Source organism: Daejeonella rubra (genome assembly GCF_900103545.1).
GTDB lineage: Bacteria > Bacteroidota > Bacteroidia > Sphingobacteriales > Sphingobacteriaceae > Daejeonella > Daejeonella rubra.
This window is the reverse complement of sequence record NZ_FNHH01000010.1, coordinates 57,672-163,810: the sequence shown is the minus strand read 5'-3', so window position 1 is coordinate 163,810 and position 106,139 is coordinate 57,672. Positions and strand designations below refer to the sequence as shown.

70 protein-coding genes (1 of these 70 only partly in view) are annotated in these 106,139 nt (G+C 38.7%); 59 read left to right on the top strand and 11 right to left on the bottom strand.

Annotated elements, in window-relative coordinates; all coding sequences use genetic code 11:
* Positions 1-209: 209 nt before the first annotated feature.
* The 6 genes from BLR27_RS09390 (at position 210) to BLR27_RS09365 (ending at position 10,952) form a co-directional block, all read left to right on the top strand.
* Positions 210-1,691 carry a neutral/alkaline non-lysosomal ceramidase N-terminal domain-containing protein gene (locus tag BLR27_RS09390; protein ID WP_090704164.1) on the top strand — a complete coding sequence of 494 codons (1,482 nt, stop codon included), beginning with the start codon at positions 210-212 and terminating at the stop codon, positions 1,689-1,691.
* 242 nt (positions 1,692-1,933) lie between these two features.
* Positions 1,934-5,131: a heparinase II/III domain-containing protein gene (locus BLR27_RS09385; protein WP_090704162.1), complete on the top strand. Its 3,198-nt coding sequence runs from the start codon at positions 1,934-1,936 to the stop codon at positions 5,129-5,131.
* An 89-nt stretch (positions 5,132-5,220) separates the two neighbouring features.
* A complete protein-coding gene (locus BLR27_RS09380) occupies positions 5,221-6,219 on the top strand; it encodes a Kelch repeat-containing protein (RefSeq protein ID WP_090704160.1) in 999 nt (332 codons plus the stop codon).
* A 53-nt stretch (positions 6,220-6,272) separates the two neighbouring features.
* Entirely contained in the window at positions 6,273-7,001 is a 729-nt protein-coding gene (locus BLR27_RS09375) for a carbohydrate-binding family 9-like protein (RefSeq protein WP_090704158.1), read from the top strand.
* 116 nt (positions 7,002-7,117) lie between these two features.
* Positions 7,118-8,878, top strand: a complete 1,761-nt coding sequence (locus tag BLR27_RS09370; RefSeq protein ID WP_090704156.1) for an amidohydrolase family protein — start codon at positions 7,118-7,120, stop codon at positions 8,876-8,878.
* Positions 8,879-9,611: 733 nt separating this feature from the next.
* The gene (locus BLR27_RS09365; RefSeq protein ID WP_143007721.1) at positions 9,612-10,952 is read left to right on the top strand and encodes a hypothetical protein; all 1,341 of its coding nucleotides are present in this window, start codon (positions 9,612-9,614) and stop codon (positions 10,950-10,952) included.
* Between the two features lie 71 nt (positions 10,953-11,023).
* On the opposite strand, the gene BLR27_RS09360 is transcribed toward BLR27_RS09365, so the two are convergent.
* Positions 11,024-11,809, bottom strand: a complete 786-nt coding sequence (locus BLR27_RS09360; RefSeq protein ID WP_090704152.1) for a hypothetical protein — start codon at positions 11,807-11,809, stop codon at positions 11,024-11,026.
* 435 nt (positions 11,810-12,244) lie between these two features.
* On the opposite strand from BLR27_RS09360, the gene BLR27_RS09355 reads away from it, so the two are divergent.
* From BLR27_RS09355 to BLR27_RS09200, 32 genes are all read left to right on the top strand, one after another.
* Entirely contained in the window at positions 12,245-13,669 is a 1,425-nt protein-coding gene (locus BLR27_RS09355; RefSeq protein WP_090704150.1) for an ATP-binding protein, read from the top strand.
* Between the two features lie 559 nt (positions 13,670-14,228).
* Positions 14,229-15,179, top strand: coding sequence for an amidohydrolase family protein (locus BLR27_RS09350; RefSeq protein ID WP_090704148.1), 951 nt, complete (start codon positions 14,229-14,231; stop codon positions 15,177-15,179).
* Positions 15,169-15,981 (top strand): amidohydrolase family protein, encoded by an 813-nt coding sequence (locus tag BLR27_RS09345; RefSeq protein ID WP_090704146.1) that lies wholly within the window; start codon positions 15,169-15,171, stop codon positions 15,979-15,981. Before BLR27_RS09350 ends, BLR27_RS09345 begins: the two co-directional genes overlap by 11 nt.
* 42 nt (positions 15,982-16,023) lie before the next feature.
* Positions 16,024-19,245, top strand: a complete 3,222-nt coding sequence (locus BLR27_RS09340; protein ID WP_090704145.1) for a DUF4962 domain-containing protein — start codon at positions 16,024-16,026, stop codon at positions 19,243-19,245.
* A gap of 132 nt (positions 19,246-19,377) precedes the next feature.
* Positions 19,378-21,624 (top strand): transglutaminase-like domain-containing protein, encoded by a 2,247-nt coding sequence (locus BLR27_RS09335; protein ID WP_090704143.1) that lies wholly within the window; start codon positions 19,378-19,380, stop codon positions 21,622-21,624.
* 223 nt (positions 21,625-21,847) lie between these two features.
* Positions 21,848-23,035 (top strand): N-acetylglucosamine-6-phosphate deacetylase, encoded by a 1,188-nt coding sequence (gene nagA / locus BLR27_RS09330; protein ID WP_090704141.1) that lies wholly within the window; start codon positions 21,848-21,850, stop codon positions 23,033-23,035.
* A gap of 30 nt (positions 23,036-23,065) precedes the next feature.
* A complete protein-coding gene (locus BLR27_RS09325; RefSeq protein ID WP_090704139.1) occupies positions 23,066-23,821 on the top strand; it encodes a glucosamine-6-phosphate deaminase in 756 nt (251 codons plus the stop codon).
* A 117-nt stretch (positions 23,822-23,938) separates the two neighbouring features.
* The gene (locus tag BLR27_RS09320) at positions 23,939-25,258 is read left to right on the top strand and encodes a sugar MFS transporter (protein WP_090704137.1); all 1,320 of its coding nucleotides are present in this window, start codon (positions 23,939-23,941) and stop codon (positions 25,256-25,258) included.
* Positions 25,259-25,389: 131 nt separating this feature from the next.
* A complete protein-coding gene (locus BLR27_RS09315) occupies positions 25,390-28,650 on the top strand; it encodes a DUF4962 domain-containing protein (protein WP_090704135.1) in 3,261 nt (1,086 codons plus the stop codon).
* Between the two features lie 38 nt (positions 28,651-28,688).
* Positions 28,689-31,841: a heparinase II/III family protein gene (locus BLR27_RS09310; RefSeq protein ID WP_090704133.1), complete on the top strand. Its 3,153-nt coding sequence runs from the start codon at positions 28,689-28,691 to the stop codon at positions 31,839-31,841.
* Positions 31,842-31,979: 138 nt separating this feature from the next.
* Positions 31,980-32,795, top strand: a complete 816-nt coding sequence (locus BLR27_RS09305) for an SDR family oxidoreductase (RefSeq protein ID WP_090704131.1) — start codon at positions 31,980-31,982, stop codon at positions 32,793-32,795.
* The gene (gene uxuA, locus BLR27_RS09300; RefSeq protein WP_245704487.1) at positions 32,795-33,997 is read left to right on the top strand and encodes a mannonate dehydratase; all 1,203 of its coding nucleotides are present in this window, start codon (positions 32,795-32,797) and stop codon (positions 33,995-33,997) included. Before BLR27_RS09305 ends, uxuA begins: the two co-directional genes overlap by 1 nt.
* 217 nt (positions 33,998-34,214) lie before the next feature.
* On the top strand, positions 34,215-34,781 hold the full coding sequence (locus BLR27_RS09295; protein ID WP_090704129.1) for an RNA polymerase sigma-70 factor: 567 nt from the start codon (positions 34,215-34,217) through the stop codon (positions 34,779-34,781).
* Positions 34,782-34,921: 140 nt separating this feature from the next.
* Entirely contained in the window at positions 34,922-36,013 is a 1,092-nt protein-coding gene (locus BLR27_RS09290) for a FecR family protein (protein WP_090704127.1), read from the top strand.
* Between the two features lie 178 nt (positions 36,014-36,191).
* Positions 36,192-39,521 carry a SusC/RagA family TonB-linked outer membrane protein gene (locus BLR27_RS09285; protein ID WP_221406319.1) on the top strand — a complete coding sequence of 1,110 codons (3,330 nt, stop codon included), beginning with the start codon at positions 36,192-36,194 and terminating at the stop codon, positions 39,519-39,521.
* A gap of 38 nt (positions 39,522-39,559) precedes the next feature.
* Positions 39,560-41,176, top strand: coding sequence for a SusD/RagB family nutrient-binding outer membrane lipoprotein (locus BLR27_RS09280; protein ID WP_090704125.1), 1,617 nt, complete (start codon positions 39,560-39,562; stop codon positions 41,174-41,176).
* Between the two features lie 319 nt (positions 41,177-41,495).
* Positions 41,496-43,088 carry a sulfatase gene (locus tag BLR27_RS09275; RefSeq protein ID WP_090704124.1) on the top strand — a complete coding sequence of 531 codons (1,593 nt, stop codon included), beginning with the start codon at positions 41,496-41,498 and terminating at the stop codon, positions 43,086-43,088.
* 75 nt (positions 43,089-43,163) lie between these two features.
* On the top strand, positions 43,164-44,225 hold the full coding sequence (locus BLR27_RS09270; protein ID WP_407641182.1) for a formylglycine-generating enzyme family protein: 1,062 nt from the start codon (positions 43,164-43,166) through the stop codon (positions 44,223-44,225).
* A 320-nt stretch (positions 44,226-44,545) separates the two neighbouring features.
* Complete coding sequence (locus tag BLR27_RS09265; protein WP_090704120.1) at positions 44,546-45,103, top strand: RNA polymerase sigma-70 factor; 558 nt, start codon at positions 44,546-44,548, stop codon at positions 45,101-45,103.
* Positions 45,104-45,186: 83 nt separating this feature from the next.
* Positions 45,187-46,443, top strand: coding sequence for a FecR family protein (locus BLR27_RS09260; protein ID WP_090704119.1), 1,257 nt, complete (start codon positions 45,187-45,189; stop codon positions 46,441-46,443).
* Between the two features lie 251 nt (positions 46,444-46,694).
* A complete protein-coding gene (locus tag BLR27_RS09255; protein ID WP_176767657.1) occupies positions 46,695-50,081 on the top strand; it encodes a SusC/RagA family TonB-linked outer membrane protein in 3,387 nt (1,128 codons plus the stop codon).
* 17 nt (positions 50,082-50,098) lie between these two features.
* On the top strand, positions 50,099-51,700 hold the full coding sequence (locus BLR27_RS09250; RefSeq protein ID WP_090704115.1) for a SusD/RagB family nutrient-binding outer membrane lipoprotein: 1,602 nt from the start codon (positions 50,099-50,101) through the stop codon (positions 51,698-51,700).
* 25 nt (positions 51,701-51,725) lie between these two features.
* A complete protein-coding gene (locus BLR27_RS09245; protein WP_090704179.1) occupies positions 51,726-52,964 on the top strand; it encodes an aminotransferase class V-fold PLP-dependent enzyme in 1,239 nt (412 codons plus the stop codon).
* A 448-nt stretch (positions 52,965-53,412) separates the two neighbouring features.
* Positions 53,413-54,684, top strand: coding sequence for an amidohydrolase/deacetylase family metallohydrolase (locus tag BLR27_RS09240; protein WP_090704113.1), 1,272 nt, complete (start codon positions 53,413-53,415; stop codon positions 54,682-54,684).
* A 57-nt stretch (positions 54,685-54,741) separates the two neighbouring features.
* Positions 54,742-55,974: an amidohydrolase/deacetylase family metallohydrolase gene (locus BLR27_RS09235; protein WP_090704111.1), complete on the top strand. Its 1,233-nt coding sequence runs from the start codon at positions 54,742-54,744 to the stop codon at positions 55,972-55,974.
* Between the two features lie 277 nt (positions 55,975-56,251).
* On the top strand, positions 56,252-57,517 hold the full coding sequence (dctA, locus tag BLR27_RS09230; protein WP_090704109.1) for a C4-dicarboxylate transporter DctA: 1,266 nt from the start codon (positions 56,252-56,254) through the stop codon (positions 57,515-57,517).
* 72 nt (positions 57,518-57,589) lie between these two features.
* The gene (locus BLR27_RS09225; protein WP_090704108.1) at positions 57,590-58,066 is read left to right on the top strand and encodes a RidA family protein; all 477 of its coding nucleotides are present in this window, start codon (positions 57,590-57,592) and stop codon (positions 58,064-58,066) included.
* A gap of 174 nt (positions 58,067-58,240) precedes the next feature.
* Positions 58,241-59,224, top strand: coding sequence for an RES family NAD+ phosphorylase (locus BLR27_RS09220; protein WP_090704106.1), 984 nt, complete (start codon positions 58,241-58,243; stop codon positions 59,222-59,224).
* Between the two features lie 331 nt (positions 59,225-59,555).
* Positions 59,556-61,583 (top strand): metal-sulfur cluster assembly factor, encoded by a 2,028-nt coding sequence (locus BLR27_RS09215; protein WP_090704105.1) that lies wholly within the window; start codon positions 59,556-59,558, stop codon positions 61,581-61,583.
* A gap of 208 nt (positions 61,584-61,791) precedes the next feature.
* Complete coding sequence (locus tag BLR27_RS09210) at positions 61,792-61,974, top strand: hypothetical protein (protein WP_143007720.1); 183 nt, start codon at positions 61,792-61,794, stop codon at positions 61,972-61,974.
* A gap of 220 nt (positions 61,975-62,194) precedes the next feature.
* On the top strand, positions 62,195-62,941 hold the full coding sequence (locus BLR27_RS09205; protein WP_090704101.1) for an SDR family NAD(P)-dependent oxidoreductase: 747 nt from the start codon (positions 62,195-62,197) through the stop codon (positions 62,939-62,941).
* Between the two features lie 54 nt (positions 62,942-62,995).
* On the top strand, positions 62,996-63,388 hold the full coding sequence (locus BLR27_RS09200) for a RidA family protein (RefSeq protein ID WP_090704100.1): 393 nt from the start codon (positions 62,996-62,998) through the stop codon (positions 63,386-63,388).
* Between the two features lie 197 nt (positions 63,389-63,585).
* Here BLR27_RS09200 and BLR27_RS09195 read toward each other — a convergent pair whose 3' ends face one another.
* The 6 genes from BLR27_RS09195 to BLR27_RS09170 all read right to left on the bottom strand — a co-directional run bounded on the left by BLR27_RS09195 (position 63,586) and on the right by BLR27_RS09170 (position 73,877).
* Entirely contained in the window at positions 63,586-64,716 is a 1,131-nt protein-coding gene (locus tag BLR27_RS09195) for an efflux RND transporter periplasmic adaptor subunit (RefSeq protein ID WP_090704098.1), read from the bottom strand.
* A 55-nt stretch (positions 64,717-64,771) separates the two neighbouring features.
* Positions 64,772-69,127 carry a CusA/CzcA family heavy metal efflux RND transporter gene (locus BLR27_RS09190; protein WP_090704096.1) on the bottom strand — a complete coding sequence of 1,452 codons (4,356 nt, stop codon included), beginning with the start codon at positions 69,125-69,127 and terminating at the stop codon, positions 64,772-64,774.
* An 89-nt stretch (positions 69,128-69,216) separates the two neighbouring features.
* Positions 69,217-69,594: a hypothetical protein gene (locus BLR27_RS09185; protein ID WP_090704094.1), complete on the bottom strand. Its 378-nt coding sequence runs from the start codon at positions 69,592-69,594 to the stop codon at positions 69,217-69,219.
* A 105-nt stretch (positions 69,595-69,699) separates the two neighbouring features.
* Positions 69,700-72,609 carry a hypothetical protein gene (locus tag BLR27_RS09180; RefSeq protein ID WP_143007719.1) on the bottom strand — a complete coding sequence of 970 codons (2,910 nt, stop codon included), beginning with the start codon at positions 72,607-72,609 and terminating at the stop codon, positions 69,700-69,702.
* A gap of 12 nt (positions 72,610-72,621) precedes the next feature.
* Entirely contained in the window at positions 72,622-73,167 is a 546-nt protein-coding gene (locus tag BLR27_RS09175) for a hemerythrin domain-containing protein (protein WP_090704089.1), read from the bottom strand.
* A 41-nt stretch (positions 73,168-73,208) separates the two neighbouring features.
* Entirely contained in the window at positions 73,209-73,877 is a 669-nt protein-coding gene (locus BLR27_RS09170) for a peptidoglycan recognition protein family protein (protein ID WP_090704086.1), read from the bottom strand.
* 159 nt (positions 73,878-74,036) lie between these two features.
* On the opposite strand from BLR27_RS09170, the gene BLR27_RS09165 reads away from it, so the two are divergent.
* The 4 genes from BLR27_RS09165 (at position 74,037) to BLR27_RS09150 (ending at position 78,667) form a co-directional block, all read left to right on the top strand.
* A complete protein-coding gene (locus BLR27_RS09165; protein WP_090704084.1) occupies positions 74,037-75,260 on the top strand; it encodes a DUF5009 domain-containing protein in 1,224 nt (407 codons plus the stop codon).
* 228 nt (positions 75,261-75,488) lie between these two features.
* Positions 75,489-75,788, top strand: a complete 300-nt coding sequence (locus tag BLR27_RS09160; protein WP_090704083.1) for a DUF485 domain-containing protein — start codon at positions 75,489-75,491, stop codon at positions 75,786-75,788.
* Between the two features lie 33 nt (positions 75,789-75,821).
* Positions 75,822-77,396 (top strand): sodium:solute symporter family transporter, encoded by a 1,575-nt coding sequence (locus BLR27_RS09155; protein ID WP_221406318.1) that lies wholly within the window; start codon positions 75,822-75,824, stop codon positions 77,394-77,396.
* Between the two features lie 56 nt (positions 77,397-77,452).
* On the top strand, positions 77,453-78,667 hold the full coding sequence (locus tag BLR27_RS09150) for an aminotransferase class V-fold PLP-dependent enzyme (protein WP_090704078.1): 1,215 nt from the start codon (positions 77,453-77,455) through the stop codon (positions 78,665-78,667).
* Positions 78,668-78,751: 84 nt separating this feature from the next.
* On the opposite strand, the gene BLR27_RS09145 is transcribed toward BLR27_RS09150, so the two are convergent.
* The 4 genes from BLR27_RS09145 to BLR27_RS09130 form a co-directional block, all read right to left on the bottom strand.
* On the bottom strand, positions 78,752-80,419 hold the full coding sequence (locus BLR27_RS09145; protein ID WP_090704076.1) for an L-lactate permease: 1,668 nt from the start codon (positions 80,417-80,419) through the stop codon (positions 78,752-78,754).
* A 74-nt stretch (positions 80,420-80,493) separates the two neighbouring features.
* The gene (locus BLR27_RS09140; RefSeq protein ID WP_090704073.1) at positions 80,494-80,988 is read right to left on the bottom strand and encodes a RidA family protein; all 495 of its coding nucleotides are present in this window, start codon (positions 80,986-80,988) and stop codon (positions 80,494-80,496) included.
* A 19-nt stretch (positions 80,989-81,007) separates the two neighbouring features.
* Positions 81,008-82,462: a PQQ-dependent sugar dehydrogenase gene (locus BLR27_RS09135; RefSeq protein WP_090704071.1), complete on the bottom strand. Its 1,455-nt coding sequence runs from the start codon at positions 82,460-82,462 to the stop codon at positions 81,008-81,010.
* Between the two features lie 26 nt (positions 82,463-82,488).
* A complete protein-coding gene (locus tag BLR27_RS09130) occupies positions 82,489-83,820 on the bottom strand; it encodes an amidohydrolase/deacetylase family metallohydrolase (protein ID WP_090704069.1) in 1,332 nt (443 codons plus the stop codon).
* A 256-nt stretch (positions 83,821-84,076) separates the two neighbouring features.
* On the opposite strand from BLR27_RS09130, the gene BLR27_RS09125 reads away from it, so the two are divergent.
* From BLR27_RS09125 to BLR27_RS09045, 17 genes are all read left to right on the top strand, one after another.
* Positions 84,077-84,622 (top strand): RNA polymerase sigma-70 factor, encoded by a 546-nt coding sequence (locus BLR27_RS09125; RefSeq protein ID WP_176767656.1) that lies wholly within the window; start codon positions 84,077-84,079, stop codon positions 84,620-84,622.
* 270 nt (positions 84,623-84,892) lie between these two features.
* Complete coding sequence (locus tag BLR27_RS09120; RefSeq protein ID WP_090704065.1) at positions 84,893-86,077, top strand: FecR family protein; 1,185 nt, start codon at positions 84,893-84,895, stop codon at positions 86,075-86,077.
* A 299-nt stretch (positions 86,078-86,376) separates the two neighbouring features.
* A complete protein-coding gene (locus tag BLR27_RS09115; protein WP_176767655.1) occupies positions 86,377-89,871 on the top strand; it encodes a SusC/RagA family TonB-linked outer membrane protein in 3,495 nt (1,164 codons plus the stop codon).
* A 17-nt stretch (positions 89,872-89,888) separates the two neighbouring features.
* Positions 89,889-91,490 carry a SusD/RagB family nutrient-binding outer membrane lipoprotein gene (locus BLR27_RS09110; protein ID WP_090704061.1) on the top strand — a complete coding sequence of 534 codons (1,602 nt, stop codon included), beginning with the start codon at positions 89,889-89,891 and terminating at the stop codon, positions 91,488-91,490.
* Positions 91,491-91,618: 128 nt separating this feature from the next.
* Entirely contained in the window at positions 91,619-92,839 is a 1,221-nt protein-coding gene (locus BLR27_RS09105; protein ID WP_090704059.1) for an aminotransferase class V-fold PLP-dependent enzyme, read from the top strand.
* A gap of 91 nt (positions 92,840-92,930) precedes the next feature.
* Positions 92,931-94,175 (top strand): amidohydrolase/deacetylase family metallohydrolase, encoded by a 1,245-nt coding sequence (locus tag BLR27_RS09100; protein WP_090704058.1) that lies wholly within the window; start codon positions 92,931-92,933, stop codon positions 94,173-94,175.
* A gap of 60 nt (positions 94,176-94,235) precedes the next feature.
* Complete coding sequence (locus BLR27_RS09095) at positions 94,236-95,486, top strand: amidohydrolase/deacetylase family metallohydrolase (RefSeq protein ID WP_090704056.1); 1,251 nt, start codon at positions 94,236-94,238, stop codon at positions 95,484-95,486.
* Positions 95,487-95,627: 141 nt separating this feature from the next.
* The gene (locus BLR27_RS09090) at positions 95,628-97,493 is read left to right on the top strand and encodes an arylsulfatase (protein WP_221406317.1); all 1,866 of its coding nucleotides are present in this window, start codon (positions 95,628-95,630) and stop codon (positions 97,491-97,493) included.
* A 22-nt stretch (positions 97,494-97,515) separates the two neighbouring features.
* Positions 97,516-98,757, top strand: coding sequence for a mandelate racemase/muconate lactonizing enzyme family protein (locus tag BLR27_RS09085; protein WP_090704054.1), 1,242 nt, complete (start codon positions 97,516-97,518; stop codon positions 98,755-98,757).
* A 131-nt stretch (positions 98,758-98,888) separates the two neighbouring features.
* A complete protein-coding gene (locus BLR27_RS09080) occupies positions 98,889-100,085 on the top strand; it encodes a sialidase family protein (protein WP_090704052.1) in 1,197 nt (398 codons plus the stop codon).
* A 24-nt stretch (positions 100,086-100,109) separates the two neighbouring features.
* Positions 100,110-101,111, top strand: coding sequence for a 2-dehydro-3-deoxygalactonokinase (locus BLR27_RS09075; RefSeq protein ID WP_090704051.1), 1,002 nt, complete (start codon positions 100,110-100,112; stop codon positions 101,109-101,111).
* Positions 101,104-101,742: a bifunctional 4-hydroxy-2-oxoglutarate aldolase/2-dehydro-3-deoxy-phosphogluconate aldolase gene (locus BLR27_RS09070; RefSeq protein ID WP_090704049.1), complete on the top strand. Its 639-nt coding sequence runs from the start codon at positions 101,104-101,106 to the stop codon at positions 101,740-101,742. The genes BLR27_RS09075 and BLR27_RS09070 overlap by 8 nt, the downstream gene beginning before the upstream one ends.
* A 32-nt stretch (positions 101,743-101,774) precedes the next feature.
* Positions 101,775-103,076 carry an MFS transporter gene (locus BLR27_RS09065; RefSeq protein ID WP_090704047.1) on the top strand — a complete coding sequence of 434 codons (1,302 nt, stop codon included), beginning with the start codon at positions 101,775-101,777 and terminating at the stop codon, positions 103,074-103,076.
* A 30-nt stretch (positions 103,077-103,106) separates the two neighbouring features.
* Positions 103,107-104,027 (top strand): RraA family protein, encoded by a 921-nt coding sequence (locus BLR27_RS09060; protein ID WP_090704045.1) that lies wholly within the window; start codon positions 103,107-103,109, stop codon positions 104,025-104,027.
* A gap of 53 nt (positions 104,028-104,080) precedes the next feature.
* Positions 104,081-104,455 carry a transmembrane 220 family protein gene (locus BLR27_RS09055; protein ID WP_090704043.1) on the top strand — a complete coding sequence of 125 codons (375 nt, stop codon included), beginning with the start codon at positions 104,081-104,083 and terminating at the stop codon, positions 104,453-104,455.
* 126 nt (positions 104,456-104,581) lie between these two features.
* Complete coding sequence (locus tag BLR27_RS09050; protein ID WP_176767654.1) at positions 104,582-105,589, top strand: carbohydrate-binding family 9-like protein; 1,008 nt, start codon at positions 104,582-104,584, stop codon at positions 105,587-105,589.
* A gap of 221 nt (positions 105,590-105,810) precedes the next feature.
* Positions 105,811-106,139 carry the start of a SusC/RagA family TonB-linked outer membrane protein gene (locus BLR27_RS09045; RefSeq protein ID WP_176767653.1) on the top strand. Its footprint extends 2,689 nt past the window's final position, so the window shows 329 of its 3,018 coding nt (coding positions 1-329); it begins with the start codon at positions 105,811-105,813; its stop codon lies off the right edge, out of view.

Here is a 106,139-nt window from a genome sequence, read left to right as displayed (position 1 = left end):
TTCAATTGTCCGCCAGAAACGGAAAACTCAGCAAAGAGATTAATATATTTATTAAATAAAAAAGGCCATCTCGAATTGTGTTTCGAGACAGCCTCCTTTTTTAATCTCAAGACAAAAAGATCTCATTTTTTTTAGGGCAGCCCGAATATTTTTCCTGTTAAAATGTGCTTATACATTTTGATTTTGTTTACTGATTAATTGTTATTACAATGAAAAATTATTTCTTCAGGAAAGTGTGGAACATATCTGCCATGCTGATCATTGCAGGTACATTCCAACTAACTGCTAAAATTAAGGTTGGTGTTGCTGAGACGATAATTACCCCTGCAAATCCGGTTGGTGTTAGAATGGCCGGCTATGACCGGGGTGTGAATACATCTACAGGAGTACACGATGATCTTTATGCGCGCAGCCTGGTTGTGGAAGGTGAAGATGGAACAAGTTCAGCAATGATCACCGTTGCAGTGGTTAATATGTCGGAAGCGGTGATGGATCAAATTCGTACAGGAGTAAATAAGGAGACAGGAATTCCTTTTAAAAATGTAATTGTTTCTTCTACCCATACCCACTCGGGTCCGGTAATGGGAAATTTAGAAGATGCATATATAAAATTTTTTATCGGCAGAACTGTTCAAAGTGCAGTTAATGCCTGGAAAAGCAGAGTGCCGGGCAAGATTGGCGCTGGTTCAACGGAAGTTTTTGGCATGGCGATGAACGACAGGAGAATGGAGCATGGAGGTGTTCCTCCTGATCCTGAGGCTGCTGTAATTAAGGTTGAGAATGCTCAGGGAAAACTCCTTGGCGTATTTTTCAATTATGGCTGTCATCCTTCAGCTCTGGATTTGCATAATTTACAATTTACGGAAGACTGGCCATATTTCTCAATTAAAGGAATTAAGGAAAAGTTGCCGAAAGGAGTTGTAGTGGGTTATTTTCAATCGGCTCAGGGCGATGCAAAAGTGGGTTATCAGGCTGAACTTTCTGCAGTTGGTGCTTTTATGCAGGGAATCAGAAGCTTTGAATTTGCCGAAAAGAAGGGCCTCATCCTGTCAGAAGCCGTTCTCAAGGTATTACCGGAGATCAGGACTTCAGCCGACCTGGATGTAAGAGTTAGTTACGATAAGTTTCAAATACCTGTTCGGACAACTTTCCCATATACACATGAAGAAGCCCTTCGCTGGCAGGAGCAGGCGAAGAAGACTTTGGATGAAAAGGAGAAATTGGTCATCTATTATCCCAAAGACCTCGAAGGTGTTGAGCGACTCAAGGAAGCAGCACGTGAATTGGTTGCTAAAGGTAGTATAGGTAAAACCATAGGTCCTAGAACTCTGGATAAGTATAAAGTTGACTATTGGCTGGCTACCCAGGCGGTTAATCAATCAAAACGGATTGAAGCCCTGCCGGCTAATCCTGCACCCTTCTTAATGCCAATGCAGGCAATTCGTATAGGCAACACTGTTTTTGTGACTTTTCCGGCTGAAGTTTTTACGGAGATTGGTTTAACGGTAAAACAAAAGTCACCCTATGAAAATACTTTTATTTTGGGTGTTGCCGGTGGTTTTAATGGCTATATAGCAACGGCTGCTGAATATATAGAAGGTGGATATGCTGTTAATGGCAGCCCTTATGCACCTCAGGCTGAGCAGGCCTTGATTGATGCTTCAATGGAGCTAATTAAGCGGGTGAAGTGAGTTGACACCCGATAGCTATCGGGTTGACTATTAATATTTATTTGAAATAAAGCAGGATGTCATCCCGACGAAGGAGGGAACTTAGCGATTGTAAAGAATATTTTAATATGGAAAAATGCAAATCCAAAGTAATAAGGTCAGTATCGTACAATGAACCATTAAATTACTGTCAACAGGTAACAGATAACAGACAACTGATAACAGACAACAGGTAACAGATAACAGACAACTGATAAAAGATTATGAAAATTAAAGAAATACTACCTTTCCTGTTATTCTTCCTTATTGTGACTTCCATAAATGCACAAACTCAAGGAAACAGAGTACCATATGTAATTTATGACAATTTCGATACCGGCGAAATGTTTACCTGGGAACCTTATCCTTATCAGCAGGATACAGGTTATGATCCCTTATTTGGTACGAAAAAGGAGCCAGCTTATGGAGGAAAAGGGAGTTCACTTTCCCGCCTGACAAAGCCGAATGATGCGAATGATCTTACACAGGGATTTACTAAGCGTATTGATATGTATGCCCTTGCAGGTACAAGGTTAAAATTTGCCTATTTTTTGATGAGTGACAGGAGACCGGAAACCATGGATGTATCTATTGGTTCCTTTAATGGTGTTTTGTACACCCATACGATCAAATCACCCAAGGCAAATACATGGGTTGAGGTAGATATTCCTTTAGAATCTTTTAAATCAAAAGGTAATTCGCTGAGTGCTGGAGAACATCTTCAGGTGGTGGTTATGAAAACATTTTATCCTGTTGTTAACCATTTACCCAGCTATACTATGCTGATGGATGAGTTTCGGCTTAACGGAGAAAGATCGCGGCAGTTTGTTTCAGTTTCCCCAAAATCTACCTGGTTTGAGCAATTTGGACATTCTGTCATTAACGCTCATTTTAAAACTTCTCAGGCAATATCGCTTTCAGTAGCAGCTGAAGATGGAATAAAACCAAATGCAGTAAGTGCAGAGCTTATCGGTCCTGATGGCCGTTCCATTCTAAAAAATATTAAATTTTATGATGATGGAACTCATGGTGACTTAAAATCTGCTGATGGTATCTGGTCAAATAATGCCATCTATACGATTAAGCCGGAAGATCCAAGAGGTCAGTGGAAAGCAAGAATAACCGGACTTGCCGGGAGTCAGTTTAGCTGGGATCTGGGATTTATTGTTCCGGTATCGGGATTGAATGCAGAGAGCCACCCGAGGATCTTTTTCACTTCCACTGAACTTGCTGCCAAAAGAGATGGAAATGAGCCTGCTGCAGCCAAAAAACTACTTGATAACCTGATTAAAAGCTATAGACCATCTGCTATCAATATCGCTTCATTGCCTATGCCTAACCCCATTGCTCCGGAGTCTGTTACCGGAGGACCATATGCAAGTGCGGGTATGGGAGGCTGGTACAATACGCAGAATGCACTTGCAAGAATTGTTGATAATGAAGCCTGGCAATTTTATCTGAATGGAAATAAAGAAGCTGGTGAAAGGGGTAGGGCTGCTTTGAATAAACTTTGTGCTATGCCATCATGGAATCACCCCTGGATGGAGGCAAATGGAAATCATACCTATTATCCGGGAGCTCCCGCTGCAATGGCGGCTGCAGTAGGGTATGATCTTTTGTATCAGATATTATCCGCTCAGGAACGGGCCGCCATACGAAAGGGCATAATGGAAAATTCAATCAAACCATTTTACCGGGATATGGTAGAATTAAACCGGATGCCGACCAGTAATTCAAATCATATTGGTGTGATTCTTTCAGGTGTTGGACTTGCAGCAATGGCGATCGCAAATGATGATCCTGATCTGCCGGGTTTGGAACCCTATCTTTCTGGTATCCTTGCCAAAACGAAACAATTTATTGACCGGACCATGCTGCCGGAGGGAAGTTATAATGAACCCTATACCTATCAGGAAATGGGTTACAGAGAACTTGTCGAGTTTCTTTTTTCTCTTGAGAATAATTATGGGATTGATTATACTTCTACTACCTATTTAAAGGAGTTTTACCAGTATCCATTATACGTAACTCAGAATAACAGAGGTAAATATCAGGATCTGGGTGATGTTTCCCCAACCTATAGCTTTACACAGCAGCCCTCCCAATGGCTTGTTTATAAAATGAAGGATCCGTTCATGTATAAATATGTTAAACCAGCATGGGACTCAGGAAATGCGAGAGGAGGAATCCTGCCTTATTTGTGGTATACAGAAGGGATAATTCCCAAAAGCAGAGAAATATTGCCTTTATCAAAACATTTTGAAGGAAAGGGGCATATGGTTATGCGATCATCCTGGGATGATTCAGGAAGTATACTGATATACAAGGCAGGCCCTAACGGAAATCACTATCATTATGATCAGGGTACCATTCTTTTGACCCATAATGGTGAGGAGCTTTTGAGTGATGCCGGACATAGCAGCAGTTATTATGCAAATTTGTATTTCCCGGGATATTATACACAGGCTATCGGGCATAATGTGATGTTGATAGATATGAATGCTGAGAGCCAGGCTCCCGGTGATTTTGATAATGGTATTGCTTCACTTAAGACCTATCCTAAAATAAGCAATTCTTTTGCAGGAGATAAAGCCAGTTCCGTAAGGAGTGATCTTACAAGTGTTTATAAAGGTTTGGTATCCAGCTATCAACGTAGTTTATTGTATATAAAAGATGGACCGGTATTTCTTTTTGATGAGGTGAAAAGCCCTTCTGAACATTCCTATAACTGGCTGTTTCATGCCGAGCACACCAATGGGAAAAGCTCTATATCCTATTCAGACAATCGTATGATTATCACACGTCCTGAGGCACGTCTTACGATGGATGTACTATCTCCGGAACCTTTGACAAGCCAGATAAGAAATTCGGATCGCAGTGAGAGTTTTATTGCAATATCTTCTGCCAGGTTAAAGGATGCAACATTCCTTGCAGTGATGGTTCCTGAAGGAAAACCTTCAAATGGCGATTTTGCTTTAAGGCCTAAAGCAATCAGGATCGAATCAAATGGCTGGATAGGTGCCCGGCTTAAAGATCCAAAGGCTGATTATTTTGCATTTTTTAAACAAAGCAATAGTTCAAATGAAAATATTCAGGGTTTTACAACAGATGCATCACGATTTACAGCTACCCTGTCAAATGGCAAATTAAGTCAGGCATTTTTTGAAGGTAAGAGATTCAGTGGCTTCGGTTCTCAATTAGAATTTAAAACACCTGTGAGTGCCTCTGTTTCAATATCAGATGCAGGCACTGATCTTGAACTAAGTTCTGAAACTTTAACGGAACTGAAGATAAAAAGCAATTCAAAACCAGTTTCAGTTAGCCTGAATGGAAAAACAGTAAAGAATTGGAAGTATGATCAGAAAAGCCAGATTTTATCTGTAATTATTCCGCAGGGAAAATCAAAGATTAATGTCAATTAGGTTAAAAGAAACCTTTAATAATTAGTCCATTTTGACAATCTTTAATATGAGATCTATTGTTTCTTGATATTTAATATAATCCAGCAAGCATGAAGTTTTTTCTGTTCATAATATTGACCGGTTTGAGTTTGGGAACTTATGCTCAAAAAAATACTTTTCAATGGGTTCAGGAAACAAAGGAAGCAGCCTGGAAGGCCCGGGACTCTCAGGGTGAATTTGTTTTCAAAGGCAATATGTGGATACTTGGCGGATGGTATACTCCGCAATTGCCAAATCCACGCGATATTTGGAAATCCCCTGATGGTAAAAACTGGACACTTGTACTGGATAAAGCACCATGGGAACACAGTGATCTTTCAGCTGCATTTGTATTCAAAAACAAGATGTGGATGATGGGAGGAAGGAAATTGCCTGGAACAAACTGCAGCAATCAGGTCTGGTCATCGAAAGATGGTGAAAAGTGGATACTTGAAACCCCTAATGCAGGCTGGAGTCCAAGACTGGCACCTGGATTTGTTGTTTTTAAAGATCGTATGTGGATACTTGGTGGCGCCAGCGATTTTTATAAAAACAATGATAAAACACTATTTAATGATGTTTGGTCATCGGCTGATGGCAAAGAATGGAAGCTCGAACTGGCAAGTGCTCCCTGGTCAAAACGTACGCATGGAAAGGCAATTGTTTTCGATGGAAAGATCTGGATAATCGGAGGCGGAACCAGAGCTCCTAAAGCTAATTCATTGAACGATGTCTGGTCTTCCGGAGATGGAGTAAACTGGACTTTGGTTACCGATTCAGCAGCATGGGCTCCGCGCATCTGGTTTTCTACTCTGGTTTACAGAAACTGTATCTGGGTTTTGGGAGGCTGGGCGGAGTCAGGCAATATCGGAGACGTATGGTATTCAAAGAACGGTAAAGACTGGACTGAGTTTAAGTCGGATATCAAATGGACTAAAAGACACGAACATTCCGCATTTGTATTCAAGGATAAGATCTGGATCGCCGGAGGAGCTGCTGAACCTGATTATAAGCTGGACAGCGAAGTCTGGAGCCTGAGCCTGCCTGAAAAATGGTTTGCCGATCAATAAATAAATTAAAGAAAATCAACAAACAAAAAAATAAATAGTCAACTCTAAAAACGATGAAAAAAATATCTTCTGTTCTTTTATTTGCATGTGTTTTCATGCTTGTTTGTTCCTTTTCGACCGATAAGCCTGCAGTATATTCTGTTAAGAAGTTAAAGGGAGCCTTGAAAATAGATGCAAACTGGGATAAAGCACAATGGAAAAAGGTCAAAGAAATACCTATAAGTAATTTTATGGGAGATATTCCAGCCTTTAGGCCGGTGGTAAGCGGAAAGATGATGTATGATAATGATAATTTATACCTGATCTATAAGGTTGAAGATCGTCATGTACGTATTCAAATGGATAAATTCAATAGTTCAGTATCAACGGATGCTTGTGTTGAATTCTTTTTCTCGCCTGATATGGAATGGCCATTAAGGTATTTTAATTTGGAAATTAATGCAGGAGGAACGGCCTTGATGGCTTATCATAAAGATGGTAAAAGGATCAATTTATCAGAGAATGATTTTAAAATTGTAGAAATTGCTCATACACTTCCCAAAAAACTGGATAAGGAAATCTCTGCACCTGTTACCTGGTACCTGGAGTTTAAATTGCCTTTGGAACTGCTTAAAAAGTATGCTAACATCACTCAGCCCAAAAAAGGGGTGAACTGGAAAGCAAACTTTTATAAAACGTCCAGTAGAAGTTCTAATCCTCATTACCTGACCTGGGCTGTGGTACAGAACCCAAAGCCTCAGTTTCATTTACCACAGTTCTTCGGGACAATAAATTTTAAATAGTAAAATGTTATTTGGGATAGAATATCCCTTTTTGAATTGAGATACCAGTTAAAATATCCTGCAATTATTACTAGATTAACCAGACCATATTAATTAATATTTTCAAATAATTATCAATGTATAAATCAAGACGTGAATTCATAAAGAAGAATTCAATCACTTTACTCGGAACCACCGTTTTATCTGCTACCAGTACCGGGCTGCTCGGAAAAACTGCCGACTTTCTGATGCCTCAAATTAATGACCTCCTCTATTTTGACGCATTTACCCGTATTGGCCCCAGAAGGTATAAACATCCTGGAGAAAAGTGGCGTTTGGAAGAAGCGGTGGAAGAATTAAACCACTGCTCTGTATCAGGAGCTATGGTGGCATCTACCATGTCGCTCAGCTATGATGCCATGTATTCGAATCTGGAACTTAGTGAAACACTGAAATCCTATAAGAATTTATTCCCCATCTGGAATATATTGCCTCACCATACGAATGAATTCTTAAGTCCTAAGGAGCTTAAGGTTAAAATGGCTGAATATAAGATCAAAGCTGTGACAATTCATCCTTTTTCTAATGGATGGGACTGGACCGCCGAATCCAGCCAGGAATTGCTTAACTACTTGAATGATAATAAGGTGTTTACCATTGTTACTGTTCCTGAATTAGGTGGCTGGAAAGAACTGAATGCTTTTCTTGATCGTTATAAATCAATACCATTACTTGTCACAGGAATTAGTTGGGGTGAACAGCGCTATGCAATTCCTTTGCTAACCGGGCATCCTAATTTCCATATCAGTTTCGACCGTTTTCAGATCAATGAAGGACTCGAATTCCTGTATAAAAAGGGGCATATTAATCAATTGATATTTGCAACAGATACACCAACCATGTCTGTAGGTGCCCACCGTGCATATATTGATTATGCTGATATCCCTAAAGAAGCCAAGGCAAAAATTGCTGGAGGAAATTTAAGTCGTCTTTTAGGAGGTTTACGTCCGCCTGCAATTCATACCAATAAGAATGAAGATATATTAATGACCGCTGTTCGTAATGGGAAACCACTCCCTGTTCCGGTGATCGATATGCACATGCATATGCTTCATGAAGGGATAAATGGAGCAGGTGGTACAGGTTATCATATGGAGAATGGCGGACCAAAAGGTATTTTCAAAATGATGGAAAAACTGGGTGTTGTTGGTGGTGGATTTATGAGCTGGAACGGTGTGGTAAGTAATGATTCTGTACAGGGTAATAAACTGGTTAAGTCAGCGCTGGATGTTTCACCGAAAGGTTACTGGGGACTTGCAACTTTCAGTCCGACACATTATACCCAGGAACAATTAGCAGAAATGATCCCACAGGTTTATGCAGATAAGCGTATTATTGGGATGAAGCCATATCATTACTATGGTATGGAATATAATAACCCGGCATATGATATCTGGTGGGAATATGGAAATAAAAATGGTCTGTATGCGCTGATCCATCCTTCCAGATCGGATCTGCAGGAAGTTGAAAAACTAGCTGCTAAATATCCAAATGTAAGATGGGTTATTGCTCATGCCGGTGGTAGCTATAAAATGGCAGATATGGCGATCTCTGCGATGAAAAAGTACAAGAATGTTTACGCAGAACTTACTTTAACCCCCGTTCCTCTGGGTGTCATCGAATATATGGTGGCAGCATTGGGTGATGACCGTATCCTGTACGGATCTGATCTGCCGATGCGCGATCCGAGACAACAGTTGGGTTGGCTGGTATTTTCCACACTTCCGCTTGCAAGTAAAAAAAGGATTTTAGGTGAAAATGCTTATAAAGTGGTTGAACCCTGCCTTAAAAATATGCCGGAACATAATGTGCCGGAGGTGTTTAGGAATAGGAAATAGGAAATTGAGACCTGATAAATATCGGGTTACGGAATGAGTACCACGAACCAGGAATCAAGGGTCAAGAAGTGGAAATTGGATAGTCTTTAGCCATTGCGTCTTAGCGAGAGAAAAAAACAAGAAGTTCTTGTGGGACGGTGAGGGCAGCGATTAAAGGGAATTGGAAAATGTTTTAAGGACTCTCGCAAAGACGCAGAGACGCGAAATATACCATCTGTAACGAATGATTTTATATAATCTTTAGCCATTGCGTCTTAGCGTCTTAGCGAGAGAAAAAATTGAGAAGTTCTTGTGGGACGGTGAGGGCAGCGATTAAAGGGAATTGGAAAATATTTTAAGGACTCTCGCAAAGACGCAGAGACGCGAAATATACCATCTGGAACGAATGATTTTATATAATCTTTAGCCATTGCATCTTAGCGTCTTAGCGAGAGAAAATAATAAGAAGTTCTTGTGGAATGGTGAGGGCAGCGATTAAAGGGAATTGGAAAATGTTTTAAGGACTCTCGCAAAGACGCAGAGACGCGAAATATACCATCTGAAACGAATGATTCTATATGATCCTTAGCCATTGCGTCTTAGCGTCTTAGCGAGAGAAAAAAATGAGAAGTTCTTGTGGAATGGTGAGGGCACTGACACAAGGGAATAGAAGATGTTAAAAAGATTCTCGCAAAGACGCAGAGACGCGAAATAATTGGATGACGGTAATTTGTTTTCGATAATGAAAAAACTAATGAGTAAAATTATCTTAGCGAGTATGCTCTTATCAAGCCCAGTTTTTGCCCAATGGCAGGCAGGTGTTGCCAAAGCAGATATTACCCCGACAGAACCGGTTCCTTTGGCAGGATATGGTGGTAAAACACGGATGTCTAAAGAAATCATTCATCCGATCTGGCTTAAAGCATTGGCTATCAAAGATTCAAAAGGAGAAACTTCCGTTTTGGTAACAGCTGATCTGGTCGGGCTAAGCAATAAAATGGTTGCCCTTATTGCAGGTAGTGCAATGGAAAAATACAGGATTCCAAGAGAGCGACTTATTTTAAATACCTCGCATAATCATTCTTGTCCTGTAACGGAAGATGTACTCTGGATCTATTATGAATTGACTCCGGAAGAAGTAGCTGCAAAAGACCGCTATACCGCAATGGTTTACAAGCGTTATGATGAGGTTATTTCAAATGCACTCAAAAATTTAGAACCTGCTGAATTACATTATGAACAGGGTCTGGCAGGAATTGCTGTGAATCGCCGCAGATCCCGCGGTCCTGAAACGCGTGCTTTTGGCGGACAGGTTGATCAGGATGTACCGGTAATCACGGTCAGGTCTGACAATGAATTAAAGGCTGTTCTTTTTGGTTATTCATGTCATACTACAGCCCTGGGAGGATTGAGTATCAATGGGGATTATGCAGGTTTCGCTCAATTGGAACTGGAGCGATCGAATCCAGGTTCATTGGCAATGTTTGTTCAGAATTGCGGAGGTGATGCAAACCCATTACCACGCATTCGTGGAAACGATGAAGAGGCAACAAAGCTTGCTTCCATGTATGGGAGCATTCTGGCTGAGTCTGTACGGCAGGTAATTGCTGCACCAATGAAACCATTGACCGGGCCCCTAACTGCCGTTATTGGTGAAACAGAACTTTTCCTTCAACCCGGGCTTCCATTGGCAGAACTCAAGAAACAATTACCCGGACTTAGCGGCATGACCAAGCGTGAAGTTGAGCACCAGATAGGTCAATATGAAAAGCAGGGTGCTCCTCCTGACAGAGTAAAATATCCGATCCAGGTATGGAGATTCGGTACTGACTTTACATTCATAGCCCTAACAGGAGAAACTGTCGTTGATTATTCCCTGAAATTTAAAGGGCTTTATGGATGGAATGACACCTGGGTATTTGGTTACAATAATGATCTACTAAGCTATGTTCCCAGTTTACGAGTGCTTAAAGAAGGGGGATATGAAGGCGATAGCGGTATGGCTGAATATGGTCACCGGGCACCATATACCAAAACGGTAGAAAAGCAGATCAGTAAAAAGGTTGCTGAATTGGTTAAAAAATCGAGGGAGTAATAAACAGATTGGATTGCCAGTTATTACTTCCTGTCATAAGATTGCTTCGTCGTGCCTCCCCGCAATGACAATCATGCCACAGCAATAATCTTCGCACAGCCACCATATTTAACCGGATTGACAACAGTATCCGTAAGCGGAATCCCCATCTGTATCCCCAGGGATAAGATCATCGTCATCTGATCAGAAATTACAATCGTATCCTTTAAATGCACAGAAACATCCATTGCCTGAAATAGTTGGCTGGCATGAAACCAGTCGGTGTACACACTCCTGTTTACTATATTGCCTGCATGGTATCCCTTACCGATAAAACGCATGTCAGTGACACAGCCCAGATTGACAATGAAACGAAACAGCGGATACTGTTTGGATAACATTAAATTTACGCCCGGCATTAATTCAGGAAACTGAATATGGGCCTGTTTATGATCGCGGTCGAGACTGAATTGCAGCGGATGCCTGACCACACTTTCAAAAATGGTGTTCCTGTTCAGACTGAAGCCAGTCAGCAAATGTTTATGACGGGATAAAAAGACATTCCGTTCACCGCGCGGACTTTCAGTATCTAAAAGCTGAATGGTTTTTGCCAGAGAGTTCAGCATAGGTGTATAATTATAATCTGCTAAAGGAGCTAAAGCCAGCATAGACCTGCGAATAATTCCACCCATTTTTGCACAAGCACTGAACTCGGTATAATTATCACGGGTAAGCTTAAAAGAAGGCGAATTCAGAATCTTCTTTTTATCGGCACCACCCTTAGTCCGAATAATGGTTTGGTTCATTCCCGGCAGCTTGTAAGCAGAAAGGTTTCCTAGTCCCCCGGAAAACTCAAGACCGTTTTTTAGTATAGCCATAGAGTGTAAGTATTTGTTAATAAACAATATACAAAATATAGATTAAGTATATTTATTAAAATATACCTTATATATACCTAAACTATACCTTGACTATACTTAAACTATACTTTAACTAACACCGCCAGTACTATTTGTCTTAGCCTGAGAATAGCATTGGCTTGCCTTGCTTTAAGCGTCCGGATTGTATACAGGCGGCTTGCCTAGAAATTTTAGTCTGGTTCAATATAAAATTGAACTTTCTGTGTTAATTGCTACTATAATTTTCTATTGGGATTAGGTAATTGGGATTAGAATGGGCATATTTAATAAAGCATGATAATACGCCAGCCGATTTGGGTAGCTTGAGAGAGTTTTATAGCCTGTATAAATAAGTTGTACGCTATTTTCCCCCATGCATAAAAACTATAATATAGATAAATCTAAAACAATATAATGGATATAGCCTCTTTAACAAAAGCCAATGCCAAAAGCCTGGCTACCGAATTACAATGGCTTAACCTGGTTATTAATACCAGCATGAGTTTGTACTGGGGAAAAACAGGCGGTTATAAAACCATTTACGATATTGAACCGCCCGATCTTACAAACGACACATCCCATTATGCACAGGTAGTTTCACATTACAAGATGGATTTTGATGAGCGGATAATACTGATATTGTCATTGGTGCCGCATGTGCAACCTCAATTGCTGGATGTTTTTTTTTTAAAGAATACCGACTACGACCGTGGCTTTACCGAGCTGGGTGGAATAAAAGGAAAGAATCATTCCGGCTTTATACCTACCGGCGAAACCGCGGCATTTATACTGGCTGCAAACAGTCTTGAAAACCGGTTTCGCATAGCTGAAACTTTTGGCGAAGATCATTTTTTTCATAAGAATAAGATCCTGCGGCTTAACAATGCTGCTGCCGACGAACCATTTTTAAGCGGTGTATTAAATATCTACACAGAATACCTTAACTATTTTACCAGCGATATTAAACACAAGCCCAACTACAATATTAATTTCCCGGCCAAAAGAATCACCACTAGTCTGGAATGGAGTGATTTGGTTCTTAATGGATTTAAACTGGATGAAGTGATGGAGATCAGTGACTGGATAAAACACGGAGATCATATTTTGAACCTATGGGGCCTGAATAAGAAAATAAAACCCGGTTACCGTGCCTTGTTTTATGGCCCGCCCGGCACAGGAAAAACTTTAACTGCAAGCCTGCTGGGTAAAACAGCGGGCCTGGATGTGTACCGTATTGACCTTTCGATGACGTTATCAAAATACATTGGTGAAACAGAAAAGAACCTGGCCAATATTTTTGACCAGGCCGAAACCAAGAACTGGTTATTATTTTTTGATGAAGCCGATGCCTTATTTGGCAAGCGGATACAAACCAGCAGCAGCAAGAACCAGCATATCAACCAGGAAATAGCTTACCTGCTTCAGCGAATCGAAGATTATCCCGGCGTGGTAATACTGGCTTCCAACATAAAAGCCCACCTGGGTGAGGCTTTTACACGCCGCTTCCAAATCATGATATCCTTTACCATACCCGATGAGTCTGAGCGTACAACCCTATGGCAAAATTCTTTTTCAGCTGAAACCGTACTGGAAGAAAATATAGACCTGTATGATATCAGCCGCAAATACGAACTATCGGGTGGCGCTATTATCAACATTGTACGCTTTGCTTCTTTAATGGCCATGAAGCGAAATAATAATATTATTTTGCTGAACGACTTGTTGGAAGGAATAAGGAGGGAGTTTGGAAAGGATGGTAAGATAGTGGGAAAGGGTGAGCGCCCAATTTATAAGCTACAAGACAACACAATAGTTGATAATGAAACTGCAATTGAATGAAAGCCTAATCAAACAAATTTTGAATTAATTCCAGTAGACAAACAATATCACGCAGGACAAGAGGAATGTTTGAAACGACTCGGAGTAAAAAGTTTGGACGACCTTAAATGACAAAAATCAAACTAAGAACTAACGCATTAACCATATCTGAAGTAGATGAATGGTTTACTGCTCATCTTCCTTACATTCGGACAACTTTGACAACCCCACTGTCCGTAGAGTTTCCATCGATAAAAAATTGATGTTTTAGCGCAACATTCATTAGCTGTTGTACAGTTTAAGCGTAGCGTCTACGGATTATTAAATGTTCAGGACTCAGTTGATTCATTTTTAATTAAAATGATCAGGTAAAAACATTAAACTCTACGGAAAGGATAGGTTCTCGCTTCCGCTAGATCCGATTTTGTCGGATGACAAGCGTTTTTGTTGGGAATCGAAATTTGGAACCATCTAACCCAATCCGCTTTTTTTAACATATTTTATTTTCCGAATGGGGCTTTTTTCTTTTTGCAGGTCATATATCTGTTAAAAGGTTAAAAAAAGAATTATACTTCTATTCATGAAAAACCGGACTGATTTTGGTTTAAACCGAAGAACATTTTTAAGTACCAGTGGTCTCGGACTTTTAGGTGCTTCCATGTCGGGTGTATTATGTAATGTTCCTTCGAAAGAAGAATCTGAGCAGACAGCGAATACCTTTCAGAAAGATGGTTGGAAGGCCATTATGGAATCGGCAAAGAAATATCCGAAGCTTGATGCTCATAACCATGTCTGGTCGGGTAGTAATGCTGCCCAGGTAGATGAAAGTTGTGAAGCGCTGGGTATTACAAAAGCGGCCTGCTCTATTCCCGGAGGGAAAAAGGTTGCAGAAATTCGTGCTAATAATGATATTATTATTCAGGCGATGAAATCGCATCCCAAGCGCATCATGGGACAATGTTATATCAATCCTTTATTTAAAAAAGAGGCTTTGGATGAGATCGACCGTTGCGTTGACAATGGTATGGTGATGCTTGGCGAACTTTATGATGCGGTTAAAATTTCTGATCCGATGTATTACCCTATTGTTGAACGCTGTATCCGGCATAAAATTCCATTGATGCTACATGGCGTGACCACACTTGGAAACTGGCGCCCGGGATACTTGCCAACTAATCCTCCAAATTCCTCTGTTCCTGAAGATTTTGTTGAAATAGCGAACCGCTATCCTGAAGCGATGATCATTTGTGGTCATATCGGTGGGGGAGGTAACTGGGAATACATGTGCCGGATTTTAAGGAAGGCTCCGACATTATTTCTGGATACCAGCGGTAGTGTAAGTGATGAGGGAATGATTGATATGGCGGTTAAATATCTTGGTGCAGATCGTTTGTTATTTGCTACCGATATGAACTATGAAACCGGTGTCGGTAAAATCATATGGGCTGATCTGAGCGAGGCCGACAGGAAAAAGATATTCTTCGAAAACTTTAATAATTTATTGAGAAAGGCGGGTAATCATGCTAGTTGATATCAATGCATTCGTTGGTCACTGGCCATACCGGAACTTAAGAGGGAATAACCTCAAAGACCTGCTGCAACGTATGAATACCTATGGGGTGGATAAAGCACTAGTGTCCAATCTGAATGGGATTTTTTATGTGGATGGGCAAATTGCAAATGAAGAGTTATTTGCAGAACTAAACTCCGATGCCTCATTTAAAGATCGCTTTATTCTGTTCGCGACCATTAATCCGATTCTTCCCTGGTGGAGGGATGCACTGGAGACCTGCCATAAAGAGTTTGGAATGAAAGGAATACGGATCTTTCCACATTACCATCATTACAAACTGACTGATGCAGCCTGCATTGAAATGGTTAAGGCTGCCAGAGATCTGGGTATGCCGGTTTCAATTCCACTCCGTATGACTGATTTGAGGGAACGGTCCTGGCTGGATGTGGATAAGGCGATCAGTTATAATGATGTTGCTGCTTTGGTAAGTAAAGTGCCTGATGCAAAATATATGATTCTTGAAGCCCGGATCACTGACGGACAGGAACCCACTACAGCTGAATCTGTTAAAATACTGAAGGCAGCTGATGTTCTTTTCGACACATCAAGAGGTAGTGGAGTGGTTGTAAAAGGCCCGAATAGTGAAAGTTTAACCTATTTGCTTGAGAATTTCGGAGCTGATAAGCTGGCTTTTGGAACAGAGACTCCTTTTGTGGATTATACCTCACCGTTTTTAAGACTCGGAGCTTTTAAAGCTATAAACGAGACTGAAAAACAAAAGGTATGGTCGGGGAATGCGATGCGAATGCTTAAACTATAAAAGAATTAAATCTTAAAGAATAAATACTAATTACTATCAACAATGAAGAAACAATTCCTTTTACAAATGCTTGCCATTTGCATGATTCTCAATCTTGCCTATGCTCAAAGTCCGGTAAGCCGGACACCCTACACCCTTTTCAATAATTTTGAAACCGGGGAACTTTTTGGCTGGGAAACCTATCCCTATGCTCAGGACATCGCTTTTGACGCGCTCTATTATGCTGTAAAGTCGCCAACCTATAAGGATAGTAAATATGCACTCGCACGTCCGTTTAAAGCTCATGATACCAATGAATTGTATCAGGGTTTTACCAAACGTTTGAATATTTATACCATTGCAAATACCCGTGTCAAAGCCGCTGTTTATTTTCAGAGTGATCGCAATGCAGAATCTCTGGAACTTTCTTTAGGAACATTTGATGGTAAACGTTATATGCATAAGATCAATAATCCTAAGGCAAATACCTGGCTTGAATTGGATATTCCAATTGCCAGCTTTAAGCTGAAAGGTGAATCCCTGAAAGCAGGTGAGCATATTCAGGTTATTACCCTCAAAGGATCTTATCCCATTGTAAATTACCTGTTTACCTATACTATCTTAATGGATGATTTCAGTATTAATGGCGAACGCGACAGGCAATTCATAGCCACAAATCCAAGTTCTACAAATCTGGATATGTTTGATATAGCTATTTTGAACAAACACTTTTTTTATGGTGATAATATCAGCTTAAAAGTTGCTCCTGAAGGCAATGTTAGTCTAAAACAGGTTAAAGGAACACTGCTTGACAGTAAAGGCCTGGTAGTTAAAGAAAATATTGCATTCACCCGCAGCGGAAACGAGTGGGTTAATAATGCAATTTATAAACTGACCGAAAAAGATGCACGCGGACAATGGGAGATCAGATTAAAAGGAGAATCAGATAAGGGTGCTGAGGTTAACTGGGCTTTCCGCTTTCTGATGCCTGGAAAACAGGTTAACGGACATCCACGATTATACTTCTCTGCTGAAGAGCTGAAAAACCGCCTGGCCAGTGAAAAATCTCCGGTTGCAAAAGGGATACTGGATCATGCTCTAAGTGAAAATGATTTCATGAAAGTTAATGTGGATGCGATCAATGAAGGTAAAGATTATACAGCTGAAGCCCTTGTTGGTGGTCCCCATGCCAGAACTTCAGTTGGTGAAAATTCTTATGCAGTATGGAATAATCCCAATTCAACACTTGGAAAGGTAATTGAAGAGGGCAGTTTTAAATATACTTTTACTGGTGATCGTGCGGCAGGTGAGCAGGCAAAAAAGGCTCTTTTGAAGCTTTGTTCTTTTAAGAAGTGGAATGCAGACTGGATGCTTGAACGTAAGTTCTGGACCTATTATCCGGTTGGATATACCATAAAGCCCGTAGCTTATGGATATGATATGCTTTATGATCTGCTTTCTGATTCAGAAAGAGCATTTGTCAGGAAAGCAATAATGGATAAAGGATTGAAAATGTTCCATCGTGATATGGTTGAAATGAACCGTATGCCTTCCAATCAAACGAACCATATAGCTGTTCTGGCTGGAGGAATGGGTTTAGCAGCTACTGCTATCTATGGTGATGATCCTTCTAATCCTAGCCTTGAACCATACATTTCAGGTATCATGACCAAAACTAAAACCTTTATCGACCGTACCTATTACGAGGATGGAAGTTATGGTGAGCCGAAAAGCGGCTATATGAACATGGCAAGCAGGGATATGGGCGAATTATTGCCCGCCTTTGAGCGTAATTTTGGTGTAGATTATACTACAACTACTAATTTTCAGCATTTTTATAAATACCTGATCCAGGCTAGCTATTCTAATGGATTGATGCAGGATTACGGTGATGGAGGCGGTGCAAAAGGTTCAAAGGTCGACCTGGGTGGACAGATCCACTCCTGGTGGTTAGTAAACCGTACCAAAAATCCTTTATTATATTCTTATGTTAAACCTTTTTGGGAAGCCGGAAAAGGTGGGTATTTAAGCTACTACTGGTACAGAGATGATATTACTCCGGCTTCAAGAGAAACATTGTCTCCATCAAAGTTCTTCTCAGCACAGGGTATGGTTATGCGTTCAGGATGGGATGATGCAGCAATGGTATTAAGTACCCGTGTTGGCCCCAATGCTAATCACTATCACTATGATCAGGGAAGTTTCCAGATCATGAAAAATGGTGAGACACTTCTTACTGATCCGGCTTATGGTCCATTGGGTTATTATGCGAATCTTGAATATTTAAGCTATCATGTTCAGGCCAATGCTCATAATGTGATGCTGGTTGATCATGATCCTGAAAGTCAGACGCCTGCACATTATGATAACGGAATCAAAGCCCTGCGTGATTGGCCAAAAGTGTTGCATTTATTTAATGGAAAACATGCTGATGGAATTGAAAGTGAGCTGAGCTCTGTTTATAAAGATAAGCTTGAAAAATATTCAAGAACACTGCTTTATACTAAAACAGGTCCTATATTTTTGTTCGATGAGGTAAAAAGTAAGACCCCGGGCGGTCATGTGTACGACTGGTTGTTCCACGCTCCTCCGGGAGAAAATAATGAGACTGCCATCAGCTATAAAAATGGCCGTATGATCATCGATCGTCCTAAAGCAAAACTGACAATGGATGTGGTTAGTCCGGAAATCACTGCCTCAAAAATTTATGATAAAGGCGTTGGTAAAGTTTTTTATGAGTCATTCCTTGATCTGGCAAGTAAGTCAAACCTGGATCAGGTGAATTTCCTTGCCGTTATCTTACCTGAGTCTAAATCAGGGTCAGGCAGTGCCGGACCTGCTCCGGTAACTACCAGAATGGATGCTCCGGGATGGATCGGTGCAAAAATGGAACATGCCGGTGGCTCTGACATCGGTTTCTTCCATATTGGAACAGAAAATGGTACTGCGGCAGGTTTTAAAACTGATGCTAAGAGGTTCACAGCATCTTATGATAAGTCGGGTATGCTAAATAAAATTTATTTCGAAGGAACCTCAATTTCAGGAAATGGGGTATCGATCACTGCAGATCAGGGAGTAAGAGGTACAGTTCTGGTTGATGGATCAGGTTTGAACTCTGAAATTAAGTCGGCAAGAGATCTGACTTTGAAGTTCACGTTTTCTGGAAAGCCATCGGCTGTTCAATTGAATGGTCAGCTAACGAATGACTGGACTTATGATTCATCATCCAGCATGCTGACAGTTAAAACACCAAAAGGAACCAATGAGCTTAAGATCTCCAAATAAGATATCGGCGCTTCGTTTAATTTGATGAAAATACTATAGGGATCTTCGTTATCATTTGATAGCGATGATCCCTTTTTTCATGAATAATGTACTAAATTCATTGCTTTATTAAAATAGTAAAAACTACTGTTTATGAACCGATATCCTTTGCTATACTCTTTATTGATCATCCTTTTTTCCCTTTTGGGGATGTCTGAATTATCTTCAAACATGATTGGCAGGGATATGAATTTAAGCTTAAAGAGGAATGTTTTTTCATCTCCGGTATATGACAGCCTTAAAACGAGGCAGCAAAGCTGGACTGCCGAACAGCTATGGATGCAATCCACCTCTCAAAATCTTAAATTTTCAGATAATTCCATCATTCAGGAAGATATTTTGCTTATCGAAAATGATGCAGGCGGTTTGGGATCGATCCGTTCTGAAGCCTGGGATACTTTATCAAAGGGTATTATCATCAGGAAATATCTGGAACTGCCGCTATTGCCTGTGACAACTGCAACTATAAGTATGCTTGTTTATCCTGTATTTCCTGCAGAGCCTATGAGCGGAGGCATGCTGGAGTTTAAAGTGAACGGACATAAGCCTATAATCTATGAACTCAGGCATTTCTGGGCTTCTGTTCCGGTTCCTGCTGAATATTTGATAAAGGGTAAAAACCTGATCGAGATAAAGGCACATAATCAGAATGAGAAATTCAGGATACCAATGGCTTTAAGTTCGGTTGTTAAAACTATTGTCGGGCAGCCCACATCTTATACTGGCAATAGTCAGCGAAGCAGTGATCAGGGAAAAACCTGGAAATATGCAGGATCTAGCTCAAATATTGCAGAATACCCTGTCCGTTTAAAAATTAAGGCTTCAAATAAGCGTGCATGGCTTCAAACTCCTGTATTTAACCTGGCAGATAAAGGACTTAGAGATGTATTTTATCTTCCTGTAAAGATGGAAGCTGCCAGCCTTCAAATTGATACGCTGAACAGCTCAGGTTCAAATTGGCAAACCCGAATCAGAAGCGGCAATACTCATGTGCCGGAAGTGGGTGATTGGACTGACTGGAGACCTGTTGAAAATGGAAACTTAGCGGTGGATTTAAATCATCGTTTTGTACAGATCGAATTCAGTTTTGAATCAAATTCAGGGATCATTTCCCCGAAGATTCAGGGTTTGCGATTAAATACTAAGTGGCGGTCGCCTGATAATTCTGATAATATATTTGTCTCCGAAGTAAAGAACTACCCATTGATCCGAAGTTCTTTTGAGTTCAGGCACGAAAACCCGTCTTTACCTGCACTTCAGGAGTTCAGGAAACAATTTCAGCTTGATAAAATTGTTGAGGGAGCAAAAACTGAGTTGGATAAAATTAAGCGTTTAAGAGCCTGGGTTGCAGGTAGCTGGGATTGGTTCCTTCCGAATCCTGAATTGAACGATCTTCTAACCTGGGATGCCAGGAAAATTTTAACTGCACCGGATAAATCATTAAATCTGGCTCAAAAAGGAGGTAATTGTCTCCATTATGCGATTGTTTTTGCTCAGGCCTGTCAGAGTTTTGGGATCCCGGCACGTATAGTTAATACAAATTATGCGATTTGGGGCGGACATGAACTTGTAGAGGTCTGGTCGGGGGAATTTGAAAAGTGGATCATGGTGGATCCTAATTTTGATTCGATGTTCTATGGAAAGCAGAATGGCGTTCCGCTGAATATCCTGGAATTGCATCAGGTATTTCTGGAAACCTATTATCCCGGGAAAGAGCTTGTCGACCGGGATTCATGGTCTTTCGAAGATAGAGACCGTCGGGCAGAAAAGATCGATCCTGAAACACTTCCAATCCGGATGGAAGTAGGAGGGAATGCCTATTCCGGTCAGATCAATAAGGATTATGTTTGGTGGAAGGCTACATTCAATAAATCCAATCCAGGATATTCCGGTGGTTATGGCTTCTATAATACTGCAGAAGTACGCTGGCTACCGCGAAGTAACTGGTTAAGTCAGGAATTACCATTGCCAGTAACGCATGGCAGGACCCATTGGGGATGGGATGGGTATTACGCATGGACTGATGATCAGACACCTGAAACTGCTGAACATCGTTATTTTGTGAGGAGGGAAAGAGATATGTATAATCGTTTATTTGCAGTTGATTTCAGTGCATTACCTGTCAGTGAGGGTTTACTTGAGATCAATATGGCAACTGATACTCCCAGATTCAAGCATTTCGAAATAAGCGTCAATGGAAATATCACCTATGAAAATACATCTTCTGCTTCAGTTAAATTATCATCAGGAGTCAATACCATTGAGATCAGAAGTGTTGATATTTTGGGTAATCAGGGTTCAAAAAGTATGCTGAAGGTTCATTATAATTCGCTTAATTGATATTTTGAAGATATAGTTTATTCTCCGGGACCTTTTGAGATTAAAATATTTTAGAGACGGATAGGACATTCAAACTAATCGGGGTCATAAATATATGAGCTCGAGGTTTATTAATTTCAAACCTGGGGTTTTACATTAATTTCAAATAATTCATCAACATTAAATAGACTAAAACCTGTTATTTTTCTATTTTAGGGGATCGTTATAACGGGCTGAAAAAAGTATGGAAAGAATTCTAAAAATACACAACGGTAAAATTTTAACGCCTTATCGTATCATTGAAGGAACGGTAATAGTGGTGGATGGAAAAATAAAAGAGGTAACTGAGGGGAATATAGATGTTGCCGATGCTATTGAAATAGATGCTAAAGGTCAATATATAGCTCCCGGATTTATTGATATTCACGTTCATGGTGGTGGTGGTCATGATTTTATGGATGGCTCTGAAGAGGCATTTTTGAAAATCGCTGAAACACATGCAATGTATGGAACAACAGGTTTGATGCCTACTACATTGACCAGTGAACTGGACGAGCTTTATAATACACTTGAATTATACAAACAAGCTGATAAAAACAATAAAAAAGGCGCTCAGTTTCTGGGAATGCATCTTGAGGGACCATATTTTGCATTAAGTCAGCGAGGTGCTCAGGATCCCCGATATATCCGTAATCCTGATCCAAAGGAATATATGGATATTCTTTCCAGGTCTTCTGATATAAAAAGATGGAGTGCTGCTCCCGAATTAAAAGGTGCAATCGAATTTGGAAACCATTTACGCTCCAAAGGTATTCTGGTTGCTATGGCACATACCGATGCGATCTATGAAGAAGCATTAGTTGCATTTGAGGCTGGCTATACCCTGGCAACGCATTTTTATTCTGCTATGTCGGGGGTTTCACGCAGAGAGTGTTTCAGATATGCCGGAGTGATTGAAACTGCCTATCTGCTAGATGAGATGGATGTAGAGATTATTGCTGATGGAGTACACCTGCCTGCACCTTTATTAAAGCTGATCTATAAAATTAAAGGGCCTGATCGTATTGCCTTAATCACCGATTCGATGCGTTCTGCTGGGATGCCTCCCGGAGATAGTATTCTCGGTAGTAAGCATAATGGATTGAAAGTGATTGTTGAAGACGGGGTGGCTAAACTTCCAGATCGTTCTTCTTTTGCCGGAAGTGTGGCCACTTGCGACCGTTTAGTTAGGACGATGATTAATATGGCTGATGTGCCTTTGCTGGAAGCTGTAAAGATGGCTTCTCAGACTCCGGCCAATATTTTAGGTTTGGGTTCAACTAAAGGATCTTTGATCACAGGTAAAGATGCCGACATTGTTATTTTCGATGGGAATATTAATGTTAGTACAACCATAGTTCAGGGAAGAGTTATTTACAATAAAGAAAATTAATACAATTACAGAAATTACATATTACCAGTTATGAGAGAGATCAATAAAGATAAATTAAACGTAAAAATATATAGTGGAAGACCGGAATTAGGTGCTGCGGCTGCTGAAATTCTTACAGCGAAAATCTCTGAATTGTTAAAAACAAAGGAATATATCAATATCATTTTTGCTTCAGCTCCTTCACAAAATGAGTTTTTAGCAGAATTGCTCAACAAAAATATTGAATGGAACAGGATCAATGCCTTTCACATGGATGAATATGTTGGCCTGCATCCGGATGCACCACAAGGATTTGGAAATTTTCTAAAGGATAGATTATTCAGTAAGGTGAACTGCCGCGAGGTACATTATCTGAATGGTAATGCTGTCAATATTCAGGATGAATGCAAGCGTTATTCCGACCTGCTTATTAAATATCCTACTGATATCGTATGCCTGGGGATAGGGGAGAATACTCATCTGGCCTTTAATGATCCGCATGTGGCTGATTTTAATGATCCAGAGATCGTAAAGGTTGTAGATCTTGATCAGGATTGCCGTACTCAGCAGGTTAATGATGGATGTTTTGCAAGCATTGATGATGTTCCTACCCATGCTCTTACTATTACTATGCCGGCATTGTTCAAATCAACTTTCGCTTATGCCATCGTGCCGGGTAAGTTTAAAGCCAATGCAATTTACCATACCCTGAATAGTGATATCAGTGAATTATATCCTTCAACGATCCTTAGGAAACATGATCATGCAATACTGTTTATTGATGAAGATAGTGCATCGGATTTGTAAGAAATATTCAATTGAGATATATTGATCAGGATTTAAAATTAGTGTATTTGTTTATTCTAAAAACATAAATTTATTAACCCGGTATAAAATTAATCCCCAGACATAATAAAATTAAATATGAGTAAAAACACCACCGTAACAGCAGGTTCTTTAAGTCAGCGTGATACCTTAACAGGTATGCTGATCATTGCATTTATGTTTTTTATGTTTGGATTTACCTCCTGGATAAACGCGATTCTGATTCCTTATTTTAAGATTTCATTTGAACTTTCTCATGTTCAGTCTTATCTGGTAACCTTTGCATTTTATATTTCTTATTTGATCTTCTCAGTTCCGGCTTCCTATTTATTAAAAAATGTAGGATTTAAGAAAGGAATGATGATCGGTTTCTGGGTTATGTCAACAGGTGCTTTTTTGTTCGTGCCTGCGGCAATTACAATGACCTATGAGCTATTCCTGCTTGGATTATTCTCTATAGGTGCCGGACTGGCTTTATTGCAAACAGCAGCAAATCCATATATCACAATCCTTGGCCCTAAAGAACGTGCTGCTCAACGTTTCAGCATCATGGGGATCTGTAATAAAGGTGCAGGTATTCTTGCTCCTCTATTATTTGCTGCAGTTATTTTCAAAGCAACAGATAGTGCAATGCTTGATAATATCTCTACAATGTCTCAGGCAGAGAAAGATGTTGTATTTCATGAACTTATTCAAAGAGTAATTGTACCCTATGCATGCGTAGGTACTTTTCTTTTTCTTATTGGCTTGTTTATCCGGTTTTCTCCGCTTCCAGAGATCGATACAGAGCATGAAAGTGATGAAGTTGCACAGGCTAACTCCTCTAAAACCAGTATTACACAGTTTCCTCATTTGATCTTAGGTGCTTTTGCAATTTTCCTGCATGTTGGAACTCAGGTTATTTCAATTGATACCGTGATCAGTTATGCAGGAACAATGAACCTGAACTTGATTGAAGCCAAAGTGTTCCCATCTTACACACTTACCGCACAGATCTGCGCCTATTTAATCGGTATCGTTTTTATTCCTAAATTTTTCAGTCAGTTAACTGCCCTTCGGGTGAGCACGATCTTAGGTATTATTTTGACATTGCTCATTATATATGCTAAAGGTCAGGTTAGTTTCCTGGGACATACTAATGACATTTCTTTATGGTTCGTAGTTATGCTAGGGCTTGCTAATTCACTGGTTTGGGCTGGTATCTGGCCCCTTGCATTGGATGGTTTGGGAAGATTCACAAAAATTGGAGCTTCGTTAATGGTTATGGGATTAGCCGGTAACGCCATATTGCCAATGGTCTATGGATATTTTGTTGATATTTTCAACGCCAGAGATGCTTATTGGGTATTGTTCCCATGCTATATGTACCTGGTATTTTATGCATTCAGAGGTTACCGTTTAAGAAGCTGGAAGTCATAATTTAATAGGAATAAAGTATTCATCAATGAATTTTGCATTGTCAAAGGTAACGTACCCGTAATAAACAAATCGAAATTTAGCCTTTCGGGATGAGTACAAAGATTAAAGGAGCTTAAACAAGAAATAAAAGGATGAAGAACAGGACACTTTTCTGGGTTTTGGCATGTTTTATTTTCAGCAATTATGCAAATGCTCAGAATTCAGGAAGCAGGGTTCCTTATACAGTATACAACGATTTCGAAACTGGTGAACTTTTCGGCTGGGAAGCGTATCCATATGCTCAGGATATAGCTTTTGACGCACTTTACTTTGCCAGTAAAACCCCAACGTATAAAAACAGTAAATACGCTCTGGCAAGACCATTGAAGGCTCATGATACCAATGAACTTTATCAGGGATTTACTAAGCGCCTTAATCTTTATACTGTTCCTGATACCAGAGTTAAGGCAGCGATCTATTTCCAAAGCGACCGGAATGCGGAGTCTCTGGACTTATCACTTGGAACTTTCGACGGCCGCCGCTTCCTGCATAAGATCAGTAAACCTCAGGCAAATACCTGGATCGAAATTGATCTTCCTTTATCCTCCTTCAGCCTTAAAGGTCAGCCTCTTCATGCTGATGAGCATATACAGGTGATTACTGTTGAAGGAACCTATCCGGTAAAAAACTATTTGTATACCTATACCATTTTAATGGATGATTTCCAGATCAATGGTGAACGTGATACCCGTTTTGTTCCTTTAGTTCCTGAAGCTACTGTTTTCGAGATGTTCAACGTCTCTGTTTTGAACAAGCATTACTTTTACGGTGATATGATCAGTTTGAAAACTTCAACTGAAGGCAATCTGAACCTTAAACAGGTTAATGCCAGCCTGATAGATAGTCGCGGGAAAGTGGTGAAAGACAATATTCCTTTCACTCTAAGTGAAAATAATTGGCAAAATGAATCGATCTATAAATTCTCTGAGAAGGATGCCCGCGGACAATGGGAGATCAGAGTTAAAGGAATCGATAATCAGGGTGCACAGATCAGTCAGTCTTTCCGTTTTCTGATGCCTGGGAATAAAGTAAATGCTCATCCTCGCTTGTATTTTAACAAGGAAGAACTCAAAAACCGACTAGCTAATGAAAAGTCGCCGGTAGCCAAACGTATTCTTGACCATGTACTTGAAGAAACCGCTTTCATGAAGGTTAATGTAGATGCCATTAGGGAAGGAATAGATCGTACAGCAGAGAATCTGGTTGGCGGACCATATTCTATGAATTCAGTAGGTTTTAGCAATTATGCCTTATGGAATAACCCCAACAGTACCCTGGGCACTGTGATAGAGGAAGGCAGTTTTCGGTATGCTTTTACCGGAGATAAAGCGGCCGGTGAACAGGCAAAAAAAGCGCTTTTAAAGTTATGTTCTTTTAAAAAATGGAATGCAGACTGGATGCTGGAACGCAAGTTCTGGACCTACTACCCGGTAGGTTATACGATTAAGCCGGTTGCTTATGGCTATGACATGTTGTATGATCTGCTTTCAGATTCAGAACGGTCTTTTGTTCGGAATGCCATCATGGAAAAAGGTCTGAAGATGTTTCACAGAGATATGGTAGAAATGAATCGTATGCCATCAAACCAGACTAATCATATAGCGGTTATTGTTGGCGGTATGGGAATGGCTGCAACGGCAATTTATGGTGATGATCCTGATAACCCTACTCTGGAGCCTTACCTTTCAGGCATTCTTACCAAATCCAGGGAATTCATTGATCGGACTTATTATGAGGATGGCAGCTATGCTGAACCTAAAAGCGGTTACATGGATATGGCTACCAGAGATATTGTTGAGATCCTTGCCACATTTGAACGGAATTTCGGCGTGGATTATTCAACTACTACCAATGTCCGGAATTTTTACAAATATCCGATTCAAGCAATGCATTCCAGTGGTCTCATTCAAAGTTATGGAGATGGAGGAAGGAGTTACTCAGGCTTTGATCAGATTCATTCCTGGTGGTTTGTAAACCGAACTAAGAATCCTTATTTATATAATTTCGTAAAACCTTTCTGGGAATCAGGAAAGGGGGGATACCTGGGCTATTTATGGTTCAGAGATGATATAACTCCTTTGAAAAGAGAAACTTTAACACCTTCGAAAATTTTTTCTGCTCAGGGAATGGTAATGAGAAATGGCTGGGATGATGCCTCCACCATAATTACTACACGAGTAGGTCCTAATAATAACCATGCTCATTATGATCAGGGAAGCTTCCAGATCATGACCAATGGTGAAGAATTACTGACAGATCCAGGTATTGGCGCTTTAGGATATTATGCAAACCTTGAATTTTTGAGCTACGATGTACAGGCAATTGCCCATAATGTTATGCTGATTGATCATGACCCTGAAAGTCAGGCTCCTGCTCATTATGATAATGGAATTGCAGCACTGAAAACCTGGCCAACTATGACTCATAGCTTTGCTGGAAAGATCGCTGACGCTGTGGAAAGTGATCTTAGCTCCGTTTACAAGGATAAGCTTGAGAAATATTCACGTACACTCCTTTATACAAAGACCGGCCCGGTATTTTTATTTGATCAGGTGAAAAGTAAAACCGGGGGACATATCTATAATTGGTTGTTCCATGCTCCGCAAAATGAAGGAAATAAGCGTTCCATAGCTTATAAAGATAATCGTGTAACCATTGATAGGCCCAATGCAAGACTAACCATGGATATCATATCTTCAGGAATTTCAGAGCGGTCTAATGATAACCTTGCTTTATTCTCTTATGCTGCAGATCTTGGCTCAGCAAGTATCCGCGATAGAGCAGATAAAAAATTTGCAGAAAGTTTTCTAACGCTGGTTAGTAAACCTGATCTGAATGAAGCCAACTTCTTCGCTGTTTTGCTGCCGGAGGCAAAACCTGTCTCCGGGAATTATTCTCAGAGACCGGTAACTACTAAAATTGAAGCAGATGGGTGGATCGGGGCAAGAATTGATCATGGAGAGGAGTCATCTTATGGATTTTTTAGAAATGGTGCTTCAGCAAATGGAATTGCAAACGGTTTTACAACAGACTCAAAGCATTTTACAGCATCTATTGACCGATCTGGAGCTTTAACTAAAGTTTATTTTGAGGGAGCCTCATTTATCGGCCATGGTCTTTCAGTTTCATCAACTAATTCAATAACTGCTGCAATTGCAATTTCTACGAAAGAAATATCCCTGGAACTTCAGTCGGAAGATGCAGGAAAATTGTCATTATCAATTATAAAAAAGCCGTTATCTGTTCTTTCGAACGGCCAGGTTCTGCGCGACTGGTCATATAATGATCAGACAAAAATGCTTAGTTTGAAGGTCCCAAAGGGCAGAACTGAAATGAATGTGAAACTGAAATAATATATAAAGCAAAATTATTTTAATATAATCCAATTCTGATGAAAAACATATTATACCTATTGACTGCAGCAGCAATTTTTTCTGCTCCAACTGTAAGTGCTCAGATAGCTGCGCCTGTTTCATCAAACCCTAATGTTGTGCTCGAACCATGGACCTACACAGAAAATTTTGAGGATCGGGAACTTGGAGCATGGGCATCCTATCCCCACTGGCAGGATATTGCTTATAATCAGGAGTTTAGGCCTAATGAAATGATGCCGGGTGACCCGAATATTTCGGTTGTTCAAAAAGTTACTGCCTATACCAATGTAGATGCCTATGCAGGAGCACAAAAACTTCTGGATATGTATCTGATGCCTGGTGCTAAACTCAGTTTCAGATATTACCTCAAGTCCAATACACCTTCAGAATTCTATAAAGTACGTTTCGCAGCAGGTGAGTATGGTAAATTAGAGTACACTATCAATAATCCGGAAAGAAATAAATGGGTTACTGCCAGCCTTAGTTTTAATGATCTGGTGGCAGAGAATCCTAAAATTGCCGGAAAGCAGAAGGTAAAGATCTATGCCTTAGCTTTTATAAGCAAATTTCCTGATGCAGATCCGGCAATGCCGATCTACTTCGGTATTGACGATATCTCTTTTTCTGCATCCCGTGAAACGGCATTCCGTTTCAATACTCCGGAAATGTATAAGCTTCCTGAATATGCTCAGTATATACCAAAGAAGCACTATTATGCAGGTGACAATTTTGTGCTGAGTGGACAGTGGCCTCTGGATGCTAAAAGAGTAAGCATGGAGATTCTTTCATTTACAGATCAGGCGAAATCTTTCTACAAGGCTGATCTTATAAAAAATGGTTCTGACTGGAGCATTAAACCATTAAAGCTGGCATTTCCTGAAGGACTGTACATAGGCAGGCTAAATGCATTGAATGCTTCAGGAAATATTGCTTCCACAGAATTTACCATTCACATTGCGCCTAAGAATATGGCAGGAAAACATCCCCGCCTGATGTTTGACGCTGATGAAAAGAAATTACTCGATGCAAAAATCAAACAACCTGAATTTGCGAAGGTATTTGATGATATTAAGAAGAATGCAAAAATTCAACGGGATAAGATCCCGGTTAATGGGTTGATCTTTGATCTGGACCAGTTTCCAAAAGAGAACTGGCTTCCCACATGGTCTGCATGGGGTGATAAAATCTATAACACAGGAGAGGCACTTCGTTTAAATGCAAGAGCTTATGCTTTTCATGGAGATCGTGAAGCAGGCACATATGTAAAAGATGTATTGGTTAAGTTGGCTGGATGGCCAAACTGGACTCACCCATGGCAAACAAACCGTGGTCGTTACAGTGAGCACCGAACCGGTAGCTGGGCACATCGTGTTGCAGAGGCGTACGACCTTACGTATGATCTGATGAGTGCTGAAGAAAGTAAATTGATCCGCAAAGCGATCATGGCTAATATCGTTGATGGCGCTCATCGTACCTATGTGTATAATGATGATATTACCGCTGCTACTTCAAACTGGCTTGCAATGATAATGGGAGGTTCATTAATGAATATGGCCGCGGTATACGCTGATGGACCTGATACAGAAAATCTGGAACCTTACTTTACAGGTGGAATTATCAAATATTACAAATTTATTAATCGCGTTGTCGACCAAAAAGATGGTGCATGGGGTGAGGGCTATGGATATAATAATTATTCATTTTCTAATATGGCTTACAGTCTGCCATCTCTTGATAACGTGTTTAAAGTAGATTTGACTGCCCCACTGGTAGGAAGTTATAATGAATTTATCTGGGGTGGATTGATCAAAGATAAAATGTGGTTTGAATACGGAGATTCGAATGGCTCAATGGTGCCTGCAACTTTCTGGAGCTTCCTGCTTGAAAAGAGGAGAGAGCCGCGACTGAGCTGGTTCTATAATTTCATGAAAACAGCTGAAACATATGAAGATGTAATTTTCAATTTGAAAGGTATTCCTCAGGATTCTCCATTTGATGAAAACCCGGTTAAAGTATTCCGTGAAGTTGGTACTACTGTATTCAAGAGTGGATGGGAGAAAGATGATTTTTCTTTTGTAATGCGCTCCGGTGCATTTTACAATCACCAGCACCTGGATCAGGGAAGTTTCTGGCTTGCCGATAAAGGCGTTATTTTTATTGAGGAACGTCATTTGAAGAATTCTACCTATTACGATGATCCGATCTATCAATCAAATTTAATTCAGCCTGTTGGTCATTCAACCGTTCTGATAAATGATAATGAACAAAGTCAGCGTACAGGTGATCACCTTTATCATGCGCCTGGTTTTAATGATCATGCCTACATCGCTAATTTTCTGGATGGTAAGGATGCCGCTTTCTCTTCAGGAAATATTGGAAAGTTATATTTCGATAAAGTGAAGGACTTAAGCAGAAATGTGCTTTTCATAAAACCAAGAACACTATTGATGCTTGATACCGCTGTTCCATCAGAAAAAGATGCGAAAGTTACGCTTCTGTATCAGACAGCAGAGCTGGAACATATAAAAGCCGGAAAAGATGTTTCAAATATTACCAAAAAGGGAGTAACTCTTAATGTGATGCATCTGGCACCGAAAGCTGTAGAAACCCATGCTGTTGAAACTCCTCATTATTTGTATACGCTTCAGCGTGAACGTCATTTGAAAAAAGAAGGAATGCTGACTATCTCTGCAAATACAAAGAACAGACAGCCGCTGGTAATGGCTAACCTATTGACTACTGAGGGTAGTGATGGGGTATCTGAAGTAATTACAGAAGAAGGAGATGGATTTGTTAGCGGAGTTACCTCCGGCAAAAAGTTTGCATTCAGCACCAAACCAGGTAAGATTTATCAGGTAGATGGAATGGAAACCGATGCTGCGGCAATCACCTGGTCAAATGAAAGAACCTTTATTGCACTTGCTACCTCTTTTAAAAGTAAAAATGGATCACAAGCAATGAGCTCAACTATTCCGCTAAGTTTTGAAATTTCTGCTGAGGGAATAATGTATGCAGCCGGATCTGCTGCTAAATTGAGCATTTCATCTGCCAGAAAACCCGGATCAGTCTTGCTAAATGGCAAGTCTGTTCGTAATTTTACATATGATAGTGCAAAAAAACAGATTTCAATAGACGTTCAGGCAGGAGAGGGAGTGATTAAGGTAAACTGATTTTGTTATCTGTTAACAGTTATCAGACAACAGACATCATCCCTCAGACATCAGACATCAGACAACAGACATCAGACAACAGACAACAGACAACAAATAACAGACAACAGATAGCAGACAACAGATAACAGAATAAATATGGAAGAATTCTCATTAAATAATAAAGTAATAGTCGTTACAGGAGGCACCGGCATCCTGGGTAATTCATTTATCAATGGAATTGTCAAATCTGGTGGTGCTGTAGGTATTTTGGGAAGAAATAAAGATGTTGCAAACGAACGTGCAGATGCAATAAATAAGAATGGTGGTCGTGCTATTGCTCTTATTGCTGATGCTATGGATGAAGCTCAGCTAATCGATGCAAAGAACAAAGTTCTGGATACCTTTGGAAGGATCGATGGTTTAGTGAATGGTGCAGGAGGTAATCAGCCGGAGGGAGTTTTAATGCCTGATCAGGACATTTTTAAAATGAATCTGGATGGTATGAAGAAAGTAATGGATCTGAATACCTGGGGAACATTGATCCCATCTCAGATATTTGGAGAAGCTATTGTTCAGACAGCAGAAAGAGGAAGTATCGTCAATATTTCATCCATGAATTCAAAACGTGCAATTACTCGTGTTTTGGGATATAATATGGGTAAGGCAGCAGTAGATTGTTATAATCAATGGTTTGCGGTAGAACTTGCTAACAGGTATGGCGATCGTATAAGGATGAATGCACTTGCACCGGGCTTTTTTCTTACAGAACAGAATAGAAATCTGCTGACTAAACCTGATGGGACATTTACGGAACGTGGTGAAAAGGTAATTAGGAATACCCCGTTCAAGAGATTCGGTCATCCGGATGAATTGCAGGGTGCCCTGGTATGGTTATTAAGTGATGCCTCTAAGTTCGTAACCGGATCAATGATCTGTGTAGATGGTGGATTTTCAATCTTTGGAGGAGTTTAATGAGCACAAATAGTAATATCACTGGTCCATACGGAATGCAGCAAACCATGCGCTGGTATGGCCCGAATGACCCTGTAAGCCTATCTGATATTTTTCAGGCTGGTTGTTCAGGTATAGTTACAGCCTTACATCATATACCAAACGGAGAAGTATGGCCGATTGAGGAAATAGAAAAGAGAAGATCAGAGGTTGCTGATGCAGGAATGATCTGGAGTGTGGTAGAAAGCGTTCCGGTTCATGAAAATATCAAAACTCAAAAAGGGGATTTTCAAAAGTATATTGAAAACTACAAGCAAAGTATAAGGAATTTAGCATCCTGTGGTATAAAGATCATTACGTATAATTTTATGCCTGTTCTGGACTGGACCCGTACTGACCTTGCTTATAAAGTTGAAGACGGATCAAAGGCACTTCGATTTGAAAAGGCTGCCTTTATGGCCTTCGATCTGTTTATATTGAAGCGTCCGGAGGCTGAGAAAGATTATTCTTCTGAAGAAATTGCCCGTGCAAATAAGCGATTCAGCGAAATGTCTGATGAGGAAAAACAATTGCTAACCCGTAATGTAATTGCAGGTTTGCCCGGAAGTGAAGAAAGTTTTACAATTGTTCAATTTCAACAAGCATTGGATACTTATCAGGGTGTTGATGCAGGTCAGCTAAGAAAAAACCTGATTTTCTTCCTGAAAGAGATCATACCTGTGGCAGATGAATGCGGCGTTAAGATGGTGATCCATCCTGATGATCCGCCTTATGCTATTCTGGGGCTTCCCAGAGTAGTTAGTACAGCAGCCGATTTTGCTGCACTTACCGATGCTGTCCCTTCACTTTCAAATGGTCTTTGCTTTTGCACCGGATCGTTTGGTGTTCGTCCTGACAATGATCTTCCTGCCATGGTAGAGCAATTTGCCGATCGGATCAATTTTGTTCATCTTAGAAGTACCCGCAGGAATGAATTGGGTGATTTTTACGAAGACAATCATCTGGATGGCGATGTGGATATGTATAGTGTGGTGAAACAATTGGTGAAGATCTCCCAATCCAGAAATATTTCTATTCCAATGCGCCCTGATCACGGGCATCAGATGCTTGATGATCTCAAAAAGAAAACCAATCCAGGTTATTCTGCTATTGGTCGTCTTAGAGGATTGGCGGAGTTAAGGGGATTGGAATATGGTATAATAAAAAGCCTGAATCAAGATTAAAATTCTGTACTTATAGCTTATATAACTGTATTTAATATAGTTATATAAGCTGCTCTCCGGTATTCCTGGTAATTACCGGAGTTTTTTTTGAGAAATCCTGATAAAAGGACAATTAGATCGTTTTTGATCAAAAAGATTCTGCGAATGATTGATTAATTATATATTAGGCATTAAGGGAACTACTTTAACTCATGGGAATTGCCTTATTTTTTGAAGAATGAATCATAATAATTCAGATTTTAATTATTGGGATGTTAATGTAAAAGAATTTGAATTATTATTCAAAACTCATTATGTAAAGCTTACTTTTTACGCGAATAAGTTTTTAAATGATATAGACGTCTCTAAAGAAATTGCCTCCGAATCATTAACCTTCCTTTGGGAGAAGAGAGGAACATTTTCTTTCACAACTTCAGTAACAGCATATTTATATAAAATGGTTCAGAATAAATGCATGAACTATATAAAGCATCAGCGAATTGAGAATGAATATGTAAGTTATATGCTCAGGAACAAGCTTCTTGATGAGATCCCTGAGCATGATACCAACCCTTACCATGAAAAAGAACTTGCCGAGCAGATCAGAAAGGCAATAGATACTCTTCCTGAAAAGTGCAAACTTGTATTTGAGATGAGCCGGTTTGAATATCTGAAAAATAAAGAAATTGCCGAAAGACTAAATATCTCTCAGAATACAGTTGAAAGACACATTACAATAGCTATAGAAAAGCTTAGAAGAAGTCTTGGGTATGCTATCAGTATTCTTATTTTAATGTTTCTGTAATTTTCCAGTGTCAGTACTTTCTTATTACTGCATAGTTTGCATGGTGCATATCTTCCTAAAGAAATAATAATAAAATCTTAACAATAATTTAATATGTATTGGGGGTATAGCTGTAAATAGTTGTCTTTAAACCAAGAAGCATGAAAGAAATCGACAAAGTTTTAATTACTAAGTATGTAACAAGGCAGGCTAACGATGAAGAAGTTGCCCTGGCTAAATATTTAATCAGTACAAGTGAAATTCATGAAGAATTTTATATACAGGTATATGAATCATGGCAGCAGTCTTTACATTATAAGATAGGCTATATTGATTCAGAGAAGGCATATACAGAATTTATCCGCAAATCGAATGTTAGAGATTCAGGTACAGGCATCCTTAAGCGGATGAACTGGAGAAAACTCTCAATTGCTGCTGCCTTTGTCATCCTGTCTGCTGTTTCACTTTATTTTATTAATGAAACACAGTTTAAAAGCAAACAAATAACAGAAATATCCTTAACTGAAATTAAAGTTCCCAAAGGATTGGTAAGAAAGCTTGTTTTACCCGATGGGACAAAAGTTTCGGTAAACGCCGGAAGTACCCTGAAATATAATATTGACTTTGGTAAAAAGTCAAGAACTGTTCATTTGAATGGTGAAGCCTATTTTGATATAGCAAAGGGGGATGTTCCATTTATTGTCCATACTGATAATTATACAATCAGGGATATCGGTACGATATTTAATGTTAAAGCCTATTCAGATGATCTGTCTTTTGAAACCATGGTTGTTGAAGGAGAGGTTCAGATTGAAGGAAAATTAACTATTGATTCAAATAAACCACAGAAAATTTCAGTCAAAAAACAGCAGGTTTTCAAGTTGAATTATGCTTCAGGAGAAGCAGTTCAGAATCTTTCCGATAATGAATTCTCCGATATCGTTGAGGTCAAGGTTCAGAAACTGACTCCTTCCCAAGTGGAAGAATATGCTGGCTGGGCAGAAGATTTACTGGTATTTGAAGGAAAGTCTTTCCAGGAAATAATAAAGATTATGGAAAGAAGGTATGATGTAGATATAGTTTTGAAAGATAATAATCTTAGAAATTATGAATATACCGGAAGTTTTAAAAACATTGACAGTGTTGAAAAAGCATTGAAAATAATGAAAGAAACTACAGATTTAGAATATGATAAAATTGGGAGAGTAATAACCATCCGCAGGAGTGATAACCTTAATAATAAAAGCCTATGAAATAAGGAGAAATCAGATTAAAAATAACCGGAAGTGCGCTAACACTTCCGGATCATTAGCAGTAGCTAATACACTATACTTTGGGAAGCCAGTATTAACTAAAACAATCAAAACTATGAAAATTCTTTATCAAAACACAGAATTCGTCCGTCAAGTACGGCGAAAAACCATCCGGGCTATGAAATTAATAGCATTTTTTACTTTGGCAGCAATCTTCCAGCTTCGTGCCGAAGTTCATTCTCAATCCTTCAATTTTAATGAGACCAATACTACTGTTAAACAAATGTTTAAACAGATCGAGAAAAATAGTAAATATTCTATTTTCTATCGCCTGGATCAGGTAAATCTGGATCAGAAAATTAATGTCATTACCAGTGACGGAACCATCGAGAACGTAATGAGCCAGGTATTGCAAAAGCAGCCATTAACATTTGAGGTAGTAGATAATGTTGTTGTAGTTAAAGTGGTAGCTTTAGCTTTACGCGAAGCAGAACCTAAAGATGTTATCAAAGGACAGGTAACCGACTCTAAAGGTCAAACTTTACCAGGATTAAGCATTAAAGTAAAAGGAAGTACTATAGGTACCTCTACCGATGCAAATGGAAATTATTCATTTGATTTTCCGGATAATTCAGTTCTGGTATTCAGCTACATTGGTTTTATAAGTCAGGAAGTCGCAGTTAACGGACGCGTATCAATAAATGTTGTTATGGTTGAAGATCTTCAATCGTTGAGCGAGGTAGTTGTTACGGCTTTAGGAATTACAAGAGATAAAAAAGCTCTGGCCTATTCACTTACTGAAGTAAAGGGTGATTCATTCACCCAGGCGAGGGAAAATAACCTTGGAAATGCTTTGTCTGGTAAAATTGCAGGGGTAAATGCAAGTAGTACAGCAACCGGGCCAGGTGGATCCAGCCGTGTTATTATCAGGGGTAATGGATCTTTAAGTGGCGATAATCAACCTTTATATGTTGTGAACGGTGTACCTATAAATAATTCCAACAATGGCACACCAGGAACATTCGGAGGAAAAGATGGTGGAGATGGCCTGATTAGTATTAATCCAGATGATATTGAAACGCTTTCAGTTTTAAAAGGCGGACCAGCTGCAGCCTTATATGGTTCAAGAGCAGCAAATGGGGTTATTTTGATCACTACTAAATCAGGGTCAGCTCAAAAAGGCCTTGGTGTTGAGTTCAACTCGACTTACACATTGGAAAATGTGCTTTCTATACCAGATTGGCAATATGAATATGGTTCAGGTGATAGGGGACTTAAACCTACCTCGGCATCTTCAGCCCGGGTTATGGGAAGAACTTCATGGGGGGCGAAATTAGACGGAACACCAGTTATACAACTTGATGGAGTATTACGTCCATACAGTGCTCAAAAAGATAATAACAAAAATTTTTATAATACAGGTGCCACCTTTTCAAATACCATTGCATTAAATGGCGGAACTGAAAATGCTAATTTTCGTTTTTCTGTTTCAGATATGAAAAATGATGGGATAATTCCTAATTCAGGAATTAACCGGAATACTTTCAATTTAAGTGCAAATGCGAATTTGTCAAAAAAGATTGTTTTCGAAGGCAGTGCTCAATACAATATTGAATTAAATAAGAACCGAACTGCTATTGCTGATTTCACAAGTAATCCAAATGCATCTGTGGGTGTTATGGCTACAAGTCTGGATGTTCGCACATTAGACCCGGGCTATGATGCGAATCAGTTCGAAGTACCATGGGCCGATGATCCATTTGTTACCAACCCATATTTTGCTGTAAATAAGGTAAAGAATGAAGATGAGCGCCGCAGATTTATAGGTTCATTCAGTACCCGCTATAATATTTCTGATTTTCTATATGCCAGAGCGAGGGTGGGAATTGATTACTTCAATACGAATGGCTGGAGTATAGTACCTACAGGGCAGCAATACAATAATTTTGGAACTTACAGTACTAGTAGAATTAATGGCTATGAAACCAACTTAGAAGGGTTAATTGGTTTTGATAAAACTTTCGGTAAGTTTTCGGTAAATGCTATAGCCGGAGGTAATCAAATGTATACTCAAAATAGGTCAGGAGGCCTAAGCAGTGGTAACCTAAATGTACCTTTCAATTATTTTATAAGTAATGGTGCAAGTCAGAGTTTTACAGACAGTTTCGGAGAATCAGCTATTAATTCACTTTTTGGTTCAGTAGATGTTGGTTTTAATAGTTACCTGTATTTGAATATGTCAGCACGTCAGGACTGGTTTTCAACTCTGTCTCCATCAAGTAATAGTGTGCTTTATCCATCTGTTGGACTAAGTTTTGTTTTCTCGGATGCGATGAGTTCTAAACCTTCATGGTTGGATTATGGTAAGATCCGTACATCCTGGGCTGAAGTAGGTGGTGGTATGCCGGGTCCATACGGACTTGATCTCTTATATTCGGCAGGAGCAATTTCCCATTTGGGTCAACCATTAATGACAATTACGGGAACCACAATACCTAATCCATTAAAGCCTTTTACTTCAACAACTGCTGAAGCTGGAATTGAAATTAGGGCCTTAAACAATCGTATTGGAGCAGATCTGACTATATATGAAAAAACAACCACAAATGACATTGTAAGTGCCACTATTCCAACTACCTCTGGATACAGTGCTGTAAGTTTAAATGTTGGGGAAATGCGTAATCGTGGTGTAGAATTATTATTAACCGGAGCACCGGTAAGATCAACAAGCGGTCTGAACTGGGACCTGAGTTTTAATATGGCATATAATGAGAATACTGTTGTCAAGATTGCTGAAGGTCTGACAAGCCTTACAGGTGGTCAGCCAAGAACTCAGAATGCACGTGTTAATCACTACGAAGGCCAACCCTACGGTATGATTGCCGGTTTTAAAATTAAGGAGGATGCCAGCGGGAACAAGGTTTACAATAACGCAAGCGGCTTGCCTATTCAAAGCACTATTATGCCATTGGGCAGGGGAGTTCCTCCATTGACTTTAGGTCTGACAAATAGTTTCAGATATAAAGCCTTCTCTATGGGCTTCCTTTTAGACGGAAAATTCGGAGCCAAGATCTACACATCTACTAATGCTTACGGAACCAGGTTTGGATTAGATAAACGTACCGTTGAAAGTGGGGTCAGAGAATCAGGTGTTACTGTAAAAGGTGTTGACCAAAATGGTGCCCCATTTACGAAATTGCTTTCTGCACAGGATTATTTCCAGGGAATTGCCTATTCAATCACAGATGAGTTTGTTTATGATGCTGATTTTATCAAGTTGCGTCAGTTGACATTTGGATATACACTGCCACAAAAATTGATAGCTAAAACTCCTTTCCAATCAGCAAACTTGTCATTGGTAGCACGAAACCTTTGGATGATCTATAATCAGACACCAAACGTTGATCCTGAATCCAGTTACAGCATAAGCGGAAGTTCTTACGGACTGGAAAATTTCGGAGTGCCCCCAACAAGAAGTTTTGGTCTAAACCTTTTGGTGAAATTCTAATCAACAGATCAGCAATTATTAATCAAATTGAAATTATCATGATAAACTACATAAAAAGAAAATTCAACTCCAGGTTGTTAGCAATTGGAACCCTTGCGGTTTTGATTTTGCCTGCCTGCGATAAGGGATTTGAAGAAATGAATAAGAATCCCAATGCTTTCACAGAACCTGTAATTGGCAGTTTATTTTCTGCTACAATAGTCAGGCATGCAGGTGTTGGTGACGGCAATACACTTTATCCTAATTCAAAACAAGCAGGATCTTTTGTCCAGTATTTCTCATCTCTAAATGCTTTCCAATGGACAGGAGTAAAATATCTGTATCAGGGTAAAGCAGATTACAATAATGGACTTTGGAATACTGCATTTAATACTGAACTGAAAGAAACCCAACAGATCATTAATCTGACTAAAGGTAAGGCCGATATGATCAATCAGTATAATATCGCCAGAATCTGGAGAGTACAGATATTGCACAGGGTTACTGATATGTACGGCGATATGCCATACTCCGAGGCAGCCTCTGGACTTAATGGTATTTATAAGCCTAAGTATGACAAACAGGCTGATATTTATGCAGATATGCTTAAGGAGCTTGAAGAATCAGCTAAGGCTTTGGATGCAACTAAACCTTCTTATGGAGCAGCTGATTTTGTTTATGGTGGTACTCCTGCAAAATGGAAAACATTCGCTTATTCATTGATGCTCAGACTGGGAATGCGTATGACCAAAGTTGATCCTGCAAAAGCAGAATTATGGGTCAAAAAAGCAATTGCCGGTGGTGTAATGCAGAGTAATTCAGACATAGCTAAACTTACCCATACTTCAGCTTCAGGTACTAACTGGAACTGGGATTCCCGTCAGCTGCAAACCGCAGAGGGTGTACCACCGTCTGCACAGGGCCGTGGGTTTTCCAAGCTAAATAAGACTCTTATAGATTATCTGCAAGCCACTAATGATCCAAGATTACCTTTTTACGCTACTTTGTGGAGGGGGAATATCAGTATTTCAGAACTTGCTGTGAATTCAGAACCTGCAAAGCAAAAGGGACTTCCTGGAAATTATGATTATACAACAATTGCAACTTTAATTCCAAATTGGAATGCAGATATGCAAAGAGATTTCTCAGAGGTAAATATTAATACCATTGCACATCTGGAAGCCCCAACAACCTTTCAAAGTTATGCCGAAGTGGAATATCTTCTTGCAGAAGCTGCTTTACGTGGCTGGGGATCTGGAACAGCAAAGGAGCATTACGAGAAGGGATTTATTGCCCATTTAATGGCAACATCACTTTACCCTAATGCAGGCTTGGTTATTCCTAATCCATCTTCTGCAGCTGCAAATTATCTTGCTGCAAATCCTTATAATGCTACAGCTACTTTTGGAGAACAGATGCGCCAGATCCATACTCAGTTTTGGGTAACAATGTTTGGGCAGATGAATAATATTGAATCATTTGCTAACTGGCGTAGGACCGGATATCCAGCCCTAATACCTACAAATTACCCAGGTAATGAAACAGGTGGTATTATTCAAAGACGCTTACGTTATCCTGATGCCGAAGCTGCATTGAATACAGTAAATTATAATGCTGCAATTACAGCCCAGGGCCCCGACCTGTTCTTAACACGAATCTGGTGGGATAAACCATAATTAATAGATTATAATTCTGCTGATGAAGGCCTTTGTTGTGAACCCAGCAAAGGCCTTCCTTATTAAAGGACTATAACATTAAATTAGTCCTCTAGCTAAAGGAGTTTCATATTTATAAGAAAACGGCAATAATCAGATGATAGCTCATTAATATTACAATAATTTATTACTTTAAATTTTATAATTTACAATCATATATTCTAAATTTTATTTAGCTATTATTTTGCCTTTTTGATGGCCGATAAGAGGTCGTTTAGTATTGCATTATAAATTGAATAAAGAATTATTGGGGTGTTAAAATTTATCAGTAAAATAGCTTATGAAAAATTACTTTATCAATAAACTCAGGTATTCATTAAAAACAATAGCATGTTTCGTAGCAATAATTTCTATTGCTTTAAATGAAGGATACTCTCAAAGTAATCCAGATGCAAGTAAATCTAAAAAACCCAATATAATTTTCATTTCTATTGATGATCTGAATGACTGGATCAATCCATTGGAATTAGGAGGTTTACCCGGACTAAAAACTCCCAATTTTGACAGATTAAAAAAACTGTCCATGTCATTTACCAATGCGCATATTCCATCTCCTGCATGTGCACCTTCGCGCGTTGCTATTATGACCGGAGTAAGTCCGGCAAGATCAGGAGTAACGGGGTGGAAGCATCCGAATTGGCGTGCAGTTCCTGCATTAAACGGCCTGCTGACTATGGAGCAGTTTTTTAAAGAGAAAGGATACAAAACGTTGGCTGGCGGAAAGATCTATCATACCTTATCTCCTCCCAGAGCTGTGCTGAATCAATCAGAGGCAAAAGGCTGGGATTATTATTATCCAAGTCTGAGAGTGCCTATTCCTTTTCAGGTAAGAGCTCCGGAATCAATTATTTCTCCTAAGAATTTCAAAGGCGTACAACCCGAATATTTTACCTGGGGCCCAATTAATTTGGGAGACGAATATATGGCTGATTTTCACATTGCAGAATGGGCGAAACATGAACTTTCACAAAAACATGATAAACCCTTATTCTTAGCAGTTGGATTAACCAAGCCGCATGATCCATGGGAGGTGCCTCAAAAATATTTCGATATGTATCCCCTTCAGTCTGTTCCTGATCTCGAGGTCAAAGCCGATGATCTGGAAGATGCTTTTATTCATGGTAGAAGACCTTTGCATAGGTTTATTACCGATAATGATCAGGTTAAGAAAGTTATTCAGGCCTATATGGCAACCATCTCATTTACAGATGCTATGCTCGGCAAATTACTGGATGATCTGGAAAGAACAGGATATTTAAATAATTCAATTTTGGTTGTATGGTCTGACCATGGTATGCACATGGGTGAAAAAGAAAACTGGGAAAAGTTCACTCTTTGGGAACGTTCTACACGTGCACCATTATTTATAATGGCTCCTGGTGTTTCTAAACCGGGATCTTCCACTAATGTGCCTGTTTCAATGATGGATATGTTTCCTACTTTAGCAGAATTGGCGGGTGAAAAAATTCCTGAGTATTGTGATGGGGAAAGCCTTGTCCCGATGCTGAAAAATAAGAGCTTTGTTCATAAACCTGCATTTACAGCCTATTTTATGAATGAAGAAGGTGGGGCAAATTCAGGTGATGGATATACCATCCGCACAAACAGATACCGGTACATTTATTATCCATTCATTAATCTTGAAGAGTTATACGACCATGATGCCGATAAAAATGAATGGGATAACATCGCCTACAGGCCAGCCAGTAAAAATATTATTAAAGAACATAGAAAATTGCTGTTAGATCAGGTGCCTGAATTAAAATGGAAAAATGAAGATCCGAAGGGATACACTATTACCAAGGATGGAAATGTCAGGAAGAAGGATTATGTGAAAATAGCCGACTTGAAAAATATGAAATGGGGACTTTAATCAATTAAATTATCCTTTACATTTGAAAATATCATACTACCGATACGAATGAAGTTCCAAAATACAATTTGCTTTTTGATCGCATTAATATCTTTCGCTGTGATCAGTTCATGCAGTCAGGATAAAAAATCAACAACTGAGAAGCTTGCAGCTTCTGTGGCTGATCAAATAACCATTGAAAATATTTCCTTCAACGGGGATACTTCCAAAGCAGAAATGGTGATGATACCAGGCGGAGTTTACATGATGGGTGCGGATAACCAACAAGCTTCAGAGGATGAATATCCGAAGCATAAGGTAATGATCGATACATTTTGGATTGATCAGCATGAAGTAACAAACGATCAGTTTGCGGAGTTTGTTGCGAGTACAGGATACCTGACAACCGCAGAAAGAAAACCGGATTGGGAAGAATTGAAAAAACAATTACCTCCTGATACTCCCAAACCTGATGAATCTTTATTAGTAGCCGCATCTTTAGTGTTTACTCCGCCAACTCAAAAGGTTGACCTGAATGATTACTCTCAATGGTGGAGCTGGGTTCCGGGTGCAAGCTGGAAAACTCCTGAAGGCCCAGGTAGTGACATTAATGGAAAAGGAAACTATCCTGTTGTACATGTTAGTTGGGATGATGCAATGGCTTATTGTAAATGGGCAGGAAAGCGACTTCCAACAGAAGCCGAATGGGAATACGCTTCAAGAGGAGGATTGATAAATAATGTATATCCATGGGGAAATGAACATGTCAATATTGGAAAACCCAAAGCCAATACCTGGGAGGGAAATTTTCCTAATGTGAATATTGCTCTTGATAAATTTACAGGCATAGCACCTGTAAAATCTTTTGCTCCAAATGGATATGATTTGTATGATATGGCTGGAAATGTATGGGAATGGTGTTCAGACTGGTACAGGAATGATTATTATAAAAGTGTAAATAACCCTGCTGGAATAAAGAATCCAAAAGGACCTGCCGATAGTTTTGATCCTGATGAACCTTATACTCCGAAAAGAGTGTCAAGAGGAGGATCTTTTATGTGTAATGAATCCTATTGTTCAGGTTACAGAGCAGCCAGACGTATGAAAAGCTCACCTGATTCGGGTATGAGTAACCTGGGTTTTAGATGTGTGAAATAATTTTTAAATTAATATCAATGAAAAAGTCTTCTGTCTTTTCAAATCTCCTCCCTGTATTTGTTATAATGATATTTATTTCCTCGGTCTATTCATGTTCAGAAACCAGTAAGGCGGATTCTGTTAAAGGGAAATCTCTGAAAGTAAATAACAAAAAGTCGAATAAACCAAGCTGTTGTGCCAGCGGCATACCTGCCAGATTTCCTGCAAAAAGTACCGTTGAAAGGTGAAATGATTAAAAAAGAATCGCATTCATGCTGTAATACAATTTATTTGTCAATTTGTTTATTAATTTCTTAACTTCAAATACTTAAAAGTAAAACATGTCTCTTTATGCGTCTTATTCCGATACTGAGTTACTGGATTTGATTCGGTTGGGGGATAAAATTGCTTTCTCAGAGATTTACGGCAGGTACTGGAAAAAAGTATTTACCGTTGCTTCAAATAAAATTGGCCAGCTGGAAGAAGCAGAGGAAATTGTTCAGGATATATTCATCTCACTTTGGAATAGGAGAGAATCTGTAATAATTACCACAAGCCTTAATGCTTACCTTGCGGTCTCTGTCAAATACAGAGTGATCAAAATTCTGGCAAAACGAAGTCAATATCTTAAATATGCTGATCATAGTTTAAATGTAATTCCTATTACTAGTAATTCAACTGAAGACTGGCTGGAATTTGAAGAGCTGAAGTCCAGATTAGAGGTACTTGTTTCACATCTTCCCGAAAAGTGCCGCCTGGTATATACCATGAGCCGCGAAAACGGTATGTCCCAAAAACAGATTGCTGAAGAATTTGGCATCTCTGAAAAGACCGTTGAAGCTCATATCGGAAAAGCTCTTAAATTTCTTAGAATAGGCCTTGGCCAGATATTCCTCTAATTAATTTTCAATATTAAAAAATATTTTTATCCGGACTAAGGGATTGGGCAGGTATAAGGGACTTGTATGTAAACACCCGATACATGAAACCTTTTAGTTCTGAAGAACGATATCAGGAATTGGCCGAAAAATGGCTAAACAACACCATTACTCAAGATGAGAGGGAAGAATTTGCCCAATGGTATAATTCCGGACAGGATAAGGATATCAATTTGTCAGAAAATTATGTAAGTAATGAAAAGGAACTGGAAGCACGTATTTATTCCGAAATAGATAGTGCTACATCTGCTGTAGATAATCCTTCTTTCTTTAGAACTTACAGATGGTACTCTGTTGCTTCTGCTGCAGCAATAATTGCAGTTATCTTTTCTATCACTTTGTATTTTTATACTGATACTAAACAAATTGAACTGTTTGTTTCGAAAAAGATTGTCAGCAAACCATCTGTTGAAGTTACGAAAAAAGCAAATTCTGTTATTCCTTTTGTGAAATCTGAGTTACTGTCAGAAAATGATATTGAGCCGGGAGATGATAAAGCAATTCTAACTTTGGGTGACGGCACAAAGATCATACTTGATGATGCTCAAAATGGTGTACTCGCAAATCAGGGAGGAAACAGTATTCTTAAAACTTCAAAAGGTGAATTAATATATTCTTTTTCAAAAGATAATGGGAATCAAGCTTCTGTGGGAAATACTGAAAATGTGATTTTTAATACTATCCAAACTCCAAAAGGCGGCAAATTCCTGGTCATGCTCCCAGATGGAAGTAAGGTTTGGTTAAACGCTGCATCTTCTCTTCGATTCCCTACAAAGTTTGAAGGCACTAAAAGAGAAGTTGAGTTGCAGGGTGAAGCTTACTTCGAAGTAGCTCATGATGAATCTAAGATTTTTGAGGTGAATACCCGTAATCAGACTGTACAGGTTTTGGGGACGCACTTTAATATAAATGCATATGAAGATGAACCCTCTGTTAATACAACATTATTAGAAGGAAGTGTTAGAATTTCAGATATGCGTTCAAATATCTCACAAATGCTAAAACCTGGAGAACAGGCCAAGGTAAGTCAAAAAATAGAAGTTGTGAATGTGAAGGATACAGGAGAGGCAGTAGCATGGAAGGATGGTTATTTTCATTTTAATGATGAAGATATCCAAACAGTCATGCGACAGATTGAGAGATGGTACGATGTCACTGTAATTTATGAAGGAAAGGTTCCCAGCAATCGTTTTGGTGGCGAAATAGAAAGAAGCTTAAGCCTTTTACAAGTACTTAAAATATTAGAAAAATCAAAGGTTCATTTCCGGTTAGAAGGAAGGGAGGTTATCGTTATGCCCTAATGTCTACAAAAAAACAAACCAGAAGCGTTGCAGCGCCTCTGGTTAAAGTTTTGCCAAATAAAATTGATTCACAAACCATATTCATCAACAAAACAATCAAATGTATGAATTCTCGTATTAAAAATGGGTATTTTCTAAAATGTACTCATGAAGCAGACTGTAATAGCGCAGACCTGCTGAGCAATAAAAAGCAACTTCGAAGTGGGAATAACTCTGCCACCCAATCGATATACAACCAAATAGGACGGATTATGAAATTAACGTTCATTTTTATCATGTTGGCTTTGATGAATGTTTATTCCAAGGGATATTCACAAAAAGTTACGCTCAATGGTAGACGTGTACCAATTGAAAATTACTTCTCGAAAATCAAGGAACAAACAGGCTATGTGTTTTTCTATGATCTGGAATTGCTTAAGTCCGCGAAACCGGTTACACTTAATGTTGTCGATGCCGACCTATCTGATGCACTGATATTGCTTTTTAAGAATCAGCCACTGGATTATAGTATAGAAAACAAAACCATTGTGATCGGTGAAAGGGGGGCTTCCGAAAAACCTGTAAAAGCATCAGAACTTATATTTCAAAACATTCGTGGAAAGGTTATAGACTCAAAAGGTGAAACTTTAATTGGAGTTAGTGTCAGAGTTAAGGGTTCAGAAGCCGGAGTTTCTACCGATTTGCAGGGTGATTTTGTCATTGATGCACCATTAAATGCGGTGTTGGTTTTTACATACATCGGATATGTAACACAAGAAATTCCGGTTAGTGGTAAAGAACGAATTAATGTTACTATGGTTGAAGATCGTCAGGCATTGAGTGAAGTTGTTGTAACAGCATTCGGAGTAACTAAAGCAAAGAGAGGATTAGGATATGCAGTTCAGGAAGTTCGTGGTGAGGAATTTACTGAGGCTCGAATGAATAATGTTGCCAGTGCATTAACAGGTAAGATTGCAGGGGTTGATGCTACTCAGGTAAACTCTGGTCCTGGAAGTTCAAGCCGTGTAATTATTAGAGGTAATACTTCACTAAATGGGAATCAGCAGCCTTTATATATAGTAGATGGAATGCCGATTAATAATACAAATCGAGGAGCTGCAACTAATGCACAGGGCTTGAATGTTGACCGTGGTGATGGTATTTCAAGTATGAACCCTGATGATATAGCTTCTATCTCTGTTTTAAAGGGTGGTGCTGCTGCGGCACTATACGGTAGTCAGGCAGCGAATGGAGTGATTCTTATAACAACAAAAAAGGGCTTTTCACAAAAAGGAGTTGGTATTGAAGTAAGCTCTGATGCCAATTTTGGAGCACCTTCTGTTTTTCCAAATTTTCAATATGAATATGGTTCCGGAAATGATGGTGTAAAACCAGCTACTGTTGCTGCTGCATTGAGCGCTGGCCGTATTTCATTTGGTGCAAAAATGGACGGTTCAAGTGTTATACAGTTTGATGGCGTAATGCGCCCTTATTCTCCCGTTTATGTTAAGCAGAATATTTTAAACTATTATCAAACAAGTCAGAATATTTCCAATACGGTAGCTTTCAATGCTGGTAATCAAAGCATGCAAATGAGATTATCAGTAAGTGATCTTCGATCAAAAGATAATCAGCCTAATTCTAAATTCTACAGAAAAACCGTCAATCTGAATGTACAGGGTAAGATGGGTAAAAACGATTTTATAAAAATTGAGTCAGGTGTTCAGTATAATATCGTTCAGGGGGTAAACAGACCCAATGTAGGTTATGCCGAAAGCGCAGCCTGGCCTGTTTATCTGGCTGCCAGTACTGTAGATATCCGGAATTTCAGAGGTCAGGATCCGAACCGACCAGGAATTAATGTGGCAACCGGTAATGAGCTGTTATGGAATCCGGTTCTTCAGGCAACCAATCCCTATTTTACTGCTTACCAAATGGGAAACGAAGATGATCAGCAGCGTTTAATCGGTAGAGCGAGTGTTCAGGTTAATATACTTCCAAAACTTTTTATAAAAGGAACAGTTGCCAGAGATTTCAGTTATTATACTGAATCAAATTATGTACCTAAAGGGCATGGGTTCAGACCTCTTGGTTATTACAATTCAGCAAATGATCAGACTAATAAAACCAATTTTCAGGCTATCGTTAACTATAATACAAAGTTTCTTTCTGAAAAAATCGGTTTTAATCTGATGGCAGGTGGAAACAGAGATAAAAACTATAGTGAAAGAAATACAGCTAATGGTACAGAATGGGTTGTGCCAAATTTTTATAGTGTTTCAAACCTTGTGAATAGAGAACTGGTAAACATTGGACAAGGAACTGAAGGAATAAACTCTCTTTTTGGAGAAGCTAATATTGACTATAAAAATGTCCTTTATTTAACAATTACTGGAAGACAGGATTGGTTTTCTGTGTTAAATCCTGGGTTTAACTCTATTTTTTATCCGTCTATAGGAGGAGGATTAATTCTTTCTGATGTGGTTAAACTCCCTAAGTTTTTTAATTATGCCAAATTTCGCTCCTCATGGGCACAGGTAGGTAGTGCTACAGTAGGTGCAGGAAGTATTAATCGTACATATGCGCTTAACTCAGTTAATGCAGATGGTCTTCCGGTTTTGAGTACCCCAAATGAATTGCAAAATCCGAATATTCGGCCTGTTACAGTAACAACACTTGAAGGTGGATTCGAAGTTCAAATGCTTGATAGCCGCATAGGTTTGGATGTGAATTATTATTCAAGAAGAACGACTAACGATATACTATCACCACCAATATCCCAGACAACCGGATATTCTGCTGGAAGACAGAATATGGGACTTATTACCAATAAAGGTTGGGAGATAAGCTTGAATGGTTCTCCAATCAGGAAAGATAATTTTAGTTGGGATATCAATTATAACTTCGGGTATAACCAAAGTAAAATTGTTGAGCTAGCTGAAGGAATCTCTGTATTATCATTGGGAACCGGAATTGGAGGCACAAACATGATTAATGCAGTTGGCCTGCCATATTCAACATTAAGATCATTTGTAATGAAGAGAGATGCAAATGGAGTGTTGGTTTATAACAAAGCAACAGGATATGAAGAAAGAGTTGAGCAGGATATGGGTGTTGGAAATCCTCCATATCTGATGGGTATAGGTAATAATTTCAGATACAAAGCTTTTTCATTGACAATTGATATTGATTCAAAATTTGGTGCTGTTGGTTACAGTAACTTAATTCAATATGCAACCAGATTTGGCAGTACTCCATTGACTCTGCCAGGAAGAGAGTCGGGTTTAACTGTTAGTGGAGTTGATGCGACTGGTACACCATACACAAAAGTATGGTCTGTTGTAGATCTGGATACATACTATAACAATTTTGGAAGTGCATATCCTGGGCAGTTTGTTTATAAAACCGATTTTGTTAAGCTACGCAGAGCTGTCTTTAAATATAATTTACCTCCCAGTATCCTGAAATATATAAATGTTCAGGGCGCCTCCTTAGGGATTACAGGATTGAATCTGGCAACGCTTTATCAGGATAAGCGCATTAAAGAGGCAGGTGTCGATCCGGAAATGCAGTCAACTGTAGGCAATGCACAAGGAACTCAGGGAGTTGCCGGACCTAGAACCAGAAATATAGGCTTTAACCTAAACGTAAGATTCTAAACAATAAATCTAATAAGATGAAAATATTATATATAAGAATGATATGCGTGTCGATAGCCGTTATCATTTTGTTCGCATTCCAGTCTTGTAATGATAAGGAATTAACGGATATGAATAAAAATCCCAACGTAATTGAATATGCTATACCTGAATATACATTTACAGCAGCCGTACATAATAGTATTCCGGGACAGAGCTACAGAGCACTAGGTGGAGGATTGCAATATTTTGCTGTGTACAGGGAAGTAAACGGATCGGGTGACAAGTTCTATGACTTTGGGGGTACAGCAGGTAGTTTTGATGTGTATAATAACCAGTGGAACAGGCTTTTGCAACTTAATGAACAAATACCTGGTCCGGAAAATGTAAACAAAAGAGCTGCGATTGAAATCTTGAGGATACTTGCGATTCATCAGGTCACAGATGTGATTGGAGACATGCCTTATACTGAAGCAATGAAAGGTTTAACTAATCTGAAACCTAAATATGATACCCAGAAAAGTATCTATACTGCGATGTTAAACGAACTTGATATTGCTTTAAAATCAATGGATTTGTCCAAGCCAAATGTATTTGGGACTGCAGATCCATATTTCAAAGGGGATATCAGCAAGTGGAAAAAATTTGGCTACACTCTGATGATGCGTTTAGGAATGCGTTTATCAGATGTTGAGCCTGCTACAGCTAAATTATGGGTTGAAAAAGCAGCAGCAGCAGGGGTAATGACTGCAAATACTGATATAGCCTATCGCAAATTTGCAAATATTACAGGTCAGACTAATCCAAGAGTTGATGCTTTGATTGCGGGTGATTTCGTTACACCTGGTGGTGACAATGTATTTGGGGGTAAATGGTCAGCAAAGTTTATCGATCATTTGAAGAGTACACAGGATCCGCGTTTGCCAATAGTATCAGTAGTTTGGGTGCCGTCCGGAAATACTTATGTAGCGGATAATACCGTTGCAAAACAACGGGGAATGGTAAACGGAAGCCTGAATACAAAACCTACAGATTTTGATACATATTCTGAACCTTCATTGCTTTACCTTGACCGTGGTTCACCGATTATCACAATGGGTCCGGCAGAAGCATATTTTCTTTTGGCGGAAGGTGCTTTAAGAGGCTGGAATGTGGGAACAACAGCAAAAGCAGCTTATGACAATGGAGTTCGTGCTGCAATGGCTCAATGGGCCTTATGGCCGACAGTTGCCCCTCACTCCGGAGTTATTTCTGCTTCCTCAGTAGATACATACTTAGCAAATAATCCGTATTTAACAGGTGGGCCATTTGAAACGCAACTTGAGCAGATTTCAACCCAGAAATGGGTATCTATGTTAGGTGATGATTTTGAAATTTTTTCAAATTGGCGTCGTACAAAATATCCTGTATTCAATTACAAAAACTGGAAGTTACCTAGTGGAACTCTTTCTTATTATCCCGGAAATGTAACTGGAGGAAAGATGTGGAGGAGGTTCTCTATACCTAATGCGGAGAAAACTTTGAATCCTGTTAATTATTTGGAAGCTATTAAAAGACAAAATTTTTCAGAAGATCAGATAGACTTATTACAAGGAAGAATGTGGTGGGATGTTGGTCCGGGGACAGGTCAGGTTAATTGATAAAACTAAAATAAATATTCATAATATGAAACGTAGAGATCTTATAAAATACCTGTCATTAGCACCCATAACAGGAGCTGTCGTAGGCTCAGGGGTGCCATTTCGTGCAGATGCTGCAACTATTGTAAAACCTAAACGCGATCTGATTAATGAATTGGGAATAAGAAGATTCATTAATGCTTCCGGACCTTATACTGCAATATCTGCATCTCTGATGCACGATGAAGTAATGGAAGCAATTAATAGTTCTTCTAAGGGCTTTGTCATGTATGGGGAAGTCCAGGATAAAGTTGGAGAAAAAATTGCAGCTATATGCCATTCAGAAGCTGCGATGGTGACGGCTGGTTGCTCATCTGCATTATTATTAGGTACAGCAGCTGCTCTTACCGGAATGGACCGGAATAAAGTAGCACAATTGCCGGATGTCGAAAATTTTGATAAAAACGAAGTAATCGTTCAGAAAAGTCATAATTATGGTTATATCCATGTCCTTAATAATACCGGAATTAAGAAGGTATTAGTTGAAACTTCAGAGGATCTTGAAAAGGCAATTAGCAGTAAAACTGCACTGATGTATTTCCTGAATGATCATACACCTGATGGTAAAATCAAGCACCAGGAATGGTTGGCCGTTGCAAAAAAGAATAATATTCCTACAATCATTGATATAGCTGCAGATGTCCCTCCAGTAGAAAATCTTTGGAAATTTAATGATATGGGCTTTGATATGGTTTGCGTATCAGGGGGGAAAGCAATCAGGGGACCTCAGAGTACTGGTATTCTTATGGGAAGAAAGCATCTTGTTGCCGCTGCCCGTCTGAGTGCACCACCAGATAATAAAAATATTGGTCGTGGAATGAAGGTGAATAAGGAAGAGATTTTTGGATTATATGCAGCTTTGGAAAGATATGTAAAACAGGATCATGAAAAAGAGTGGAAGATGTGGGAGAGCCAGGTTGCTGTAATCGATAATGCTGTTAAAAAAATAAAGGGAGTATCAACAGAAATTGTCATTCCTCCAATTCACAACCGCACGCCAAATCTTAGTATTTTTTGGGATTCTGCTTCAATCAATTTGACAACCAAACAAATGACTGAGAATTTGCGGGATGGTAATCCATCTATAGAAGTAGGAATTCGCAGTGCTTCAGTTCCAAGTCAGAGTGGGGCTCTTAATATTACTGTATGGATGCTGCAACCCGGAGAAGAGAAAATTGTAGCCAGGCGAATTAGGGAAGAGCTACTTAAGGCTTCTGTTAGCTGATTTTATTAAAGCCTCGAATTCATAGAAAACTAAAAAAGTATATCCTGCATTAAATAACAATAAAATGTTTTATCCATTTTTCTCTAAATGGGTATGGATGTTCCCTGTGTGATTTCACGCAGTGCATGGGAACCTGACAAAGCTATTAAGAGGGAAGAATTTGGTCAACTTTCTGAAGGAGCTGTAGAGGATGTGGCTATTTTATTTTATTGAGGGGAAATTTGGTTTTAAAGATGTTGCAAATAACAAGCAGGAAGGTAAACATAAATTCGAATGCGAAATGACCATACGGGGAGGAATGATTGTTTAGGAGCTAAATGCTATTTCTGAATCCATTTTAATTAATCAGAATAGTAAATAAAAAAATGGAACTCATCAAAATGTAGCCTGATATCTTTTGCTGTTTATTTTATAAATCAGATATTTTTTAATCTTAATAACTAAATCAATGCGAAAAATTTCAATATTTTTTCTTACTGTAATCTGCTTCCTGGTTAATTACACTCAGGCACAGAATACAGTTCCGATCTATAGTTTAATTCTCAAAGGAGGGCATGTGATCGATGCTAAGAATAACATCAATGAAATAATGGATGTTGCTATTCAGGATGGCAAAATTGCTAAAGTAGCAAAGGATATTAATCCAGGAACCGGGAAACAAATTGTTAATGCAAGCGGGATGTATGTTACACCCGGACTGATTGATTTACATACGCATGTTTTTTATGGTACAGAGCCAAATCATGCATATAGCAACGGAAGTAACTCGGTAATGCCAGATGGTTATACGTTTCGTGCTGGAGTTACAACAGTAGTTGATTGTGGAAGTGCAGGGTGGAAGTCATTTCCATTATTCAAAAAAAATGTAATTGACAGGTCACAAACCAGGGTATTGTCATTCCTTAATATTGTTGGCGAAGGAATGAGAGGCCGGGATGATTTTGAGCAGGACATTAGTGATATGGATCCAAAAATGTCAGCTAAAATTGCTCTGGAAAACAAGGATTATGTGGTAGGATTTAAACATGCTCATTTTGCTAAACCTGATTGGACTCCTATTAAAAAAGTTGTAGAAGCAGGTTCATTGGCTAATATGCCTGTTATCATAGATTTGGGTGGAAGTGAGCAGCCTGGTGGTAAAGTACTTCTTGACGATTTATTTTTCAAGTTGCTACGGCCAGGTGATATCTATACTCATACTTTCACAGACATTGCCAGAAGAGATCAGATTGTAGATCCAGCGACTAAACAATTAAAACCATATATCATTCCTGCACAAAAGAGAGGTATCGTGTTTGATGTTGGATTCGGTGGAGCTGCTTTTGACTTTAGTCAAGCTATTCCAGCAATTAAAGCTGGATTTTATCCAAACACGATGAGTACAGATCTTCATACCGGTAGTATGAACAGTGCAATGAAAGATATGCTTAATGTGTTATCTACCTTTCTGGCTATAGGTATGGATGTTCAGGGAGTAATTGCCCGCAGTACCTGGGCTCCGGCTCAAGTTATCAAACGAGAAGAGCTTGGTAACCTTTCTGTTGGTTCAGTAGCTGATATTGCTGTATTAAATTTACGCGATGGGAAGTTTAGTTTTAGAGATGTTGCAAATAAAAGGCAGGAAGGGACAAAGAGATTCGAATGCGAAATGACTGTCAGAGGAGGGAAAATAGTGTATGACCTTAATGCAATAGCTGGAAATGTAAATAGCTCTAAATGAGTGTGGTGCACACTGAAATTACTAAATGCTAATTTGAATTAATTTAATAGATTTAATATGAAAAAAATATTCTTCCTGTTTCTTTATCTAGGAATTTTAATAGGATTTGCCCAAGCTCAAACCAGGTATGATATCCTTATCAAAGGCGGCCATGTTGTTGATGCAAAAAATAATATCAACGAATTAATGGATGTTGCCATTCAGGATGGGAAGGTTGCTGCTGTTGCAAAAAATATTAACCCAAGTTTGTCTAAACAAGTCGTAGATGCAAAGGGAATGTATGTGTCTCCCGGATTTATTGATTTGCATAGCCACGTTTTTGCCGGAACCGAAATTAACCGTGCTTTAAGTAATGGCGATTTGGCTGTAGCACCTGATGGATTCACATTCAGATCCGGAGTAACTACTGTTGTTGACTGTGGTGATGCCGGTTGGAAATCTTTCCCAACATTTAAAAGAAATATCATCGATAAATCAAAAACAAGGGTTTTGACTTTTTTGAATATTGTAGGCGAAGGTATGAGGGGACGTGCTGATTATGAGCAGAATATAAATGATATGGATGCTAAAATGGCTGCAAATACAGCTATTGAATTTAAGGAACATATTGTAGGATTTAAGCTTGCCCATTTCAATACATTTTCATGGGTTCCGGTTCAGCGGGTAGTTGAAGCAGGTAAACTGGCTAATGTGCCTGTTATTATAGACTTAGGTTATCCACTTCCTCTTGAAGAACTATTTTTCAAGTACTTGCGTCCTGGTGATATTTATACTCATGTTTTTACAGAAGCTAGCAGAAGAGAGCCGGTTACCGATGCGAAAACCAAACAATTGAGGTCATTTATGATTCCTGCTCAAAAGAGAGGAATTCTATTTGATGTAGGTTTCGGTGGGGGTAGCTTTAATTTTAATCAGGCTATACCAGCCATTAAGGCCGGGTTTATTCCAAATACAATAAGCACCGATCTTCATACAGGCAGTATGAATGCAGGTATGAAAGATCAGATAAATGTGATGTCAACTTTCCTTGCAATTGGTTTGGATATTCCAGGAGTAATTACTCGTAGTACCTGGGCACCTGCCAAGGCTATCAAGCGGGAAGAATTAGGTAATCTTTCTGTTGGGGCAATTGCCGATCTGGCACTTGTTTCAGTTAGAAATGGAAACTTTGGTTTTAGGGATGCTGATGGATTCAGAATTGAAGGCAAACAAAGACTGGAATGTGAAATGACCATTAAAGGAGGAAAGATAGTTTATGAACTTAACTCGATCACAAAAACTAATCTCTGATATTCATTTATAAATCCTGGAGATCTTATCCGCAAACTGAAGAATAAGACAAAAATGCCTGAATATTCTCATTTCTTAAGTACAAGTACAACTGGATTGGAAAATATTCTTTACAAAATGAAAAATTTCATCAAAAACGATAACATCTAAGTAATAAACATGATGAAATCAAATTAGTCAATTAAACAGTTTTAACTCATTTAAGCATGTATATAATTAGCCTTTCCATATTTTTTAAGCTGATAAACATGGTAAAAATAAAACCTATTTTTTCTTTATGAAACGCGTAGTATCCCATCTTTCTTTTCAGGTATTGTTGGCTATAGTTATTGGCGTCCTTGTTGGTTTGAATTATCCTGGTTTTGCCCCAACCGCAAAATTGATTAGTCAAACCTTCATCAATATGATCAGTATGATCATAGCACCTATTGTTTTTTTAACCATTGTGCTTGGAATTGCACAAATGGGTGACATGAAAAAGGTAGGAAGAGTAGGAGGTAAGGCACTCATCTATTTTGAATTGGTAACAACACTTGCCATTATTATTGGGTTATTGGTTGCAAATATATTTCAACCCGGAAAGGGTTTTGATCTTTCAACTGTGAATGTTGATGGTTCAAAAGTGAAAATTTATCAGGAGAGTGCAGAGAGCATAAATTGGGGCGAGTTTTTATCTCATATTGTATCTAAAAATATCTTTGACTCCTTTGCTAAGGGTGATATACTTCAAATACTATTCTTTGCAATACTCTTCGGTTTTGGTTTGAGCAGAATGGGCCCATCAGGTACTTCACTGATAAATACATTTGAAAAACTGTCTAAAGTGTTTTTTAATATCATGAAAGTAATCATGATGTTGGCTCCATTCGGTGCATTTGGTGGTATGGCTTACACAATAGGTGTTTATGGCCTTGAAACACTATATCCCTTGGGTAAGCTGATGATTGCTGTATATATGACCATGGCTGTATTTATTTTTGGTGTTCTGAACCTCATTTGCTATTTGTATAAATTCAGCTTATGGCAATATCTTAAATTCATTCGTCAGGAAATAGTCATTGTACTTGGAACATCTTCTTCTGAGTCTGTTCTTCCAAGTATGATGTTAAAAATGGAAAAACTGGGCTGCTCTAAGTCAGTTGTAGGGCTGGTTATTCCAACGGGATATTCATTTAATCAGGACGGTACATCTATTTATCTTTCTATGGCTGTGATTTTTTTATCCCAGGTGTTTAATGTTAATCTTTCATTGGGGCAGCAGGTCACAGTAATTGGTGTTTTAATGATTACTTCCAAAGGTGTTGCAGGTGTAACAGGGACTGGATTTATAGTACTGGCCTCGTCATTAGCTGCTTTGAAAATCCTTCCGGTAGAAAGTATTGCAATACTGTTAGGAGTCGATAGGTTCATGTCTGAGGCAAGGTCAATCACAAATATGATTGGTAATGGCATTGCAACCATTGTAATAGCCAAAAGTGAAAATGAGTTTGATCAGGCAGAATTCAACAAAAATACAAAACCTGAAATGGCTGACCTATTATAACATTAGTGAGTTCAGGACTCGTGCACAATATTATTATTAGAGGATAATTTTAAATTTTTAAATTAAAAAATCATGAATAATTTAACTCCAGATGAAAATTTTGCTCAAACTGGAATGAGTTTGCCTCCAACTCCACAACCTATTGGTGTTTATATAACATTCCTTATCGTTGGACAATTTTTGTATGTTTCTGGCCATGGACCAATTCAGAATGATGGAACCCTAACCAAGGGAAAACTTGGTCAGGATTTGGATATTGATGAAGGCAAGTTGGCAGCTCAACAAGTGGGCCTTAATATTTTATCCACAATTAAAGCAAATATGGGAACGTTTAACAAAGTTAAACGTGTAATTAAAACTTTGGGTATGGTGAATTGTACTCCGGATTTTGAAAAACATCCCTATGTAATAAATGGCTGCAGTGAACTTTTTGCCAAGGTTTGGGGAACTGAAAATGGGATTGGTGTTAGAAGTGCTGTAGGTTTCAACTCTTTACCTAATAATAAGCCTGTTGAGATTGAAGTAATCTTTGAACTGGAATCCCTGTAATGTTTATTATTTATTAATCTTACAATCTTACTTTGGGTACTTTAAGTATAATATAGAAATTTAATGAATTTTTAATGGAACAAGTGGTTTATTAAAGTATTTAGGTTAATCTTTTGTGAAGATTAATAGTTACTTATTACACATAAGTATTTATCTTGTTTGCAAAAAGTACCAATGCATCAATTCATCAAACCCAAGCTTTTTGGACATGCCAAAAATCACTTTCAAAAGGTAAAAGATCTCGTAAGGTATTGTTCTTATGATCAGCCTTATGATAAAAGTGAGGTTATTTGGCTATATGGTCAAAAACGCGAACTGGTTGATTTATTTAATGCATATAAAATTCCTCAAATTTACCATGCTGACATTGCTGCCAACCTGGTTTGTAAAAGTTGTGGGAATCATGACTTCGATCTGCATTCTTACATAGGAACAGAAGATGAAAAAGACAATCAAATTCATATCAAATTAGTTGAGGCTGACAGAAAATTCAAAAGGAAGATTATTGATCTTCAGGAATACATTAAATTTTACCCTTCATTGGTTTTGGATAATCCCCTTGCTAGAAAAATTCAAAAGGAAATTGAAAGCCAGACCTTGCCAACATGTGTTTTAGAGAAATTTGATTGTTTCAGAAGTAGAATTGTTGGAGATGCAAAGGTTTTTAATAGTGTTGATCTTGGTGCGCCAGACGTTGGAATAGCAAGAATTGGGAGGTATAATCATCCCGGTCAAAGCGTGCTTTATGTGTCTGAAAGCCGTGATTGCTCAGTTGCAGAGATATTGGATGACTATCATCAGCCAGCTTTAATTTGGGTTCAAAAATATCATATTGATAGGATTACAAATATTCTTGACCTTAAAATTGATTGGGGAGGATTTTTGAATTTTGAAAGTGTATTATTTACTGCACTGCTTAATAATAATGTGCTCGAACGGAGGATGTCAAAGGATAATTCAACCTGGAAGCCCGGTTATTTACTTACTAATTTTGTTGCAGACTGCGCTAAAAAGGCTCAATATAGTGGAATAAGGTATAATTCCAGTAAGTATAGCGATTCTAATATTGTGTTATTTGACCCTAAACACAATTCAATACAGGCGGTGGATAAACCAGAAGTATTTATCCATGATCCCCAACCACCAGTGGTTAGATAGTGAACAATAAAACCCATTCGATTATCATATCCTTTTATTTATTCTTGAATTATTTTTTGTAAAGGCATAAATTCTGTGGCATTTCCGCACCATAGACATTCGTCGGAATGTCTATGGTGGTTTTTTATTGAAAAATTAAAAATTTTGGAATTTTAGCCTGAAATCCCGGATGTTCGAAATTTCTTGTTGAACAAACCTGGTACCCTGAATGGAATTCCAATTTTATGTCTGATGAATGCCGTAAAAAATCGGGAATTTAATTGATTTTTAATATTTATTAGGTTCATTATCAGGATAATCTTATCTTTTTACTTGAAATGAAATTTATTAAATGAAGAAATCTGATCTAACAAATCCTGCATTAAAAATGCATGAAAATGGTACTGAATTGAATGAAGAAATAGTGGCCAATAAGGCAGTAAATGATGGTGATCTGAAGATCTTAGATCCGATCAAGCGCCGTAAGTTTTTAGGGATGGGCCTCCTTGGTTTTGCAGGTTTGACATTGCCAGTTAGTTCAAAGGCTGAAGGCCAAATTGCATTGAAGAATTTTATAAATGAATCTATTCCAATTTCTGATAAAACTACCAGTCAAACAGACGGATTCGATGACAAAATTAAATTACTTCAGGAAGCCTGGGCAAAGAAAGACTTCAGGACAGCAAGAGCAATAACTGATTCAATTCGCATTTCACAGATCCAGGCGCAGGCAGAGGAAGAAAATTTTGGTATGCCGCTCATTGGAGCAAATCAGTTTGGAACTGTGGCATCGCTACATCCAGCCTTGAAAACCTGGGCCAATGGCTGGAAATATTATAAAGTAGTAAGCCTTGAAGAAAAAGTTGGAATTCAGCGTAAAGCAGAGCCTGTAGAGGTCTTACTTAGTTTTCAATCATCACAAACGGCCTCTCTGGCACGTGAGATCCGCGTAGCTGAAATAATTGATGGTGTATTGACTGAAGTGATCTCTCAGGTGTTTTCAGAGATTCGCAGAGGCTCAGAAAAGATCTGTAAACTTCTTTTTCTGGCCGATAATAAGGGAAAAGAAAAGAAAAGCTACCTTATTTTTTATGGTAATCTTGATGCGGAATTGCCAAATTATCAATCTGATCTCAAAGTTACTGGAGAAGGATATGGACTTGATATTGAAAATGAATATTTCACGGCTTATCTCTCCAAACAAACTGGACAATTAGCCCGCCTTATTCTTAAGCGCGAACATGGTCTGGAGATCTACTCAGGAGGCCAGGGTCACGGTGAACCTGCCGGAATTGATTGGGCACATGATTATGTTTCTGAAGAGGGGGTACAAAAAATGCGAATTTCTCTGTGGGGTGAATGCCCTGATTATGAGGTAGTAAGAGGGCCCATTTGCACGATCATTCGCCGCTGGGGTTTCCCATATTCCCCTGTTCACCCCTTGTTTTCTCCGGCAAGAATGAATATGGATATTGAATACCGCTTTTATGCGGGTTTGCCTTACTTCCATAAGTTCGGACATATGACTGCCGTTAAGCAATTTGCTCCTGCTGCATTGAGAGATGATGAATGGGTAATTACCGGCCAGTCATTCAATGAAATGTTATGGATGGGACCCGATGAAAAATTGAAAATGGGCGAGGTTCCTAAAGAATCTGCTGAAAAACTTTGGGGAATAGGTTTTTTCAATAAAGATACCAAAGATTCATTTTTCGGTTTGTTTCTGGAGCATTATGCTGAAGGTCTGCCAGAATTAAGCCATAACGGATCACCCAATTTATATTATAAATGGCATGGGCAGATCTGGAGCCGCTATCCTGTTCCGAAGGATATAAAAATCATCCCGAAAGGAGCTGTGCTTCATCAGAAAAACGCCTATGTAACCATTCCATTTACTGCTCAGGACGGACCAGCTCAGATCGAAAGTTTAAGGAAAGAACTGTTGAATCCATTAGCGGCTTCAGGAGCTGAATTACAGAAAAATGTAATCGTCAAAGATAGTACACGTCGTTTAGCCCGCTCAGGAGAGGCTCAGGACAGTCCGATTTCAAAAGCCTTATTATGGAAAGCTCTGGGAGATGTTAAAGACCCTCAGTTATACAAAGCAGATATTAGTGTGGTAGATCTTGGCTTGATCTATGATATTTCTGTTCGCGGTGGAACAGTGAAAATACTAATGGCGATGCCTCATCGCGGTCGTCCTCTGGGGACCTATTTTACCCATGGTTCCAATGTTGTCCATGCAACAGTTTCAAAAACAATACTAGAAGCATTGTATGAAGTTCCAGGCGTCAGAAAGGTGGTAATGGAGCAAACATGGCATCCAGAATGGAGTTCCAATTTGCTTACCGATGATGGAAGACGGAAGCTTGGATTGTGATCATGTATGCTGTGATTTCCTTTAATGTTTGCCTTCGTATTTTGTCTCAAACTTTGGGATAATATGTCTGATTTAAGTTCTGAGTTGATGATCATCTTTGCTATGACCATGGCAGTAAGTGTTTCGGAAGCTATTTTTCATAATGGCTGTTATAAAGGGGCTGGTCATCTTTGAAGGCAAGAAAAACTTCTCTTTTATTTTTGCTATTATGGAATTAACCGTAATTTCCGCTCAGTTTGTAACTTCTGCCCGTATGGTTGGGGGTAAACTTAGTTTTACCCTTGCAGTACATAAGGTATGGAGCACAAATATTATTACTTTGGTTGTTGACCTGTTTCCAAGGCAGGCTTCAGTTCCTTTACTGGAATCTGAGCAATGTCCGGTGCAATAGGAGGGATGATATTTCCCCTCCTTGTAGGGTATATATTGGATAGCTATAAAGCTGCAGGGAATTTAGTTGGAGGTTATAGTCTATTGTTCATTATTTGTGGTTTAACGTTTCTGGTAACATATACGATCATTCAATTGCTGTGAAGAAAATAAGATACTTTAATCCTGAATGAATTGATCGAATTAAATTATTAATAAAAGAAGATTTAGAATAGTCATTAATGAAAATTGAATTTAAAGATCAGATTGGAATTATAACCGGAGCAGCCTCCGGTTTAGGTCAGGCCATTGCCTTGAATTTATCGGGCAAAGGTGTTAAACTAGCCTTGTTTGACAGGGATAAAAGCGGATTGGAAAAAACCCAAAGTCAGTTAACGTCTGATTCAGAGATCTATCCTTTAGATATTACTATTGAAGCAGATGTAGAATCGGCAATAAATAAAGTAAATGAACAATTTGGCCGTGTGGATATACTGGTTAATTGTGCCGGAATAGCCGGAAAAACGAATATTTTGAGCCATGAGGTCGAAGCCGATAATATGCGCTTTGTATTTGATGTGAATTTTATGGGATCATTTTATACCTCCAAATATGCAATTCCATTCATGCTTAAAAACCATTATGGACGAGTGCTGCATATTGCATCTATTTCCGGTAAAGAAGGAAATGCCGGTATGCTTGCTTATTCAGCTTCTAAAGCAGCGGTTATCGGTATGACCAAGGTTCAGGGTAAAGAATATGCAGAGAATGGAATTACTGTTAATGCATTAGCTCCTGCAGTTATCAGAACAGCAATGGTGGAAGCTTTGCCTGAACAGCAGGTTAAATACATGACTGATAAAATTCCAATGAAACGCTGTGGCTCATTGGAAGAGGCAGCCAATACCGCAGCATTTATTGTATCTCCTGAGGCTAGTTTTTCTACAGCTTTCACTTTTGATCTTTCAGGTGGAAGAGCAACTTATTGATATTAACCATGAAGAAAATTAATTAACTATATTTTAAATAAAAAACAAATAAAAATGGCCAAGAGACACATTTTTCATCCTGAACAAAAGGACAAGGATTTTGTAATAGGTGCATATTCTGATGCAATTGAAGTTGATGGTACTGTTTACTTGAGCGGACAGGGACCAGTAGATTTTGCCACCGGCACTTTTGTTCGGGGAACTATAGAGGAGGAGACTCTTCAAACTCTGCACAACATTAAATGCCTTATTGAGGCTGCAGGCGGTACTTTAGACGATATCGTGAAATGTTCTGTACACCTTGCTGATATTAAAGACTGGGACAGATACAATAAGGTTTATTCTGAGTTTTTCACCGGAGTTCGTCCGGCCCGTATCACTGTTCAATCAGGATTAGGTTTTGGTATCAAGATAGAACTTGATGCAATTGCAGTGCTTTCTAAATAACATTAATAAATAGCAGGGTATTTCAGGATTTTACCTGAATACCCTGCTATTATACTTTATCCTAAATTTTGAATCATGTTCCAGTACCTCTTATCGTTGTTATTGTTTCTTTTGTAAATCACAATGACTTTGTGGGAACATTAAGCTTGATCAAAAGTTCCTTTGCAAAAGTAAATGAAGTGATCCAATTGGTTAATTTACTCCTCTGATTTGTTTTTCAAGGCCATTAAAAGGGTATAAGCTCCTTTAATAACTATTTGTTTCCCATTGAACTTATCTTTGTTGATTACTTCAATGAATCCGTTCTCGCTTGTTCCGGTCTCGACAGGAACCATTTCAAACTCTTTAGTAGTTTTTTGAACGAAAACGTAGCCTATCCCTTCGAAATTGACAATGGCCTCTTCTGCAATAGCAAGTGTCTTATTGCTTTTTACTTCAATTTCTGCATTCATATACATGCCCGGAGCCAGACTTTTATCTGCATTTTCAAAATGGCAATGAACTTCTGCAGTTCTTTCAGATGAAAGATCTCTGCTGATCAGACTGATCTCTCCTGCATATTTTTTATCAGGTTGGTTATTGGTATAAGCAACTAACTTTTGACCCAAGGAAAGCTTATTGAGATCTTTTTCGAATATTTTTAGGTTTAAATGTATGGAGGAAGGGTCGATAAGCTCAAAAAGCACATCAGATGGGTTGACGAATTTCCCAATATTGACATTGACCTTTGATACGAATCCATTGATCGGTGAATAAACCTGAATAGTTCTCGAAATATTGCTTTCAGAAATTGATCCCGGATTGATATTGATCATTCTTAATTTTTGATCCAAAGAGCTCAAAGAGATCCTCTGAGTATTATACTCCATCTGAATTTGCTGGAATACCTTATCACTGCTTGCCTTACTTGCATTTAATTCTTTTTGACGTTCAAATTCCGATTTGCTGAATGCCAACCTGGCTTTGGTAGTCAGGTAGTCTTGCTGAAGTTGAATATACTGCTGATCTTCCATCACCGCAATAACTTCACCCTTTCGAATTTGTAATCCTGGTAATAGTTTTGTTGATTTTAAATATCCACCTAAAGGAATACTTACAGATATCATGTTTTGGGGAGGTACATCAATAGTTCCGTTTGTTATTATCACAGATGATAATGCCTTTTCCTCAAGTTTTCCTAACACCAGTCCTGCAGATTTTAATTGTGCATCGCTGAGTGTAACTAAGTTTTCATTGGCATTAATACCCTCAGTTATTACTTCTTCTTTAGTACTTGTTCCGCATGCTGTAATCAGAAATGCGAAGGTTAATATGAATATATTTTTCATTAGAATATAAATTTTTATAATTAGGTTCCTGCTGAATAGTGCATCAGCATTTATGTTATTTTTCTTTAGAACTCAGGTAATTGAGATTGATAATACTTTCATTCAGCGATTTAATAATATCAAGATGGTTGTTTTGAATTACAATAGCCTGATTGTTTAACATCACCCATTCTAAATAATTTATTTCACCATTAATAAACTGTTTATCAGCTGTTTGTCTGATGATATTTGCCTCTGGCATAGAAAATTCCTCGTAATAAGTCAGAGCTGCCAGATAGGTTTCATATTGTGAACGTGCACTTTGATATTGTGTTTCCAACGTGCTTAGCTGAGTTTGGTAATTATTTTCCGCAATTTTTTCTGATAAAGCAGAGGCATTCACTCTTGCTTTTTGTGAAGAGGTGAATATCGGTATTCCGATCCCAATATAAGCTGATCCAAATCGCTTGGATGAAGGATAATATACATCATTTGCGCCCGTCCCTTTTATACTGGTATTGAAATATCCAAGGCTCAGATCAGGCAGAAATCTTGACTTTTCAAGTTTGGAATTTGCTGATGCAATTAATTTTTGTTGATCTGATATTTTCAGTAGGGGATGCCCGGCTAAAATTGGAGCATCCAGGGATGTGGATAGCTGCATTCTTGGCCTTATTTCCTCAGGTTCTGTTTTAATTCCTGTATTCAACACCAATTGAAATTGTAGTTTTGCCAATTCAATTTCCTCCTGCAATGATTTGAGCTGCAGAAAAATACCCCCTCTTTGGGTTTTAGCTGTTGCCCTTTCCAGAATATTACTTTCTCCGGTTTTGAAACGGAGTTCTGCTTTATTCAGAAAGCCAGAATAGATACTGTCTGCCTGAATCAAAAGCTTCTCTTTTTCGTTTAGGATTAGGATAGAATAAAAGATCTGTGTAACAGTTCGTCGGATCTCTGCTTCTTTCAATGAAATACTCAATACAGATGCTTTCCATTCTTCATTCAATAACTTCTTTTGATTGGAATAGACCGTTGGGAAACTGAAAGATTGAGATAATCCGAATCTAGTATCCGAATAGATACTATTGATCTGCCCAAATTCAGAACTCAGCGTCGCTTGTGGAATATTGGCAGATGATTTGATTAGTTTTTGCTGATATTCAGATTTTAACTGTTCATTTTTAAATCCTCTGTTATTTTTCAGGGCTGTATCAATTGCTGCCTGCAAACCTATCTTTTCCTGTGCATTTACGTTATTGAAACCTGTAAGACAAAGGATTAGCACAACAACTGCGATATGTTTGGAAGATTTTTTGTCTGCTGAACCTTCAAAAAGAATATAAAGGATTGGTAAAACAAACAGGGTAAGTAAAGTGGCGATCATTAATCCTCCGATCACAACAGTGGCCAGAGGTTTCTGAACCTCAGCTCCAGCACCACTGCTTAATGCCATAGGCAAAAATCCTAGTGAAGCCACAAATGCAGTCATCAATACCGGACGTAAACGGATCTTTGTGCCCATTAAAACAATTCTCCGGAGGTCGGTCTGGCCTGAATCCTTGAGTCTGTTAAATTCAGCTATAAGCACGATCCCGTTTAATACCGCAACTCCGAAAAGGGCAATAAATCCTATCCCGGCACTGATACTAAAAGGCATTCCTCTGAGTGCTAAAAAGTAAATCCCTCCAATTGCAGACAAGGGAATTGCTGTATAGATGATCAGACCCTGTTTTACTGAATTAAACGCAAAAAACAAGAGTATAAATATTAGTAGGAGGGAAACCGGCACGGCAATCATCAGCCTCTCTTTCGCCGCATTCAGATTTTCAAATGCTCCGCCATAGGTTACATAATAACCTGCAGGCAGGTTAATTCGTTCATTTACTTTCATTTGTAATTCATTAACTATACTTTGTACATCACGGCCACGAACATTAAATCCAACCACAATTCTGCGTTTTGCATCCTCACGTTGAATTTGGTTCGGTCCGTTTTTAATATCAACCTGTGCTAACTGGTTTAATGGAATATTTGTACCCTGAGGAGTTGGGATCAATAAATTTCTCACATCGTCCAGATTCTTTCGTTTATCTGTATTTAATCTGACCATCAGATCAAAGCGTTTTTCTCCTTCAAATACAAGGCCTGAGCTTTGTCCCGCGAATGCAGTATTCACTACCCTGTTGATATCAGCAATATTTAAATTGTATTGAGCGATCGCATCCCGGTTATATTCAATTACGATCTGTGGCATCCCGGTTACAGGCTCAACGAAAAGATCCTGACTGCCTTCAACTTCATTGACTATTTTACCTAGAGATTCTGCATAGTAAGCCAGTGTATCTAAGTTTTCACCGAATATTTTCAGTACAACATCCTGCCTTGCGCCAGTCATTAACTCGTTGAAACGCATTTGAACAGGATACTGGAAGCCAGCTGTAATACCTGGTACATCCTCTAACGCCTTACCCATTTTTGCAGCCATTTCATCAAATGTTTTTGCAGTGGTCCATTCACTTTTATCTTTCATGATCACCATCATATCACTCGCCTCCATTGGCATCGGATCGGTTGGAACTTCACCGCTTCCAATTTTTGTGACCACCTTAATTACTTCCGGAAATTGTGTTTTAAGAATATGGGCAGCTTTTGTCGTGCTTTCAATAGTTGTATTTAGGTTACTTCCTGTCAAAACCCGTGTATCAACAGCAAAATCACCTTCTTCTAATGCCGGAATAAATTCACCGCCTAAATTTGAAAGTACCACCAGGGCCATAATGAAAAGTGCTACAACTGTTCCCAAAACCATTTTAGGGAATCTTAATACCCTTGAAAGCTGATGCTGGTAAAAAGCCTCAACTTTGAACATGATCTTATCTGACAAATTGGGCTCATGTTTTATCTTTTTACTTAAAAACCATGCACTCATCATTGGGATATAGGTTAATGAAAGGATAAATGCTCCTAATAGTGCAAATGCAACTGTCTGCGCCATTGGTTTAAACATTTTACCTTCTATTCCTTGCAGCGTAAAGATTGGCAGGTAAACGATTAAAATGATGATCTGGCCAAACACTGCACTGTTCATCATTTTACTGGCTGATTTTTTAACTTCTCCATCCATGTCAGATTGAGACAGGCGATTTACCAATCCGAATTTTTTGCTGTGCGACAGCTGATGCATGACCGCTTCTACAATAATGACTGCCCCGTCAACTATCAATCCGAAATCCAATGCGCCTAAGCTCATCAGATTACCACTAACCTTGAAGAGATTCATCAGAATTATGGCAAAAAGCATAGCCAGAGGTATTACAGAAGCTACCAATAAACCCGCCCTGAAATTGCCAAGAAATAATACCAGAATAAATACCACGATCAGAGCCCCCTCTATCAGGTTTTTCTCCACTGTGAATATGGCATTGTTAACCATTTTTGTCCGGTCAAGAAATGGCTCAATGATCACTCCTTCAGGCAATGTTTTTTGAATTAATTCAATTCTTTCTTTTACGTTTTTAATGACCTCGCTGCTGTTCGCATCTTTAAGCATCATCACCACAGCCCCTGAAACTTCGCCCTTATCATTATAGGTCATTGCTCCATACCTGGTTGCATAGCCAATATTGATTTGTGCTACATCACGAATAAAGACAGGAGTGCCATTTTCACTGCTTTTGATATTGATTTTTTCAATATCTGAAGTGTTTCCAATCAATCCTTCAGACCTGACAAATAGAACGGTGGGTCCCTTTTCAATATAGGCACCGCCCGTATTCTGATTGTTTCGTTCTAAAGCAGTGAAAACATCATTGATCGTAATATTAAAGGATTGAAGTTTGTTTGGATCAATAGAAATTTCATATTGTTTTAATTTTCCGCCAAAACTACTGACCTCAGCAACTCCCTTAACACCAAGCAATTGTCGTCTTACTATCCAATCCTGTATAGTTCTTAACTCTGTGGCATCGTATTTAGCCTCATAGCCATCTTTTGGCCTCACAACGTATTGATAGATCTCGCCTAAACCGGTCGAAATCGGCCCTAACTCCGGAGTTCCTATTCCTGGAGGTATCTCTGTCTGAACTTTTTGAAGTCGTTCGGCAACCTGCTGCCTTGCCCAGTAAATATCAATCCCATCTTCAAAAACGATGGTAACCAATGATAATCCAAACCGGGAGAAGCTTCGGATCTCTTTAAGCCCCTTAATATTACTGTTCGCCTGCTCTATTGGAAAGGTAACCAGTCTTTCAATATCTGTTGCTCCAAATGAGGGGGCTACCGTGATCACCTGAACCTGGTTGTTGGTAATGTCGGGTACTGCATCGATAGGTAGTTTGGTTGCCTGATAAGAACCATAGACAATCAATCCTATCACAAATAGCCCGATAATGAGTTTATTCTTTACAGAAAACTCTATAATAGCATTTAGCATAAAATTTTAATTTAACAATTTACCTGAATAAATAGTGTATTGCCTGGATAAAACGAATGTTTACCAGATTTCAAACATTTAAAAATTGTTTAACAGGACTGTGGCGGCTGCCAAATGTTAGAAAGGAACGTAGAATTGAATTTCTGATCCTTTTGAATTATATAGGATTTCAACTCCCTTTCAAATGGATTGATCAGTTTAATAGAGGTGAAGTTTTGAATAAAAGATAAACTGAAAATATTCACAGATCCCTCATTCGACTTAAAAGGCAATCGCATATCCTTATCATGATCAGCATATTTCACATCATTATTTGTGTAATGCATGATCATAAAACTCCATAGGGTAGTGCCCTCATTTAATGATTTGTGTTCATTGAAATGCTCCAGAAGCAAAGGCAATTTCAGCATCTGGTAAAACTCTGTTGAAGAGATCAGATAAGCAGAAAGAAGCAATATGGAAAGCATTTTTTTCACTTGATAAAAGTACGAAAATATTACCTGAATTTCAGATTATTAATCTTTACGATAAGGTATTTCTTGAAAAAGGAATAAAAACTTAATTCAATATAATTATTCAGGCTTAATTCCTTCTGGTACTTTGCTTTTTAAACTTTCCATTCTGGATTTTAACTCATCTGCTTTAATTCCATTTCCTTCTGATTCATAAATGATGATGAGTTTTTTGAGTGCTTTAAAATTATAAGGATTATGGTTTACAGACTTTTCATAACTTTCAAGAGTCCCTGATTTATCAGATTGCGACTCCGAAATAAGTCCCTTAGTATAAAAGTAATCTGAAATGAAAAAGGAGTCACCTTTTGGGACTGTTGCTTGAAATACTTCTTTGGCAACCAGGGGATTCCTGCTTGAATTCAATAATCGCACAAATCGTAACTTATCAGTCTCCCTGAGATTTTTTAAACTATTTTTATATAGAGCCCTAACATACAAATCGGTGCTATCCTTTTTGCCCAGTGCATGGTAGAAATCTGCAATCCTTAAGTTAAAATCTGCTCTTGAATTTCCAGATGCAGCAAGAATTCGCTGTGCTTCCTTGATGGTTGAAATAGCCATGTCATACTGCCTGTTTTCAAACAGTGCATCTGCATACATGTTCCTGTATTCATAGTTCTGAGGCTTCTGCTCAACAAGGTTCTTCAATATATTCACAGACCCGGAATCGCCTGATCCAGATCTTAATACAGCTGAAAATGCAATGGCATCATTCCTTTGGTCTCTCAAATAAGTTGAAATAATTGCGCCGTTTTTACCGTATTGGTCGGCACTCTCAATGGCTTCAGCGATCATGCCATTGCTTTTATACATTTCTCTCAGGGCTCTGTTGATATCCGCCAGCTCCTGATAATCATCTTCAAGTCCAAAGGCTTTATTCAAAAACTTTGCTTGTTCTTGTACAGCACTTTTCTGGTCAATATCATTTGCCGCTTGCTGTGCAGCCCGGAGTTCTGAATAGGCAACATAAACAGGGGCGTAGCCGGACTTGATCGCTTCTGCTTTTTTTATCCATTCTTCTGCTGATCTGAAATTTTTTGCCTCCAGATTTAATGTAGCTTCAGCAAGGTAGACTGGCAGGTATTTTTGATCAAATTGCAAGGCGGTATCCAGATATGCGAATCCAAGTTCCTTATTTCGTTGCTTAACACTGTTGCTCAGATTCAGATAGATTTGAGACCAATTACTGGCCATTGCTTGTTTGTCTCCTGCCAGATAAGCTCTTTCTTTCTTAACAAGCTGATCGATAAATCGGTACATTTCCGGATCCTTGTTTTTAAGATCTGAAGTAGTATTCATTGATTTGAAATCAAGAGGATGTACTTTTACAGGTTCAAAATAGGCTGGGTAGGTCTGGGCAAAATATTCACTTTCATTATTCTGGGAGTAGTAATCAAGTGTGCGTTTCTCCTTCATGGCTTTATAATACAAAGCTCTGATGGACCGGTTTTCAGAATCTGTTAACACACGGCCGTGAAACAGGTGAACATATTCATGAAGGATCACATTTCGCTCCATAAATGCCCCCCGTTCTACGTATTCAATAGCTGCAGCACCACTTCCAACTCCCCGGATATCCATCCATTGTCTGTTATCAAAAGTGGTCATGTACCGGAAAGAAGGGGAATTCATGGTCATGGCCAGATCTTTATGAAGAGGCGGAATGCGGAATGAATTGTTTTGTTTTGATAAAAATGGAAAATAAACCACTGAGGTAAACAATTGATTCCAGGCCATTGCTTTTATTGTTTCCCCGGGATAATAACTTACATCAGGAAAAACCTTTTGAAAGTTATCGATATCACTAATCTTTGTGTTGTTTAGCTCATTTGTAATAGAATCAAAGGTTGAAAGATATTCAATGCGCTTTGACTTAATTACTGCTGACAAGCCATTGTGAGCGGGTCCATAGTGCTTTTTTCTCTCCAGTATCTCTCTGAAAATATGTTCAGCTGAGTCCAGGCGGGTTTTCCTGTCAATATCATAGGCAATATAATATAGCGAAGCTTTGTGTAATCGTGGTAATACCGATGCAGGGTATTGCTTCTCTGTTTTATTTATTAATTCAATTGCCTGGGGTATTTGTTTCTCCCGTACCAGATCATCACTCTTTACTAAGGCTTTCCGAACCAGATCATCATCCTTTTCAGCATAATCAGCATAAGTTAAATTGGTGTGCCCATTTCCCCAATGCCAATGGGTTTGATAATGTAATGGATTAATGGTTAATGCCAGTTCCCATTGTGCGGCCATTGCATTCAATTGCCGGGCATCAATCCTTCTCCAAATGGCATAGCCATAACTGAAACGGGCATCGGCATTAAACGGGTCTATTTCAAGTGATTTCCTCAGGGGAGATTCTGCAAGTTCGGGTTGCTGATCCCAGAAATAAACGTCCGCCTCAAGTAAATATGCTCCTGCACTTTTAGGATTTGTCTGCATGATGCTTTTGGCGATTGCGAGAGCATCCTTATATTTTTTTTGTAATAATTTTGCCCGTCCAAGCGTCAGTAGTAATTTTTCAGATGCTTTCTTTTTCAGAGCCTCCTCACAAATCACCACAGCTTTCTGTAACCGCCAGGCTTGAATTTCAAGACCTGCCTTCAATAATATTGCATGTTCGTTCCCTGATTGTTTATTTAGTACTTCATGGATCAGAACTTCCGCTATTTTAAATTCATTGTGTATAATGTGGTATTCAGCTAACAGGAGTTGATGTTCAACTGTTGTGGGTTTGAATCTATCAATTGCCAGGCTGGCCTCTTTCCACATTCCCAGTTCGATCATTCTTTGAATAAGCGGGACTTTGTTTTGCCGCGGATTTGATAGGTCGTTTAATAGATGTTTTTTGAGCGTATGCAATTGCTTTGTTGCCGATATTACACTATCAGGATTGATAACTTGCCCAAATGTAATCAGGGTATTCAGGCTCAGCAGGCAAACCAGATAAAAACTCATTATTTTCATAATTGCTCTGATTTAGCGGTTAGTGTTGGGAGTTTTTAGTTTTAAATAATCACCGACTAAAATTGATGCAGGGAATAAAACCTCTTCCTCGATTTTTGCATGTTTATGAATTTCTTTTTCGAGTTCAATGATTTCGGGATATTTCAGATTGCTATCTGCCTGCTTAATTTCATCCAGATAAGCTTCGATCAGTTGATGTTCTGCGCTCATATGGCTTAACTGTGATTTTAATTTCTCTGTTAAAGCGATCACATTTTTAGTTTGTTCTGGTATTTTTCCATTGGTTAATTGAGGGAGCAGTCCCAAAGGAGGCAATACATAATCTTCTTCTTCATTAAAGTGATGCTGCAGCAAATTGTAAAGTTTTTTTGCTGCGAGGCCTGTGCTGTCATTTATCGAAGTAAATTTATAAAGCTTTTCAAGAAGGTTATCATGCTCTTTCTTTATAGATGAAGGCACCTCCGGCTTTCCAGGAAATGTCGAGACGAAATTTTCATCCTTATTCCGGCATTGACTAAAGAACAGGATGACCGGGAGTAAATGCCAAAAATTCTTCATGATTCTTACATTGATAATAATTTCGGCACGTATTAATTCCCTTATTTCTTTATCGCACCCTTAATATCAAGGTCTTTTATTCTCTCCCTGATCTTGTTCATAAACTCATCCCCGGGATCGCTTTTGACAGTTAAATAGTTGGGATCGGTCTCCTTAAAAAGTGGATGGCCGATAAATGATTGATATTCATGATGCCCGATCACATATTCAATTTTGTATTTCTTTTTTAAATAGCGGATCAAGGCTTCATTGGCATCTAATTGTGCATCTGTTAAAAGTGCATTGCTGCCCCCTACATTTTCAACGCCAATGGCACAATAGTTAAGGCCTATCACATGGCGGGCAAAGGCAGTTTCAGGGAGTTGTCTGAAGATCATTCCATCACGGTCGACCAGAAATTGTGCTGCAACATTGAGGCTGCTTGCTCCGGCAATGCCCTTTCTGGCACCTGGCAGGACAGAAGGATTCATGGCATCAAATGATTGTTCAAGAGTGGGTATAGCGGTCCAGTGCAGAACGATCATTTTGGGTACAATGGTAGCAGAATCCTGCACTATCCCATGACGTACTTTTAGATATTCAATTGAAAGTTGTTTTCTTTCTTCATCAAAAACTACCGGCTTGTTAAATGTTCTGAATGTTTGTGTAAAAGCGGCATTTGAAAATAACAATATTCCGCAAAGGCAAAGTAATTTTAAATTGAAATTCATAGGTTATGTATTTGGTATATTCTGATTTATTCAGATGATTTTTCAATAAATGTAACTATTCTTACAAACAATTATTAAGATGATATTTCTACATTAGATTGTTGATCCTTTAAAAAATTAAAAAGGCACAGGATCTGCAATTATTTTAATTTAAAATCTATGACATCAATTTCTTCAGAAATCAGCTCTCCGGTTGCTGGTAAATCAACACAACGCATAGAGTCAATAGATATCCTCAGAGCTATCACCATGATACTGATGATCTTTGTCAATGATTTCTGGTCACTCAAAAATATACCCGACTGGTTAAGGCACGTAGCCCGGGGAGTTGATGGTATTGGTTTTTCAGATGTTATTTTTCCAGCATTTTTGTTCATTGTTGGACTTTCATTGCCTTATGCTGTTCAAAACAGAAGATTAAAGGGTGACAGTAATATTGAGATCGTTAAACATGTGCTCTTTAGAACAATAGCTCTTCTTGTGATGGGAGTCTTTCTTGTAAATGGGGAAAGTATTAATGCTGAAGCAACTGGAATTGTGGCTGGGACATGGTATCCTATGGTTTGTCTTTGCTTTATTTTAATCTGGAATAAATATTCAGGAGGTCTGAATTCAATTCTAACCAGTATACTTAAGTACTCTGCAATATTAATTCTAATAGTGCTTGCTTTTATTTATCGTGGGGGAGAGGCTGGAGAATTACGTTTTGAATCACATTGGTGGGGCATACTTGGATTGATTGGCTGGGCTTATCTGGTTAGTGCCCTGATAACGATCTATTCCAATAATAATGCTTATGTTTTGTTTGCCGGATGGGTGTTTTTCTGTGCATTAAGTATATTTAATAAAGCAGATCTGTTACCTGCCTGGGAAATCATGAATTATATTCCCGGGACCATTAAAGGTGGAACCTTAGCCGGCCTCACGATGGGAGGGGTTCTCGCATCGCATATTTTCAGATATTATGTTAAAAAGGATGAACATTTGAAGCTGACCTATATATTTATTGCGGCTTCCATTGTTTTAGTAGTTCTTTCCGTTCTTACACGCCCGTATTGGGGTCTTGCTAAACTGGGAGCAACTCCTGCATGGTTGTTTCTATGCTCAGCATTTACATTGATTGCTTTTACTATTATATATTGGATAGCCGATGTCTGGAAAGGGGCAGATTCATTTAAACTGATCAAACCTGCAGGTACTGATACACTCCTTTGCTACCTGATTCCATATTTTATATATGCTATATATAAATTGACAGGCTTCGAGTTTCCTGAAATTCTTTCTAATGGGTGGCTAGGGCTATTGAAATCCTTTTCTTTTGCAATGCTATGTGTATTGATAACACGTGGATTGAATGCTTCGGGAATACGACTGAGAATTTAATAGCAATCTTTGCTTTTTATGGGATACAAACTCCTTAATAGGTTCTGATAAGTAACGATTTTATGTTTCTTTTAAAAGATTAATCAGGATAGTGTAATAATTCATTTTTTTTTCATAGAATTATGAACTGATAATTTCAGTGCGTTTGTCAGATTATTTTCCCTTCGGAAATCTGATTTTTATTAGAATATTTTTTTAAACCCAAAAAATCAATTTTTTTTATCAATTATGGATAGTGCAAAAACACATGAAATTCTTCAAAGTGCCGAATTTAAAAAGCTGGTAAAAACAAGGTGGAATATTTCTCTTTCATTCACATTTGTTATGTTATTCGTTTACATCGGTTTTTTACTTGTAATAGCATACAACAAAGATTTTCTAAAAATGCCATTAGGCGATTCAATTAATCTGGCTATTGTAGTAGGATTAGGTATTATTTTCTTTTCATGGCTTATAACTGGCCTTTATGTTTACTGGGCGAATAATTATTATGATTCTGACGTTCATGAGATCAAAAAAAAATTATAACATATTTTAACTCTACTATAAACTTATATGTCTTTGAATTTACTTCTTCAAATTAACCCTTCTGGACCAGCTTCCACTTTGGGTACTGCAAACCCGGTATCAATAGCAATATTTTTCCTGTTTGTATTGGTTACTCTTTACATCACGTATTGGGCAGCTAAAAAAACTAAAACCGGTTCTGAATTTTATGCTGCCGGTCGTAATATTTCCGGATTTCAAAACGGATTGGCCTTAGCCGGTGATTATATGAGTGCTGCCTCATTTCTTGGGATTGCAGGAATGGTTGCAACAAAAGGTTATGATGGCCTGATATATTCCATTGGTTTCCTTGTAGGTTGGCCTTTGATAATGTTTCTGGTGGCAGAGCCATTAAGGAATCTTGGAAAATATACTTTTGCCGATGTAGTTGCTTTTCGTCTTAAACAAAGACCTATTCGCATCGCAGCCTCGGTAGGGTCGCTATTAACCATTTCTTTTTACCTGATCGCACAAATGGTAGGAGCAGGAAGTTTGATCAAAACCCTCTTCGGACTAAATTATGAAATTGCAGTGGTTGTTGTTGGTGTGGTTATGACCATGTATGTACTCTTTGGCGGTATGCTTGCAACAACATGGGTACAGATCATTAAGGCAGTGTTGCTTTTATCAGGTGCTACCATTTTGGTTTTATTAGCCCTGGCTAAATTCAATTTTAGTCCGGCTGAACTTTTCATGTCTGTAAAAACTCAATATGGTGCAGATATGCTGGCACCGGGTGGCTTCATTACCAATCCATTGGATGCTTTGTCGCTTGGATTAGCATTAATGCTTGGTACAGCTGGTTTACCTCATATTTTGATGCGCTTTTACACAGTTCCTGATGATAAAGCAGCTAGAAAATCAGTATTCGTAGCAACCGGATTTATAGGTTATTTCTACATTCTGACGTTCTTTATCGGATTTTCAGCATTAGCTCTTGTTGGTAAAGATGCCATCGTGAGTTTAGATAAAGGTGGTAATATGGCGGCTCTTCTGCTTGCAGAAAACACTGGTGGAAGCGCATTTCTTGGCTTTATTGCATCAGTGGCCTTTGCTACTATATTAGCTGTTGTAGCCGGATTAACTCTTTCTGGTGCTTCAACTATTTCACATGACCTTTACGTGCATGTAATTAAAAAAGGTGTTTCTGATGAAAAAGGAGAAATGAAGGTTGCCAAAAGAGCAACAATTTTCCTGGGTATACTTGCAGTTGCCTTAGGGTTGTTGTTTAAGGGTCAAAACGTTGCCTTTATGGTTGGTCTTGCATTCTCAATTGCTGCAAGTGCTAACTTCCCGGCTTTACTTATGTCTATCATCTGGAAAGGCTTTACTACAAAAGGAGCTGTTTGGTGTATGGTAACGGGTGCTGTTTTATCATTGGTTTTAATTGTGATCAGTCCAACAGTTTGGGTCGATATTCTCGGCAATTCTGAAGCAATATTCCCGCTTAAAAATCCAACCATAGTTTCAATGACGTCTGCATTTATTGTAGGTATTCTTGTTTCTCTTGCTAAACCTGAAAAGGAAGCCGCTGAATTATTTGAGAGCGAAAAATTGAGAACTTACCTTGGTCACGGATCCGAAAAATAATCTATATCTGATCTGCCCCGGGCAGATCAGTTTTTTTTAATACATAATTTTATACTATGAAACGCAGAGACCTTCTTAAAGGTTTAACAGTTCTTCCTCTTGCAGGAGGAATATTGTCAGGAGAAAGTGCAGTAGGTGCTGAACTAACAGCAATTGCATCTACAGCAGCAAAAAGAGATTTATTCAAAGAATTAGGCATACGTACATTTATCAATGCCAGAGCAACCCTTACTTTCATGACCGGCTCTTTGATGCAGGATGAAGTAATTGATGCTATCAACAGTTCATCCAAAAGATATTGCATGCTGGATGAACTTCAGGATAAAGTAGGAGCTAAAATTGCTGAATTATGCCATGCCGAAGCTGCAACAGTAACTTCTGGTGCTTTTTCTGCGATCATGCTTGGAACTGCAGGAGTGCTCTCAGGAAATGATCCTAAAAAAGCAGCTATGATCCCTCATCTTGAGGGAAGTGGCATGAAAACTGAAGTTATTCTTCAAAAAGGTCATAACATTGGTTATTATCAGGCCATGAAAAACTGTGGTGTAACCATGGTTTGGGTTGAAACCCGTGAGGAGTTGGAACGTGCAATTAATGATAAAACCGCCATGATGGCCTTTATGAATTGCAATACTAATTCTGGGCAAATCAAACATAAAGAATGGCTTGAAGTAGCAAAGAAAAATAATATCCCTACTTTGATCGATATCGCAGCAGATGTTCCGCCAATCGAAAATCTTTGGAAATTCAATGATATGGGATTTGATCTGGTTTGTTTATCTGGTGGTAAAGCCATTCGTGGTCCGCAAAGTTCTGGTGTATTGATGGGAAAGAAAGATCTTATCGCTGCAGCCCGTGTAAGTGCTTCGCCAAGAGGAAGTACAATTGGCAGAGGTCATAAAGTGAACAAGGAAGAGATCCTTGGTTTATATGTTGCAATCGATAAGTTTATTCGTACTGGTGAGGAAGAATGGAACTTCTGGCTGAAGCAGATCGCTCACATTGAAAATGCTGTTAAGAATATTAAGAGTGTAAAAACAAGAGTATTTGTGCCTGAAATTGCTAATGCAACCCCAAATCTTGAAATTTCATGGGATCCGGCAATTCTTCCTGTAACAGGTCAGCAGATTCAGGAAAGATTGAGTAAAGGGGAACCCGGGATTGAATTGAATGCTGGTAAGAATAATATTTCTTTGGTTACATTTATAATGGTACCCGGAGAAGAAAAAATTGTTGCTGCCCGTATTAAAGAGGAGTTATCTAAAGTATAGTTGAACGCTTAATTTTGTGTGACTAGTCATAAAAAAACCTGATCGGAAATGATCAGGTTTTTTTATGTTAGTTTAATTTTGAATCTACTTTACAACCATATTTGAAAAAGGAATTACATAGGCCTGCAGGAATACAAACAAACCCACCAATGCCGCAAGTGCTATACTATGGAAAAATACATATCTTAATATCTGACCTTCATGTCCATACCAGTTCGTTGCAGTACTGGCAACTACAATACTTTGAGCGTCTACCATTTTACCCATTACACCACCCGAACTGTTGGCTGCTGCCATTAATATAGGGCTAACATCGGTTTGTTTTGCTGTAATGGTTTGCAGACTTCCAAAAAGCACATTGGAAGCTGTATCAGAACCGGTTAAGGCCACACCTAACCACCCCAGCATTGTTCCGAAAAATGGGTATAATACGCCTGTTTTAGCTAATGCCAGTCCCAGGGTGGCATCTGCACCGGAGTATTTGGTAACATAACCCAGAGCAAGCATCGCCGCTATGGTGATCAATGAAAACCGTACCCTCCAAAGGGTCTGGAGATATACCTTGAACATTTCTTTTATAGAATAGCCAATAGCAAATCCCGCAATTATGGCTGAAAGTAATATTCCGGTTCCCGTTGCTGATATCCAGTTTAATTTAAAGACAGCTTCTTCGGTTTTTGCAGGTTTCTCCAAAGTTGGTACCGGTGCAATAGGGGGAGAACGTTTTACAAGATTATGAAGGTATGCAACCTTATATTCAGGTGCAGAAACAGAGTTTAAGGTGCTTTTTACAGTTGGTACTCCCCACGCAAAAATGAAAACTGTAAGAATAACCCAGGGAGTCCATGCACGAACCATGTCTTTTGTACTGACACTTTCAGGATCGGCCTGCAATGGAATTGTATCCTCATCCTTTGGAAGTTGCCATATTGTTTTTGGCTGCCAGAATTTCAAAAGAACAATAATTGAAATGATTGAAACAATTGAAGCAAATATATCGACCAACCATGGTCCGTGATAATTTGAAACTAAAAACTGTGTGACAGCAAAAGATAAACCTGCAGTTAACGCAGCCGGCCAAACGCTGATCATACCCCGGAAACCTGCCATTGCCCATATAACCCAAAAAGGAACTATGAATGAGAATAGTGGTAATTGCCTGCCAACCATGGCCGAAAGTTTAAGTACGTCAATGTCTGTTACAGCTGCCAATGCAATTATAGGAGTGCCTAAGGCTCCGAAGGCTACAGGAGCCGTATTGGCAATCAGAGATAGTCCGCATGCCGCCAGTGGCCTGAAACCAAGCTGTATCAGGATGGCCGCAGTGATGGCTACTGGTGTTCCAAAACCCGCAGCTCCTTCAAAAAAAGCTCCAAATGCAAATGCAATAAGTATTACCTGTATTCTGGGGTCAGGAGCAATGGTAGAAAGGTGCATCCTGATCAATGTGAAAAGTCCTTTGTTTACCGTTAACTGATAAAGAAAGATCAGATTCAATACGATCCACCCAATAGGAAACAGACCATATGCACCACCATACAAGGTGGTTGCAGCAACTGCAGGAACCGGCATGTTGAAGGCAAATAGCGCAACTCCAATCGCGACAATTAGTCCGAATACAGCTGCAAGATGGATTCGGATATGAAAAATGGCAATAGATCCCAGTAAAACAATAATTGGAAGTGCTGCAAGCACTGTGGATAATAATGCATTATTAAAAGGGTCGTAATTTTGCGGCCAGATTTGTTCCATTTTAAAAGACAGTTTAGATTTATTTTAACAATCCAATTGTTTATTAAGGTTTTGTACTTTACTTATCCCTGAAATTATTTAAAGGGATCTTGTGGTGAATTCTGAAGCTCAAACAAAGCTTCGATCTCCACGGGAATATTGTCTGGCAATGAATTAAATCCGATGGCACTTCTTACACCGATCCCGTTTTCCGTTCCCCATATTTTTGCAAAGAGTTCACTGCATCCGTTTATAACATTTGGATGTCTTTCAAAATCATCAGTGCAATTAACCATTCCCAATACTTTAATTACGCGTTTAACCTTATTTAAACTTCCGAAATTAGTTTTGATCGTAGATAACATAGCCAATGCAACCTGTTGTGCGGCAAGTTTACCTTGTTCTATATCCATATCCTGTCCAAGGCGACCCTTGATCAATGATTTGTCGTTTCTAACCGGACCATGGCCTGATAAATATAAATATTTACCGTCAACAACATATGGTTTATAAACACCAATAGGACTGGGAGCAGGAGGGAGGCTTAATCCTGTTTTTTCAAAATTTTGATCAGGGGTATTATTTTGCATCTTATTTTTTGTTTAATAATCATTTTTTAGGCAAACTGATCTTCCAGATTCTTCCGCCTTCAGAATTTGCCGTACCATGCTCCATCACATATATTTTATTGTCAACCATTATTGCATCAACAGGAGCATTGAAATTATTAACAATAGTAGTTGTTTTCATGTAATAATTATCTGCAGCAGCATTATAGGTCATTTCTAAATGCATCAGATCTTTTCCGCTTTTTCTTAACAGGTTTGTGCCGGGGCGATCTGAACCTCCGCCGTACCTGAAAACAAAACCATCTCCACTGAATTCACTGGAAAGAGCATTTTTAGTATCAAATACTAATCCTAATGGTACTGAGTGTGCATTAAATGTACTAACTGTTTTTCCTGTAATGTCTCCATCAACGATTTTACCGGTTGCGATATCCCGGTATTCATTCGCATCAGGACCTAAATTCTGTACCCCTGGAGAAAATTTAACTCCTTCCGGGATCTTTGGAAAATTGGGATCATTCCGGAAATACTTCACTACCCAGGCATGTGCTCCCGGACTAATAAATGGATCTTTTGCTGGATCAGGCACCCAGGTTGGATATTGCTGCGGGTTTTCAATCCCGGCTAATTGCCATGGGAATCCATAATGATGTCCTTGTCTGATCCAGAACATTTCTTCAGATTGATCATAATCGCCAGAATTTACTACCCCGAAAAGATTGCCCTTGCCATCAAATGTCATGTCATAGGCATTTCTTATCCCCTGTGCATATAAAAAACCATCTGCTTTAAGCTTTGCTTCATCAGTAGTCAAAATAAGGTTTTGAGAATTTACAGGGAACCTGAAAACGTTGGATGTTAATGCATTATCGCGGGCATTTGGATAGGCCCCATTATTATCCTGAACTTCTCCATGATCTGTACGTGCACCAGAATTTACATAAATGTATTTTTTATCCTTACTAATAACCAAGGCATTCCAGCCGTGGTCAAAAGTCGTAGCATTTGTACCATATTCTACTGTATTGAAAACTTCTGTCAATACAGGTTTAGCTTTTGAAAGATCATATTTAACCATTCTTCCCTTGGTTCCCTTACCACCATTGGCACTAATATTCCCGCACAAGAACAGTGTATTGTTTAAGAATGCCGCACCTTGAAGCCTGGTGATTCCGTGGTCTTCCGCTGAAAATATTTTTTGTTCAATAGCATTTGGTGTATCAAAATCTGTGATTTTAAATACATTTCCATCAAAAGTTGAATACCAGAATTCGCCTGTTTTTTCATTCTTTAAAAGGCGCACACCAAGTTTTCCGGTATTCATTACCTTTTCAATCGTAATATCAGAACGTAATGATACAGGTGTTTTAATGGGAGCAATAGGTCTTTGGCTTGTTGCCGGCGCGCTTGCTTGCTGCGCAAAGCTTAAAATGGAATAAGAAAAAAACAGGGCTAAAAGCCCTGTTTTTCCTAAAGTGCATCTGATGGTGCCCATAAAAAAATAAAAATTATTTTAATTTATTAATTGCCAGCAGGTCTGGGTGAAGCATTCGCAGGCCTTTGTCTCGGTGGATTTTGTAATATATTAGGCTCTGCGATTGCATTCAGGTTGTAAACAATTTTTCCGGCTCTGATTGTCATTTCTGTTTCAAGTCTTTGTTTCCCGGGAATTTTGCCGTCTCTGGCATAATAACCAAAGTTTCCATTTCTTACAGTGAAAATTGCAACATCGGCTTCATTTCCAACAGAAAGATTACCCAGTTCTGGTCGCTTGATCTGTTGCGCAGGATTCCAGGTACTTGCCTTGATCACACTCTGAAGGTCCATTCCCATAGCCATAAATAATGACATGATGTTTGGCATATTCTTCATTGCATTGTTCATACTGCCTGTATGAAGGTCGGTACTGATTGAGTTTGGATAAAAACCACTTTTTATTGCCGGAGTTCCCTGATTGAAAAGGAAGCTTGATCCGCCAAAACCTACATCAAATATGATTCCCCTGTTCTGTGCTTTGATCACATATGGTTTTACTTTATTGGTGGTCACGTCAACAATTGATTCGCGGCCATTCGGGCTGGTACTTCCGTTTCCTCCGAATGCATGTGTATAAATATCGCCAGGGCGGAATTTAACATTGAAAAGTGAATCTAAAGGAAGGAATGGAGAGGCGCCGCCAAAGTCAACAATGACAGGAAGGTTTGCAAGGCGTCCGGCTTCTACCAAACGGTCAGTGGGTACCCAAGTGCGGCCATTGAAGTGTGCAAGCTTAAATCCAACGATGTCATTGGGATATTTTTTTGCCATTTCAGCAGCTTTCTGAGGATCCATCTCATTGATGTCATTCTCATACTTGCCACCGGCCATTCCCTGACCAACAATGTTTAAAAATGCAAGTACGCGGGTTTGTGACCCTTCAATAGTTTGTTTTTTATAAAGTTCAAAAGTTTTCCATCCCGGACTACCGGCATCCACAACAGTGGTAACCCCTGCAGGGAATGTAAAACCATCAGCCGGCAGACTTGAAGGCGCATTCATATAGGCTGAGCCATCATGACCCCAGAAAAAGTGAACGTGAATATCAATCAAACCTGGAGTAACATACATGCCTTTTGCGCTTACAACTTGTATGCCCTTTGCAGCATCAATGTTTTTAGCGATCAATGCAATCTTTCCATCTTTAATGGCGACATCCATTAATGTGTTAATATTGTTCTTAGGGTCAATAACATGCCCTCCTTTGATGACTATGTTATAGGGCTTCTCAGACACGGGCTGCTGATTTTGTTGAGCCTGCATACTGTTGCTTAAGAAAATTAGCAGAGTGAAAATTAAAAAATGTTTGTGCTTCATTTTGCTCGTTTTTAGGTGTGTTATTTAAAATTGTTTTATGCTGATAATTAAATAATGAGAATTTCTTTAATGATAAGAGTTAAAAAAGCCGAATATCCCCTAGTTTGATTAAATATAATTTTTTTTTACTGCCGATAAATTAAATCTGAGACAAATTCTATATATTTATAATCGAATTCAATTACGGCGGACTTAAGCTGCCTTTTTTTCAACATATTTTGAATTTCATTTTGAATTTAATATGTTTAAAATTCCAATGAGTGAACAAGTGAAAATTGAGGATTTAGAATTGATGGGCCGATTAAGGTCGGGAGATGATATTGCCTTAAAGCTCATCTATGATAAATATTGGAATCAGTTATTTATCTCTGCTTACAATATACTTCATGATCAGCAGGCCTGCGAAGATATTATTCAGGACATTTTTATCAATCTCTGGAATAAACGTGAGATTATAGAAATCAGGGTTTCTCTGAAATCATACCTTTTTGCATCAACCCGTTACGAAGTTTACAGACAAGTTCGAAATGGTTCTGTGCGTGAAGATATATTTGACAATATTCATGAGCGTTTAGAAACTCCTTCTGAATATGGAAATATTGAATATAGAGAGTTGCTTTCCCAGATCAATTCTATAGTTGATAAACTATCCGCCAAATGTAAGGTGGTTTATAAATTAAGTCGCGAAGAGCAACTTTCGCACAAAGAAATTGCTTCTCAATTGGATATTTCTACTAAAACAGTCGAAAATCATTTGAATAAAGCATTGAGGCAACTCAGAATTTCCCTCGGATTATTTTAATAAACATTTTTTTTTATTAAAAGCCAGTATTTGACACAAATTATCAGCACTGTCTATTGTATTATATATAGTATGATTTTTTTTTAGAGTATTTAAATCTTAATTTCTATATTTTATTTCTATTATCTAATTGAAACTGTTTAATTGAAACATATAAGATATAGTTCAAATCTGTTAATCTACTATTTAAGGCTTTCAATCTAATTTTTTTTCTTACCGGACTAGGGGATACCTGTTTTTTTTTACTCTCCTATATAAAATCGGCATATTTTGGAAAAAGAGAATTTTCATAAATTACTGGATAAATACATCTCTGGGGAGGCTTCACAGGAGGAAGAGCAGCGCTTGCTGAACTTCTATGGGAGTTTTAATACCCACGCCAAAAATGATCCGGTCCCCGGCTTGGATAATTTAAAAGATAAGATTTTTGATAAAATTTCTGAAAAAATAAATCCTGTAGAGGATTATCAGCAATCTTACAAGCTTTATTACCTGAAATCTTTTTCAATTGCAGCAATGATTCTGCTTGCTATTACAACTGGTATCTATTTTTATTCCAATAGAACCATAATTGAGGATGAACAGTTTACTGAGATAGATGTGAAAAACGATATCCTTCCAGGTAATAATAAGGCAATTTTAATATTGGCGGATGGTTCAAAGATTAGTCTCGATGATGCTGCCAATGGGTTATTGGCCAGTCAGGGAAATATTGCGATCACCAAAACTGAGAATGGTGAGATTATTTATGAGAAGAATCAGGTTAATAAAATGAAAAATATACCTGATCATTTTGTAATTAATACAATTCAAACTCCCAAAGGGGGTAAATATCAGGTTCGATTGCCCGATGGAAGTAAGGTTTGGCTTAATTCTGCTTCAACATTAAGTTATCCAACAGCTTTTACAGGAACCGAGCGTAAAGTTAAACTTAGCGGAGAAGCCTATTTTGAAATAGCTTCAAATAAAAAAATTCCTTTTCGTGTTGAAAGCGATGGTCAGATCGTTGAAGTTTTAGGTACTCATTTTAATATCAACTCATATGATGATGAGGATTTTACAAAAACAACCCTTTTGGAAGGAAGTGTCAAAGTTATCCTTAATTCAAAATCGGATGTGTTAGGCAAGACCAGAATGCTCAAACCTGGAGAACAATCATTAACTAATTCCAAACAACCGGGAATCAGAATAGAAAATGCGGATACTGAGAAAGCGATAGCCTGGAAAAATGGTTACTTTAAGTTCAAAAATACCCCTATACAGCAAATTATGCGCGAAGTAGAGCGTTGGTACGATGTAGAACTTGTTTATGAAGGTAATATGCCTAAGGATGAGTTTACTGGTTTCATTTCTAATGAGGTAAATATTTCAGCAGTATTGAAAATTCTTGAACAAAGCGGAGGTGTTAAATTCAGTGTAAAAGGAAAAAAAATTAAAGTTAAAATGATACCATAAATTCCAAAAGTAAATTAATAATATGATAAAAACCGATAGTAGTTAATTGTAATTGAAAGGGATTAAAATGAAAAAACCGTCCTGGATTGCGCCCCAGAACGGAATAATTAGTCAGATTAATCCATGCATGAAATTCCGTGAGCACGAAATTTTAATTAATTAACCAAAACAAATTTTAAAAATGTAAAAGTATGAAAAATGTTTTACTTAGTGAATGCAGTGACAGCTGCATAAACAATTTTAGGAATTTTCCTAAAAAGAGACTCTCAAATACAGTCTCCAAACAAATGTTACGAATTATGAAGCTAACTACCATTTTCATTTTAGTAGCCATAATGCAGGTAAGCGCTAATGGCTACTCTCAAAATGTTACGTTAAATGAAACGAATTCTAACCTGGACAAAGTTTTCACGGAGATTCGAAAACAAACGGGTTATGACTTCCTTTATAATACCAGGCTGCTGAGAAATACAGTTCCTGTAACTGTAAAGGCAAAGAATTCTTCATTGGAGGAAGTTTTGGAACAGGTTTTCAAAAACCAGCCATTAACTTATACCATTACAGAGAATACTATTATTCTGAAAAGAAGAGATGAGCGTTTAATGGAGCAGGTTTCTAAATTTTCATTTGCTAACTCAAGCCGTGATGTAACAAATATTAGTTCTGCACAAACATCAGGTCTTGTATCAAACTTTAACATCGAGCAACAAAGAGTTGACATTCGTGGTAAAGTTATTGATGCAACCGGTGAAGCTTTAATTGGTGTGAGTGTTCGTGTTAAGGGTTCTGAAACAGGAGCGTCAACAGATGTAAACGGAAGCTTTTCTCTTAGTGCTCCTGAAAATGCAATTCTTGTATTTACATACATTGGTTATGTAACACAGGAAGTTGCTGTAAATGGAAGAACCAGTGTGAATGTTACCATGGTTGAAGACCGTCAGGCTTTAAGTGAGGTTGTTGTAACTGCATTCGGTGTGACTAAAGCAAAAAGAGGATTGGGTTATGGTGTACAGGAAATTCCTGGCGAATCATTAACTGAATCACGTCAGAACAACATTGCTAATTCCCTTACGGGTAAAATAGCCGGTGTTGATGCAACTCAGGCAAATTCAGGAGCAGGTGGTTCCAGCCGTGTGATCATTCGTGGTAATACGTCATTAAATGGTAACCAGCAGCCACTTTATGTTGTGGATGGTATGCCTATTAATAATGGTAATCGTGGTCCGGCTACTAGTTCATCCGGTTTTAACGCTGACCGTGGTGATGGTATCTCAAGTATGAACCCGGATGATATCGCAACTATTTCAGTTTTGAAAGGTGGTGCTGCGGCTGCTCTTTATGGTAGCCAGGCTGCAAATGGTGTAATCCTGATCACTACCAAGAAAGGATCTGCTCAAAAAGGTGTTGGGATCGAAGTTACTTCTGATGCTAATTTTGGAAATCCTTCTGTATTCCCTAATTATCAGTATGTGTACGGTCAGGGAAATGATGGTGTTAAACCAGCTACTGCTGCTGCTGCATTAAGTTCAGGCCGTTTGTCATATGGTGCAAAAATGGACGGATCTTTAGTTATGCAGTTTGATGGAGTAATGCGTGCTTATTCTCCATACAATGTAAAAGATAATATTAAAAATTTCTATCAGACAAGTCAGAATATCACGAATACTGTAGCCTTCAATGCGGGTAACCAGAATTTAAGAATGAGATTATCTGTAAGTGATCTGCGTGCAAAAGATCAGCAGCCAAATTCTGATTATAAACGGAAAACTGCTAACCTGAACGTAACAGGTAAAATGGGAAAGAATGATTTCTTAACCATTGAGTCCAGTGTTCAGTATAATCTTGTTGAAGGAACAAACAGACCAAACGTAGGTTATGCTGAGATCAACTCTGCATGGCCGGTTTATTTGGCAGCTAACGTTGTTGATGTACGCAACATGCGTGGTACTGATCCTAACAGACCAGGTATCAATGTAGCTACTGGAAGAGAACTTGACTGGAATCCGGTACCTGCTGCGGTTAACCCGTACTATGCAGCTTATCAGATTGGTAATGAGGATGATCGTCAGCGTTTAATTGGTCGTGCAAGCGTTCAGGCAAACATTTTGCCAAACCTGTTTGTTAAGGGAACTGTTGCAAGAGATTTTAACTACTATACAGAATCTTTTTATGTTCCTGGTACAAACTCTTTTACACCACTTGGTTATTTTCAGTCTGCAGTTGAAAAAACAGATAAAACAAATTTCCAGGGTATCGTTAATTACAATGAAAGATTCTTGACAGATAAGATCGGCTTGAATATACTTGCTGGTGTGCAGAGCGAAAGAGACTTTAATAAAAGTAATACAGCTAACGGAAGCCAGTGGGTTGTTCCTAATTTTTACAGTATTTCAAATCTTGTTAATAGAGATCTTGCAAATTCTGTACAAGCAACTCTTGGTCCAAATCCAATAGGTAATAGTGGAACAAACTCTGTTTTTGGAGAAGCTAATATTGATTACAAAAATTTATTTTACTTAACCGTTACAGGTCGCCAGGATTGGTTCTCTGTGTTAAATCCAGGATTTAACTCAATCTTCTATCCATCTGTAGGTGCAAGTTTTATCATTTCTGAGGTAGTTAAAATGCCTAAGTTCATTGACTATGCGAAATTACGTTCATCATGGGCTGAAGTTGGTAGTGCTACAGTAAACGCAGGTAGTATTAACCAAACATATAATGTTAGTACAGTGAATGCTTATGGTCTTCCTACACTAACTAACCCGAATACACTGAATAACCCAAATATTCGCCCGGTAACTGTAGAAACAATTGAAGGTGGTTTTGAGGTGCAGATGTTAAATAACCGCATTGGTTTGGATGTGAACTACTATTCAAGAAAAACCAGAAATGATATTCTTTCTCCTCCAATTTCCGGAGCTACCGGCTTTGCTGCAGGTAGAAGAAATCTTGGATTGGTTACCAACAAAGGCTGGGAGATTAGCTTGACTGGTACACCAGTAAAGCTAGATGATTTCTCATGGGATGTGAACTATAACTTTGGTTATAACCAGAGTAAAATCGTTGAATTAGCTCCTGGAATTGATATCTTATCATTAGGTTCAGGTATTGGTGGTCCTCAAATGATCAACGCTGTTGGTTTGCCCTATTCAACAGTAAGAGCCAACGTAATGAAATTAGATGCCAATGGTAACAAAGTTTATAATACTGCTACCGGGTATGAAGTTCAGGAACTACGTGATCTTGGAGTAGGTAATCCTCCTTACCTGATGGGATTAGGTAATAATTTCCGTTACAAACGCTTTAGTTTAACGATCGATATCGATTCTAAATTTGGAGCTGTTGGTTACAGTAACTTAATTCAATATGCAACACGTTTCGGACTTACACCACAAACTCTTCCAGGTAGAGAGGGAGGTTTAACTGTTAGTGGTGTTAGTGCTGCAGGTGCTCCATACACTAAAGTATGGAACGTTGTAGACCTTGATACGTACTACAATAACTTTGGAAATGCATACCCTGGTATGTGGGTTTATAAAACTGATTTTATCAAATTACGTCGTGCAGTATTAAAGTATAACCTTCCTGTTAGTACGCTTAAATTCATGAAAGTTCAGTCAGCATCAATCGGAATTACCGGATTGAATCTGGCCATCCTGTATCAGGATAAGAAAATTAAAGAAGCTGGTATAGATCCTGAAATGCAGGAAACAGTGGGTAATGCTCAGGGAAGTCAGGGCGTTTCAATGCCTAGAACCAGAAATATTGGCTTTAACCTGAATTTAAGATTCTAATATTTAAATCTAAGAACATGAAAAAGACATTCTTTAAATTGATATATGCGGCCGGAGCTGTTCTTTTGGTTACCACTATGCAATCGTGTAATACCGAAAAGCTAACCGACCTGAATAAGAATCCAGACGCTATTGAATACGTAATTCCGGAATATTCCTTTACTGCTGCTGTTTTAGCAAGTGGTCCGGGTGAAAATTACCGTGCATTAGGCCAGGGATTGCAGTATTTTTCTTCTTACAAAGAAGTTCCTGCGACAGGTGATAAATTTTATAATTTCAATGGAACCGCAGGGTCCTTTGGAGTGTACACTGGTCAATGGAATCGTTTGTTACAATTAGCAAAGGAGATTCCTGGTGCAGAAAACGTGAACAAACGTGCTGCAGTTGAAATTCTTAGAATTTTAGCTTTCCATCAGCAAACAGATGTGATGGGAGATATGCCGTATGCAGATGCCATGAAAGGTTTGGATAACTTAAAACCAAAGTATGATACTCAAAAAAGTATCTATACTGCTATGCTTACAGAGCTTGAAACTGCTTTGAAATCTATGGATGCTACGAAACCGAATGTATTTGGTAGTGCTGATCCATATTTTAAAGGAGATGTAGCTAAATGGAAAAAGTTCGGTTATACACTGATGCTTCGTCTGGGAATGCGCTTATCCGATGTTGAGCCAGCCACTGCAAAAGCTTGGGTTGAAAAGGCTGTAGCAGGTGGAGTAATGACTGCATTTGCAGACATTGCTTACCTGAAGTATGCAAATGTTACAGGTCAAATGAATCCAAGAGTTAATGGATACATTGCCGGTGACTTTACAAGTCCAGGTGGTGATAACGTAGAAGGAAGTAAATGGTCTGGTAAATTCATTGATCATCTTAAAAATACAAATGATCCGCGTTTACCTGTAATTTCAGTTGTATGGGTTCCTTCAGGAGGAACATATACTGCGAATAATACTCCTTCTGCTCAACGCGGAATGGTGAATGGAAGTATCAATACCAGACCAAGTGATTTTGATTCTTATTCAGAACCATCTCTTCTTTACATCGACAGAGGTTCACCGATCATTACCATGGGTCCTGCAGAAGCATACCTGCTTATCGCAGAGGCTGCAGCAAGAGGATGGAGTGTTGGAACAACTGCACTGGCTGCTTATGATAATGGTGTTCGTGCTGCAATGGCTCAATGGGCTTTATGGCCAAGTGTTGCTCCTCATTCAGGTGTGATCACTACTTCACAGGTTGATGCTTATCTTCTTGCAAATCCATATCCTGTAATTGGTACTTTTGCTCAGCAATTAGAGACCATCTCAACTCAGAAATGGATTTCATTACTTGGTGATGATTATGAAGTATACTCTAACTGGCGCCGTACAAAATACCCTGTATTTAACTATGCTAACTGGACGAATACTTCTGGTCAGAAAGTTTCATATCCTGGTAACGTAACTGCAGGTAAAATGTGGAGAAGATTCTCTTTACCTATTGCTGAACGTAACGTAAATCCTGATAACTACTATGAGGCTATTAAACGTCAGAATTATTCTGAAGAACAGATAGACTTATTACAAGGAAGAATGTGGTGGGATGTTGGTCCTGGCACCGGTCAAAGTAACTAATATGCTATAATACTGATCTTGATATGAAAAACTTATGTCATTCAGTATATTAGAGTTATAAACAATAAGAGGAGATTTTATATCTCCTCTTATTGTTTTATTCAATAAACAAAATAATTAACAATACTATGAAACGTAGAGATCTTATTAAATACCTTTCTGTAGCTCCTATTGCAGGTGCAGCTATCGGAACAGGTGTTCCTTTTCAAGCATTAGCAGGAACTGCAACTGCAGCGGCTAAACGTGACGTGATTAAAGAGCTGGGTTTGCGAACTTTTATAAATGCAGCGGGTACCTACACAACGATGACTGCTTCTTTAATGCATGATGAAGTTGTGGATACCATCCAATCAGCTTCAAATCATTTTGTTATGATTAACGAAGTTCAGGATAAAGTGGGAGAGAAAATTGCAGCAATGTGTCATGCAGAAGCTGCTATGGTAACTGCAGGTTGCTGGTCAGCACTTGTTTTAGGAACAGCAGGCGTTTTAACCCGCATGGACAGAAAAAAAGTAGCCCTTCTTCCAAATCTTTCAAGCTTTGAAAAGACAGAAGTTATTGTTCAAAAATCGCATAATGTGGGGTATGTTCATGCATTAACCAACACGGGTATAGTACCTGTGGAAGTTGAGACTGCTGAGGAAATGGAAAGAGCGATCACAAGCAAAACTGCGATGATGTGGTTCCTGAACTCAAGCGGACCAATGGGCAAGATTAAACACGAAGAGTTTATTGCAATTGGTAAAAAACACAATATTCCAACCATGATCGATATGGCTGCTGATGTGCCGCCGGTTGAGAACCTATGGAAATATAATGATCTTGGTTTTGACCTTGTTTGTGTATCTGGTGGAAAAGCTATTTGTGGTCCGCAAAGTGCCGGTATCCTGATGGGTAAAAAAGACCTTATAGCTGCAGCACGTTTGAGCGCACCACCAAACGGTGGGAATTTGGGTCGCGGTATGAAAGTTAACAAGGAAGAAGTTCTGGGAATGTATGTGGCATTGGAAAAATATATCAATACCGATCATGCTGCTGAATGGAAAATGTGGGAAGACAGAGTTGCCACTATTGTGAATGCTGCAAGTAAAGTTAACGGAGTAAGTACTGAGGTTTTTGTTCCTCCTGTTGCTAATCATACTCCAGCGATAAAAATTTCATGGGATCAGTCTAAAGTGAAGATCACTCCAAGAGAATTGCTAAAGAACCTTCAGAATGGCAGTCCTTCGGTAGAAGTTATGACAGGACCGGATGCAATTAATATCACCGTATTTATGTTGAAAAAAGGTGAAGATAAAATTGTTGCAAAACGGGTTCAGGAAGAACTTGCTAAAGCAGCGGTATCTTAAGAATTATCTTAATAAAAAACATAACAGAATTAATTCCCGCAGTCGAGGGAATTAATTCTGTTTTTACCTATTACAAAAATCAGAATTTCAAATGAGAAGAATATCCTATCTGCTTCTTTCAGGATTAATTATGCTGACTCAGTTTGCTCAGGCTCAAACAAAGACTTACAGTATACTGATAAAGGGCGGGCATGTAATAGATGCCAGGAACAACATTAATGAAATTATGGATGTGGCCATCCAAAGCGGTAAAATTGCCGCAGTTGCTAAAAATATTGATGCTTCCCTTGCATCACAAATAGTAGATGCTAAAGGAATGTATGTTACCCCCGGATTAATTGATCTGCATGCACATCTTTTTGCCGGAACAGATGACCGCGGACTGAGTGGAGGTTTTTCTGCCTTAGCACCTGATCCTTATACCTTGCGTGCAGGTGTAACCACTGTGGTTGATTGTGGTGGAGCCGGCTGGGCTTCATTTGATAAGTTTAAGTCTACGATCATTGATAAATCCCGTACAAGAGTGCTATCCTTTCTAAACATCGTTGGAGATGGTATGAGAGGCGATCCTTATGAGCAGGATATAAGTGATATGGATGCTAAAAAAACTGCTGAAAAGGCCCTGGCGAATAAGGATATTGTTGTGGGATTCAAGCTTGCTCACTTTGCCGCTGCAAGCTGGGTTCCTGTTGAAAAGGTAGTAGCTGCTGGTAAACTTGCTGATATGCCTGTAATTATTGATTTTGGAGCAGGAAAATTACCAATTGAAGATTTGTTCTTTAAGTACCTCAGGCCAGGAGATATTTTCACTCATGTGTATACTGAACTTGAAATTAGAGACCCTGTTGTAGATCTCAAAACCAGGAAGTTACGTCCCTTCTTAATTCCTGCACAAAAGCGTGGAATCATCTTTGATGTTGGTTTTGGAGGTGGAAGTTTCAACTTCAATCAGGCTATTCCTGCTATTAAGGCAGGTTTTTTACCAAATACCATGGGAACCGACCTTCATACAGGGAGTATGAACGGTGCAATGAAAGATCAGTTGAACGTTCTTTCTATATTTCTTTCTATGGGCATGGATATTCCTTCAGTTATATCTCGAAGTACCTGGGCTCCGGCACAGGCTATTAAACGTGAGGAACTTGGCCACCTTTCTGTCGGCGCTGGCGCTGATGTGGCTATTTTGAGTGTACGTGATGGTAAATTCGGGTTCAGAGATATCGCAGGAAATAGAAACGAAGGTAAACAGAAATTCGAATGCGAAATGACTCTCCGTGCCGGAAGAATAGTTTATGATCTCAATGCTATAGCCAGCAATCCTGAAAAAAGCAGATAATTATGTTATTCATAAATAACCATCTGATGGTTATTATTAAAGGTTTTTAGAAAAAAAGCGATGAGAAAAATCTCAATATTATTTTTATCTCTGCTATTCCTGTTATTTGCCGAAGTAAAGGCACAGGGAACAGCTCCAATGTACAACACCATCATTAAAGGTGGTAGGGTGATCGATGCAAAAAACAATATTAATGACATCCTCGATGTTGCCATAAAAAATGGCAAAATCGCTAAAGTGGGAAAAAATATTGATCCTGCACTTGGAGAGCAGATAGTAAATGCAGCTGGAATGTATGTCACTCCTGGTCTGATCGATATTCATGCCCATGTTTTCTGGGGCGTGCAACCTGATCACTATTTGAGCAATGGAAATGTGGGTGTTACAGCAGATGGATTTAGCTTTCGTTCCGGTGTAACCACTCTTGTAGATTGTGGTGGAGCAGGTTATAAATCATTTGATCTGTTCAAGAAGAATGTAATTGATAAATCAAGGGCCAGGGTCTTATCCTTTCTGAATATCGTTGGAGAAGGAATGAGGGGTGGAGATTATGAACAGGATGTGAGTGATATGGATGTAAAGCTTGCTGCAAAAGCTGCAATTGACAATAAGGAACATGTTGTAGGGTTTAAACTCGCACACTTTACCAATGCTGATTGGGCTCCTGTTGAAAGGATCGTAGCAGCAGGTAAACTTGCTGATATGCCTGTAGTTATTGATTTTGGTGGTGGAAAGTTACCAATTGAAGATTTGTTCTTTAAATACCTCAGGCCAGGGGATATTTACACGCACGTGTTTACTGAGCTTGAAAGAAGAGATCCGATTGTTGATCTTCAAACCAGACAACTCAGGCCTTTTGTTATCCCTGCGCAAAAAAGAGGAATTATTTTTGACGTAGGATTTGGTGGTGGTAGCTTTAACTTCAATCAGGCAATCCCAGCGATAAAAGCAGGTTTCCTTCCGGATCTGATGGGTACAGACCTTCACACAGGTAGTATGAATGGTGCAATGAAGGATCAATTGAATGTTTTATCTATTCATATGGCTATGGGCATGGATATTCCTTCAGTAATTGCTCGTAGTACATGGACTCCTGCAAAGGCTATAAAACGCCAGGAACTTGGTCATCTCTCTGAAGGTGCGATAGCTGATATTGCAATTATTAGTGTTCGTCAGGGTAAATTTGGCTTCAGAGATATTGCAGGAAACAGACAAGAGGGAACCCAGAAGTTAGAGTGTGAAATGACACTTAAAGATGGCAAGGTTATGTATGATCTGAATGCCATCGCTCAAACCAATACTAAAAAATAATTATTTATTGACGCCTCATATTTATCAGATATTTGATAAATATGGAGTATTTTTTATTGTTTCATCAATACTTAGAGCATGTGTTGCGTAATTGCAGAATATGCTCTGTTTTTAGTTTGAGAATGCCTTTAGGTGTGTTTAATGAAATATTTATACTTGGTGTTTGACTCTGCCTCTATGACTTTAACACAAACTAAGCTATATGATTATTTATTTGCAGCTTTATATAAGCAGATCATGAATTTGTCTAAACTTAATTTGAAGTTTTTTACTTTTTTCCTTCTTCTATTCAACTCTTTTAGCCCACTTTCTTCCTATTCACAAAAAAGGCCTAATATTCTCCTGATAATGACTGATGATCAGGGGATTGGTGATGTAGGACTCCATAATAATGATATCCTGAAAACTCCTAATATGGATGCTATTGCAAATCAGGGAGCGGAGCTGAGACAGTTTATTGTGAATTTTAATTGTTCTCCAACAAGAGCCAGCATGCTCACAGGACGCGATAATTACAGAACTGGTGTTGTAGGTGTTACAGAGACCTCGCATCTCATGAAATCAACTGAAATAACCATCGCAAAAGTTCTTTCTGATGCTGGATATCGTACCGGAATTTTCGGGAAATGGCACCTTGGCGACTCTTATCCGATGAGGCCTTCCGATAAGGGCTTTCAGGAAACTCTGATTCATAAAGGCGGAGGAATTGGTCAGGCTTCTGATCCACCTGGAAACTCTTATTTTAACCCAATTTTAGAGCATAATAATGTCAAAAAGGTTTTTGAAGGATATTGTGATGATATTTTTGCAGATTCAACTATTAGCTTTATTGATAAAAATAAAGACAAGCCATTTTTTGCTTTTTACGCTACCAATCTTCCTCATTTCCCTTTAACAGTTAGTGATAAATGGGCAGATCCATACCGAAAAATGGGCCTTCATGAACTTAATGCGCGTACCTATGGGATGATCGCCAATGTGGATGCTAATATTGGTCGTTTGCTGGCTAAACTGAAAGAATTAAACATAGAGGATAATACGATCGTGATCTTTATGTCTGATAATGGTCCAAGAACCAAAAGGACAAAAAACGACATGTATCCGGATCGTTATGTGATGAATCTGCGCGGGACTAAAACCAGTGTTTATGAAAATGGAATACGGGCTCCCTTCTTTATAAAATGGCCTGGAAAGATACCTCAGGGTGTGAAATATACTAATTTGGCTGCACATATCGATGTAATGCCAACTTTACTGGAAGCATGTAATGTCCCTGTGCCTAAAGCTTTGAAATTGGATGGAATATCATTGATGCCACTTTTAAGTGGTAAAGTGAAAATGCTTCCGGAACGTGAAATTTTCATACAGGGCCATGCAGGTTCTGAACCATTTAAATACTTTCATTTTACGGTTCGCGGAAAGCGATATAAACTCATTTCTCCGAATGATGATCCCTATGGAAATATTACACGGCCTGGCTCAGGAGAGGCTGAAATGAAAAGACTCTTTGCTTCCCTTGAGCTATACGATATTGAAAAAGATCCCAGTGAAATTGATAATATAGCCAAACAGCATCCTGATATTGTTAAAAGCATGCTCTCCCGATATGAAACCTGGTTTGACCAGGCAATGAAAGATCGTGGGAATGACTGGCCGCAGAGAATACATATCGGGACTAATTTTCAGCCCAATGTTCAATTATCGCGGTTTGACTGGGGTGGACAGGGTTCAATAGGTGAACAGACCAGAAGAATTGGATACTGGGAGGTGTTTAGCAGTCCCGGTAAATATAGGGTAAGCCTGCGTTATCAAAAAGTTGCAAAATCCGGTTTCGCATATTTGAAATATCGCGGAATAGAAAAGAAGGTCTCTTTATCAGTGGGTGATACTGTTACTGTTTTTGATGGGATAGAATTACCTGAAGGTCCGGGTAGATTTGAAGCCTTTATCAAATCAGATGCGCAGGAGACAGGGGTGCAGTTTGTGGATGTGGAACGAATAAATTAATTTATGTTTATAATTATATTTTATGCAAAGAAGACGATTTCTTGAATCTGCATTTCTCGGTTCGGCAGCCATGATCATTGGTTTTCCAAATCTGTATGCACAGGCAGCATCCAATATTAAGATTACCAAAATTCGATATTATGCTGCTCCTGGGTATAATAAACCGCTTTTTAATCAGGCTCGCGGTATTGTTGAAATCGAAACCAATACTGGTATAATCGGAATTGGTGAAGGTGGCTCAAAAGATATGATCGAGCAATGTGCTCAAATGATGATCGGTGAAGATCCTTTTCGTATCGAACATATCTGGCAATATCTTTACCGTGGCATGTTTTATCCTCCCGGAAGAGAGAAACTGCATGCACTGGGCGCACTTGAGATGGCTCTATGGGACATTAAGGGTAAAGCCTTAAATGTTCCTGTATACGAGCTTTTGGGTGGCTCCACAAGAGAATTTGTGGAATGTTACGCAACAGGTTTCAGGCCATCAAAAGCGAAAACAGAGGAAGAAAGGGCAACCGATTGTCTAAAGGCAGGGTTTAGGTCATATAGGATCGGACCAACCGGTGGTAATGGTGATCAGCCTTTCGATTTCTTTGAAAATGCCGACAAAACTATAGCTTTCAGTAAGAGAATTGATCAGGCAGTAGGAGGAAAGGGCAATTGGGCAATCGATCTTCATACCCGGTTTGATACTCCTGAAGCAGTTAAGATATGTTCAGCTCTGGAAGAATTAAGTCCGTATTTTGTAGAAGATGCAATTCGGTCTGAAAATCCAGGCGTTTACAAAACATTCAGGCAAGCAACCAAGGTACCTCTTGCAGTAGGAGAACAATTTGGCGATCGCTGGGATATTAATGAACTTATTGAGCAACATCTGATCGATTATTCCAGGGTTACATTGCCAAATAGTGGTGGAATTGTAGAATTAAAGAAAATAGCTGCATTATGTGAAACTCATTATATCGGGATGCTTCCACACTTCACCGGACCATTATCCACAGCTGCATTAGTACATGTTCTTGGTTCAAGCAGCCCTTCAAGAGTGATGATTGAAATAGCTGGAGGAGAGGTAGAAAAGCCAGCATATTTCAACGATGATTATGTGAAATTCTCAAATGGAAAATTGTATTTAAATCCGGAGCCTGGTTTAGGTGTTAAATTCGATCCTAAGAAGGCAAATTTCATCATGGAGATAACAGAAAAGACTAAGTTTCCACATCCTGTTTTGAAAAGCCCTGATGGAGCAATTCATAACTGGTAATATTTAAAATATTCATTTATTTACCATGTTCATGTGATAATTTCCTTAAATAATCACATTTTTAGAAATCCGGAATTGTTTTAAATTCAGGTGCTTTTCAAGAGCTAAATTTTAATTAAAAACATCAGAAATTGAGAACCAGATCAATACTATTATCCGCACTTTTCCTGACTTCCAGCTTTACATTTTTATTTTCAGGATGTAAATCAATTAAAACCGATGTGCTTTCAATCTCAGGCGACAAAGATGCTTCTGCAATTGCAGAATTTATCAGTGATCCTGAAGATTCCAGACTAAAAGACCGGAAATTTGAGCAGGTGCCTGCAGTTGGAGCAACTGCCGATGGAAAGCAGGTTTTTGTGGCCTGGTATTCTGGTGGAGCTGCGGCGGGTCCGGGTAATTATGTGACTTTATCTGTAAGTCAGGATTCAGGTAATACCTGGTTGAATGATCAACTTGTAGTTTATCCAACTGATCAGTCCTACCGCTTGTTTGATCCCGCAATCTGGAGAGATAATAATGGGAAAGTGCATTTGTTCTACGGAAGTGCTAAAAATAGTTTGATTTGGGATGGTTTTGGCGGTGTCAATTCTGTAGAAATTAAATGGGATGGTAAGAAAATCGCTAATTCCAAACCTATTCGTATAAGTGATGGGGTAATGAGTAATAAACCTGTTTATTTGCCTTCAAAAAACATAGCTCTTTTCCCAGTTTACATCGATAAGCCGCTTCCGGGAACCAAATCTGAAAAAGCATTCCCTCAGAACGGTGTATTCATTTATTCCAAAGATTTTTCCAAATCACCAAACAAACTTCAACTTAGTCCTTATGCCTCCATTCAAATTGATGAAGAACTAAGGATTCATGATGAACCACAGGTAGTTGAAATTTCTGAAATGGGTGAATCTCTGGCAATGCTGAGAACCATTAAAGGAATCTATTATACAAAAAGTAATGACTTTGGTAAAACATGGTCACAATTACAGCCCTTTACAGCTTCAGGCCCAACTACCTCCAGTAGATTTTATTTGGGTAAACTTTCTTCTGGTAATTTATTGCTGGTAAGTAATAATAGCACCACACGTAATAAAATGACTGCTTTTCTTTCAAAAGATGGAGGAAAAACCTGGCCTCATAAATTATTGCTTGATTCACGCGAAAATGTGTCTTATCCTGATGCTGATCAGACAAATGATGGCAATATTCATGTTGTTTTTGATCGTGAAAGAACCGGTGCCCGGGATATTTTGTATTGCAGATTCACAGAGAATGATATTCTGAATGGCAATTCATCAGCTGTGTTTAAAAATAGAGTCAATAAGAAATAATTTGAATTGAGAATTGATAGTTTGATGGATAAATATATTTTATGCTGTGATTGGGGCACTACTTCATTCAGATTAAGGCTTGTTGAAAGAAAAGATTATAGGGTTTTGGCCGAACTCCTTTCTAAAGATGGTGTTGCAGGTACATTCAGAGCCTGGAAAGAACAGAATGAGCTTAAACGCTTTGATTTTTATGCAGCAATCTTAAAAGGCAGCATCGGGGAATTGGCAAAAAAGTCATCGTTTTCTCTGGATAATATTCCTGTCATTGTATCCGGAATGGCTTCTTCCTCAATAGGAATGGAAGAAATTCCATATGCAGAACTTCCCTTTGACAGTAAGGGAAGCCAGGCCTCAGTTAGGAGCTTTAAGGATTTTAATGGTGCCAAAAGCCCATTGGTCCTGGTTTCAGGTGTGAAAAGTCATGAAGATGTGATGCGTGGTGAAGAAGCTCAATTAATTGGTCTGCTCAAACTAAATGAGATTACTATTCATGGTTCAGAAGAAATAATTTTTGTTTTCCCGGGTACCCATTCCAAGCATATTGTTGTTAAGGATGGTTTTGTGACTGATTTTCAGACATTTATGACTGGTGAGATCTATAATATTCTGTGCGAGCACAGTATTTTAAAGGACTCTGTCTTAGGCGGCTCTGGCGCTGGTTTGAAAGATCAGGTAGATATTAATGCCTTTTTAAAAGGAGTGGAGGTTTCGGGGACTTCCTCACTTTTACATAGCTTATTTACAGTCCGTACCGGGCAGTTATTTGGGCAGTTCTCAAAAGAACAGAATTCCTTTTACCTAAGCGGCTTATTGATCGGTTCGGAACTCAGACAGCTAAAAGATGGAAATTATGACCGTTTAGTTATCTGCAGCGGAAAACATCTTTATGATCATTATAAGCTTGCAGCCGAAGCTATTTCCCTGAAATTCAATACAACCTATATTCAGCCTGATCTAATAGATAAAGCGACAATCGCAGGACAGGTTCAAATTTTCAATGCATTACAAACTGCCTCCTATGAATAATCAAGAGTTTTCCTGGAACGGATTTGCAAAAGTCCCCATTGTTGGAATTATCAGAAATTTAAGCTTTGAAGTAATCGAAAAAATTCTTCCTGTTTACCTTTCTGCAGGCCTCACAACAATTGAAATTACTATGAATACTCCTTCTGCGGAGGATATAATACGTTTTGCCGCTGATAAATATAAAGGCCAGCTAAATGTCGGTGCCGGCACGGTTTGTAATACGGATGATCTGGAGCAGGCTATCCGGGCTGGCTCACAGTTTATAGTTACACCGATCCTGGATGCAGATGTAGTACGTACTTGTGTCAGTAAAAATATACCAGTATTCCCCGGGGCATACACACCTACAGAGATCTATCAGGCATGGAAACTGGGAGCAAGCATGGTTAAGGTTTATCCGGCTACAAGCCTCGGACCAGAATACATAAGGGACGTAAAAGCGCCTTTAAACAAGATAAAACTAATGCCTACAGGCGGAATAAATCTTGATAATATTCAAACATTTATTAAAGCTGGAGCTGATGGGCTAGGTATTGGAAGTCAGCTTTTTGATAAAACACTCATAAAAGATGAAAACTGGGAAGGTCTGGAATTACATTTCAAGCAATACGTGTCAAAACTTAATTCATAACTCATAAAACGAATTTCATAAGCATAAGCAAAATGACATCTCCAAAAGGAAAAAATTATCGCTGGTTAATAGTAACCCTATTATTTCTGGGTACAGTAATTAATTACCTGGATCGGCAGATCATAGGTTTATTGAAACCGACGCTTGAATTGGAATTCAATTGGACAGAAACTGATTTTGGGAGAATCATGTCTGCGTTTTCATTTGCCTATGCGATTGGATTATTGGTATCGGGCAGGTTTATCGATAAAGTAGGAACAAAGCTTGGTTATAGTGTGGCCGTAGTGGTTTGGAGCCTCGCAGGTATGGGGCATGCGCTAGCAAAATCAGTTACCGGGTTCGGCATCGCAAGATTATCATTGGGAATAGGAGAGGCAGGAAATTTTCCTGCAGCCATGAAGGCTGTTTCGGAATGGTTTCCAAAAAAGGAAAGAGCGCTTGCTACAGGTATTTTCAACTCAGGAACCGCCATAGGGGTGGTGGTAGCACTCATCATAGTTCCAATAATCATGCAGAATTATGGCTGGCATGAGGTTTTTTGGATTACCGGCGCCATGGGCTTTGTATGGCTGATCTTTTGGCTTTGGCTTTATGAAATCCCATCAAAGCAAAAGAGGCTGAGTGCAGAAGAACTTGCATATATTGAAAGTGATAAAGATGATATTTCTGACCAGGTTCAGAGCACAACCAAAATTTCATGGGCCAAATTATTTACTTTCCCTCAAACATGGGCTTTTGTAACAGGTAAATTCTTGATTGATCCAATTTTTTGGTTTTTTCTTTTCTGGTTGCCTTCTTATTTTTCTTCAACTTTTAACCTGGATCTTAAAGTTATCAGTCCTGAGTTGATGCTCATCTATGGTGCAACTACAATTGGAAGTATTGCTGGAGGATATTTTTCCTCTCAGCTGATCAATAGAGGCTGGCCTACATTAAAAGCAAGAAAGGGAGTTTTACTACTGTTTGCAATTCTTGAACTTGGAATAATGATCGCTATTGCTCAGTTTGTAACAGATAAGTGGGTTGCAGTCGGCTTGATCAGTCTTGCAGTTGCCGTTCATCAGGCCTGGGCGACTAATATCTTTACAATGGCTTCAGATATGTTCCCTAAAGAAGTAGTGAGCTCTGTTGTTGGAATTGGTGGAATGACAGGAGCAATAGGAGGGATACTGTTCCCGATATTTGTAGGTTATTTGTTAGATGTTTATAAGGCAGCGGATAACCTGACAGGAGGTTATAACTTAATATTCACTATTTGTGGCGTTACTTACCTCGTAGCCTGGATCATTATACATCTGTTAACCAGAAGATCTCAAAAAGTTGTAGTAAATTAATAATTGAATATATTTTTAACGAATAGAATTATGAAAATATTAGTTCAAAGCCAGTTAAAACAAGTTTTGATAGCTTGTGTATTTTTTATTGCTCCATGCTTTTTGCCATCTGCAAACGCTCAGCTTTACAATTTCACAGAAGAACAGATGAAGAGTTTTACTGAGAAAAATCCTTATGGCAGGTTCCCCGGTGGCCGGCCTATGATCCCGGCGGCTGTTTTGGATACAATACGTAAAATGGATATTCAGGTTGTAGAAGCAATTGGCTCAATACCAAGGGAATATGCAAATCAATATGAAGATGGCTGGAAATCGATTATTCCAGGAAAGAAACTGGTAGGGCGTGCATTTACTGTACAGTTTATGCCTTCTCGTCCCGACCTTGTTGCAGGAATGCAAAGCGAGGCTGATAAAAATAATTTTACCGGACTTAACAACAGGACTACTATTGATATGCTTCAAAAGGATGATCTGGTGATTGTCGATCTTTATGGCAAAGTTCAGGGTGGGACCTATGTTGGAGATAAACTTTCTTACTATATCTGGAAAACTACTGGAACGGGTTTGATCGTTGATGGGGGGATCTATTTAACTGAGAATATTGCTCAAAGCGGTATGCAGGCTTTTTACCGTGGCACCTATCCCGGTGCCTTAAGTAATGCAACTGTATCTGGCATAAATGTTCCTATCCGGATCGGAAAAGCTGTTATCATGCCTGGAGATCTGGTAATAGGTGATCAGGATGGTATACTTGCCATTCCACCCCAATTTGTTCCTAACCTAATAGCTAATGTAACCAAAGATCGCCGCCGTGATGTGTGGATGAAAAAAGCGTTCGACCTGGGTAAATATAAATCCAGTGATATTTATGGACGTCCCAGGGACCCAAAATTATTGAAGCAGTTTGAAGATTATCTAAAAACCGGTGATTCCAAATTGTTGCCTAAATAGCTTATTTATAAATGATTAATGATCGTTTAATAAAGCTTTAGTGTAAATAAACCATGAAATTTTTTAATTTAACTTTCTGCATTCTATTCATCATTTCTGCAGGATTACAGTATAATGATCCTGATCCCTATTTGTGGATACCTATTTATTTGATTGGTGCTGCAATTTCTTTTCAAGCTTTTAAGGGTAAGTATTACCCGAAGTTTACCCTTTTAATTGCAGGATTATTTTTCATTTATTGTATTTACTTATTCTTTGATAAGTTTGGTGTTTTGACCTGGCTAAATGATCATAATGCTGAGAATATTGCTGGAAGCATGAAAGCATCTGAGCCATGGATTGAAGAAACCAGAGAGTTCTTTGGACTGCTCATCCTGATCACTGTATTGACGCTGAATTATTTCAAGTCAAGAAGAATTTCTAAATAATCAGACCTGGATATGACTTTGTTATTCAATTTCAAAAGAAAATTAATCTTCCTATTGATCATATTATTTTTTATATCGCTTTCCAACGTTTTTGCACAAAGAAAAAGTCTGGTACTAGAACCTCTTATGCAAGTTCCAAAACAATACACAGCTCTAAAAACCATGCAGCCAATGACCATTGATGGTGATGACAATGAGGCAGCATGGAACAAAGCCCCCTGGTCAGATAATTTCGTCGATATCGAAGGAGATCCTTCCAAAAGATCATCTCAGTCAACACGGTTTAAATTACTTTGGGATAATGATTACCTGTATGTATTTGCCCGCTTTGAGGAAGAGCATATATGGGCTAATCTAAAAGATCACGATCTACCCATATTTCAGGATAATGCCTTTGAGATCTTTATAGACCCTGAAGGTGATACCCAAAATTATGTAGAATTTCAGATAAACGCATTTTCTACGGTTTGGGACCTGTTACTTACCAAAGCACCAAGAAGCGGGGGAGCCAGTATTACTGATTGGGATATTAAGGGATTGAAAAAAGCTGTTTCTATTAATGGAACATTAAACAATCCGAACGACATAGACAAATTTTGGAATATTGAACTTGCAATTCCTCATAAAACTTTCAGATTTGGTGGAGCTAATTCAATGCCAAAGGCAGGAAACATCTGGAAAATGAATCTGACAAGGGTTCAACGAACTGTTGAAATTAAAGATGGAAAATATATTAAAAAAATAAATGCCAATGGCAGACCTTTAAATCCTGAATACACTTGCTGGTCGCCACAGGGAATTCTCAATTTTCATTATCCTGAAAGATGGGGATACGTCAGGTTCGCCGATGAAATTCCTGACAATTTAAATTTTCTAAACCCTGAATTAGAGGAACTTAAACTTAAGATTTGGAAATACTTCTATCTGCAGCAGGATTTTAAAACCAGAAATGGTAAGTATGCATTGAACATTGAACAGTTAAAAAAGCAATATCCGGATATCTCATTTGAAAATGCTGAAGGGATAAAAATTTCAGCTACAAACAGTCAATTTAACCTTGAATTGGAAAGTTCATTACCTGACTTTTTGATCTCTCTTGATCATGATGGTAAGTTCTTAGTCAAAAGAAATTAATTAGAATATACCTAATTAATAAGGAGTCTTGATCCTTAAATTCCTTTAACACTATTTCAATTCTATTAGATTTTAGCCTATCTGCTAGTACTTTAGCGAAAATTTGGCATAATTGAAAAAATGTCTAATTTAGAGCCACCAATCGTATTTATTTATCTCATCCGTATTTATTTATGCCTTGGCTTATTAATTCAATTATATTATCTAACAAAAAAAGATTCATGATGAAGAAAATTTACAATTTAGTCCTGTTACTGCTATTTTGTCAAACATTTGTGTTTGCACAGAATGTCAGCGTAACTGGAAAGGTTACCGACTCTGAAAATTTGCCGCTTCCTGCTGTAAGCATTAAGGTAAGTGGTTCAACTCAGGGTACAAGTACTGACAACAATGGTAATTTTACCATTTCAGTACCATCTAATGCAAGTCTTGTATTTACTTACATAGGCTTCGCTTCTCAGACAATTGCAGTTCAGGGTCGTACCACTCTGAATGTAAAACTTGCAACTGATTCTAAAATGCTCGAAGGTGTAGTTGTTACAGCATTGGG

Bases quoted from the DNA above. Each gene is read 5' to 3' on its own strand.
- nagA (WP_090704141.1), top strand. From the start codon at position 21,848: ATGGAAAGAATTCTAAAAATACACAACGGTAAAATTTTAACGCCTTAT.
- BLR27_RS09380 (WP_090704160.1), top strand. From the start codon at position 5,221: ATGAAGTTTTTTCTGTTCATAATATTGACCGGTTTGAGTTTGGGAACT.
- BLR27_RS09335 (WP_090704143.1), top strand. From the start codon at position 19,378: ATGAACCGATATCCTTTGCTATACTCTTTATTGATCATCCTTTTTTCC.
- BLR27_RS09255 (WP_176767657.1), top strand. From the start codon at position 46,695: ATGAAATTAACGTTCATTTTTATCATGTTGGCTTTGATGAATGTTTAT.
- BLR27_RS09060 (WP_090704045.1), top strand. From the start codon at position 103,107: ATGAAAATATTAGTTCAAAGCCAGTTAAAACAAGTTTTGATAGCTTGT.
- BLR27_RS09265 (WP_090704120.1), top strand. From the start codon at position 44,546: ATGTCTCTTTATGCGTCTTATTCCGATACTGAGTTACTGGATTTGATT.
- BLR27_RS09215 (WP_090704105.1), top strand. From the start codon at position 59,556: ATGAAGAAATCTGATCTAACAAATCCTGCATTAAAAATGCATGAAAAT.
- BLR27_RS09135 (WP_090704071.1), bottom strand. From the start codon at position 82,462: ATGGGCACCATCAGATGCACTTTAGGAAAAACAGGGCTTTTAGCCCTG.
- BLR27_RS09390 (WP_090704164.1), top strand. From the start codon at position 210: ATGAAAAATTATTTCTTCAGGAAAGTGTGGAACATATCTGCCATGCTG.
- BLR27_RS09110 (WP_090704061.1), top strand. From the start codon at position 89,889: ATGAAAAAGACATTCTTTAAATTGATATATGCGGCCGGAGCTGTTCTT.
- BLR27_RS09070 (WP_090704049.1), top strand. From the start codon at position 101,104: ATGAATAATCAAGAGTTTTCCTGGAACGGATTTGCAAAAGTCCCCATT.
- BLR27_RS09085 (WP_090704054.1), top strand. From the start codon at position 97,516: ATGCAAAGAAGACGATTTCTTGAATCTGCATTTCTCGGTTCGGCAGCC.
- BLR27_RS09315 (WP_090704135.1), top strand. From the start codon at position 25,390: ATGAAGAACAGGACACTTTTCTGGGTTTTGGCATGTTTTATTTTCAGC.
- BLR27_RS09205 (WP_090704101.1), top strand. From the start codon at position 62,195: ATGAAAATTGAATTTAAAGATCAGATTGGAATTATAACCGGAGCAGCC.
- BLR27_RS09295 (WP_090704129.1), top strand. From the start codon at position 34,215: ATGAATCATAATAATTCAGATTTTAATTATTGGGATGTTAATGTAAAA.
- BLR27_RS09360 (WP_090704152.1), bottom strand. From the start codon at position 11,809: ATGGCTATACTAAAAAACGGTCTTGAGTTTTCCGGGGGACTAGGAAAC.
- BLR27_RS09320 (WP_090704137.1), top strand. From the start codon at position 23,939: ATGAGTAAAAACACCACCGTAACAGCAGGTTCTTTAAGTCAGCGTGAT.
- BLR27_RS09140 (WP_090704073.1), bottom strand. From the start codon at position 80,988: ATGCAAAATAATACCCCTGATCAAAATTTTGAAAAAACAGGATTAAGC.
- BLR27_RS09160 (WP_090704083.1), top strand. From the start codon at position 75,489: ATGGATAGTGCAAAAACACATGAAATTCTTCAAAGTGCCGAATTTAAA.
- BLR27_RS09225 (WP_090704108.1), top strand. From the start codon at position 57,590: ATGAATAATTTAACTCCAGATGAAAATTTTGCTCAAACTGGAATGAGT.
- BLR27_RS09345 (WP_090704146.1), top strand. From the start codon at position 15,169: ATGCTAGTTGATATCAATGCATTCGTTGGTCACTGGCCATACCGGAAC.
- BLR27_RS09280 (WP_090704125.1), top strand. From the start codon at position 39,560: ATGATAAACTACATAAAAAGAAAATTCAACTCCAGGTTGTTAGCAATT.
- BLR27_RS09125 (WP_176767656.1), top strand. From the start codon at position 84,077: ATGAGTGAACAAGTGAAAATTGAGGATTTAGAATTGATGGGCCGATTA.
- BLR27_RS09250 (WP_090704115.1), top strand. From the start codon at position 50,099: ATGAAAATATTATATATAAGAATGATATGCGTGTCGATAGCCGTTATC.
- BLR27_RS09170 (WP_090704086.1), bottom strand. From the start codon at position 73,877: ATGAATTTCAATTTAAAATTACTTTGCCTTTGCGGAATATTGTTATTT.
- BLR27_RS09190 (WP_090704096.1), bottom strand. From the start codon at position 69,127: ATGCTAAATGCTATTATAGAGTTTTCTGTAAAGAATAAACTCATTATC.
- BLR27_RS09200 (WP_090704100.1), top strand. From the start codon at position 62,996: ATGGCCAAGAGACACATTTTTCATCCTGAACAAAAGGACAAGGATTTT.
- BLR27_RS09050 (WP_176767654.1), top strand. From the start codon at position 104,582: ATGCAAGTTCCAAAACAATACACAGCTCTAAAAACCATGCAGCCAATG.
- BLR27_RS09195 (WP_090704098.1), bottom strand. From the start codon at position 64,716: ATGAAAAATATATTCATATTAACCTTCGCATTTCTGATTACAGCATGC.
- BLR27_RS09115 (WP_176767655.1), top strand. From the start codon at position 86,377: ATGAAGCTAACTACCATTTTCATTTTAGTAGCCATAATGCAGGTAAGC.
- BLR27_RS09220 (WP_090704106.1), top strand. From the start codon at position 58,241: ATGCATCAATTCATCAAACCCAAGCTTTTTGGACATGCCAAAAATCAC.
- BLR27_RS09090 (WP_221406317.1), top strand. From the start codon at position 95,628: ATGAAATATTTATACTTGGTGTTTGACTCTGCCTCTATGACTTTAACA.
- BLR27_RS09055 (WP_090704043.1), top strand. From the start codon at position 104,081: ATGAAATTTTTTAATTTAACTTTCTGCATTCTATTCATCATTTCTGCA.
- BLR27_RS09240 (WP_090704113.1), top strand. From the start codon at position 53,413: ATGCGAAAAATTTCAATATTTTTTCTTACTGTAATCTGCTTCCTGGTT.
- BLR27_RS09290 (WP_090704127.1), top strand. From the start codon at position 34,922: ATGAAAGAAATCGACAAAGTTTTAATTACTAAGTATGTAACAAGGCAG.
- BLR27_RS09355 (WP_090704150.1), top strand. From the start codon at position 12,245: ATGGATATAGCCTCTTTAACAAAAGCCAATGCCAAAAGCCTGGCTACC.
- BLR27_RS09365 (WP_143007721.1), top strand. From the start codon at position 9,612: ATGAGTAAAATTATCTTAGCGAGTATGCTCTTATCAAGCCCAGTTTTT.
- BLR27_RS09235 (WP_090704111.1), top strand. From the start codon at position 54,742: ATGAAAAAAATATTCTTCCTGTTTCTTTATCTAGGAATTTTAATAGGA.
- BLR27_RS09275 (WP_090704124.1), top strand. From the start codon at position 41,496: ATGAAAAATTACTTTATCAATAAACTCAGGTATTCATTAAAAACAATA.
- BLR27_RS09340 (WP_090704145.1), top strand. From the start codon at position 16,024: ATGAAGAAACAATTCCTTTTACAAATGCTTGCCATTTGCATGATTCTC.
- BLR27_RS09245 (WP_090704179.1), top strand. From the start codon at position 51,726: ATGAAACGTAGAGATCTTATAAAATACCTGTCATTAGCACCCATAACA.
- BLR27_RS09285 (WP_221406319.1), top strand. From the start codon at position 36,192: ATGAAATTAATAGCATTTTTTACTTTGGCAGCAATCTTCCAGCTTCGT.
- BLR27_RS09150 (WP_090704078.1), top strand. From the start codon at position 77,453: ATGAAACGCAGAGACCTTCTTAAAGGTTTAACAGTTCTTCCTCTTGCA.
- BLR27_RS09105 (WP_090704059.1), top strand. From the start codon at position 91,619: ATGAAACGTAGAGATCTTATTAAATACCTTTCTGTAGCTCCTATTGCA.
- BLR27_RS09325 (WP_090704139.1), top strand. From the start codon at position 23,066: ATGAGAGAGATCAATAAAGATAAATTAAACGTAAAAATATATAGTGGA.
- dctA (WP_090704109.1), top strand. From the start codon at position 56,252: ATGAAACGCGTAGTATCCCATCTTTCTTTTCAGGTATTGTTGGCTATA.
- uxuA (WP_245704487.1), top strand. From the start codon at position 32,795: ATGAGCACAAATAGTAATATCACTGGTCCATACGGAATGCAGCAAACC.
- BLR27_RS09375 (WP_090704158.1), top strand. From the start codon at position 6,273: ATGAAAAAAATATCTTCTGTTCTTTTATTTGCATGTGTTTTCATGCTT.
- BLR27_RS09370 (WP_090704156.1), top strand. From the start codon at position 7,118: ATGTATAAATCAAGACGTGAATTCATAAAGAAGAATTCAATCACTTTA.
- BLR27_RS09075 (WP_090704051.1), top strand. From the start codon at position 100,110: ATGGATAAATATATTTTATGCTGTGATTGGGGCACTACTTCATTCAGA.
- BLR27_RS09310 (WP_090704133.1), top strand. From the start codon at position 28,689: ATGAAAAACATATTATACCTATTGACTGCAGCAGCAATTTTTTCTGCT.
- BLR27_RS09210 (WP_143007720.1), top strand. From the start codon at position 61,792: ATGGAATTAACCGTAATTTCCGCTCAGTTTGTAACTTCTGCCCGTATG.
- BLR27_RS09180 (WP_143007719.1), bottom strand. From the start codon at position 72,609: ATGAAAATAATGAGTTTTTATCTGGTTTGCCTGCTGAGCCTGAATACC.
- BLR27_RS09095 (WP_090704056.1), top strand. From the start codon at position 94,236: ATGAGAAAAATCTCAATATTATTTTTATCTCTGCTATTCCTGTTATTT.
- BLR27_RS09305 (WP_090704131.1), top strand. From the start codon at position 31,980: ATGGAAGAATTCTCATTAAATAATAAAGTAATAGTCGTTACAGGAGGC.
- BLR27_RS09065 (WP_090704047.1), top strand. From the start codon at position 101,775: ATGACATCTCCAAAAGGAAAAAATTATCGCTGGTTAATAGTAACCCTA.
- BLR27_RS09130 (WP_090704069.1), bottom strand. From the start codon at position 83,820: ATGAAGCACAAACATTTTTTAATTTTCACTCTGCTAATTTTCTTAAGC.
- BLR27_RS09165 (WP_090704084.1), top strand. From the start codon at position 74,037: ATGACATCAATTTCTTCAGAAATCAGCTCTCCGGTTGCTGGTAAATCA.
- BLR27_RS09350 (WP_090704148.1), top strand. From the start codon at position 14,229: ATGAAAAACCGGACTGATTTTGGTTTAAACCGAAGAACATTTTTAAGT.
- BLR27_RS09385 (WP_090704162.1), top strand. From the start codon at position 1,934: ATGAAAATTAAAGAAATACTACCTTTCCTGTTATTCTTCCTTATTGTG.
- BLR27_RS09145 (WP_090704076.1), bottom strand. From the start codon at position 80,419: ATGGAACAAATCTGGCCGCAAAATTACGACCCTTTTAATAATGCATTA.
- BLR27_RS09100 (WP_090704058.1), top strand. From the start codon at position 92,931: ATGAGAAGAATATCCTATCTGCTTCTTTCAGGATTAATTATGCTGACT.
- BLR27_RS09185 (WP_090704094.1), bottom strand. From the start codon at position 69,594: ATGCTTTCCATATTGCTTCTTTCTGCTTATCTGATCTCTTCAACAGAG.
- BLR27_RS09260 (WP_090704119.1), top strand. From the start codon at position 45,187: ATGAAACCTTTTAGTTCTGAAGAACGATATCAGGAATTGGCCGAAAAA.
- BLR27_RS09175 (WP_090704089.1), bottom strand. From the start codon at position 73,167: ATGAAGAATTTTTGGCATTTACTCCCGGTCATCCTGTTCTTTAGTCAA.